The sequence below is a fragment of the Paraburkholderia sp. Tr-20389 genome (genome assembly GCF_017104565.1).
Classification (GTDB): Bacteria; Pseudomonadota; Gammaproteobacteria; order Burkholderiales; family Burkholderiaceae; genus Paraburkholderia.
In genome coordinates, this window is sequence record NZ_JAAGPD010000011.1 from 57,672 (window position 1) to 173,014 (window position 115,343).

A 115,343-nucleotide genomic window follows, 5' to 3' on the forward strand; every position below is an offset into this window, starting at 1 on the left:
CTGCTGTACGCGTTCAAGTCGCTGTCGTTCACCATGTCGCCGTCCGACGACGGCAAGGTTCAGATCGACGTGCTGCCTGCCCTCGCGCAACTGCAGATCGACAACGAACTGCACGCGACGCGCGGCCCGTGCCGCGGCGAACTCGTCACGCCCGCCGTCACGCCCGCCGCGAACGGCGTGGTCAATGCATCGTTCATCGGCGACTATCCGCTGCGCTGCGGCGAGCGCACCGTCAACGTAGCCGTGCTCGATCACACGGCGTTCTTCGCGGGCGGCTTCCTTGCGCTGTGGCAGCAGACAGGCGGCACCTTCAACGGCACGACGCGCGAAGGACCCGTGCCCATCGACGCAAAACTCGTCGCCACGCATCAGGGGCCGATGCTGTCGGACATCGTTCACGACATCAACAAGTTCAGCAACAACACGATGGCGCGCAACCTGTTCCTGACGATCGGCGCCGTGATGAACCGGCCGCCCGCGACGCCTGCGAAGTCGGCGGAGGCGATCGAATCGTTCCTGCATCGCAGCGCGATGCCGATGGAATACCTGAGCCTCGACAACGGCTCGGGCCTGTCGCGCGACGAGCACATCACCGCGCTCGCGCTCGCCGATCTGTTGCAAAGCGCGAACGCGAGCCCCGTTGCGCAGGTGTTCGTCGATTCGCTGCCCGTCGTCGGCGTGGACGGCACGATGCGCAACCGGCTGACCGCGAAGCCCGTCAACGGCAACGCGCACATCAAGACGGGCACGCTGCGCGACGTGCGCGCAATCGCAGGCTATGTCGCATCCGCCGATGGGCAGAGCTATGTCGTCGTGAGTCTGATCAACGATCCGCATGCGGAGGCCGCGCGCGCCGCACACGACGAACTGCTCGAATGGGTCTATCAAGGTCCTTCCACATTGCTCGCGAGCACGGCCAACGCGGAAGCCTCCGATGCCGCGCAAGAGCCCCACCGCAAAATCCGGAAAAACCCTCAGCGCCGCGGCGCCCACTGAGGATTCCTTCTATTGAAGCGGTGCGCCGTGCGCCGCTTCGCGTTGTACGCTGTCGGGCAGTATCGAACCAGGCGCAGACAAACATGCATGGTGGCGCGAGCAACAGGCGCCATCGGTAGAACAGCGCCGCATTCAAACAATAAAGACAATGCCGGCTTCCCTCGAGGAAGCCGCAGGGACCCTCGGAGGGAGACGTCAATGCAATTCGATGCCGAATTGCTTCTGCTCGGCATGGCGCCCATCTTTCTTGCGTGCATTGGCTGGGAAGCGTGGCACGCGCGGCGCACACATCCCGAAGCGCATAGGTACAGCTGGCGCGACACCGCGTGCAACACCGCGCTCGCGCTGATGCACCAGTGCGCCGACAAGCTCGCATGGCTGTTCGTGATTCCCGTCTATGCGTATTGCTACACGCACTACCGCCTGTTCGACTGGCGTGCGGGATGGCTATCGTTCGTCGTGCTGTTCGTCGCGCAGGATCTGCTCTATTACGCGTTTCACCGCTGCAGCCATCGCGTGCGCTGGCTGTGGGCCGCGCATGTCGTGCATCACTCGTCGGAGCGCATGAACTTCTCGACGGCGTTTCGCCAGAGCCTCATGTATCCCGTCGCGGGCATGTGGCTGTTCTGGATTCCGCTGGCGTTTCTCGGCTTTCCACCGAAGCAGATCGTCGGCATCGTGCTGATCAATCTGGCGTTTCAATTCTTCGTGCATACGCAGTCGGTCGGCAAACTCGGCTGGCTCGAATACGTGCTGAACACGCCGTCGATCCATCGCGTGCATCACGCGCGCAACGACCGTTATATCGACCGCAACTATGCGGGCGTGCTGGTGATCTGGGACAGGCTGTTCGGCAGCTATGTCGCCGAGGATCCTGTCGAGCCGCCTGTGTACGGGATCGTCGAGCCGCTGCACACCTATAACCCGCTGAAGGCGACGTTTCATGAGTGGGTGTCGATGGCACAGGACGTCGTGCGCGTGCGCGGCTGGCGCAACCGGTTCAGCGCCCTGTTCGCGCCGCCTGCATGGGCCGTGCAGTATCACGCGAGCCTGAGCGGCGCTCGCGATACGCATGAGGCTGTGGAGCGCGGCGAACACAACAACAACGCAGCCATTTGAACGGCGCGACGCAGTCAAAAAACAAAAACAGGCAGCAAAAAAGAAGCAAGCAGGGAAGGTGTTGCAGGCTGCCGCCCGATCCACTCGACGGGCGCGACCTGCAAGGAATGGCGCACGAGACACATCGCTCGAAGCCAGTACATACGAGGAGATAAGGACTTTATGATGCAAGCATCAAACAATACTGGCGTCGTGCATTTCGTGCGCGCGGCGCGGATCGCCGTCGCATGCGCGGCATTCGCGACGCTCGTCGCTTGCGGGGGCGGCGGAAGCAGCAACAACAATAGCAGCGCGAGCAGCACGCCGGCGGGCGGGGTCAAGCTGCAGGTGGTGTCGTTCGGGGACAGCCTGTCGGACGTCGGCACGTACTCGCCTGTGATCACGGCGAGCTTCGGCGGCGGTCGCTTCACGACGAACCCCGGCGAAGTGTGGACGCAGAAGATCGCCGAATACTACGGCGACACGCTGACGCCGGCGTACGTGGGAGGCTTCGGCAAAGCGCTCGTCGCAAACGGCGGCATGGGCTACGCGCAGGGCGGCTCCGACGTATCGCGCACCGACGGCAACGGCTACGCGCCGAACAGCATGGCGGCAACGACGTGGCCGGTCACCAAGCAGGTCCAGCAGTATCTGACCGATCACGGCAGCTTCAATTCGAATCAGCTCGTGCTGATCAACGGCGGCGCCAACGACATCCTGCAGAACCTGTCCGCGATGCTGACGTCGATCCAGACGCAGGTCGCGCAACTGACCGACCCGACCCAGGCGCCCCTCGTCGTCCAGTCCGTTGCTGCGAGCACGGTCGGGCCGATGGCGCAGACGCTCGCGACGCAGATCGGCACGGTCCTCGCAAGCGGCGCGACCCATGTGGTCGTGATGGATGTGCCCGATATCGGCAAGACACCGCTCGCCACGAGCCTCGCAACGCAGCTCGGCTCGACGCAGATTCCGACGCTGATCTCGGGCATCGTCGCGACGTATAACGGCGTGCTGCAGAAGGCGCTGGCGGCCGGCGGCCTGACGAGCAAGGTGGTCTACGTGTCGACCAGCGACTGGCTCACGCCGCTGCTCGCCAATCCGGCGGCGCAAGGCTTCAGCAACACGACGGGCACGGCCTGCAACATCACGCAGATGGCCACGAATGCAACGGCTTACGCGACCGCGAACCCTTCCGTGCTGACGGGCGGCATGACGGCGGCGCAGTATGGCCAGCAATTCGCATCGTCGCTGTTCTGCTCGCCGAATACGCTGACGGTCGCAGGCGCGGACCAGTCGTATGTGTTCGCCGACACGATCCACCCGACAACGCATGCGCACGCTGCATTCGCGACACTCGTCGAAGGCAAGATCGCGGCGTCGGGTCTGGGCAAGTAAGCGCTCTGCCCGGCTTGTTCCGGTGTATTCCGATGTTAAAAAGCCCGGCTCTCGCGAGTCGGGCTTTTTGTTTTTCAGGTGTCGGCTTCTACGATCGTGTCAGGCTTCGTTCGCCTCGAACGCCGCCGCTGCACGCCCCAGCCTGTCATTGACGGCGATCCATTCGATGGTATCGGGGAGCTTCTCGATCAGAATGCGCGACACGTTCGCCCGATCCAGCGCGCGCAGCAAACCATAGAGATCGCGCGCATACAGATGCGGATCTTCCGGCGCGGCGACGAAATGCACGCCCTCTGCTTCCGCCCACCGCCCGGCACGCGACGCACGCGCGACCAGCGCCACGCGCTCACCGGGAGCGCGCGCGGTCAGCAGTGGCTCTAGCACGTCGAACGGCAACAAAGCGAGCGGCGTGCGCGGCGCATAGTGCGCTTTCAGCGTGCCAGATGCACGCGGCGCGCTCGCATCCGAACCATCGGGCAAACGCGGCATTTCGCCGAGCACGTCGGCGATGTCTTGCGGCGTGACATGGCCCGGCCGCAGCAACGCAGGAAAACCACGCGACAGATCGACGATGGTCGACTCGATGCCCACGTCGGAGGATCCGCCGTCGAGCACGTGAATCGCATCGCCGAACTCGTCGCGCACATGTTGTGCCGTGGTCGGGCTGACGTGACCGAAGCGATTCGCCGACGGCGCCGCCACGCCGCCATGGCCATTGCGCAACGCGCTGAATGCCGCGAGCAGTGACTGCGCGACAGGATGCGACGGGCAACGCAATCCGACGGAATCCTGACCACCGCTCACTGCTGCCGGAATATGCGCGGCACGTTTAAGAATCAACGTAAGCGGACCCGGCCAGAACGCGTCAATCAGGCGCTGCGCATCGGACGGCAACTGCGCGACCCAGTAGTTCGGGTCGCCGCCCGGCGCCAGATGGACGATCACCGGATGATTCGCCGGCCTGCCCTTCGCGGCATAAATGCGCGCGACTGCATCAGGACTTTCGGCGTCGCCGCCTAGTCCATACACGGTCTCTGTAGGAAACGCGACGAGTTGTCCTGCATCGAGCAGCGCTGCTGCGTGCGCGATTTCGTCGGCGCCGACGCTCGACGCCACGACAGCAGGTTTCGTTTGATCCGGCATCGGGGCTCGTGCTCAGTTCGTCGGGATATGCAGCAGACGCGCACAATCGCGCGCCGCAGAACGCGCATGCTCGAGCGTCGCGGCCGTGAAGTTCACGTGACCCATCTTGCGACCGGGCCGCGCTTCTTCCTTGCCATACAGATGCAGACGCGCTTCCGGCATCGCGGCGACTTCGTGCCACGGTGGCGTGACGGCGGCCGTTGGTCTGTCGCCCTTCGCGTTGGCCGGGAACCACACGTCGCCGAGGATGTTCAGCATCACGGCAGGCGAATGCTGGCGCGTGTCGCCGAGCGGCATGCCCGTCATCGCGCGCACCTGCTGTTCGAACTGGCTCGTCGCACAGGCGTCGACCGTGTAGTGGCCGGAGTTGTGCGGACGCGGCGCCATTTCGTTCGCGACCAGCGTGCCGTCTTCGAGAATGAAGAACTCCACGCACAGCACGCCGACATAACCGAGCTTGTCCGCGATCTGCAGCGCGGCCTGCTGCGCCTGCTCGACGAGCGTCGCGTTCGCGTCAGGCGCGGGCACGATGGTGTGCGACAGCACGCCATTGCGATGTGTGTTCTGCGCAAGCGGATAGACAGCCGAGCAACCCATCGCACCGCGCGCGATCAGCGCCGACACTTCGAACTTCAGCGGCAGACGCTTTTCGAGCACGCACGCGACGCCACCTAGCGACGCATACGCTGCGCGCGCTTCGGCGGCGTTGCCCACGCGCACCTGGCCCTTGCCGTCGTAGCCCATGCGCGCCGTCTTCAGAATGCCGGGCAGCACGGCTTCGAGCGCGGCGTCATTCAGCTCAGCCAGCGAATCCGGCGATTCGATCACGACATGCGGCGCAACCGGCACGCCCGACGAAGCGATGAAGCGCTTCTCCGCAATGCGGTCTTGCGCGACGGCGACGCAGCGCCCCGCGGGACTGACGAACGTCGTGCGCGCGAGGAAATCGAGGCTCGCGGACGGGACGTTTTCGAACTCGGTCGACACCGCCGCGCACAGGCGCGCAAGTTCGGTGAGGGCCGCTTCATCGTCGTAGGCGGCACGCAGATGGCGATCGGCGACAGCGCCCGCCGGACTGGTTTCGTCCGGATCGAGCACGGCAACGCGATAGCCCATCGCCTGCGCGGCAAAGCAGAACATGCGGCCGAGCTGGCCGCCACCAACCATGCCGAGCCATGCGCCGGGCATAATCGGTGAAACCGGAGTGTTGTCTGGATTCATCTTGGTGGTCGGTCGCGGCCGACGTGAGAGTCGGCCGGGTGAGACATCGAACGGCGAAGCGGCACCGCTGCGCGTTACAGCGGCGGCAGCGTCATCGCGTGAGCCGCCTGGTTCTGGCGCACGCGGAACGCAGCGAGCTTCTCCGCATATTCCGGCGATGTGCCGGACAGCAACGACACGGCGAACAGCGCCGCATTCGCCGCGCCTGCTTCGCCGATCGCGAACGTCGCGACGGGCACGCCCTTCGGCATCTGCACGATCGAATGCAACGAATCGACGCCCTTCAGATACTTGCTCGCGACGGGCACGCCCAGCACGGGCACCGTCGTCTTCGCGGCGAGCATGCCCGGCAGATGCGCCGCGCCGCCCGCGCCCGCGATGATCGCGCGGATGCCGCGCTCGCGCGCGCTTTCAGCATAGGCGAACATCTCGTCCGGCATGCGGTGCGCGGACACGACCTTCGCTTCGTACGGCACGCCGAATTCCTGCAGGATCGCGACCGCGTTCTTCATCACTTCCCAGTCGGAGCTGGAACCCATCAGCACGCCGACGACGGGCGCGCTGTGCGTGTGTGCTTCACTCATGTTGTCTTTCCGTATGCGTGGCGCTCAGTCGAGCTTCTGTCCCGTGAGGCGTTCGAGCGCTTCCTGATACTTTTCGGCCGTCTTCGTGACGACTTCGTCGGGCAGCTTCGGCGCGGGCGGCTCTTTCTTCCACGGCTGGGTTTCGAGCCAGTCGCGCACGAACTGCTTGTCGAACGACGGCGGGTTGGTGCCGACCTGGTACTGATCCGCCGGCCAGAAGCGCGACGAGTCTGCCGTCAGCGCTTCGTCCATCAGATACAGCTTGCCGTGCTCGTCCAGACCGAATTCGAACTTCGTGTCGGCGATGATGATGCCGCGGGTCGCCGCATAGTCTGCCGCTTCCTTGTACAGACGGATGGAGATGTCGCGGATCGTCGCCGACAGTTCGGTGCCGATGCGGCGCTCCATCTCTTCATACGTGATGTTTTCGTCGTGGTGGCCCATCTCGGCCTTGGCTGCCGGCGTGAAGATCGGCTCGGGCAGCTTCTGCGCATTCTGCAGGCCTTCGGGCAGTTGCACACCGCACACGGCGCCCGTTGCCTGATAGTCCTTCCAGCCGCTGCCGGCCAGATAACCGCGCACCACGGCTTCGACGAGAATCGGCTCGAGGCGCTTCACGACCACCCCGCGTCCCTTCACCTGCTCGACTTCGTCCGGCGCGACGACCGTTTCGGGCGCGACGCCCGTCAAATGATTCGGCACGACGTGCTTGAGCTTGTCGAACCAGAAGTTCGCCATCTGGTTCAGCACGCGACCCTTGTCCGGAATCGGCTCGCCCATGATGACGTCGAAGGCGGACAGACGGTCCGTCGTGACGATCAGCAACTGGTCGTTGCCCACCGCGTAGTTGTCGCGGACCTTGCCGCGGCCGAGCAGCGGCAGCGAGCGGAGCGTGGATTCGTAGAGGGTAGACATCGTCGTGATTCGCAAAAATGGGGCTGAAAAACGGCCCGGAACAAAAGGGAAACGCCGTTCCCCGGATCATGCGGGAACGGCGATCTGACGACAACCTGACCGGATGGCCAGGCGCGTGCGCATCGACTGCTTAGCGAACGACCTGCGCGAGTTCGCCCGCCTTGTACTTCTCAGCGATCTTGTCCAGCGAGATCGGCTTGATCGTCGACGCCTGGCCTTCGCAACCGAACGCCAGGTAACGGTCCACGCAGACCTTCTTCGCGGCTTCGCGAGCCGGCTTCAGGTAGTCGCGCGGATCGAACTTCGACGGATTCTCCGCCAGATAGCGGCGGATCGCGCCCGTGATGGCCAGACGCAGATCGGTGTCGATGTTGATCTTGCGCACGCCATGCTTGATGCCGATCTGGATTTCCTCGACGGGCACGCCGTAGGTTTCCTTCATGTCGCCGCCGAATTCGCGGATCTCCGCCAGCAGTTCCTGCGGCACCGACGACGAACCGTGCATCACCAGGTGCGTATTCGGAATGCGCTCGTGAATCTCGCGAATGCGCTGGATCGACAGGATATCGCCCGTCGGCTTCTTCGAGAACTTGTACGCGCCGTGCGACGTGCCGATTGCAATGGCGAGTGCGTCGCACTGCGTGAGCTTCACGAAGTCCGCTGCCTGCTCGACGTCGGTCAGCAGCTGCTCGCGCGTCATCGTGCCTTCCGCGCCGTGGCCGTCTTCCTTGTCGCCCTTCATCGTTTCCAGCGAACCGAGCACGCCCAGTTCCGCTTCAACCGTCACGCCGATCGAATGCGCCGCTTCAACCACCTTGCGCGACACATCGACGTTGTACTCGTACGACGCCACCGTCTTGCCGTCGGCTTCGAGCGAACCGTCCATCATCACGCTCGTGAAGCCGCTGCGGATCGCGGCCATGCAGACTGCCGGCGACTGGCCGTGGTCCTGGTGCATCACGACGGGAATGTGCGGATACGACTCGATGGCCGCTTCGATCAGATGGCGCAGGAACGGCTCGCCCGCGTACTTACGCGCGCCTGCCGAAGCCTGCATGATCACAGGCGCATTGACCTGATCCGCTGCCGCCATGATGGCCTGCACCTGCTCCAGGTTGTTCACGTTGAATGCCGGAAGGCCATAACCGTTTTCGGCGGCATGGTCCAGCAGTTGACGCATTGATACGAGAGGCATTGATTTACTCCATAGATTGAAACGAAATCTGTGCCGACGGCATCTATTTATGCAATTTCGTGCAATTTTATCGTGAAGCAGACCGTGTCCCGCGCGCACGCTCCCAAACTGTGTGCGCCGCCTCTCTTTCAGGGACACGGCTTACTGCTTCACGCGTGCCGTTCGGCTGGCCGTTCTTCCTCAACGTAACGGCTTGCTATCACCCGCTCTCGCGGCGGTGATGGCTGGCTCAACCTGCTCGCGTCAGACCGGCTCGCCGACGCGAACGATCTTCAGCGTGTTCGTGCCGCCTGCCTGGCCCATCGGCTCGCCGACAGTCAGCACGACCATGTCGCCGCGCGCCGCATAGCCCTTGCCCACCACCACTTCGAGCGCCTGCGCGAGCGCGATGTCGCGATCGCTGCTGGTATCCAGATGCAGCGACGTCACGTTGCGGTAGATCGCCATCGCGCGCTCGCTGCCCGTGCGGGGCGTCAGCGCGAAGATGGGCACGTGGGTCCAGTGACGCGACATCCACAGCGCCGTCGAGCCCGACTCAGTCAACGCGACGATCGCCTTTGCGCCCAGGTGATACGCGGTGAACAGCGCGCCCATCGCGATCGACTGGTCGATGCGGGTGAACGTGCGGTCGAGGAAATCCTTGTCCAGTTCGACATGCTCGGACTTCTCGGCTTCGACGCAGATGGCAGCCATCGTTTCGATGGTCTGCACCGGGTACTTGCCCGCCGCCGATTCCGCCGACAGCATCACCGCGTCCGTGCCGTCCAGCACCGCGTTCGCGACGTCCGACACTTCCGCGCGGGTCGGCACCGGCGCGTGGATCATCGATTCCATCATCTGCGTGGCCGTGATCACGAACTTGTTCATGTCGCGCGCCATCTTGATCATGCGCTTTTGCAGCGCGGGCACAGCCGCGTTGCCGACTTCCACGGCGAGGTCGCCGCGCGCGACCATGATGCCGTCCGATGCTTCGAGAATGCCTTGCAGCGCCGGAATCGCTTCGGCGCGCTCGATCTTCGCGATCATCTTCGGCTTGATGCCGTAAGGCGCGCCCGCGATGTTCGCGAGCTGGCGCGCCATTTCCATGTCGGTTGCGTTCTTCGGGAACGACACGGCGACGTAGTCCGCGCCCAGCGACATCGCCGTGCGGATATCTTCCATGTCCTTCGCGGTCAGCGCCGGCGCCGTCAGGCCGCCGCCCTGGCGGTTGATGCCCTTGTTGTTCGACAGGTCGCCGCCGATCTTCACCACGGTATGGATCTCGCTGCCGATCACGCGGGCAACCGTCAGCACGATCAGGCCGTCGTTCAGGAGCAGCGTGTCGCCCGCTCGCAGGTCGCGCGGCAGATCCTTGTAGTCGAGACCGACGCGGTCGTCGTTGCCGAGCTCGCAGTCGGCGTCGAGGATGAAGGTGTTGCCGGCGATCAGCGTGGTCTTGCCGTTTTCGAACTTGCCGACACGGATTTTCGGGCCTTGCAGATCGGCCATGATGCCGACCTCGCGGCCTGCCTGCCGGGCCGCTTCACGTACGAACTCCGCGCGTTGACGATGGTCGTCGGCGGTGCCGTGCGAGAAGTTGAGACGCACCACGTCGGCGCCCGCCTGAATCATCTGCAGCAGGATGTCCTGTGTGCTGGAAGCGGGTCCGATGGTTGCGACAATCTTGGTGGCGCGATGCATGAGTCTCCTCGTCTGGATGGGATCGCTGGGATGAACGTTGGGAGTCGGATGCGGAGGCTGCGCAACGACAGGTGCTGCATGGGGTGGTGCGCCGTTCGTTCCCTTCGAACCTTGAAGGCCCGGCGTCGAATCGTGGGGAGCTGCTGCGATCGTCGATGTCTGCGGCCGGGTGGACCCGGCTGCAGGCAAGGATGGGTCGGCTTCGGTGTGCGAGGCGAGAGACACCGTTGCGGTTGAATCGGCCGGTTCTGCCGCGCCCTCTGCGTGAGGCGCGCTATCCATGACGGCCAGTTCGGAATTCTGCTGCTCTTCGGCAAGGGCTGCGGTCTGTGCCACGGGCGCGTTGCCGGAAATTTGCGAGGCCGCCTGAGCTGCGGCCCCGGATTGCAGCGCCTGTGCGGAGCGCGCTGCGCGCTCCCCTGTCGCTGCCGTGCGCGACGCGTTGCGCGTCTTCTGAGGCTTGTTGGGGGAGCGCGTCGCCATTATCAGGCCCGCGATTCCAGCACTGCGACTGCGGGCAGCTTCTTGCCCTCGAGGAACTCGAGGAAGGCGCCGCCGCCCGTCGAGATATAGCTGACCTTGTCGTGGATGCCGTACTTTGCGATGGCCGCGAGCGTGTCGCCGCCGCCTGCGATCGAGTAAGCCGACGACTTCGCGATGGCTTCAGCAAGCGTCTTCGTGCCGTTGCCGAACTGGTCGAACTCGAACACGCCGACCGGGCCGTTCCACACGACCGTGCCTGCCTTTTCGAGCTGCCCGGCCAGCGCCTTCGCCGTTTCCGGTCCGATGTCGAGGATCATGTCGTCGTCTTCGATGTCGGCGACCTGCTTGACAGTGGCTTGCGCCGTCGCCGCGAATTCCTTCGCGGTGACCACGTCCGACGGGATCGGCACCGATGCGCCACGCGCCTTCGCTGCTTCGATGATCGCCTTCGCTTCGTCAACGAGATCGGCTTCGACCAGCGACTTGCCGATCTTCAGGCCCGCAGCGAGCATGAACGTGTTGGCGATGCCGCCGCCGACGATCAGCTGATCGACCTTGTCGGCGAGCGACTTCAGGATGGTCAGCTTGGTCGACACCTTCGAGCCCGCGACGATCGCCACGAGCGGACGCTTCGGCGCGCCGAGCGCCTTGCCGAGCGCTTCCAGTTCAGCCGCGAGCAGCGGACCCGCGCAGGCGACGCTCGCGTACTTCGCGATGCCGTGCGTGGTCGCTTCCGCGCGGTGCGCCGTGCCGAACGCATCGTTCACGTACACGTCGCAGAGCTTCGCCATTTTTTGCGCGAGCTCGTCGGAATCCTTCTTTTCGCCCTTGTTCACGCGGCAGTTTTCGAGCAGCACGACCTGGCCCGGCGCGACGTTCACGCCGTTCTCGACCCAGTTCTGCACGAGCGGTACGTCACGGCCGAGCAGTTCGGCGAGTCGCTTCGCGACGGGCGCGAGGGAATCTTCAGGCTTGAAGTCGCCTTCCGTCGGGCGGCCCAGGTGCGACGTGACCATGACGGCCGCACCCGCGTCCAGCGCGGACTTGATGGCGGGCACGGAAGCGCGGATGCGGGTGTCTTCGGTGATGTTGCCCGCGTCGTCCTGAGGCACGTTCAGGTCGGCGCGGATGAAGACGCGTTTGCCGGATAGCTTGCCTTCGGCGATCAGATCGGAGAGACGCAATACCTTGTTCATGATTCGTATGCGAGTTGATTGGAAGGCGGTGCGGACGCTGCGCGAACGGCCCCTCGCGATCGGTGCCGGCGGCTTCGCGCATGTTCCGGGAGACGGCTATTTTAACCGATCGACAGACCGATCTAAGCCGATCCGAGCGAATCCCGGTATTTGCCGGCGGTAGCGGGCGTTGCGCGATATTGCAGCGCAACATCCGCAGGCCCGCCGGCAAGCGGCGTCAGAAGATCAGCCGCAGCGCCGTGAACACCAGCATCCCGACGACAATCGTACCGAGCATCGTGCGCCGCCACAGGAACCACGCGAGGCCCGCGAGCGTGCCGTACAACTCGTGGTTCGACAGCGCCAGCGACACGCCGCTGTCCGTCACCATCACATCCGGCACGACCACGGCCGCAAGCGCCGCCGCGGGTGCGTAACGCAGCATCCGTTGCGCGCGCTCCGGCAGCACCGTGCGTTCACCCCCGATCAGAAACAGCGCGCGTGTCACCGCTGTGACAAACGTCATGCCGATGATCGCGAGCCAGATTTGCAGGGTGCTCATTGCGCGTCTCCCGGGCTTCTCGTTCTGTTGCGGATGCGGCGCAGGTCGGCGCGCTCGACGAGCGCGTCGGCGGCCGTGCCCGCGACGATGGCCGTCACGACGGCGAGCGGCAGCGCGAGACGATACGGCAGATCGAACGCGATCAGCGCGACGATGCCCGCGACGCTCACGGCCGCCAGCGTCGAGCGCGAGGAAATCGCCGACACCATCACGGGGATCAGCGCGAGCGTGCCCGCGAGCGAAAGGCCCCAGTTATCCGGAAACAGGCTCGCGAGCAGGATACCGATGATCGACGACACCTGCCACGACAGCCAGCTCGCGATGGCCATGCCCCAGAAATATGCTTCCTTCCCGGGCACGTAACCGTGCTGGAAGCCCTTCTTCTGGAACAGCAGATAGATGACGTCGCCGTTGAAATAACCGACCAGCAGGCGCCGGTACAGCGGCAGATAGGAAAAGTGAGGCGCGAGCCCGACGCTGAAGATCACGAAGCGCGTGTTCACCATCGCGGCCGTCAACAGGATCGTCCAGATGGGCAGCTTGGCGAGCATCAGCGGCAGCACGGCCAGTTGCGACGAGCCCGCGTAGACCAGCAGCGACATCGCGAGCGACTGCGGCACGGTCATCACCGACTTGCTCATCGCGATGCCCGTCACAAGACCCCAGGAGAAGATCGCCATCAGCGTCGGCGAATAGGCGCGCGCGCCATCACGGAAGGCACGGCGGTCGAGTTCGGACAAGCGAGCGAGCATGAGACAGATGCGGCGCGGCGCGATGAACGCCACGATGGCAGGAGGTCAGCGCCAGATCGTGAAGCAGCCGCTGGCGCACGCGGTTTTGTATTCAGCAACCGCCGGATTATAGCGTCCGGGGTGCCCGCGAATGCCCGTTGCTTGTGCAAAAGACGCTAAAATATCGCTTTTCGCCGCATGGCGCGCCTGTATCTGTCGTCGTCGCGCCACGCCCCGATTACCCGAATCCGACGCCACGGTCGAACGTCGCGAAGCGACGTCACGATCACACGTCACGATTCGAACAATCCGAACAACCCGCGAACCCGCGACCCGAACTGCCTGGAGAACCGTATGTCAATGGCCGACCGCGACGGCAAGATCTGGATGGATGGCAAGCTCATCGATTGGCGCGACGCCAAGATCCACGTCCTCACCCATACGCTGCACTACGGCATGGGCGTCTTCGAAGGCGTGCGAGCCTACAAGACGGCCGACGGCGGCACGTCGATCTTCCGCCTGAACGAGCACACCAAGCGTCTCCTGAACTCGGCCAAGATCTTCCAGATGGATGTCCCGTTCGACCACGAAACGCTCGCCGCCGCGCAGCGCGAAGTCGTCCGCGAGAACAAGCTGGAGTCGTGCTACCTGCGCCCGATCATCTGGGTCGGTTCGGAAAAGCTGGGCGTGTCGGCGAAGGGCAACACCATCCACGTCGCGATCGCCGCATGGCCGTGGGGCGCGTATCTCGGCGAAGACGGCATCAGGAAGGGCATCCGCGTGAAGACGTCGTCGTTCACGCGCCACCACGTGAACGTGTCGATGGTCCGCGCGAAGGCGTCGGGCTGGTACGTCAACTCGATCCTCGCGAACCAGGAAGCCACGGCCGACGGCTACGACGAAGCGCTGCTGCTCGACGTGGACGGCTACGTGTCGGAAGGCTCGGGCGAGAACTTCTTCCTCGTGAACAACGGCAAGCTGTATACGCCCGACCTGTCGTCGTGCCTCGACGGCATCACGCGCGACACCGTGATCACGCTGGCGAAGGACGCAGGCATCGAAGTGATCGAAAAGCGCATCACTCGCGACGAAGTCTATACGGCCGACGAAGCCTTCTTCACGGGCACGGCCGCGGAAGTCACGCCCATCCGCGAACTCGACAACCGTACGATCGGCTCCGGCACGCGCGGCCCGATCACGGAGAAGCTGCAATCGGGCTTCTTCGATATCGTGAACGGCAAGAGCGCGAAGTACGCGCACTGGCTGACGAAGATCTGAATTCCGCGGGCGCGGCATCGGCAAAATGAAGCCGGCCGCGCCCGTTCTCTGCATACAACGAGAAAGTCCCTATGAGCGAAATCAAGGAAATGCCGCTGGTCGAACTGTCGGCAAAAGATCTTCCTGCGTATTGTCCGAACCCGTCGATGCCGCGCTGGAGCAACCATCCGCGCGTCTTCATCGACGTGACGCACGGCGAGGCGCGCTGCCCCTACTGCAGCACGCGCTACAAGCTGCGCGACGGCGAAGTGATCAAGGGGCACTGAGCCGCTGCTTGCTTCGCTCCGTCTGATGCACGGGCTGCGGCGTTGCGCGTCGTCTGGTCAGGCAGCGGGAAGCTGAACTTTCCGCCGCGCGCGCCGATATAGCCTGGGCCGTAGCTCACTACCCCGACAACCCCGGCACCGTGCGCCTCGAGCGCGCGGCGCCTTATTTTCGACATCGGAAACTCACCCTGATGCGTCGCGCGTTGGTTATCGCACCGAACTGGATCGGTGACGCATTGATGGCGCAGCCTTTGTTTGCGCGCCTCGTGAAATTGCATCCGCGCATCGCGATCGATGCCGTCGCGCCCACCTGGGTCGCGCCCGTGCTCGAACGGATGCCTGAAATCCGCGATGTCTACGCCACCGATCTCGCACACGGCAAGCTGCAGATGCTGCGTCGCTGGCAGCTCGCGAGCGACTTGCGCGACGTCGGCTACGACGCGGCGTACGTGCTGCCCAATTCGCTGAAGTCCGCGCTGATTCCGTGGATGGCTGGGATTCCGCTGCGCATCGGCTATACGGGCGAAAGCCGCTACGGTCTGTTGAACGTGCGGCACGCGAATCCGCGCAAGGACGAGCGTCCGCCGATGGTCGGCCAGTACGCGGTGCTAGCGTATGCGCCCGGCGCGAAAGTGCCCGAAGACCTCGCGCCGCCCCGCCTCGACGCCGATCTGAACGAAGCGGCGCGCGTGTCCACGCGCTTCAATCTGGATACGCGCGTGCCGCTGCTGGTCTTCTGCCCGGGCGCCGAGTACGGCCCTGCCAAACGCTGGCCGCCCGAACACTTCGCGGCGCTCGCGCAGATGGTCGGCCAGTCGTTCCCGTACACGAAGATCATCGCGCTCGGCTCGCCGAAGGACGCGCCCATTGCCCAGGCCATCGCCGACCGCGCGCCGAACGTGCGCAACCTGTGCGGGCAGACGGCACTGGGCGAGGCCTGCGCGCTGATCTCGCGGGCGAGCGCCGTGGTCACCAACGACTCCGGGCTGATGCACGTCGCGGCCGCGCTGCGCCGGCCGCTCGTCGCCGTGTACGGATCGACCGATCCGCGCCACACACCGCCCTTGTCGGACCTCGCAAAGGTACAATGGCTGCATCTCGAGTGCAGTCCGTGCTTCCAGCGCGAATGTCCGCTGGGTCATCTGAACTGCCTGCGGCAACTGAGCGCCGAACAGGTATTCGACGACCTGCGCGGCATGTTGCTCGCGCAACGCTGACTGTCCGGCACATCGAACGGTCCGCTGCGCCATCGGTCGAGCTTCGCGCGGGCGCTGTCCCGCGTGCATCCGCGGCGTCATGCTCGCGTCTTGCGGCGCGAGCATGCTGGCGGATGGCCTGCTGTACACCACTGACCCGCAACCGCGCGCGCAGCGCGCAAGAGACTGACGAGCCATGCCACGTTTTGCCCACATCTTCGAAGCCGCTGCGGACACCCTGAACGCTTATTACCAGGCGGTCGCGGAGGTCAATATCGACAGCTTGATGGGCCTGTGGATCGACGAGGAGTTCGTCAGTTGCATCTGCGCCGACGGTTCGCATCTGCATGGCCTGGACGCGATCCGCTCGGGCCTGACCATCCAGCTCGAAGCGCAGCCCGTGTCGATCGAGCCGCTCGACATCCGCGTATACGATAGCCTCGGCACCGTCGTCTATGCGATTGCCGAAGCACACCGGCCGGCCGACCCGGCCGCCGTGCCGTCGATGGTCTTCACCACCTACGTGATGGTTCACGAGCGCGGCGAATGGAAGATCGCGCATATCCACGCGAGTGCGATGCCGAACGAAACGGCCTCGCAGTTTGCTGCCAAAATGAGACATGGTCAGGGCGCGCTGCACTGAAGCGTCCCGCGAGACCCGCTTGAAAGAAGCCCGGATAGCTTCGGCACGGGGCTTCGCCTGAATACCGGTGTTGGCATGAGCACGACCCACGACAATAAAGCTGCTTCCAGACCGGCCCTCGATGCAACAGCGGCTGCGGTGGAGGCTGCTGTGGGCAGCACACCCGTCGAAGCGGCCATTGACATGATTTACCGCGCGCCGCTCTGGCTGCCCAACAGCCACATCCAGACCATCGTTCCCGCGCTGTTCGGACGACGCCCCGTCGTCACCTACCGGCGCGAGCGCTGGAATACGCCCGACGGCGATTTCATCGACCTCGACTGGCTCGCGCCCGATCCGCTCACGGGCTATCGCGCGGCGCCTGGTGCGCCGCTCTTCGTGCTGTTTCACGGGCTGGAAGGCAGTTCGGACTCGCATTACGCGCGTACCTTGATGGCCGCCGCTTATGCGCGCGGCTGGCACGGCGTCGTGCCGCACTTTCGCAGTTGCAGCGGGCCGATGAATCTGCTGCCGCGCTTCTATCATCTCGCGGACAGCAACGAAGTCGACTGGGTGCTGCGGCGTCTGCGCGAACTGCACAGCGGGCCGATCGTGGCGGCGGGCGTGTCGCTGGGCGGCAACGTGTTGCTGCGCTGGCTCGGCGAGCGTCGCGAGGACGCGTCGATCATCGCCGCGGCAGCCGCGATCTCCGCGCCGCTCGACGTCCATGCGGGCGGCCGCGCGCTGTCGCAAGGCCTCGGCATGATCTACACGCGCAGCTTCCTGAAGACGCTCAAGCTGAAGGCGCAGCAAAAGCTCGCGCAGTATCCCGGCCTGTTCGATCTGGACGATGTGCTCGCCAGCCGCACGATGCATGAATTCGACGACCTCGTGACGGCCCCGCTGCACGGCTTTCGCAACGCGGATGACTATTGGACCCGCGCGACGACCCGCCCACTGTTGCCGGGCATCACCGTGCCGACGCTCGTGCTCAACGCGCGCAACGACCCGTTCCTGCCGGGAGCGGTGCTGCCGTCGCGCAGCGAGGTATCATCGATGGTGGAACTCGATCAACCGGCGCATGGCGGACACGTCGGCTTCATGACGGGCCCCTTCCCCGGCCGGATCGACTGGCTTTCGCGCCGGGTCTTCGGCTATCTCGACCCGTTCACGCAATATGGATGACATCGTCAAGCAGGCACTGGCCAAATGGCCGAACGTGCCGCATTGCACCGGCTGGCTGCTGCTCGACCGGCGCGGCAACTGGCGGATGCGCGACGAAGCCGCGCAAGCGGCGGGCGCCCTCGGCGAGCCGATCCGGCATACCGCCCTGCTCGGCTTCATCAACCGCAACTACGAGGCCGACGACGCCGGCCAATGGTTCTTTCAGAACGGACCGCAGCGGGTGTACGTCGAACTCGGCTACACGCCGTTCGTCGTGCGGCTTGCCACGGATGACACGAGCGGCCAGCTCAAGCTCACCGATCAGGCGAGCGTGGCTTTCGAACCGGCTGCGGTCTACCTCGACGACGAAGGCGGCATTCTCTTCACGGACCAGTCGACACCCGCGCGCGTCGCCGTCCTGCACGACCACGATCTCGATCTGTTCTCCGAACACGCGGACCTCGCCTCCGACGGGCAAAGCGGTGAGTTTCGCTGGCGAGACGGCGTTGCGTTGACACTCGAGTCCGTACGCAAGTCCGAGGTCGAGAAGCGCTTTGGATTCGTCGCAAGTCCCGCTGCACATGCGGCCGATGCATCCGGCGAACATTAACTGCTGCTCTTTTCGTCCTCGCGCTCTTCCTTATAGCGCGCCTCGAACTCGTGCAGGCGCGCGTCGATCGTCGCGAGGTCGTAGTAGCCGACCGACTTGATGTCGCGCGCTTCCTTCAGTTGCCGGATAGCCGACGGCCACGCCCCTTCCAGCGCGAACTTTTCCGCCAGCGCACGATGCTGCGTCAGCGCGTCGCCCGTACCGACGCTCGCCTGCGCGAGGTAGCGCCACCAGACGGGCTGCTGCGGATCGGCGCGCGTCTCGCGCAGCGCCTGCGCCTGCGCTTCGCTGAAACGGCGCGCGGTGAGGAGCGTCTGCAGACGCATATCGATGACGGCGTGAGATTGCGGCCAGCGCCTTTGCGCGAGTTCCGCAAGACGCACGGCTTCGTCGTTGTGCCCGGAGCGCCGCGCGAGATCGACGGCGAGCACGTCGAGGCTCGGCGAACTGCGCCCGGAATCGCCTTCGGCGCGCTCGTTTGCGTCGAACGCGGTGCGCGCATTGGCCAGCGACACGGCCGCCTCGTCGTAGCGGTCGATCAGCATTTGCGCGTACGCGATGCCGTACCAGTTGCCCGCCACATTCAGTGCCGTGCGGTCTTCGATCTCCGAACGCATGCGCGAAATATCGTCGGCGTATTCGCTGCGCGAGCGGTCCTGAAGCACGCGCGCCCGCGCCCGCACGAAAGCGTATTCCGACGACTGGTGCGGCTGCCGGTAAGGCGAACGGCGCGCGCGATCGGCCATGTCGGCGATCCGCTCGCCCGTCAGCGGATGCGTGCGCGCGTAGGCGGGCGCGCCCGCGTCGCTCATCGACGCGCGATCGAGACGCTCGAAAAACGCCACCATCCCGTACGGGTCATAGCCCGCCGCAGCGAGCATCTGGAAGCCGACGCGGTCCGCTTCGTGCTCGGCCGCGCGCGAAAAGCGCAACTGGTTGTCGACGGCATACGCCTGCCCGCCGATGGCGATCGCGCTGCCCAGATCGCCGCTGTGCGCGAGCACCCCCGCCAGCACGCCGAGCAGCATGCCCGCGAGCGCCGCGTAGCCGCTGTGTTCGCCCGCCGTGATCATCCGCGCGATGTGCCGTTGCAGCACGTGTCCCATTTCGTGCCCGACGACGGATGCGAGCTCGGACTCCGTTTGCGTCGAGACGATCAGCCCCGTGTTCACGCCGATGAAGCCGCCCGGCAGCGAGAACGCGTTGATCTGCGCGTCGCGCATCGCGAACAGATCGAAGTCGGGACGATAGCCGCCGATGTATTGCGCGGTCGCGGCGGCGGCGAGCCTGCCGGCAATCGAGTTCAGATAGTCGCGTACGAGCCAGTCGTCGATATAGTCGGGATCGCTGCGGACTTCGCGCATCACACGCTCGCCCAGCTTGCGTTCGGCTTGCGGCGTCAGCGTGCCGCCCGAACCGTCGCCGAGATCGGGCAACTGTTGCGTCGACATGGGCGCGTGCAGGCTTGCGTTGCCGCCGGGGTTGCCCGAAAACCGCGTCTGAGCGCCGCCGTAAAGGCCGAACACGCCCTGCGCGATATCGGGCGGCACGGACGCACCGCCGTACGTATCGAGCGGCCCGGTGACGAGCGGCAGTTCCGACAGGTTCGACGGCTGCGCGATGATCGCGGGCGGAACGGCGAGCGTGACGGACAACAATGCAGCGAAAATCCGTTTCAGACGCATTGCGGGCGGTGGCGAAATCGAAAGCGGCGTAAGGTGCCGGAAGGAACAGGCCTGTTGCGATTGTACCCAGTGCCGGCGATGCGTCGATGTGCGAAATACCCGTGGGCGTTGCCGGCCGGCGCTGGTGCGTTATCGTGAGCGCCCGGGCCGCCCGCGCCCGACTTGCGCTGCTATGATAGGCGCCCTCTGAAGGAGCGAACCATGCCTGAACTCACTCATTTCGACGCGGCCGGCCAGGCGCATATGGTGGACGTCGGCGGTAAAGCCGAAACGAAGCGCATCGCGGTCGCGCGCGGCACGATCCGCATGCTGCCCGCCACGTTCGAACTGATCCGCAAAGGCGAAGCGAAGAAAGGCGACGTGATCGGCATCGCGCGCATTGCGGCAATCCAGGGTGCGAAGCGCACGGCCGACCTGATTCCGCTGTGCCATCCGCTAGCGCTCACGCGCGTTGCGGTGGACTTCGAACTCGAGGAAGCTGTGCCTGCCGTGCATTGCCGCGTGCAGGTGGAAACGCTCGGGCGGACGGGCGTCGAGATGGAAGCGCTGACGGCTGTGCAGGTCGGGCTGCTGACCGTCTACGACATGTGCAAGGCGGTGGACCGCGGGATGACCATCACCGATGTGAAGGTGATGGAGAAGCATGGCGGGAAGTCGGGGGATTGGGTGGCGGAGTGAGCGTCCTCCGCGTGTCTCATGAGTTTTGACTGAGCGGCGCGCCTCCCGCGCCACCCTACTTCCGGCGACGAGACGGGAAATCACTCCTCGTCGTCATCGTCCTCATCGCTCTTGTTGATGTCCTTCGGTGGCGTGCCGTACTTCTTCATCAGTTCCGCCTTGAACGCACCCAGCGTTTTCTGCTGATCACACAAGTCGTAGAGATACCCGAGCTGCGATGGCCAGTCGTGAAGCTCTTCGGCGAAGATCTTCAGACGGTCCACGGTATCGAACGCGCCATTGGTATCGCCGCTCAACGCCTGCAGCACGGCATAGCGGCGCAGCACCGTTTCGCCCGGCAGCAATGCCATCGCCTGACGATGCATGGCCAGCTTGTGCGGCAGATCCTGCGAGTTCATCGGCAAGAGCGTCGCCATCCCATACTCGCCCCACGCGCCGAACAGGAACGACGGATCCTCGCGATACTGGTCGAATGGACGCGAGCCGTAGTACAGCACTTCGGAGCGCGCGTAATCGCGATAAACGGGATACAGCGCCGCCAGCCCGCCGAAGACGATCACGAGAAATGCGCCGAACGACAAACCGCCGGGAATCAGTCGCAGCGGCCGGGTGTCGAGCAGGCCGATCACGAACATCGCCGGCAGCAGGAAGAACATGTACTGCTGCGGATACTCGACGAGCGCATGCATCACGAGCACGCCGATCAGCGCAAGACCGAACACGCGCGCGGCCGTGTGCGGCGCGCGCACGACCCGCACGAACCACGCGCCGAGTCCGAGCAGCACGATGCCCAGCCCGATCAGCCCCGTCTTCGCGAGCAGATCGATGAAGATATCGTGCGAGTTGTTGGCGATCTCCACGCCGCCCAGCGACTTCACCAGATCGAACTGATAGCGCGGAAATTCGCCCCAGCCGACGCCCAGCAGCGGGTGCGTGCGGAACATCGTCCAGCCGTACTTCCACAGCGCGAGGCGCGGCGCAATCTGGCTCGCGTCCTTCATGCGTTCCGCGGCGGACTGCGCAAGATCGAGGTGATAGTGCACGTTGGCCCAGCGGACGGCCGCATTGACCCCGAAGAACAGCACGGCAAGCACGACAGGAATCAGCCACTCGCGATTGCTGCCACGGCGCGAAGCATGGCGGCGCAACTCGGCAAATGCCATCCAGAACCCCGCGACGACGATCACGCCCATTTGCAGCCAGGGGCCGCGCGACACCGTCAATGCCAGACCGCCCGAGAAAATCGCCGATACGAGCAGCCAGATGAACACGTTGATGCGCCGGGTCTGCACGAGGTACATCGCGCCCGCCGTCGCAAACGCGATGTAGGTGGCCAGGTGATTGGCCTGCGCCATGTTGCCGAACGGCCTGCGCTCGGTCAGCACGCTGTACGCGACCACCAGCGGCGTCACCTTCACTTCGAGGTGGAACAGCTGGATCGTCTGGCAGAAGACGGCAAAAAGCCCGCCGACGACCAGCGCGAAGGCCGCCGCCGTGAACACGTTTTCCGTCATATTCGCCCGGCTGAAGCCGAAGCCCGCGTGCGTCGCCATGAACGCGGCGAGCAGGAAACCGGCGCCGAGCCAGTTCATCGACGGCTGCGCGACGGGCAGGACGATCGACTGTGCGATCAACACGAGCCCGAAGCCCAGCGGCACCAGCGCGACGATGGGCGACGCGAATGCCACGCGCGGCCGGGCCGTCGACACCAGCAACGCTACGCCCGCGCCCAGCAGCAGATAGAGCGCGAGCGCCGTGAATTCGGCGTAGAAGGTCGGAATCGGATACGTGTGATTGACGACTGCATAAGGCAGGATCAACGCACAAGCCAATATGAACAGTGAAAGATAGCGTGCAAAAGGGTTGGGCATGAGTAACCGGGGACGTCAGCAACCGGCGCACTATACAAAAAAATCCTTACGCTGTGCGCCGGGTCGACGGAAATAACCCGGAATCTGGCCGCGGCACGGAAACTTTTGCCGCGGCCTTTGATGTCCGTTCGCTTTATACCGGACTCACGTCATCCACCGTTCGAGCCCGATCAGCTGCGGCACTCGGGCGGTGCGAGATTCGCCGCCAGCGTGGGTGCATCGATGGGCAGCGGACCCGATCCCGGCGCCGGCAGCGACGACGCCGCCTTGCCGCCCGCGAAGCATTCCCACGTGATAGTCCCTTTCTGCGCGGAGCCTTTCGCCAGCGCAACGCGGGCAGTCGGCGTATCGGCGTTATCGGGCGCTGACGGGACGAACACGATCGTATTCGAGCCTTCGTCGGCAACGCGCGCGGTGAACGCCACGGTAATCTGGCCCGTGTCGTCGTCGATATGGATCGACTGGACGTTGCGCGTGGCGGGCGGCGATGCGTAGCCGCTGCCGAAGGCATTGCCGCTGCCGGCGTTCTCGCCGACGGTCAGTTGCGCGGCGGCGGCAAGCGACATCCCCTCGCCGACGCGACTGCGCGCCAGATAGTCCTGATACGCCGGGATCGCATACGCGGCGATCACGCCGACGATGGCCAGCACGATCATCAATTCGATCAGCGTAAAACCCCACAGACGCCTGATACGCGCGAGGGCGGTGGGCCAGGCGCTTGGCGCACGGATGCCCGGACGATGAGCATAAAGCGTGGACAACGAAGCAACGGCAACGGTAGCGATCATCAGCAGACTCCTCAAAACGAAAGCGCCTGCCCCGGGAATCAGGACAGGCGCTTCGATCGTAGCGAGCCGCCATTTGCGCCGGCAGTCGGCCGGATGGCTAGCCGAATGGCTAATGGTGCGCGGGCTCGAGTGCCCGTAGAGTGAATGTGCTCAATGCGAGTCACCTGCGACGCGCGCCGCGTTGCGCCGCTTCAGCGCGTAGCCGACGATCACGACGAACAGCGCGCAGACGATGCTCATGCCGTATTCGGCCACGGGCGTGTCGAGGATCGGCCAACGGTCGCCGGCCGGATCGTTGATGATCAGCCCGCCCGCGATCCATCCGAGCAACGCGCCGCCGAACGTGACGACCGCGGGGAAGCGATCCAGCAGCTTGAGCACCAGCTGGCTGCCCCAGACGATCAACGGGATGCTCACGATCAGCCCGAACACGACGAGCGCGATGCGGTGATGCGGCTCGGCGGCTTCGGCGGCGCCGGCGATCGCGATCACGTTGTCGAGGCTCATCACGGCGTCGGCCACGATGATCGTCTTGATCGCGGTGATCAGCTTGTCGGCGGGTTTGACGTTCGCGTGCGCGTCGGGCGCGGGCGCCAGCAGGCGCACGCCGATCCAGATAAGCAGGAGACCGCCCGCGAACTTGAGCAACGGCACGTCGAGCAGCGCGACGGCAAAGGCGATCAACGCCACGCGCAGCACGATCGCCCCGAGCGTGCCCCACAACACGCCCTTCGTGCGCTGAGCGGGCGGCAGGTTGCGGCAGGCGAGCGCGATCACGACGGCGTTATCGCCACCCAGCAGGATGTCGATGACGATGATCTGAAAGACGGCGCCCCAATGGAGCGTGGTGAGGAATTCGAGCATGGAAAGCAGAATAGAAGGTAGCGAAAGCGAACGGCAACAAAAAAGCGAGGGAGCAATTGCTCGCTCCCTCGCTTGTCGCTGCGTCTTACGAAAGGCCTTCGTAAGAGTATCAAAAAACGCCGGTATCGACCGGCGTTTCTTGAGCTTATCGCAACCCTTCTTACAGCACCGACTTCAGCAGACGGGCCATTTCGGACGGGTTCTTCGTGACCTTGATGCCGCACGCGTCCATGATTTCCAGCTTCGCGTCAGCCGTATCCGCACCGCCCGAGATCAGCGCGCCGGCGTGGCCCATGCGCTTGCCCGGAGGCGCCGTGACACCAGCGATGAAGCCGACCACCGGCTTCTTCATGTTGTCCTTGATCCAGTACGCAGCGTTCGCTTCGTCCGGGCCGCCGATTTCGCCGATCATGATGACGGCGTCCGTATCCGGATCGTCGTTGAACATCTTCATCACGTCGATATGCTTCAGACCGTTGATCGGGTCGCCGCCGATACCGACTGCCGACGACTGGCCGAGGCCCAGTGCCGTCAACTGGCCGACTGCTTCATACGTCAGCGTGCCCGAACGCGACACGACGCCGATGCGGCCCTTGCGGTGGATGTGACCCGGCATGATGCCGATCTTCAGTTCGTCCGGCGTGATCGTGCCCGGGCAGTTCGGTCCGAGCAGCAGCGTCTTGCGGCCTTCGCGGCGCATACGGTCCTTCACTTCGATCATGTCGCGGACGGGGATGCCTTCCGTGATGCAGATCGCCAGATCGAGATCGGCTTCGACGGCTTCCCAGATTGCAGCAGCAGCGCCTGCGGGCGGCACGTAGATGACCGAGACGGTTGCGCCCGTTTCTGCCTTCGCTTCCTTGACGCTAGCGTAGATAGGAATGCCTTCGAAGTCTTCGCCGGCTTTCTTCGGGTTCACGCCTGCGACGAATGCTTCGCGGCCGTTTGCGTATTCACGGCATGCGCGCGTGTGGAACTGACCGGTCTTGCCGGTGATGCCCTGCGTGATGACCTTGGTGTCTTTGTTGATCAGAATCGACATGTATTGACCTCTGTTCGTTTGGTGGCGTGCCGATGGCGTCAGGCGCGGCGAGATGCTCGCCGCACGCGCCCTTCGCACGCCGCCATTCGTAATCCGGTGATAAGCGCCCGGGCGATCAGGCCTTGCCTGCGGCCGCCGCGACGACCTTCTGCGCAGCTTCTTCCATGCTGTCCGCCGAGATGATCGGCAGGCCGGAGTCAGCCAGCATCTTCTTGCCGAGGTCTTCGTTCGTGCCCTTCATGCGCACGACGAGCGGCACTTGCAGATCGACCGCCTTCGAAGCAGCGATCACGCCTTCCGCGATCACGTCGCAACGCATGATGCCGCCGAAGATGTTGACGAGAATCGCCGTCAGGTTCGGGTTCTTCAGCATCAGCTTGAACGCTTCCGTGACCTTCTCGGTCGTCGCGCCACCGCCGACGTCCAGGAAGTTCGCCGGCTCGCCGCCGAACAGCTTGATCGTGTCCATCGTCGCCATCGCCAGACCAGCGCCGTTCACCAGACAGCCGATGTTGCCGTCGAGCGAGATGTACGCGAGGTCGAACTTCGATGCTTCGACTTCAGCCGGATCTTCTTCGTCCAGGTCGCGGTAAGCGACGATTTCCGGGTGACGGAACAGTGCGTTCGAGTCGAAGTTGAACTTGGCGTCCAGCGCGATGACCTTGCCGTCGCCCGTCAGGATCAGCGGGTTGATTTCGGCCAGCGACGCGTCCGTTTCCCACGTTGCCTTGTACAGGCCTTGCAGGATCGTGCGGGCTTGCGGGATCGAAGCGTCGGGCACGCCGATCTTCTTCGCCAGATCGTCGGCTTCCGCGTCCAGCAGGCCCTTCGACGGATCGACGGCAACCTTGTGGATCGCTTCCGGCGTCTTTGCGGCGACTTCTTCGATGTCCATACCGCCTTCGCTCGAAGCCATCACGACGACCTTTTGCGACACGCGATCGATCACGAGACCGACATACAGTTCCTTCTTGATGTCAGCGCCTTCTTCGATCAGCAGGCGATTCACCTTCTGGCCTTCCGGACCCGTCTGGTGCGTGACGAGTTGCATGCCGAGGATCTGGTTCGCGTATTCGCGGACTTGCTCCAGCGACTTCGCGACCTTCACGCCGCCACCCTTGCCACGGCCACCCGCGTGGATCTGAGCCTTGACGACCCACACCGGGCCACCAAGCTCTTCAGCGGCCTTGACCGCATCATCCACCGAGAAGACCGGCTTGCCGCGCGGTACCGCGACTCCGAATTTCCGCAGGATTTCCTTACCCTGGTACTCGTGAATCTTCATGCGTGATTCCCTTCAGTCTGAGAGTTGGATTGAACTTCGCTTCCGGCTGGACCGCTCACTCGGGACGCGCCGTTTTCACGGCCTGTCCGTCGGCTGCGGCATCCGCGCGATCCGCTGAACGCGGCGCGTGCCCGTACCAGCGCGGATAAAACTGTCGCACCGCCTCGCCATCGAACCGCAGCGCATGGCAGCGGCCCAACTGGAATGGCGGCTTGTCGTTTGATTGCTCGCTTGCCTGTTCGCCTGCTTGCGCGCTCGAAGCGTTGTCTTTGGCGTCTTGTCCGTTGCTGCCCTGCGTGCCCTGAGTCGTACCGTTTGCCGAACCGTTGGACTCTCCGCTTCCCGGCCTGCCTTTGTCCGTATTCCACACGTCGCCAGCAAACGCCTGGATGGCGGCAGTGGGCAAGATTGCGCACAACTCGGTGAGATGCGTGCAACCGGCCGTGCCGGCCAGCAAACGGGCAGCATCGCGACGGAAGTTCTGGAAAAGATTGAGCCCGATGAGGGCGCGATAGGCGGGATTGGAGGCTTCGCACAGACCGGGATACGGAACCCAGTCGGACGACGCTTCAGCGTCGACGACATTGAGCTTGCGATCGATCGTGATGCGGAGCCAGAGTTCATGGATCGGCAGGCCGTTCGGCCGGACACCCGACGCAAGCTTCACGTCACGTGGCTTTTCGTCGGTGAGGCATGCCTCGATATCCCACAGGCCATCTTCACGCTCGTATGCGTCCGCTTGGATTGCGCGGCGATGGCGCAACTGTCTGGACACTGGCGGAGAAAGCGGCATGCGAGAACAAAGGCCGGATTTAAGAACCGTTGAATTTTAGCATACTGGGTATTTGAGACCGCCCGAAGCCCGCAGGGGCTTGATGGAGCAGGCTTCAGGGGCATCCGGAGCGCGACATTTAGGCGCAGCGCTTCTTGCGGCGCACCAATGGTCCGGCTCAAGTGTCCGACAGGCTATTCCGGCGCAAAGTCTTCGTCGATGCCCTTGAGAATCTTCCCGATGATCCCCTGCGAGAAGCCGCGCGTGGCAAGGAAGCGGGCCTGTTTTGCGCGTTCGTTGGGCGTCTCGGGCAGAGCGCCGAACTTCTTGCGCCATACGGCCTGAGCGCGCGCCAACTCGGTTTCGCGCAATTGCGCGCTGACTTCTTCAACGAGTTCCTGGCCGACTGCATGCCGCTTGAGTTCGTTGACGATACGCCCAGCGCCCATGCGTGACGCGCGTCGGTGAAGCAGGCTTTCGGCGAAACGCGAGTTCGACAGCCAGCCTTCGCTTTCGAGCGAATCCAGCAACGCGTCGATTGAGTCACCATCTTCCGCATAGGGCGAGAGCTTGCGCGACAACTCTGCGCGACTGTACTCGCGCCGCGAAAGATAGCCGAGCGCGCGGCCTTTGAGCGAGCGCGCGGGACGTTGTGGAGTGCGTTTTTTATCCGCCGTGTCGTCGGATTTGGACTCGCCGGGGGCGCGACGTGAGCGCGTGTAGGTTGCTTCGCCGTGATCGGTGCGAGCGGTATCTGAAGAACGGCCTTGAGCCGACGGGCCGACGCCTGCGGCTCGATCATGAGCATCGAAGGACTCGAACGGATCGAAGTCTTCGAATGACGAACCGGAGGATGGTAATACTGGAGAAGCAGACATGCTCGAAGAAGAACGTGACGACGATTCGAATGCATCGTCGTCACGCGGGCCGCCCGTGTTGCGTCCTGCACCCGCATCCGGTGAGGCAGAGCGGCCCTTTCGTATCACGCGACGATTACTCCTCTTCGCCCACTTCCTCGTTCGCATCGACGACGGCATTCGCCGGCATCGCATTCACGCCGAGCGATTCGCGGATGCGGTTTTCGATCTCGCGTGCGATGTCCGCGTTTTCACGCAGGAATTCGCGCGCATTGTCCTTGCCCTGACCAATACGCTCGCCGTTGTAGCTGTACCAGGCGCCCGCCTTGTCGACGATCTTCGCCTGCACGCCGAGATCGATGATTTCGCCCTGACGCGAGATACCCTCGCCGTACAGGATGTCGAAAATCGCTTCGCGGAACGGCGGCGACACCTTGTTCTTCACGACCTTCACGCGCGTTTCGTTGCCGATCACTTCGTCGTTCTTCTTGATCGAACCGATACGGCGAATGTCCAGACGCACCGACGCGTAGAACTTCAGCGCGTTACCGCCCGTGGTGGTTTCCGGGTTGCCGAACATCACGCCGATCTTCATACGGATCTGGTTGATGAAGATCACGAGGCAGTTCGTGCGCTTGATCGTACCCGTCAGCTTGCGCAGCGCCTGCGACATCAGACGAGCTTGCAGACCCGGCAGCGAGTCGCCCATTTCGCCTTCGATTTCGGCCTTCGGCACGAGCGCCGCGACCGAGTCGATCACGATCATGTCGATCGAACCCGAACGCACGAGTGCGTCCGCGATTTCGAGCGCCTGTTCGCCCGTGTCCGGCTGCGAGACCAGCAGCTCGCTGACGTTCACGCCGAGCTTTTGCGCGTATTGAATGTCGAGCGCGTGTTCCGCGTCGATGAACGCTGCCGTGCCGCCGAGCTTCTGCATTTCGGCGACGACCTGCAGCGTCAACGTGGTCTTACCCGACGATTCCGGGCCGTAAATTTCCACCACACGGCCACGCGGCAAACCGCCGACGCCCAGCGCGATGTCGAGGCCCAGCGATCCCGTGGAGACCACCTGGATATCTTCTACTGCCTCACCTTGGCCGAGCCGCATGACCGACCCTTTGCCGAACTGCTTTTCGATCTGCGCAAGCGCGGCAGCAAGTGCCTTGCTCTTTTCCGCAGTCAGTCCAGCCGAGCCTTTCTTGCTTTCTTCCATGAATCGTCCTTTGCTATGATGAACGGCGTCTGAGGCAGGTGTGATGGCCATTGCAAGCGCGTTTTGAACGCGATTCGAACAACCAGCACGCTAAACGCAGACACTGTATAAAAAAACAGTAGTTTTGGCAAGTACGTTTCGCATGCGGACGCCCACATGTGCAAACGGACAACACCCAACTACCCACAAATTTTTCGGAGACGCTGTGCGCCGGAGCGCCCCGGTGCCGGCCGGGCAGGACGCATCATGCGAATTCTCATTGCCGAAGACGACAGCATACTCGCGGACGGTCTCGTACGATCACTCCGCCAATCGGCATACGCCGTCGACCATGTGAAGACGGGCGCGGAAGCCGACACCGCGCTGTCGATGCAGACTTTCGACCTCCTCATCCTCGATCTCGGCCTGCCGAAAATGTCCGGCCTCGAAGTGCTGCGGCGGCTGCGCGCGCGCAATTCGAATCTGCCCGTGTTGATCCTGACCGCCGCCGACAGCGTCGACGAGCGCGTCAAGGGTCTCGACCTCGGCGCGGACGACTACATGGCCAAGCCCTTCGCGCTCAACGAACTCGAAGCGCGCGTGCGCGCGCTCACCCGGCGCGGGGCCGGCGGCGGGCCGACCGTGGTCAAGCACGGCTCGCTGTCGTTCGATCAGGTCGGCCGAATTGCCTATGCCAACGAGCAGGTTATCGATCTGTCGGCGCGTGAGCTAGGATTGCTCGAAGTCCTGTTGCAGCGGATCGGGCGGCTGGTGTCGAAGGAACAGCTCGTCGACCATCTGTGCGAATGGGGCGAAGAGGTCAGCAACAACGCGATCGAAGTCTACGTGCACCGGCTGCGCAAGAAGATCGAACCGAGCGGCGTGCGCATCATCACCGTGCGTGGCCTGGGTTACTGTCTCGAGAAAGCGGCGCCGGCGCAAAACGCCGCACCGGCCACGCCGCAGTCAACCGGGTCCGAAACTTCCGACGCGTCCGCTGCCATGCCCGCAAGTCACTATTTCAAGTAAGGCGCTCCATGTCCGTCCGCGCACCACGCGCCACGGCGCACGCGGCGGATCTCGACGAAATCCGCGACGCGCGCTACGCGAATCCGTTTGCGCCGCCCGATGAAACCGAGGCGCAGGCGGAAACGCGTCCGCGTTCGCTGTTCGGTGAAATCCTCGACTGGATGCTCGCGCCGCTGCTGCTGCTGTGGCCGATGAGCCTTGCCGTCACCTATCTGGTCGCGAAGTCGATCGCGAACGGACCGTTCGACCGCGCGCTGGAGACGGACGCTTACGTGCTCGCACGGCAGATTCATCCTGTGAACGGCGTCGCCGAACTGACGCTGCCCGAGTCGACCCGCGATTTTCTGCGCGCCGACAATGTCGACAGCGTGTTCTATCAGGTGCTGGGCACACGCGGCGAGCTGGTCGCGGGCGATCGCGACATGCCGCTGCCGCGCGAGGAAGACCGGCCGCAGGCGGGTATCGTCGAGTTCCGCGACGACATGCTGCGCGGCAATGACATACGCGTCGCCTACACCACCGTCGAATTCCCGCAGACACCGGGCGCGCAGCCCGTGCTCGTGCAGGTAGCCGAGACGCTCGACAAGCGCAGTGCACTCGCCAACGACATCATCAAAGGCGTGATCCTCCCGCAGTTCGTGATCCTGCCGCTCGCGATCCTGCTCGTGTGGTTCGGGCTGTCGCGCGGTCTCGCGCCGCTGCACGCGCTGCAGGCGCATATCCGCGCGCGTCGTCCCGATGATCTTTCCCCGCTCGAAGCCCGCCGCGCGCCGCCCGAAATCGAGCCGCTCGTCACGTCCTTCAACGACCTGCTGACGCGCCTCGAACAGAACATGGAACTGCAAAAGCGCTTCATCGCCGATGCCGCGCATCAGATGAAGACGCCGCTCGCGGGCCTGCGCACGCAGGCCGAACTGGCGCTGAGACAGGATGCATCGGCGGAAGTGCATCGTTCGCTCGAGCAGATCGCGACGAGTTCCGAGCACGCCGCGCGCCTCGTCACGCAGTTGCTCGCGCTCGCACGCGCGGAAAACCGCATGTCCGGTCAGGTCTTCACGCCCGTAGAGATGGGCGACGTGGCGCGCAGCGCGGTGCGCGACTGGATCCAGGCTGCGCTCGCCAAGCAGATGGACCTCGGCTACGAGGGACCGGAATCGCCGGAAGAAGCCGTCGAAGTCGAAGGCAATGCCGTGATGCTGCGCGAGATGCTGTCGAACCTGATCGACAACGCGATCCGCTACACGCCGGCAGGCGGGCGAATCACGGTGCGGGTGCGGCACGACGCAACCGCCCGCATCGCGCACGTGGAGGTCGAAGACACGGGCATGGGCATCCCGGCCGCCGAACGCGAGCGCGTCGTCGAGCGCTTTTACCGGATTCTCGGGCGCGAAGGCGACGGTAGCGGGCTGGGCCTCGCGATCGTCCGCGAGATCGCTGCGATGCACGGCGGCACGCTCACCATCGAGGACAACGTCTATCAAACGTCGCCGCGCCTCGCTGGAACACTCGTCCGTGTCAGCTTGCGGACGATCGATCGTGCACGGGAATTACCCTAATCCGTCAGTTTCGACCATTTCAGTCAGCAATCGTATATCGCGACTTTGCCGCAGTTAAAGCGGTAGATATCCGATGTTCAGCGGTAATTAGCCAAAATTAGTCAATGCGAGACATTCTCAAAATAGAACCCCGCGAGTCAGAACGCCGTAAGTTTCCGCTCCAATAATCGCTACACGGCGTCGCCTGACCAGGCGAACCGCGACCGATATCAATATTGGAGACGACATATGGCTACCGTAAGCGGGCAAATCTCGCACGCGCCGATGACGAAAGAAGAGAAACGGGTAATCTTCGCGTCATCGTTGGGCACGGTGTTCGAGTGGTACGACTTTTACCTGGCCGGCTCGCTGGCGGCCTTCATCAGCAAGAGCTTCTTCTCCGGCGTCAATCCGACCGCCGCCTTCATCTTCACCCTGCTCGGCTTCGCGGCCGGCTTCGCGGTGCGTCCGTTCGGCGCGCTGGTGTTCGGACGGCTTGGCGACATGGTCGGCCGCAAGTACACGTTCCTGATCACGATCGTCATCATGGGTCTGTCGACCTGTGTGGTCGGCTTCCTGCCTGGCTACGCGGCCATCGGTATGGCGTCGCCCGTGATCTTCATCGCGATGCGCCTGCTGCAGGGCCTCGCGCTCGGCGGCGAGTACGGCGGTGCGGCGACCTATGTGGCCGAACACGCCCCTGCCAACCGTCGCGGCTTCTACACGGCGTGGATCCAGACGACGGCCACACTCGGCCTGTTCCTGTCGCTGCTCGTGATTCTCGGCGTGCGCACGTCGATGGGCGAGGAAGCGTTCGGTGCGTGGGGCTGGCGCATTCCGTTCGTCGCGTCGCTGGTGCTGCTCGGCATCTCGGTGTGGATCCGGATGCAACTGCATGAGTCGCCGGCCTTCGAACGGATCAAGGCTGAAGGCAAGACGTCGAAGGCTCCGTTGTCGGAAGCGTTCGGCCAGTGGAAGAATCTGAAGATCGTCATTCTGGCTCTGATCGGCGTGACGGCTGGCCAGGCAGTTGTCTGGTACACGGGCCAGTTCTATGCGCTGTTCTTCCTGACGCAAACGCTGAAGGTCGATGGTGCAAGCGCGAACATCCTCATTGCGATCGCTCTGCTGATCGGCACGCCGTTCTTCCTGTTCTTCGGCTCGCTGTCCGACCGCATCGGCCGCAAGCCGATCATCATGGCAGGCTGCCTGATCGCCGCGCTGACGTACTTCCCGCTCTTCAAGGCGCTGACGCACTACGCGAACCCGGCGCTCGAGGCCGCGACGGCCAAGGCGCCCATCGTCGTGATCGCCAATCCGGACGAATGCTCGTTCCAGTTCAACCCGGTCGGCACGTCGAAGTTCACGAGCTCGTGCGACATCGCGAAGAGCGCGCTGTCGAAAGCCGGTCTGAATTACGACAACGTGGCGGCTCCGGCGGGCACGCTGGCGCAGATCAAGGTGGGCGACACGACCATCGACACCTTCGACGGCAAGGCTGCCGACGCCAAGGAAGCTGGCAAGACGTTCGACAAGAACCTCGGCACGGCGCTGAAGTCCGCTGGCTACCCGCCGAAGGCCGATCCATCGCAGATCAACTGGCCGATGACTGTCGTGATCCTGACGATTCTCGTGATCTACGTGACGATGGTGTACGGACCGATCGCGGCGATGCTGGTCGAGATGTTCCCGACGCGCATCCGCTACACGTCGATGTCGCTGCCGTATCACATCGGCAACGGCTGGTTCGGCGGCTTCCTGCCGGCGACGGCGTTCGCGATCGTCGCGGCGAAGGGCAACATCTATTCAGGGCTGTGGTATCCGATCATCATCGCGCTCGCCACGTTCGTGATCGGCCTGCTTTTCGTGCGGGAGACCAAGGACTCCAATATCTACGCTCAGGACTGAGCGAATCGGGTAATCTGGAGTTCTCGTAAAAAGTTGCCGCGCGGGGGTTGACAGCCCCCGCCAGCATCTTCATAATCTTCCTTCTTCGGCGAATTAGCTCAGTCGGTTAGAGCGACGGAATCATAATCCGCAGGTCCGGGGTTCGAATCCCTGATTCGCCACCAAATGCGAAAGCCGCTGTTTCTCACGAAACAGCGGCTTTTTCATTTCCAGCACGGCCCAAGCGGATCAGCAAGAAGATCGAAGACCGCGCAACCAACGCGGCCACGCTCAAGCGAAGCACCTCACCGGTCCACGATCCGCGTCAGATTCCCCCGCACCTTCTGCAGCAATGAAATGAGCTGCTTGGCTTCGTCCTCGGTCAGTCCGCTCAAACCCTCGGCAGCAACCTGATCGCCGACCCGCTTCGCTTCGTCCAGCGTCTTCTCGGCCTTCTCGGTGATGCGAATCTGCTTTTCGCGCCGGTCGCGCGGATTGCCGATCCGTTCGATCCACCCACCCTCCTCCATCCGGTCCAGCAGCCGCCCAGCCGAAATCGGCGCGACTTCGAGCAAGTCCGCGAGCCGCGCCTGGTTGATGTCGCCGTAGAAGGACAGATACGCGAGCGCACGGCACTGCGCGCGCGTGAGGTCGATCGACAGCCGCGCGAGATCGTCGAAACGCTTGCCGACCAACCTGCCGACATCGGAAATAAGAAAGCCGAAGCGCTCGTCAAAGTGGGTTTTCATCGCGCGATTATACGAAGGGCTTCGCGCCCACGTCCGAAAACGCGCAGCGTACAACGACTACGGGAAACTCAGCGTACGCATAAAAACCTGCCGCCTATACAATAAGCATGCTTACTATTTCATAGACTCTCAAAGACTCCGCTTCATGGCCTCCGATTCGCCGGCTGCAAAGCCCGCCGTCGAGCTGAACCGTCCGATGATCACGATCGCGATCATGCTCGCGACGCTGATGCAGACGCTCGACAGCACCATCGCCAACGTCGCGCTGCCGCATATGCAGGGCAGCCTGTCGGCGTCACAGGATGAGATCACGTGGGTGCTCACGTCGTACATCGTGGCCGCCGCGATTGCGACGCCGCTCACGGGCTGGCTGTCCGACCGGCTGAGCGTCAAGCGTCTGCTGATGTTCGCGATCGGTGGCTTCACCGTCGCGTCCGCCCTGTGCGGGCTGTCGGAAACGCTGACGCAGATCGTTGCGTCGCGGCTGTTGCAGGGCATCTTCGGTGCGTCACTCGTGCCGCTCTCGCAATCGATCCTGCTCGACATCAACCCACGCGACAAGCAGGGCCAGGCGATGGCCGTGTGGGGCATGGGCGTGATGGTCGGTCCGATTCTCGGCCCGACGCTCGGCGGCTGGCTCACCGACAGCTACAACTGGCGCTGGGTGTTCTTCATCAACGTTCCGATCGGCGCGTTCGCGCTATTTGGCGTTCTGACGTTCCTGCCGTCCCACGAGCCGAAGCATGACGCGAAGTTCGACGCGTTCGGCTTCGCGACGCTCGGCCTCGCGATCGGCGCATTGCAAGCCATGCTCGATCGCGGCGAACAGCTGGACTGGTTCGGCTCGCACGAGATCGTGATCGAAGCGCTGATCGCGTCGATCAGTTTCGCGTTCTTCATCGCGCATACGGCGACCGTCGGCAAAACATCGTTCTTCAAGTACGAACTGCTGAAGGACCGCAACTTCGCGACGGGTACGTTCTTCATCTTCATCATCGGCGCGGTGATGTACGCGACGCGCGCGCTGCTGCCGCCGATGCTGCAAAACCTGATGAATTATCCCGTCGCCACGACGGGTCTCGTGACGGCGCCGAGCGGCGCGGGAACGATGATCGCGATGCTGGTCGCGGGGCGCCTGCTCAAACATATCGACGCGCGGCTGATGCTGCTCGCGGGCTTCATCGTGTCGGCGTTCGCGCTCTGGCAGATGATGCAGTACACGATCGTGCTGTCGGCATCGGACATCGTGTGGCCAGGCGTGATCCAGGGCTTCGGTCTGGGTCTCGTGTTCGTGCCGCTGAGCGCGCTGACGTTCTCGACGCTCACACCCGCATTGCGCGCCGACGGCACGGCCACTTACAGCCTGATGCGCAATATCGGCAGCAGTATCGGCATTTCGATCGTGCAGACGCTGCTCACGCGTAACACGCAGGTCGCGCATTCCGATCTCGCCGCAAACGTGACGGCCTTCAACCCCATCGTTCGACCGATGCTCGAAACGGGATCGCGCGTGGACATGGCCGTGCTCGATGTGTCGATCACGCAGCAGGCCGCGATGATCGCTTACCTGAACGACTTCAAGCTGATGTTCGTCGCGACACTGCTCGTGATTCCGCTTGTGCTGCTGATTCGCCCGTCTCGCAAGGCGCCCGATGAATCGGTCGCGCATGCTGCGATGGATTGATCCAGCCGTTAATCAGCCTTCGATTCGCCCACGCGTCACGCCGAGCAGCGACGCCATCGCGTGACGCGCACGGGGCGCATCGCGATCGCGGATCGCCTCGAACACGGCCGTATGCTCCGCCAGCGATGCGTTGAACACATCGGCGCGCTTCGCATTCAGCCGCAACTGCGCCTCGAGCGTGCGCTCGATCAGCGTGCCGAGCGGCACCAGCAGTTCGTTGCTGCACGCGGCGAGCACGCTCAAATGAAATTGCAGATCGGCCCGCACCCATTCGTCGACGTTGCGCGCCGCGACCATCGCCGAATGCGCGACATCGAGCGCGCCGAACGTCGCGTCGCTGTGCGACGCCGCGGCCAGCGCGGCCGCGTACGGCTCGATCATCTCGCGCATTTCCTGCAGCTTCAGCGCGAAATCCAGTGCGGGCGCGACACGCGAATACCAGTCGAGCATGTCAGCATCCAGCAGATTCCACGCTGCCTTTGGACGCACGCGCGTGCCCACGCGCGGCCGCGATTCGACCAGCCCCTTCGACGTCAGCGTGCGCAACGCTTCGCGCAACACGGTGCGGCTGACGCCGAATGTTTCCATCAACTCGGCTTCGCGCGGCAAGACGGATTCGGGCGCGTAGTCGCCGCGCAGGATCGCTGTGCCGAGCAGCCATGCAACGCGGCCGTGCAGATCTCGCTGAATGTCGGTTCTCCCAATGCTGTTTTGATATTCGCCCGACGTCGCTCGACGGCGATGCGGATCGCCCGCGATTATCGGCGATAGCAGACGCGAAACCCACCGTCGCCGGGCAAAACCCTGAACGAAATAATACTATTAATAGTATTTTACGGCGATTTTGATGTAGGATGTGGCTCCTCGACGGTCGCACAACCGGTGTCCACATGGCGGGACGAGCGGTCATGGTGCGGCCAACAATCGCAATCGGCATTTGCAAGCCAAGGAGACGCCCCAATGAAGATCACCAAAATCGAAACCTTCATCGTTCCGCCGCGCTGGTGTTTCGTGAAGATCGAGACCGACGAAGGCATCGTCGGCTGGGGCGAGCCGGTTGTCGAAGGCCGCGCGCATACCGTCGCTGCCGCCGTCGACGAACTCTCCGACTATCTGCTCGGCAAAGATCCGCGCAACATCGAAGACCACTGGCAGGTCATGTACCGCGCCGGCTTCTACCGCGGCGGCCCGATCTCGATGAGCGCGATCGCGGGTGTCGATCAGGCGCTGTGGGACATCAAGGGCAAATTCCACGGCGTCCCCGTGCACACGCTGCTCGGCGGCCAGGTGCGCGACCGCATCAAGGTGTATTCGTGGATCGGCGGCGACCGTCCCAGCGACGTCGCGAACAACGCGCGCGCCGTCGTCGAGCGCGGCTTCCAGGCCGTGAAGATGAACGGCTCCGAAGAACTGCAGATCATCGACACTTTCGACAAGGTGCAAGGCGTGATCAACAACGTGGCGGCCGTGCGCGAAGCGGTCGGCCCGAACGTCGGCATCGGCGTGGACTTCCACGGCCGCGTGCACAAGCCGATGGCGAAGGTACTCGCGAAAGAACTCGATCCGTACAAGCTGATGTTCATCGAAGAACCCGTGCTGTCGGAAAACGTCGAGGCATTGCGCGACATCGTCAACCAGACGAGCACGCCGATCGCGCTCGGAGAGCGCCTCTACTCGCGCTGGGACTTCAAGCACATTCTCGCGGGCGGTTACGTCGACATCATCCAGCCGGACGCGTCGCACGCGGGCGGCATCACGGAATGCCGCAAGATCGCGTCGATGGCCGAAGCCTACGACGTCGCGCTCGCGCTGCACTGCCCGCTCGGCCCGATCGCGCTGGCCACGTGTCTGCAGATCGATGCCGTCAGCTACAACGCGTTCATCCAGGAACAGAGCCTCGGCATCCACTACAACCAGGGCAACGATCTCCTCGACTACATCAAGAACCCGGAAGTCTTCAAGTACGAAGACGGTTTCGTGTCGATCCCGCAAGGGCCGGGTCTGGGTATCGAAGTGAACGAGGACAAGGTGCGCGAAATGGCGAAGGTCGGCCATCGCTGGCGCAACCCGGTGTGGCGTCACGCGGACGGCAGCGTCGCCGAGTGGTAAGCAACGGCACGCGGTATCGCGAATGAAACACAAACGCCGCCTGCGGGCGGCGTTTGCTCATCTTGTCAATTGACAACCCGTCGTAGCTGCAACGGCGCGACGGCGACGCGTCGCGCGAGCGGCGTATCAGTTACGCTACACAGTTGACGCGCAACGCCTTCCGGTCCCTTCGCGCGGCTTCGCAGCGAAACGCCCGAATCCTTGCTGGACAACCGCTCCAGCCCTGCGCATGCGCACTGCGAAGCGCTTGGCTCACTCCTTGCTGAATGGCATGCAAACAACCATTCGAACCGAGGACGTCATGGGCGAATTTCTTCCCGACTATCTGATCCGCGAACAGGCGGCCGTTGGCGCGCTGGTCGTATTCGGCGTACTGCGCGTGATCGGCGCGGTGCTCGCGTATCAACGCGGCTGGCGCATCTCGACGATGGAGCGATGTTTCATCGGTGCAGCACTTCTCTACTGCCTGCCGCAACTGTTCGATCTGCTCACGCATATGAGTAGTACGCATGCAGCCGCGGCCGAACTCGAAGGCAAGGTTGGGGGCTGCGCGCTTGCGCTGGTCGTTGCGCCCGTCGTCGGCCACAAGCTGGGTTACGAATGACTCATTGCTTCATGCCGACAACGGACATCATCGCGCTCAGCCGAGCGCCGCAAAACCCGGCACGCTGTGCGACAGCACAGCCGCCGCAGCGAAGATACCGAGCATCGCGAGCGCTTCGAGATAGAGCAGATTGGCGAACGTATGCGCATCCATCGTCGATGCCGTGCGGCGCAATCTCGGCAGCGCCGAAAAACGGTTCAACCCGCCGAGCACCAACGCCAGCGCAACGAGTGCAAGCTTGAGCATCAACACATGACCCCACGTGCTCGTTTCGATCGCAAGCAATGAATTGCCCGAACCGCGTGCCGCGTTGAACACGCCCGACAGCAGCACGAACACGACGGCGACGAGCGACACATTCGACAGCTGCGTCGCCGTGCGGATCAACACGCCGCGTGCGATCGACGTGCCGAGCGCAGGCAGCACCGACAAGCCTGCGGCGAGCACGAGCCCGCCCCACACGGATGTCGTGAGCACGTGCAACGTGTGCATGCCGATCGCCGCCGATGCCACGCCTGCATCGGCCGCGTGACCCAGCGTCGCCTTGCCGCCCGCGATCGCGATCACGGCGAGCCACAGCAGCGCATTACGCAACACATTGGTCGGTCGTGCGAACGACACGAGCACCAGCACGAGCGCACCGGCAAACGCGACGCTCCAGCCGAAGCCGACGTGCGTTTGCGACAGCATCGTCGGCACGACGCCGAAGGCTTCCGGCAAACGCACGCCCGCCATCTCGGCTGCCTGATAGAGCAGCCAGCCAAGGTCGGCCAGCACCAGCACGATCGCGGAAGCCTGCATCGACCGCTGCGCCCGCAACCATGCGGGGCGCGCGGGCGCGATCTTGGCCTGCGCATCGTTGGCGAGCCACGCGCCGAGTAATGCCGAACCGACGGCAAACGCGAACGCGACATTCATGAGCGCGGCCATGGCGACCTGCCCGATCCACAATCCGTCGACTCTCATTTGACGCTGAACCCGTAGCTGCCCTTCGTGCGATGCCCGTCTTCAGCGACCGCCGTCCATTGCACGATGTAACGCCCCGGCGCGAGCGACTGCAACGCGAGCGACATGGTCTTCTTGTCCTGAGCATCGACTTGCGAAGCGGCCGACGCAGCAGGCTTTCCGCTTGCATCGACGAGCACGATCTTGCTGAACGCCGGTTCGAGCGGCTCGCTGAAGTGGATGGTCACGGCCGAAGGCGCGGCGACTTCGGCGTTCGGCGCCGGATCGCGCGAGGTGGGCGTGGCATGAGCAAAAGCATTCGACGCGACGGCGAGCGACACGCCGCACGCCGCGAGCCAGCGAAGTGGCATACGCGAGGACAGGGAAAGAGTCATAGGCTGGCTGTAGATGGAAAACGCAGGGACGGACGGGATAGTACGCTTCGATGCCTCGCAGTTCAGTCAGTTCAATGGCCTTCAATGACACGCATCGGCCATGAAGCGGCAGCGTCGAAGCGTAGCGTCCTACACGAATTCGCTCAAAACTGGAACAGAAGGAGGCAACAAAGAGACAGTCGCCGTCAATGCAAAATGCGCAATCTTAAAATAGCTGGAAGCGTTACCGCCAGGCCAGCGTTCATTCGCAGGCTGGTCGGAAGACGGAAGATGGCAGCGAATTGCGTCAACTTGTCGCAACGGTGGTGTCGTTGAGGCGCGTCAAGCAGGAAAGTCGTCGCATGTGGCAAATAGTCACCATAACCCATCGATGTTAGAATGCTGCGTCGCCGCGCACCTTCCGCAGGCATTCATCGCGCAGCACACACCGATCCGTTCGAAGTTCGGCCAGGCCCACGATAATGATGGAGTTACGCGTGTCTTCAAGACGCATTTTTCGCCCGTTGCTCGCCCTGCTGTTGATCGGGTGCGCAGGCGTATCAAGCGCTGTGCAAGCGCAGACCCAGCCTAAGGCTCCGGACACGATGGAAGCGCGCGTGCAAGGCTGCACGGCGTGTCACGGCTCGAAAGGTCAGGGCACGGACAACGATTACTTTCCGCGTCTCGCCGGCAAGCCGGCTGAGTATCTGTACAACCAGTTGAAGAACTTCCGTGAAGGTCGGCGCAAGTACCCGCCGATGAACTACCTCGTCACGTATCTCTCCGACGATTACTTTCACGACATCGCGACGTACTTCTCGCAGCAGCGTCCGCCGTATCCGACGCCGGCCAAGCCGACCGTGTCCGACTCGACGCTTGCGAAAGGCAAGGAAATCGTGCTTAACGGCGACGCGTCGCGGCAGATTCCCGCATGCGCGGCCTGCCACGGCAAGGGTCTGACGGGTATGGAACCGGCCATTCCGGGTCTGGTCGGCCTGCACATGGACTACATCAGCGCGCAGCTGGGCGCATGGCGCTCGGGTTCGCGCCACGCGATCGAGCCTGACTGCATGCACACGATCGCCACGCGTCTGACGGACGCCGACGTGAACGCAGTCGCCGCGTGGCTGTCCACGCAGCAAGCGCCGCAGAACCCCGTGCCGGCGCCCGCCAAATCGTTGAAGACTCCGCTTGCCTGCGGCAGCGAACCGCAATAAGGCACCGGGAGAGACAAACAATGAAACGCAAGTCTTTGTTCGCGCTTTCGGCTGTCGTCGTCGTAGCGGCTGCCGCGCTGGTTCCCGTCCTGTGGTCGGGCAGCGACTATTTGCATAACGGCACCGCCGTCGCAGCCACGCCGGCAGACCAGGCAGCATTGATCAAGAAGGGCGAGTACCTCGCGCGCGCCGGCGACTGTATCGCGTGCCACACGGTGCGCGGCGGCAAGGAATTCTCCGGCGGCCTGCCGATGGCCACGCCGTTCGGCACGCTGTTCACGCCGAACATCACGCCCGACGATCAGTACGGCATCGGCAAGTGGTCGCAGGACGACTTCTATCGCGCAATGCACACGGGCCGCTCGAAGGACGGCAGCCTGCTCTATCCGGCTTTCCCGTTCACGAGCTACACGAAGGTCTCGCGCGCCGACTCGGATGCGATCTATGCGTATCTGCGCTCGGTTCCGCCCGTCGCCGTGCCGAGCCGTCCGCACGAACTCAAGTTCCCGTTCAACAACCGCAATCTGCTGATCGGCTGGCGCACGCTGTTCTTCCGCGAAGGCGAGTACAAGCCTGATCCGACCAAGTCGGTGGAATGGAATCGCGGCGCGTATCTGATCGAAGGCCTCGGCCACTGCGGCATGTGCCATACGTCGATCAACGCGATGGGCGGTCCGGTGAATTCGGCGGCCTTCGCGGGCGGCCTGATCCCGCTGCAGAACTGGTATGCGCCTTCGTTGACGTCGAACAAGGAAGCCGGTCTCGGCGACTGGGACATCAAGGACATTTCCGATCTGCTGAAGAACGGCGTATCGCAACGCGGCGCGGTGTTCGGTCCGATGGCTGAAGTGGTTCACAACAGCCTGCAGTACATGACGGACGAAGACGTTCACGCGATGTCGACGTACCTCAAGACGATCCCGCAGAAGAGCGAGGCGCCTGAGCATCTGCAACTGGAGACGTCGGAACAGTTCGGCGGCGAACTGCTGAAGCAAGGTCAGAAGATTTACGCCGACAACTGCGCGAAGTGTCACGCGGAGAACGGCCTAGGCATGCCGCCGTCGTTCCCGCCGCTCGCGAACAACCAGTCGATCCAGATGCCGTCGGCCGTGAACCCGATCCGCATGGTCCTGAACGGCGGTTATCCGCCGAGCACGGGCGGCAATCCGAAGCCGTATGGCATGCCGCCGTTCGCGCAGGCGCTGTCGAATCAGGAAGTGGCTGCCGTAGTGACGTACATCCGCCAGTCGTGGGGCAACCACGGTACGGCTGTGTCGCCGCAACAAGTGTCCGATCTGCGTTCGGCACCGCTCGACTGAGCGTCGTCTGAAGGTTTGGGGCGCGGCCTGCGATAATCGAGGCCGCGCCCTTCGCTTTTTGAGGTGATCGCAAAGAAGTGGGGCAACTCGAAGCACATCCGGCAGATCGGGCGTATAACGGTTGTCCCGTGTCGCAGGCCGGATGAGATGGGCATCATGCAGGAGGAAGTACCATGCATGTCGGGGAGCGTCTGAACAGCATCACTCACCTCGTCGGCGCCGTGCTGTCGGTCGCGGGGCTGGCGGCGCTCGTGACGATGGGCGCGCTCGACGGCGATGCGTACAAGGTGGTGAGCTTCAGCGTCTATGGCGCGATGCTGTGCGCGCTGTACGGGATCTCGACGCTGTATCACAGCGTGCGTCGGCCGGGTCTGAAGGCGATCTTGCAGAAGTGCGATCACTCAGCAATTTATCTGCTGATCGCGGGCAGCTATACGCCGTTTACACTGGTCACGCTGCGTGGCCCCTGGGGATGGTCGCTGTTCGGCGTGAGCTGGGGTCTGGCCGCGCTCGGGATCGTGCAGGAACTCACGCTCGGGCGACGTACCCGCAGCGTATCGATGGTGCTGTATGTGCTGATGGGATGGCTCGCGCTCGTTGCCATCCGCCCGCTGGTCACTGCGTTGCCGGCCGCGGGCACCGCCTGGCTGCTGGCAGGCGGGATCATCTATAGCGCCGGCATCTACTTCTTCATCAACGACGAGCGCATCCGGCACGGACATGGCATCTGGCACCTGTTCGTACTCGCCGGCAGTCTGTGTCAGTTCGTCAGCGTCGCGCGATATGTCGCATGAGGCGCAGGACGGCGGATGCAACTTAATGCCAGTCGACGTGTCTGCATAGCGCGTCGAGCAATTCGGTACGCATTGCGCGTGCCGCCGATTTCTCCGTGAACGGTGAGTGTCGGGCGAGCGATCATTCGGGTCGCCCGCGAACGCGCCTTCGGGCCGCGTTGGCATCGTTTGCACAATTGCATTGCAAAGAGTTTTTATGTCTTTTGATTCCCTCGGCTTGTCCGAACCGCTGGTCCGCGCAGTCAACGAACTCGGCTACACGTCGCCGACACCGATCCAGCAGCAAGCCATTCCCGCCGTGCTCAACGGCGGCGACCTGCTGGCCGGCGCGCAGACGGGCACCGGCAAGACGGCCGGCTTCACGCTGCCCATCCTGCAACGTCTTCTCACGATGCCGCCCGCGCCGGGTGGCAAGCGCTTGGTGCGCGCGCTGATCCTCACGCCGACGCGCGAACTCGCCGCGCAGGTCGAGGAAAGCGTGCGCGCATACGGCAAATATCTGAAGCTGAAGTCGACCGTGATGTTCGGCGGCGTCGGCATCAATCCGCAGATCGATGCGTTGCGGCGCGGCGTCGACATTGTCGTCGCGACGCCGGGGCGTTTGCTCGATCACATGCAGCAGAAGACCATCGACCTGTCGCATCTCGAGATCCTCGTGCTCGACGAAGCCGACCGCATGCTCGACATGGGCTTCATCCACGACATCAAGCGCGTGCTCGCGAAGCTGCCGCCGAAGCGCCAGAACCTGCTGTTCTCGGCCACCTTCTCGGACGAGATCAAGGCGCTCGCCGACAGCCTGCTCGATGCGCCCGCGCTGATCGAAGTCGCGCGCCGCAACACGACGGCCGAAACCGTCGCGCAGAAGATTCACCCCGTCGACCGCGATCGCAAGCGCGAGCTGCTCACGCATCTGATCAAGCAGCACAACTGGTTTCAGGTGCTCGTGTTCACGCGCACGAAACACGGCGCGAACCGTCTCGCCGAGCAATTGACGAAGGACGGCATCAGCGCGCTGGCCATTCACGGCAACAAGAGCCAGTCGGCGCGCACGCGCGCGCTGGCGGAGTTCAAGAACAACACGTTGCAGGTGCTGGTCGCCACCGATATCGCGGCGCGCGGCATCGACATCGATCAACTGCCGCATGTCGTCAACTTCGATCTGCCGAACGTGCCGGAAGACTACGTGCACCGCATCGGCCGTACGGGCCGTGCAGGCGCGACGGGCGAAGCGGTGTCGCTGGTGTGCGTCGACGAGCTTCAACTGCTGAAGGACATCGAGAAGCTGATCAAACGCGCGGTGCCGCAAGAAGTGATCGCGGGCTACGAGCCGGATCCGAACGCACGGCCCGAGCCGATCCAGCGCCGCGGACAAGGCGGCGGCGGCCGTCAAGACCAGGGCCAACGCCAGCCGCAAGGCCAGCGCCAGGCTCAAGGGCAGCAGAAACGCGAAGGTTCGGCGGGTTCGAACAACGGTACGTCGCGTGGCGGTCACCGCGCGTCGGGCGACAAGCCCGGCGACAAGCCGAAGCAGCACGCAAAGCCGCAAGGTCAGAAGCCTGCTCACGCGCGCAACGATGCGCCGCGTCATCAGGACAAGCCGCGCGCGAGCGCACATGAAGGCAGCGCGCACACGCCGCATGCTGCACACGCACCGCGCAACAAGCCGCGCAGCGCGAATCCGGGCGCCCTGCTCGGCGGCAAGCCGCGCAGCGATGCGCCGCGCGGTCAGCGCAGCTGATACAGGACGACGACGCCCGTTGTTTTCAACGCGGGCGTCCGGCTCCTATCTCCCATTCGTCGCACTGCCGGCGGCTTTCTTCAGGTGCTCGATCTGCTGCGTCCAGCGTTCGAGTACCGCATCGCTTCCCTCTGCCAGATCGAACGTGATGCCCGCCGTCAGGCGCGCGTAACGCACGCGCTGCGCTTCACCCGAATCGATCGTTCCAGCGAAGCTCGCAAGGCCGCCGGCGTCCGCGCTCAACGGCACGAGCGCGAGTTGAACCTGATAGAACGCGTCATCGAACACGAAGGTCAGCGCGGCGCGTCCGCTTCGCGCAATCGCTCGCGCCGCGCGCGACTGCGGCCATAGCGCGACGCAAAGCGTGCGCGAGTCAGGCGCATACAGTTCACCGATGCCGAGCAGTGACGTGCGCACATGCGCACTGCTCTCGTCGACGGTCAGCAGCGATGCCGTGAAGCCGACCTTCGACTCGAGCGCCGAACCATCGAACAGCGCACGCAACTCGACGGGCCATTCGTCGAATATCTGTTGATCCAGTGCGCGGGTTTGATCTGCGGACGCGGCCATGTGTATTTCCTCCGAAGCCTGACCGCAACCCGCGACGTTCAGCGGAAAAACACGTGCTGCGTGATCTTCGCGAGCGGGTAATGGACGCCGGGCTGAATCTTCGCCGGCAGTTCGAGCGGCTTGAGCAGCATCTTCACACACATATCGGCCGACAGGTTGTGCCGCACGAGCCGGTTCACGCGCGCGGCCTTGTCGCGGTTATAGGCCGGGTCGTTGACGCGCTCGGGATAGCGGATCGCGAACACGTGGCGCAGCGCGATCTCCGAGTCCTCGTTCTTGATTTCCATCACGCGCCGCATCAACGCGCCGAGCACCGCGAGCCGTCCGTTGCCCTCGATCTTGTTGTACTTCTTGAAGTATTTGAAAAAGTGCTTGTAGTGACGGACTTCGTCGGTGCGGATGTTGTCGGTGATTTCCTTCAGCACCGGTTCGTCCGAACATACGCCGATCGCGCGATACAACGTGGCCGTTCCCGTCTCGACGACGCAGCGTGCGACCATCTCCAACGCGCGCGTCTTCTCGAAGTCTTCCATGTTGCAGGTCTTCGAATACTCCTCGAAGAAATTCCGAAACGCCGTGTCCCAGTCGAACTCCGGCCACACGTGCGCGATGTAGGCCTTAAGCGCGCGCCCATGCTGCATCTCTTCGGGCTCCCATTCATTGTTGAGCCACGCGGATACCTCGGGATCGCCGTTGAAGAACTTGCTGAGGTTACTCGTGTAAAGATCCGTACCGCTTTCGATGAACGAAGAAGCACACAGGAGCAACAGAAGGTCTTCATTGGCGACCGCGCGTTGTCGGTCAATACGATTGAGATCGATATCTTCGATGCGCCAGGGCATCACGTGAACAGCCTTGTTGTGCATAAAAGTCCGCTCCGAATACCGTAGCGCCCTGTGCGCGGGCTGAACCGCATGTATCCGGTTCGATCGCCGCCCGTGACAACTACAGTGCCTTGCAACATTGAATTTTTATCTTCATCTTAGCCGTTGCTCTGCAAATTCGCAGATAACACAGCACAGACCATGCCGTATCCGCGCAGTTCCGCGCAAACGTTGATTGATCGTGCGAATGCACAAAGACGCATTACATCTGATTTCGATTCGATATTTCGAACACCTTCGCGAACCTGAAGCCTCACTGACATTGCCTTTCGATCGACATTCAAACACGCGAAAAAATCCGGCGCCCACGACGGGCGGCGGCGAAGGCAACGAAGGTCTTACAATACGGCCAAGCCAACCTTCGCCCGCTTCCGGCGCGGCGCTCACAAAAACACCATGACACGAGACCCCCGCCTCACGCTGAACGCACGTCAACAGGAATTGCTGGAGTGGGTGCAACGCGACGGCTTCGTTACGGTCGACGATCTCGCCGCGCACTTCGACGTGACGCCGCAGACCATCCGCCGCGACGTCAACTGGCTCGCCGACATGAACCTGCTGCGTCGCTACCACGGCGGCGCGAGCCTGCCGACCAGCTCCGAGAACGTCTCGTACAGCGCGCGCCAACGCATGTTCCATGACGAGAAGCGGCGCATCGCGGCGCTCGTCGCGACACACATTCCCGATCAGGCTTCCCTTTTCATCAACCTCGGCACGACGACGGAAGAAGTCGCGCGTGCGCTCAACCGCCATCGCGGGTTACGCGTGATCACGAACAATCTGAACGTCGCCAGCATGATGAGCGGCTACCCGGATTGCGAGGTGCTGGTGACGGGCGGCATCGTGCGTCCGTGGGACAAGGGCATCGTCGGCGAACTGGCGATCGACTTCATTCGTCAGTTCAAGGTCGACTTCGCGATCATCGGCACGTCGAGCATCGAAACGGACGGCACGCTGCGTGACTTCGACACACGCGAAGTGCGCGTCGCCGAAGCGATCATCGAACATTCGCGCACCGTCTTCCTTGCCGCCGACCACTCCAAATTCGGCCGCCCGGCGCTCGTGCGCCAGGGCCACCTGAACCAGATCGATTCCCTTTTTACCGATGCGCCGCCGCCGCCCGACATGGCGGAAACGCTGGCGACTTCGGGCACCCAGGTCTATATCGCCGAGTAACGGCTCGACCAGCGCCCACGCGGCATTCGCCCCGGTTGGCCATCCGGGGCCGCAAGCCCGTTTCCGCCATGTTGCACCGCACGCCAATCCTCCAGTGAAATCAAGGATTTGCCGCGTGCGCCGGACCGCCTCTCGTGCGCATCGCTGTCAACGGGAAAATTTACGGGGGACGATTTGGACTTCCGGCTGCGATTGACTACACTCCAGTTCCCCAACGTCCTTAAACGTCTTTGGACTGAGCGATGTGCGCTGGACGCGGGGCGAAGAGAGCAAAACTTCAGGCCTGATCCACGGCTATCACCGGCCTCTGGATCCTCCGTCTGCCGGCAGGGCCGTCGGCTGACGCAATGGCAACCCGAGTACGCTTGACATGGAGAGAAACGATGCTGAGTCCGCATGAATTCGCCACGTTGTTGCTCGTCAAGGACGCCCCTAATCAGGTCGACATGGAACGCGAAGAGCTTGACGCACTGCTCGAACGGCAGCTCGTAGAGCTCGAAAAACTCGCGTCGGGCTTGCAGCAATGGCGCATCACGGAATCCGGCGATACGGCTCTCCGGGCTATCAAGCGCTTTTCCTGACGGCAATCGATATCGCGCCTTACACGTTTGCCTGTCATCACCGCAGCCGTGAGCGTGCCTGCAACGGACACGCGAGCATACGGACGCCTGGACGGTCACGCGGAACTGCCCGCCTGACCGTCCTTATGTTTTCACACCTACTCCGCCGCGACTGAACGGCGCGCCTGTGAGCGCGCCCGTGCGTTGGATCTGGGCGCTCAGCCCGAGCGCAGCGTCGGATCGACTGCCGCGCGCCAGCTCATCGCCTTCACGCGCTGCGTGTTGAAGAACTCCACCCACTGACGGCGTGCCTCCGGATCCGTACTCGCGCCTTGCGCCGCGTAGCGCTGCGCGAGCGCCGTCTGGAAAGCGCAGTAATCCGCTTTCGATAAGCCGCCACGCTTGTTCGCGACATACGCGTCAAATAGGGTCACATAGACGGACTGGGCGTCGTTGCCGTAGTCGACGGGCTGGCTTCCGCACATCGCCTGCAAATCCGCGAACGACGGCGCGCCCATCGTTCCGTTCAGGCTCGGCGTGCTGACGCATCCCGTCAGCGCCGCCGCGAGCGCCAGCGCCGGCGCGCCCGTCATCCAGAGTCCACGCATGAAATTCACCTCGTATCGCCGCAAGCCGGCTGGTTTCAGGAAGTATCGGCCGAGCGCCGCATTCGTGCCAACAGAGTACCAACCGGGTGCAAAATCGCGCACGGATGTGCGGCAAGTCGAACTTTACTTTTTCGAATATGTTCATTAAAGTTTCGAAAACGAACATTACGTTTTCACATCAACCCCATTTTTTCCTCCCTCAGGGGCATTCCGGGTGACGCAAGATTCCATTTATGACCTGCTCGTCGTTGGTGGCGGCATCAACGGCGCGGGCATCGCGCGCGACGCGGCGGGCCGCGGTCTCTCCGTGCTCCTGTGCGAACAGGACGATCTGGCGGCGCATACGTCGTCGGCCAGCACCAAACTGATACATGGCGGCCTTCGCTACCTGGAATATCGCGAGTTCGGTCTGGTACGCAAGGCACTGCAGGAGCGCGAGACGCTGCTGCGCGCGGCGCCGCACATCATGTGGCCGCTGCGCTTCGTGATGCCGCACATGCCCGATCTGCGGCCGGCCTGGCTGATTCGCGCCGGCCTCTTTCTCTACGACCATCTCGCGCGTCGCGAGCTGCTGCCGGGCTCGCGCGGCATCGACATGCGCAGGCATCCGGCTGGCCAGCCCCTCGTCGATTCGATCAAACGCGGCTTCGTCTATTCGGACGGCTGGGTCGATGACGCACGCCTCGTCGTGCTGAACGCACTCGATGCCCAGGAACACGGCGCGACCATCCTTACGCGCACGAAGCTGGTCGGCGCGACGCGCGTGAATGGCGAATGGCATGCGCAGCTGCAGCGCGCCGACGGCTCCACGAAGACCGTGCGCGCGCGTTCGATCGCGAATGCTGCCGGGCCGTGGGTCGGCGAACTGCTGCGCGGCCCGCTTTCGCGCGGACGCGAGACGAACTACAGCGTGCGGCTCGTGAAGGGCAGCCATATCGTCGTGCGTCGACTGTTCGAGCACGATCATGCATACATCTTCCAGAACCCGGACAAGCGCATCATCTTCGCGATTCCGTATGAACGCGACTTCACGCTGATCGGCACGACGGACCTCGAATACAAGGGCGATCCGTCGAAGGTCGCAATCGATGCATCCGAAACGCAGTATCTGTGCGATTCGATCAACCGCTATTTCAAGCAGCACATCGCACCGCGCGATGTGTACTGGACGTATTCGGGCGTGCGCCCGCTGCTCGAAGACGAGAACGCGGACAACCCTTCCGCCGTGACGCGCGACTACCGTCTCGAACTCGACGCACCGGCGGGCGAAGCCCCGCTGTTGTCGGTATTCGGCGGCAAGATCACGACGTTTCGCAAGCTCGCGGAAGAAGCCGTCGACGATCTCGCGCGCGCCCTGCAGCACGACAAACCGGCATGGACAGCGGGTGTGCCGCTGCCGGGCGGCGACATCGCGCGTGCCGACTTCGAGCGCTTCGCTGCCCAGTTCGCGCAGCAGCACGCATGGCTTCCAGCTGTGCTCGCGCGCCGCTACGCGCGCGCTTACGGCACGCGAGCCGAACGCGTGATCGGCGATGCACGTTCGCTCGCCGATCTCGGTCAGCAGTTCGCGCCCGGCCTGTATGAAGCGGAGTTGCGCTATCTGCGCGAATCGGAATGGGCGACGACGGCGCGCGACGTGCTGTGGCGCCGCTCGAAGCTCGGCCTGCACGTCGAGCCCGGCACGCTCGACAACGTCACGCGTGACATCGACGCGTGGCTCGCCCGCGCAACGTCTAAGCAGCACGCCTGAGCCTTTCGGCTCAAAGCGAGGACACGACCGGCATGCAGCAGCGCGCGGCGATTCCACCGCGCTGCCGCGCATGCAACAATCCGCGCAGGCACTGAATTTTTCGCGAGACCCGAGCGCCCCGCCGCGCCGGTCCGACAAAAACGCATGGAGAAGAGACGATGCAGGATCAGTACATCCTGGCGCTAGACCAGGGCACCACGAGTTCGCGCGCGATGCTGTTCGATCGCAAGGGCAATGTCGTCTCGGTTGCGCAAAAAGAGTTCAGGCAGATCTATCCGCATCCGGGCTGGGTCGAACACGACCCGCTGGAAATCTGGGCGACGCAGGCGGGCGTCGCGGCCGAAGCCGTCACGCATGCCGGACTGAACGGCACGTCGATCGCCGCGATCGGCATCACGAACCAGCGTGAGACGACGATCGTCTGGGACCGCGAAACGGGTCATCCCATCTATAACGCGATCGTCTGGCAGGACCGCCGCACGGCGGACTTCTGCGACAAGCTGAAGGCGCAGGGGCTCGAAGACAAGGTGCGTGCGAAGACCGGCTTGCCGATCGATTCGTACTTCTCCGCAACGAAGATCCGCTGGATCCTGGACAACGTCGACGGCGCGCGCGAAAAGGCGAAGCAAGGCAAGCTCGCGTTCGGCACGGTCGACAGCTGGCTCGTGTGGAATTTCACCAAGCACGAACTGCATATCACCGACGTGACCAACGCGTCACGCACGATGCTCTTCAACATTCACACGCTGCAATGGGACGACGAGTTGCTCGACGCGCTCGACATCCCGCGCAGCATGCTGCCCGAAGTGCGCCCGTCGTCGGAAGTGTATGGACCGACGAAGACGACCGTGTTCGCATCGAAGATTCCGCTCGCGGGCATCGCGGGCGATCAGCACGCGGCACTGTTTGGCCAGATGTGCACGCGTTCGGGCATGGTGAAGAACACTTACGGCACCGGCTGCTTCCTCGTGATGAACACAGGCACGAAGCCGATCGAATCGAAGAACAATCTCGTCACGACGATCGCGTGGCAGATCGGCGACCAGGTCAATTACGCGCTCGAAGGCAGCATCTTCATCGCGGGCGCCGTGGTGCAGTGGCTGCGCGACGGGTTGGGCATCATCCGCAGCGCGTCGGAGGTCGAGACGCTTGCACGCGGCGTCGAGCATTGCGACGGCGTGTATCTCGTGCCGGCATTCGCGGGCCTCGGCGCACCGCACTGGAACGCGCGCGCACGCGGCACGCTGTTCGGCGTCACGCGCGGCACGACGTCGGCGCACATCGCCCGCGCGGCGCTGGATTCGATCGCCTATCAATCGGTGGATGTTCTGAAGGCAATGGAAGCCGACTCGGGCATCCACATCAACGAACTGCGCGTGGATGGCGGCGCGTGCGCGAACAATCTGCTGATGCAGTTCCAGGCCGACATACTCGGTGTCGACGCCGTGCGCCCTCAGGTCAGCGAAACGACGGCGCTCGGCGCTGCGTATCTCGCGGGGCTGGCGACGGGCTACTGGAAAGACATCGACGAATTGCAGAACCAGTGGAAGCTCGAACACCGTTTCTCGCCGTCGATGCCCGCCGACCAGGCGAAGGCGTGTCTCGACGGCTGGCAGCGCGCGATCCGCGCGGCGAAAGCGTGGGCCGACGCACCCTGATTCGACGCAAGCCTGATCCGGCGCGGCGGGTCGCAAAGCACGTATCATGGCGCTTTCGGCTTGCCGTATTGCCTGCATTCATGCCCGCGCGCTGGTTCGTTCGGGCGGCGCTTTCCTTCTGTTTTCCGCATGATCGACCATCTCATTTGCGACTGTGACGGTGTGCTCGTCGACAGCGAAGTCATCGCCGACCGCGTGATGCACGACACGCTCGCCTCCACGTTTCCCGCGCTCGATTTCCACGAGATCTGCAAGACCGCGTTTGGTCAGCAGACTTCGCGCTTTCTGGAGAGCGTCGAAAAGGCATTCGGCATCGAACTGCCCGCTGACTTCTTGCAGACCGTCGAGGCGAATGTCGAAGCGGAGCTGGCGTCCTCGCTATCCGCGATCAGCGGCGTGCGCGATGCGTTGCAGCGGGTGCCGCTGCCGGCGGCTGTCGTATCGAACAGCCGGATGACACGGGTGAGCGCGTCGGTACGACGCGCGGGGCTCGCCGAGATTTTTGGGCCGCGTGTTTTTAGCGCGGAACAGGTCGCGCGGCCTAAGCCTTATCCTGATGTTTATCTGTTTGCTGCGCAGCAGTTGGGTGTCGAGCCCTCGCGGTGTGTGGTTGTCGAGGACAGCGTTTCGGGTTTGAATGCCGCTCGCGCGGCGGGCATGATGACGATTGCTTTTGTTGGCGCCAGCCATATTCCTGATGGCTATGCCGATGTGCTTCGCAGTATGGGCATTACTCGGATCATGCAGCACATGGATGAGTTGCATGCGTTTGTTGAGGCGGGACTTCGAGGGGAGTTTGGAGGCGTGCAGTCATAGTTTTTTCTTGTCTGCGACGCAGCCGCCGTTCTTGCCTTCTCGGCGCGTTTTTCGCCTTTTAGTTTTTTGCTCTGTGCTTTCGCTGGCATCCGCGTTTTGCTTCTGGTTTGCTGGCGTTGCCCCTGTGCGGGGCGGCACTTACTTTCTTTGCCGCCGCAAAGAAAGTAAGCAAAGAAAGCGGGCTCACACCGCCAGCACTAGTGATTGCCTGCGGGCCCCCGACGGGTCCCGCACTTCACACGGCGACACTGTGTTTTGCGCCCGTTGCCAGCGCCTCGAACCGGCGCATCACCCACTCCAATCACCCGCAGGCAGCCAGCGGCAGCGACTCGTCTGCGCCGCCCAGGTGGCAAACTGTGTGTAGCTTGTCGCACCATATGCGTTCGCGCTTCTACGACACCGATCCCGCTTTTCAGTCCGGAGTGGTGCACTTCCATCGCGACGGCCTACACACAGTTTGCCACCTGGGCGGCCGCGAACGCCTGGTAACGCGGCCCGTGACGCGGGAGTGTGAAGCGTGTGATGCGTGAGGTAGCACGCTGGCAACGCGCGTGAGACAGTGTGTTGCCGCGTGGAGTGCGGGACCCGTCGGGGGCCCGCGGGCAAGCACAAGAGCTAGCGGTGTGAGCGGCTTTCTTTTGCCTACTTTTCTTTGCCGCTGCAAAGAAAAGTAGGTGCCGCCCCGCACAGGGGCAACGCTAGCGAACCAGAGACACAACGCGGATGCCAGCGAAAAACCAAAGAATGACGACTGCGTCGCAGACAAACAAACTCAAACCTCGACACATGCCTCCCGCGCAAGCGCAAGCGAGCGCCGAAACTCGACAAGCTCGGCAATGGTCAGCATCGGCATATCATGCCTGGCGGCGAACGCCTCAACATCGGCGCCCCGCATCATCGTTCCATCGACATTCATCAACTCACACAACACACCGGCGGGCTTCAGCCCCGCCAACGTCACGAGATCGACGGTCCCTTCCGTATGCCCGCGCCGCGCCAGCACGCCGCCAGGCATCGCCCGCAACGGATACACATGACCAGGCCGCACGATATCGGCAGGCTTCGCACGATCCGCGATCGCGGCGCGAATCGTCGTCAGCCGGTCCGCAGCGGACACGCCTGTCGACACGCCCTCGCGTGCTTCAATCGATACCGTGAACGCCGTCGTGTTGCGGCTTTCGTTGTGAGCCGTCATCGGCGGCAATTCGAGCGCGCGTACCCTCTCGTCGGTCAGGCACAGACACACGATGCCGCTGCACTCGCGAATGAACAGCGCCATCATCTCGACGCTCATCCGTTCGGCGGACATGATCAGGTCGGCTTCGTTCTCGCGATCGTGATCGTCCTGAAGCACGACGGCACGGCCTTCGCGCAAAGCGTCGAGCGCGGCAGCAATGCGCGGCGGAACAGGTTCGGTGGCAAGCAACGGGAGATCGGCAACGGCATCCTCCGCGACGACGGACGGTGCAGGCCAGGCAAATGCAGCAGAGTTGGATACAACGGACATGTGAAACGCTCCTCGCAAGAGTGTGGGCGAAAAACGTTTCAGGGCATTGCAAACAGACAAACGCGTTCCTCCAGCCGCAACGGCTGCCATGCGACAAACGGACAGACCACGCGCGCCGCTCGCAATGAGCAGCACGACGGCCACCTTCTCGCATGAAACGAGGACAACGCGCCAATAACGCGCCCGTCCCCGTCGACAGGAACAGTCAGATGACTATCTGCACATCTTCTTCCATCCGGACTCTAACCGTCGGCTCCGGCATCTCACCAGATCTGCTGACCCTGCATCCCGAACTGCGACGCAGGCGCTCGCGGGCTCGCAGACTCGCGCGCCATGATGCGCGCCGCCTGCATACCGCCGGTGGGGAATTTCACCCCGCCCTGAAGACGTACTGATTACCGGAACGATCCGGTTCGCAGAGCATACAACAACCTCGCGCGACGTGCAGCCCGCGCGTGAGACGTGTTTCATCCTTCCGTATGCGCGTGCGCAAGCTGCGCATCATGGGGCGTTTCATGCGGCGTCTCGTGCGGCACGTCCCAGCGCGGCGGCGTTTCCGCGTTCACCGTCACGCGAAACGCGCGCGCTTCCGTGTCGCCGGGATTGCGCAGGCTGTGCGGCTGGTCGGCGTCGAACACGATCGAATCGCCCGTCGCGAGCAACTGCCGACGATCGTGCACGCTGACTTCGATCGTCCCCACGCTGACGACGAGATTCACGGTCGTACCCGGCGCGCGTTGCGTGCCCGGCTCGGTGTGCAGCGGCGCGATGCGCAGCTCGTGAAACTCCGCGGTCGACGGCTCGCCGTCGGGATGCAGCGCGCGCGTCCAGTAACGGCCGTTCGACGTGACTACACGCGCCGAGCGATCGGCCGGCAAATGCTCGAAGCCGTTGACGGCATGCCGGCGCAGGAACGCGGCGACCGACACCTTCAACGCCGCCGCGACCTTGCACAGCACCTTGATCGACGGCACGCTGCGCGCCGATTCGATCTGCGCGAGCATCGCGCGCGACACGCCCGACGCGCGAGCCAACGCATCGAGCGACAACTGACGCTCGGCGCGCAGCCGCGCCAGATTCACGCCGACGCGGTGTTCGAGCGCATCGAATTCGGATGTACGCGGTTCGTCGTGAGCGTGGGCCGCGTCGTGACCTTCGGGCGCGCGGTCGCGTACGAGCGCAAGCGGTGACTGCATGATTGCCTCCAGAAGCTCCGCATCAGTGCGGAGCAAGCACTAGTGCAGGCAAGACTAGCACCCGGTTTTCCTGTGCCCAACGAAGTTATCTTCACACTGTTATCACGATCGCAGAGGACTCTTATGCACCGACGTGCGATGCGTTCAGCACGCGGCGCGCGCCCATCCGCATCGGATCAAAAGGCCGATGCCCACGCTTCGCAAAGCATGAGCATCGGGAACACTTCGCGGCTACGCGCGACTCAGGCCCGCTCGCGCACGTCCCGCGTCGCGACGGCAGCGGGCGCATCCATCCGCGCGGCGATCCACGTCAGAGCCAGTGCAGCCAGCGCGACCACGGCCGCCACGTACGGCAGCGCGTCGAGCCCGTAACCGTGGCTGATCGCGAGACCGCCGAGCCAGGCGCCGCCCGCGTTGCCGACATTGAACGCGCCGATGTTGAGCGTCGACGCGAGATTCGGCGCAGCCTTCGCCTTCTCGACCACACGCATCTGCAGCGGCGGCACCGTCGCAAACGCAGCGATGCCCCAGATGAACACCGTGACGGCCGCCGCGATCTGCGAGTGGCTGGTGTGCGCAAACACGGCCATCACGACGGCGAGCGCGATCAGGATGCCCATCAGCGACGGCATCAGCGAACGGTCCGCGAGCTTGCCGCCCACCGTATTGCCAACCGTCAAACCCACGCCGAACAGCACGAGGATCAACGTGACACCGTGCGGCGTGAAGCCGCTCACCTGTTCGAGAATCGGCGCGATGTAGGTGAACACGACGAACACGCCGCCGAAGCCGAGCACCGTCATCGCCAGCGCGAGCCAGACTTTCGGTTCCTTCAGCACGCGCACTTCGTGACCGAGACCGGCCGGTCCCGTGTCGTGCCGGTTCGGCACGAGCGCGGTGACGCCCGCGAGCGACAGCACGCCGAACCCAGCGACGATCCAGAACGCGACGCGCCAGCCGAACTGCTGGCCGATGAACGTGCCGAACGGCACGCCGAGCACGTTCGCCAGCGTGAGGCCGGTGAACATCAGCGCAATCGCGCTTGCACGCTTTTCCTGCGGTACGAGCGACGCGGCGACCACCGCACCGATGCCGAAGAACGAGCCGTGCGCGAACGAGGTCACGACGCGCGCGACCATCAGCACCGAATAGTCCGATGCGATCGCGCACAGCACGTTGCCGACGATGAACACGCCCATCAGCAGTTGCAGCGCGAGCTTGCGCGGCATCTTGCTGGTGACGACGGCGAGCAGCGGCGCGCCGACGGCCACGCCGAGCGCATAGCCGCTGACGAGCAAACCTGCCGACGGCAGCGAAACGGCGAGATCCTTCGCCACTTCGGGCAGCAGGCCCATGATGACGAACTCGGTCGTGCCGATGGCGAATGCGCTGATCGCGAGCGCAAGCAAGGGGATGGGCATGAGAAGCTCCAGAAGACGATTCAGAAGGACGCGCGACCGGCGTTGCGCGCGGCCGTCACGAACTCGACGACAACGGACGACGCCAGTGCGACGAACAGTTGCACTTCACCCGAAAGCGGCACATCGGCGGTCTGATACGCGACGCCCGCCGCCTCCAGCCGCGCGAGCAGCGCCTGCCACGCTTGCGCATCGTCGAGACGGAACGCGATGTGGTCGATGCGCGGGCTCGTGCGGTCCGTTTGATACGGCAGCGTCGAGTCGACGAGGTGGATGACGGGGCGGCCGTCTGCACACAGCCAGTAACCGCCGACCGCAAACGGCGGCCGCGCGCCTTCGGTCAGCCCGGCGACGTCGACGAAAAACCGTCGGGTGGCGTCGAGATCAGGGGTGACGATGGTCGCGTGGTCGAGATGCATGATGTGGCTCCGGGTAAACGCGGATAACGCGTTGTCAGGATCGGATTGTCCGCGCACGTCGACAATTTGATAATTGGCGTACCATTTGAAGGATTTTCAAATAGCGCTGGATAATGACCGACAATCTGGGTGACATCCGCCTCTTCGTCGAAGCGGCGCAACTGGGCAGCCTGTCGGCGGCGGGCCGCAAGCTCGGTCTCACGCCCGCAGCCGCCAGCGCGCGTCTTGCGAAGCTCGAAGGCGGGCTGAAAGCGCGGCTGTTCGAGCGCACGACGCGTCAACTGCGTCTCACCGACGAAGGCCGGCTTTACCTGAGCTGCTGCCAGCAGGCGCTGCGCGCGCTCGACGACGCGGAAGCCGCGTTGCAGGAAGGCCAGAACGCCGTGCGCGGCAAGGTGCGCATCTCCGCGACGTCGGACTTCGGCCGCAATCTGCTGATGCACTGGCTCGACGAGTTCAACGCGCTTTACCCGGATGTCACCTTCGCGCTGACGCTGTCCGACTCGCTACAGAATCTGGTGCAGGAAGACATCGACCTCGCCATTCGCTTCGGCGTGCCGCAGGACAGCTCGCTGGTCGCGCGCCGGCTCGCGCCGAATCCGCGCGTGCTGTGCGCGTCGCCCGAATACATCGCGCGGCACGGCGAGCCGAAAGATCCGCTCGATCTGGCGCGCTTCGACTGCATCGTGCTCGGCACCGCGTCAGGCCCCGTCAACGAATGGCGCTTCACGCGCGGCGACGAAATCGTTACGTACACGATTCCGCTCGAATCGGCGCGCGAAACCAACGACGGCGCCGTCGCCCGCGAATGGGCGCTGCGCGGCTACGGCATCGTGATCAAATCGATGTGGGATGTCGAAGCCGACCTGAAAAGCGACGGCCTGCGCGTGCTGCTGCCGGACTGGCGCTATCCCGATGCGCCGCTGCACGCGTTGTATCACCGCAACCGCTTCATGGCGCCGCGCGTGCGCGTGCTGCTGGATTTCCTCGCCGAACGCTTCGCCCGTGTGACGGGCGAACTGGAAGCGCAGCTTGGCCTGCCGCAGCTGCCCGGCGGCACGCGAACGTCGCGTCAAGGCTCGCAAAAGCCGTCCGCACGCAAAAGAAAGCCGTCCTCAAACGGCGGATCGGACGCATGAAGGACGCCCGGCACGCCGCCAAAGCCCCACGCCGCAAAGGGCTATAATGTTGGACTACGCTGTAAAAATGCGTTTCGGGCGCTCCGGCCCCGCCTCGTTCGGGCGCCTCGCTCCGGACTTCCGCGCTGCGGCGCCACGCATTTTTTGTCTCTTCACCTTTTACTGACGCCCCCAGGTTAATTACTGCGACCGGCGAACACTCGATGACCAAGAAAGTTTATGTAAAGACCTTTGGCTGCCAGATGAACGAGTACGACTCCGACAAGATGGTCGACGTGCTCGGTGCGGCTGAAGGCCTCGTCAAGACCGACACCCCCGAAGACGCCGACGTCATTCTGTTCAACACGTGCTCGGTGCGCGAAAAAGCGCAGGAGAAGGTCTTCTCCGATCTCGGCCGCGTGCGCGAACTGAAAGAGGCGAATCCGAATCTGCTGATCGGCGTCGGCGGCTGCGTCGCGAGCCAGGAAGGCGCGTCGATCGTCGCGCGCGCACCGTACGTCGACCTCGTGTTCGGTCCGCAGACGTTGCACCGTCTGCCCCAGATGATCGACCAGCGCCGCGCGAGCGGCCGTCCGCAGGTCGACATCACTTTCCCGGAAATCGAGAAGTTCGATCACCTGCCACCCGCGCGTATCGACGGCCCGAGCGCGTTCGTGTCGATCATGGAAGGCTGCAGCAAGTACTGCAGCTATTGCGTCGTGCCGTACACGCGCGGCGAGGAAGTATCGCGTCCGCTCGACGACGTGCTCACCGAAATCGCCGGTCTCGCCGATCAGGGCGTGCGCGAAGTGACGCTGCTCGGACAGAACGTGAACGCCTATCGCGGTGCGATGACCTTGGGCGCGACCGAAATCGCCGACTTCGCGACGCTGATCGAATACGTCGCGGACATCCCCGGCATCGAGCGGATTCGCTATACCACGTCGCATCCGAAGGAATTCACGCAGCGCCTGATCGATACCTACGCCAAGGTGCCGAAGCTCGTGAGCCATCTGCACCTGCCCGTGCAGCACGGCTCGGATCGCATCCTGATGGCAATGAAGCGCGGCTACACCGTGCTCGAATACAAATCGGTGATCCGCAAACTGCGCGCGATCCGCCCGGACCTGTCGCTGTCGACGGACATGATCGTCGGCTTCCCCGGCGAGACGGAAGAGGACTTCGACAAGATGATGCAGCTCGTGCACGACATGAGCTACGACACGAGCTTCTCGTTCATCTATAGCCCGCGTCCCGGCACGCCCGCGGCGAACCTGCACGACGATACGCCGCGCGAAGTGAAGCTGCGCCGTCTGCAACATCTGCAGGCCACGATCGAAGAAAACGTTCAGCGCATCAGCCAGGCGATGGTCGGCAAAGTCGAGCGCATTCTGGTCGAACGGCCGGCGCGTAAGGATCCGAACGAACTCGCGGGCCGCACCGAAAACAACCGCGTCGTGAATTTCCCGGCGCCCGTGGAAACGCATGCGCGGCTGATCGGGCAGATGATCGACGTGAAGATCGTGCACGCGTATCCGCACTCGCTGCGCGGCGAACTCGTGATGGTTCACGACACCGCGCCCGCCACACACTAAGCTGCAGCGCACCGACAGGACCGAATCCAAGCCTTGAAGACCACTCAGCAACATCTGGAATTCACCGCGCCGCACGAAGACAACGCGCGGCTTGCCAACCTCTGCGGGCCGCTCGACGAAAACCTGCGGCAGATCGAGCAGGCGCTCGATGTCACGCTGCAACGACGTGGCCATCGCATCAGCATTCGCGGGCGCGGCGCGAAGGTTGCGCTCAATGCGCTCGAAAACTTCTACAACAACGCACGCGATCCGTTGTCCGTCGACGATATCCAGCTGGCGCTCGTCGAAGCGCGCCACCCTGCCAATCACGGCCGTCCGAATGGCGGCAACGGCGACACGGAAGAACTCGATCCGCGCTTTCGCGGCGACCCCGATCATCCGTTCGACGAGCCGGCGCACGAAGGCGTCGACGAAGCCGAGGAGCTTGGCCCGAAGCTATACACGCGCCGCGCCGATCTGCGCGGCCGCACGCCTGCGCAACGCGAGTATCTGAAGCAGATCGTCTCGCACGACGTGACGTTCGGCATCGGCCCGGCGGGCACGGGCAAGACGTATCTGGCCGTCGCCTGCGCCGTCGACGCGCTCGAACGCGATCAGGTCAAGCGCATCGTGCTGACGCGCCCCGCCGTCGAAGCGGGCGAGCGTCTCGGCTTCCTGCCCGGCGATCTCGCGCAGAAGGTCGATCCGTATCTGCGTCCGCTGTATGACGCGCTCTACGATCTCCTCGGTTTCGACAAGACGGCGAAGATGTTCGAGCGCCAGATGATCGAGATCGCGCCGCTCGCGTACATGCGCGGCCGTACGCTGAATCACGCGTTCATCATTCTCGACGAGGCGCAGAACACCACGCCCGAACAGATGAAGATGTTCCTGACGCGTATCGGCTTCGGCTCGAAGGCGGTCGTCACGGGCGACACGACGCAGATCGACTTGCCGCGCGGCCACAAGAGCGGGCTGATCGAAGCGCAGCACGTGCTCGCGAACGTGCGCGGCATCGCGCTTACGCGCTTCACGAGCGCGGACGTGGTGCGGCATCCGCTCGTCGCGCGCATCGTCGAGGCTTACGACGCGCACTCGAAGAAGGAAGCGGAACCGTCCGAATCGTCCGCCGCCGCGAAGTGACGCGAACATGACCGTAACGAAGAACGACGCATGAGCCGCGCTCCGAAACTGTCGCTGAACCTGCAATTTCCTGCGGGAAAAGCGTGGCCGGAACACAAGGCGCTGTTGCCGAAGGCGACTGTCGCCGCGTGGATCAAGGCCGCGCTGTTCGCGGATGCCGAACTGACCGTGCGTTTCGTCGACGCCGACGAGGGCCGCACGCTGAACCGCACGTATCGCGGCAAGGACTACGCGACCAACGTGTTGACGTTCGCTTATGCGGAATCGGAAGACGATCCTGTCACGGGCGACCTGATCTTGTGCTGCCCTGTCGTCGAGAAAGAGGCGAACGAACAGGGCAAGCCGCTCGAAGCGCATTACGCGCATCTGCTCGTTCACGGCACGCTGCACGCGCAGGGCTACGACCACGAGGACGAGGACGAAGCCGAAGAGATGGAAGCGATCGAAACCGAAGTGCTCGGCAAGCTCGGCTTCCCCGACCCGTACGAATGAGGCTCGACAGCAGGAACACAGAGCCCGACTCGCTACTGTCGATTGAAGGCTCTGAATCTGTGCCAGGCCAACCGATCGAATCAACGTGAGCCAACCTGTTTCAACGTCGCCGCTACCGCCCTGCCCCGGCTATCCGCCGTCGCTGGGCGAATCGCGTCTTTTGACGGACGACGAACTGCGCGCATCGCTGGACGGTTCGCTGCGCGACTGGGATCGCAAGCGCGATCTATGGCTGTTCGGCTATGGCTCGCTGATCTGGAATCCCGGCCTGCCGACGGTCGAAGCGTTGCGCTCGCGGGTGCATGGCTATCATCGCGGGCTGTATCTGTGGTCGCGGGTCAATCGCGGTACGCCGGAGCAGCCGGGGCTGGTGCTCGCGCTCGATCGCGGCGGTTCGTGCAGCGGTATTGCATTCCGGCTCGCCGCCGAGGGCGCGATGCCGCATCTCGAAGCCCTGTGGCGGCGCGAAATGGCGATGGGGTCGTATCGGCCCGCGTGGCTGCCGTGCGTTCTCGCCGATGGGCGGCGCGTTGATGCGCTCGCTTTTGTCATGCGGCGCGATGTGGCTTCTTATACCGGGAAGCTTTCTGATGATGTCGTTAGAGCCGTGCTCGGGTGTGCTTCTGGGCGCTACGGCACCACTCTCGATTATGTGAGCCGCACGGTTGCGGCTTTGCGGGAAAGTGGGATGCCCGATCGGGCGCTTGAGGCTTTGCTGTCCAGGTGTCGTGGTTGAGTGCGCCTTTGCGGCGCGGGCTGATCGCTGGCTTTTCGCTGGCATCCGCGTTGTGTTGCTGGTTTGCTGGCGTTGCCCCTGTGCGGGGCGGCACTTACTTTCTTTGCCGCCGCAAAGAAAGTAAGCAAAGAAAGCGGGCTCACACCGCCAGCCCTTGTGTTTGCCTGCGGGCCCCCGACGGTTCTTACGCTCCGTGCGGCAACACGCTATTTCATGCGCGTTGCCAGCGTGCTACCTCACGCATCACCCGCTTCACACTCCCGCGTCACGAATTGCGTTACCAAACTTCCACCGCCGCCCAGGTGGCAAACTGTGTGTAGGCCGTCGCGATGGAAGTGCACCACTCCGGACGGAAAAGCGGGATCGGTGTCGTAGAAGCGCGAACGCATATGGTGCGACAAGCTACACACCGTTTGCCACCTGGGCGGCGCAGACGAGTCGCTGCCGCGGGCTGCCTGCGGGTGATTGGAGTGGGTGATGCGTCTGTTCAAGGCGCTGGCAACGGGCGCAAATCAGCGTGATGCCGTGTGGAGTGCGGGACCCGTTGGGGGCCCGCAGGCAAGAACAAGGGCTGGCGGTGTGAGCCCGCTTTCTTTGCTTACTTTCTTTGCGGCGGCAAAGAAAGTAAGTGCCGCCCCGCACAGGGGCAACACCAGCAAACCAGCAACACAACGCGGACGCCAGCGAAAAGCGAAAAGCGAAAACCAAAAACCAAAACCGGCACCGCCGCGCCGCAGGCAAAATCAGTTAGGATAAAAGCGAAAACCCACCGGGACAGGGACACAGTCCCGCCACGCCCGTGGTGTATCCTTAACGCTCTGCAACAGCGCGCCCAGCTTTCCGGGCGCACCATCATGAACGATTCGTATCCCAGTCGACGCCATACCAGCGACAAACCCCAGGAAAAGCGCTCGCTCCTCGAGCGATTGACCGACTTCATCTCGCCCGAGCCCGATTCTCGCGGCGAACTCCTCGAAATCCTGCAGGACGCGCACGAACGCAATCTGATCGACGCCGATTCGCTGTCGATGATCGAAGGCGTGTTCCAGGTTTCCGAACTCTGCGCGCGCGACATCATGATCCCGCGCGCCCAGATGGACGCGATCAACATCGCGGACTCCCCTGACGAATTCATCCCGTACATGCTGGAGAAGGCGCACTCGCGCTACCCGGTGTACGAGGGCAACCGCGACAACGTGATCGGCGTGCTGCTCGCGAAAGACCTGCTTCGCTATTACGCCGAAGACGAAGCTGACGTGCGCGGCATGCTGCGCCCCGCCGTGTTCATCCCCGAATCCAAGCGGCTGAACGTGCTGCTGCACGACTTTCGCGTGAACCGTAATCACCTTGCCATCGTCGTCGACGAATATGGCGGCGTCGCGGGCCTGATCACCATCGAAGACGTGCTGGAGCAGATCGTCGGCGACATCGAGGACGAATACGATTTCGACGAGGAAAGCGGCAATATCATCGCGTCGCCCGACGGTCGTTACCGCGTGCGCGCGCTCACCGAGATCGAGCAGTTCAATGAAGAGTTCGGCACGCACTACTCCGACGAGGAAGTCGACACGATCGGCGGGCTGGTCACGCACCATTTTGGACGCGTGCCGCATCGCGGCGAGAAAGTACGCCTCGACGACCTGATTTTCGAAGTGCTGCGCGCCGACGCGCGCCAGATCCACATGCTGCTCGTGCGCCGCGATCCCCTCGCGGGTCAGCGCGAACGCGACGCCCAGCACGTACAAACCTGATCCATCCCGAGTTTTTCTGAAGCCGACCGCGCAACAATGGCCGACCCGATCACTACCCGTCTGCGCCGCGGCGTGACGCCCGACGCAGCCGATGCAAACATCGGACGCGCCAGGACGTTGCCGTGGTGGCACTACCTCGCCGCCGCCGCCGTCGGCGCGCTCAACACGCTCTCGTTCGCGCCGACGCCGCACGGCGGCTGGCTCGAACTCGCGATCTTCGTTTTCTTCTTCGCGTGGCTCACGCGCACGACGGGCTGGAAAAGCGCTGCGCTCACCGGCTTCGCGTTCGGCTTCGGCAACTACGTGACGGGGGTCTGGTGGCTGTATGTGAGCATGCACTTCTACGGCGGCATGCCGGCGCCCCTCGCGGGCGCGGCGCTCGTGCTGTTCTCGCTGTATCTCGGCGTCTACCCCGCCCTTGCGGCGGGCGTGTGGTCGTTCTGTGCGGGACACGCGCGTAACGGCAAGCTCGTCGACGATGCACCGTTCTCGCCCACATGGCACGGCGCGTTCGCCTTCGCGAGCGCGTGGGCTGTCGGCGAATGGCTGCGCGGCACCGTGTTCACAGGCTTTCCGTGGCTCGCGAGCGGCTATGCGCAGGTCGACGGGCCGTTCGCCGGCTTTGCGCCCGTGGCCGGCGTGTACGGCGTCGGCTGGGTGATGGCGTTGGCCGCCGCGCTGATCGCGCAGGCTGTGCTGCGGACTCGCTCACCGAAAAACGGCGATGCGAACGCTGCCACCCGCTCCACCCGCGTCGCGACGCCCGCGATGATCGCCGTCGCGCTGATCGCAGCGGGTCTGCTGCTGCCGCTCGTGTCATGGACGACGCCCGCCAACGCGTCGCTGACCGTGCGGCTGCTGCAAGGCAATGTGAAGCAGGACATGAAGTTTGAAGCGTCGGGCGTGAAGGCGGCCATCGACGAATACCAGCGGATGATCACCGAAAAACCCGCCGATCTGATCGTCACGCCGGAAACCGCCATTCCCGTGCTCGCGCAGGCCATTCCCGAGCCCTTCGCGCTCGCCGTGCGCAATTTCGCCGATACGACGCATTCGTCGATCCTGTTCGGCGCGATCGGCGGCAAGATCACGCCGGAGGGACGCGTCGTCGACTACACGAACAGCCTGTTCGGCGTCACGCCTGGGCAAATGGGCGTGTACCGCTACGACAAGCATCATCTCGTGCCGTTCGGCGAGTTCGTGCCGTGGGGCTTCCGCTGGTTCGTGAATCTGATGAACATTCCGCTCGGCGACTTCGCGCGTGGCGCGCCCGTTCAAAAGCCGTTCTTCGTGCACAACCAGCCCATTGCCGTCGATATCTGCTACGAGGACATCTTCGGTGAAGAAATCGCGCGCACGGTGCGCGAGAGCGACACGCCGGCGGGCGTGCTCGTCAACTCGACGAATCTCGCGTGGTTCGGCAACACGATCGCGCTCGACCAGCATCTGCAGATCGCCCGCATGCGCTCGCTCGAAACGGGACGCCCGATGCTGCGCGCCACCAACACGGGCGCAACGGCTGCCATCGACGCGCACGGCAACGTGATCGCGCGCATGCCCGCCTACACGGCGGGCTCGATCGAAGCGACCATTCAAGGCACCACGGGCAATACGCCGTACGTGACAAGCGGCAACAACACGGTGCTTGCCGTGTCGCTGCTGTTGCTCGCGTTTGGTTTTGCGTTCGGTCCGGGCCGCGTGAGAAAGAACAAAAACAACGGCAACGCCTGAGATCTAAATAAAACGGGCGGCGCCGCGTGAACTGCGCAACGGCGTCCCCGTTCAACCACCAGGCCCCAGAAAGTCTCAAGCCACCGGCAATCCGGTAAAATTCAGGGTTTTACAGCACTGGGCCGCGCAACCGGCCGGCTACGGGGTGAACGGCCAGCACGGCCGGCGCGCCTCGCGAGCCGCACGGCATCCGCGTCCTGCCTGAAAGGCACCCTTCAAGGCACTTCATGCTCACGTTTCAGCAAATCATCCTGACGCTGCAATCCTATTGGGACAAGCAGGGTTGCGCTCTGCTCCAGCCGATCGACATGGAAGTCGGCGCGGGCACGTCCCACGTTCATACGTTCCTGCGCGCAGTCGGCCCCGAGCCGTGGCGCGCTGCGTACGTCCAGCCGTCGCGCCGCCCGAAGGACGGCCGTTATGGCGAGAACCCGAACCGTCTGCAGCACTACTACCAGTATCAGGTCGTGCTGAAGCCGGCGCCGGAAAACATCCTCGACCTGTACCTCGGCTCGCTCGAAGCGCTCGGCTTCGATCTGCAGCAGAACGATGTGCGCTTCGTCGAAGACGACTGGGAAAACCCGACGCTCGGCGCGTGGGGCCTCGGCTGGGAAGTGTGGCTCAACGGCATGGAAGTGACGCAGTTCACGTATTTCCAGCAGGTGGGCGGCCTCGACTGCAAGCCGGTACTCGGCGAAATCACGTACGGTCTCGAGCGTCTCGCGATGTATCTGCAGAAGGTCGAGAACGTCTATGACCTGATCTGGACCGAGTGGGAAGAACAAGGCCCGAACGGTCCGGAAATGCGCCGCCTCACGTATGGCGACGTGTATCACCAGAACGAAGTCGAACAGTCCACATACAACTTCGAGCACGCGAACACCGACCTGCTGTTCACGTTCTTCAACAGCTACGAGAGCGAAGCGAAGCGCATGATCGAAGTGCCGCTCGCGCTGCCCGCTTACGAACTCGTGCTGAAAGCCGCACACACCTTCAACCTGCTCGACGCACGCGGCGCTATTTCCGTGACGGAGCGCGCGGCGTATATCGGCCGCATTCGCGCGCTGTCGCGCCTCGTCGCGCAGGCCTACTACGACTCGCGCGAAAAGCTCGGCTTCCCGATGCTCGGCAACCCCGTGCACGGCGTGCCCGGCCTCACCACCGACGAACAGGACGCCGCGATGCCCGCGTGGGCGCCGCCGCTCAAAGTCGAACGCAAGATCGACCAGGACTGACGAGACCAAGAAGACATGACGCAATCCCATCAAGCCACCCTGCTCGTCGAACTGCTGACCGAAGAACTGCCGCCGAAAGCGCTCGCGCGTCTCGGCGATGCATTCGCGGAAGGCATCGCGCAACGCCTCGCGGCGCGCGACCTGATCGAAGGCGAATTGCAGTTCGAACGTTACGCGACGCCGCGACGTCTCGCCGTGACCGTGAAGAACGTGCGCAACGTCGCGCCCGAAAAACACGTGCGCGAAAAAGTGTTGCCCGTGTCCGTCGCACTCGATGCGAACGGCCAGCCCACGCCGCCGCTCGCGAAGAAGCTCGCCGCGCTCGGCTTCCCCGACTTCTCGGTGAACGACCTCGAACGCGCGAACGACGGCAAGGCGGAAGCATTCTTCCTGCGCTACGCGGCGCCCGGCGCGACGCTCGCCGAAGGCCTGCAGGCCGCGCTCGACGAAACGCTCGCGAAGCTGCCCATTCCCAAGGTGATGACGTACCAGCGCCCGGACGGCTCGAACGTGCAGTTCGTGCGCCCGGTGCATCGTCTGACCGTGTTGCACGACAAAGAGATCGTGCCCGTCACGGCCTTCGGCATCGATGCCGACGACACCACGCTCGGCCATCGCTTCCTGTCCGAAGGCTTCGTGCAGATCCAGCATGCGGATCACTACGCCGACACGCTGGTGCACAAGGGCAAGGTCGTGCCGAATTTCGCCGATCGCAAGGAAACGATCCGCACGCATCTGCTCGCGCAGGCGAACGGCGATCAGGTCGTGATGCCCGAAGCGCTGCTCGACGAAGTGACGTCGCTGGTCGAATGGCCCGTCGTCTACGCGTGCAAGTTCGAGGACGAGTTCCTGCAAGTGCCGCAGGAATGCCTGATCCTCACGATGCAGACGAACCAGAAGTACTTCGCGCTCACCGACGCGAACGGCAAGCTGCGCTCGCGCTTCCTGATCGTGTCGAACATCGAGACGAAGACGCCGGGCGAAATCGTCGAAGGCAACGAGCGCGTGGTGCGTCCGCGTCTCGCCGACGCGAAATTCTTCTTCGAGCAGGACAAGAAGCGCCCGCTCGCCGACCGCGTGCCGCAACTCGCGAACGTTGTCTATCACAACAAGCTCGGCTCGGCGCTGCAACGCGTCGAGCGTGTCGAAGCGCTGGCAGGCGCGATTGCGCAGATGATCGGCGCCGACGTCGCACTCGCAAGGCGCGGCGCGCATCTCGCGAAGGCCGACCTCCTGACCGACATGGTCGGCGAATTCCCCGAGCTGCAAGGCACGATGGGCACGTACTACTCGCGCCACGACGGCGAGCCGGAGGAAGTCGCGCTCGCATGCTCGGAGCATTACCAGCCGCGCTTCTCGGGCGATGCGTTGCCTTCCACGGCAACGGGCACCGTCGTCGCACTCGCCGACAAACTCGAAACGCTGGTCGGCATCTGGGGCATCGGCCTGCAACCGACGGGCGAAAAAGATCCGTTCGCGCTGCGCCGTCACGCGCTCGGCGTGCTGCGCATTCTGGTCGAGAAGCAGTTGCCGATCGATCTCGTCGAACTGCTGCGCGTCGCCTACGCGCAATTCGCAGCCGTGCCGAACGTCGCCGATTCGACGCAGGCCATCTATGAGTTCTGCGTCGACCGTCTGCGCGGGCAGCTGCGCGAACGCGGCTATTCGGCGGGCGAAGTGGATGCCGTGCTCGCGTTGAACCCGACGCGTTTCGACGACATCGTTGCGCGTCTCGATGCCGTGCGCGAATTCGCGGCACTCGCGGAAGCGGCATCGCTCGCGGCGGCGAACAAGCGCATTTCGAACATCTTGAAGAAGTCGGAAGGCGCGAACGCGAACGGCGTGCAGATCGCGCTGCTCATCGAAGCGGCCGAAAAGGCGCTGCATGCGCAGCTCGAACAGGTGGCGCCGCGCGTGCAGTCGCAGCTTGCCGAGCGCCAGTACACGGGTGCGCTGTCGGCGCTCGCGGCACTGCGCGAACCCGTCGACACGTTCTTCAACGACGTGATGGTCAACGCGGAAGACCCGGCGCTGCGCGCGAATCGTCTCGCGCTGCTCGGCGCGCTGCATCAACAGATGAACTGCGTCGCGGACATTTCGCGACTCGCAGCGTGAGCGACGCATCATGCCGACTGCAAAGAAACTGGTGGTGCTCGACCGCGACGGCGTGATCAACGTCGACTCGGATGCGTTCATCAAAACGCCCGACGAGTGGGTCGCGCTGCCCGGCAGCCTCGAAGCGATCGCACGGCTCAACCAGGCGGGTTATCGCGTGGCGATCGCGACGAATCAGTCGGGCATTGGCCGTGGTCTGTTCGACATGGATGCGCTCAACGCGATGCATCTGAAGATGCATCGCGCGGCGGCCGCTGTCGGCGGGCGCATCGACGCCGTGTTCTTTTGCCCGCATACGGCCGACGACCACTGCGAATGCCGCAAGCCGAAGCCCGGCATGCTGAAGATGATTGCCGAGCGCTTCGAGATCGAGCCGGAAGAGACGCCATGTGTCGGCGATTCGCTGCGCGATCTGCAAGCGGGCGCCGCGCTCGGTTTCATCCCGCATCTGGTGCTGACGGGCAAAGGCAAGAAGACACTCGAAGCAGGCGGTCTGCCAGAGGGCACACGTGTGCATGACGATCTGCGCGCGTTCGCTCTCGACTTTCTCGCCGAAGTACAAGAATGACGCGCGTAGAGCGCGCCCTCACTCACTGACCACGCCGATGCGCTTCATCCGTTCGCTGTTGCTGCTGATCTTTCTTGCGGTCTTCACGATTCCGTACGCGACCGCATGCTTTATCGCGTTTCCGTTCATGCGCGCCGATAACCGCTACTGGATGGCTGTCGGCTGGTGCCGCGCGACGCTCGCCGTCGTGCGCATGCTGAACGGCATCCGCTACGAATTGCGCGGCATGGAGAATCTGCCGAACGGTCCCGCCGTGCTGCTGTCGAAGCATCAGTCCGCGTGGGAGACGCTCGCGTTTCCCGCGCTGATGCCGCGTCCGTTGTGCTACGTGTTCAAGCGCGAGCTGCTGTATGTGCCGTTCTTCGGCTGGGCGCTCGGTATGCTGAAGATGATTCATATCGACCGCAAGGAAGGCAAGCACGCGTTTGCGTCGGTCACGCGGCAAGGCGCGCGGCGCATGTCCGAAGGTGCGTGGGTGATCATGTTTCCGGAAGGCACGCGCACGCCGACGGGCAAGCAAGGGAAGTACAAGACAGGCGGTGCGCGCTTTGCCGTCGCGACGGGCGCACTCGTCGTTCCCATCGCGCACAACGCGGGGCGTGTGTGGCCGCGCAACTCGTTTACGAAATATCCGGGTATAGTCACAGTGTCGATCGGCAAACCGATCGACACCACCGGGCTCACGCCCGACGAAGTGAACACGCGCGTCGAAACGTGGATCGAAGCCGAGATGCGTCGCATCGATCCAGCCGCTTATGGCGACGAGCAGAGCACGCCCGCCGCCGCCCGAATCTGACGCGCCACGCTGCATGCGCACCTGTGCGCTTCGCAGCGTATCAGCGCGAAGTGAGTCCGATGCAGAAGTCTTCCAAGCCGCAGCCTGCTGCGGCGCTCGATAGCCGGCAACTCGATCTGCCGCTCTTCGACGAGCCGGGCAAAACTGCGGCGCCGCCGCAGCAACCGAAGCCCGTTGCTCCCCTCGCACCCGATGGTTCGAAACTGCGCAGCGTCACGCTCGGCGCGCGCACGCTGCACTATGCGTTGAAGCGCTCGTCGCGACGCTCGATTGGATTTGCGATCGACAGCACGGGGCTCACCATCACTGCACCGCGCTGGGTCACGCTTGCCGATATCGAAACCGCGATCGCAGAAAAGCAGCGCTGGATTTTCACGAAGCTCACCGAATGGCAAACGCGTACCGAGCAGCGCGTGATGCCGCGCGTCGACTGGAAGGACGGTGCTGAAGTGCCTTATCTTGGGCACACGGTGCGTGTGACGCTTGCGGCGGCGAATGGACTGCTTGCGTACGATGGCGAGCAGAACGTGCTTGCCTTGCCGCTGCCGGCGCACGCCGATCCGCAGCAGATCAAGGACCGCGTGCAGGGCTGGCTGCAAAGCGAGGCTAAGCGCATCTTTGGCGAGCGGCTCGCTGTGTATGCGGAGAAACTGGGGGTGACGTATCGCGCGTATGCGTTGTCGTCAGCGGCGACGCGCTGGGGTAGTTGTTCGAGCGACGGGAAGATCCGGCTCAACTGGCGGCTGATTCATTTTCCGCTATCGGTGATCGACTATGTCGTCGCGCATGAACTCGCGCATTTGCGCGAGATGAACCATAGTCCGCGGTTCTGGCAGACCGTTGAATCCATCTTTCCTGAATTCCGCGAGGCGCGGCAGACGCTTAAGCATCATCCTCCGGAGCTTTTGCCTACGCTCTGAAGTTCTTTTCTGTCTGCGACGCAGTCGCCATTCTGGCTTTTTTTGTCGGCGACGCAGTCGCGATTCTGGTTTTTTTCGCTGTTTTTCGCTGGCATCCGCGTTGTGTTGCTGGTTTGCTGGTGTTGCCCCTGTGCGGGGCGGCACTTACTTTCTTTGCCGCCGCAAAGAAAGTAAGCAAAGAAAGCGGGCTCACACCGCGAATGCTAGTTCTTGCCTGCGGGCTCCCAACAGTTCTTACGCTCCACGCGGCAACGCGCTGATTTGCGCTCGTTGCCAGCGTGCTAACTCAAGCATCACCCGCTTCACACTCTCGCGTCACGGGCCGCGTTACCAGACGTTCGCGGCCGCCCAGGTGGCAAACTGTGTGTAGGCCGTCGCGATCGAAGTGCACCACTCCGGACTGAAAAGCGGGATCGGTGTCGTAGAAGCGCGAACGCATATGGTGCGACAACCTACACACAGTTTGCCACCTGGGCGGCGCAGACGAGTCGCTGCCGCTGGCTGCTTGCGGGTGATTGGAGTGGGTGATGCGCCAGTTCAAGGCGCTGGCAACGGGCGCAAATCAGCGTGATGCCGTGTGGAGTGCGGGACCCGTTGGGGGCCCGCAGGCAAGAACAAGGGCTGGCGGTGTGAGCCCGCTTTCTTTGCTTACTTTCTTTGCGGCGGCAAAGAAAGTAAGTGCCGCCCCGCACAGGGGCAACGCCAGCAAACCAGCAACACAACGCGGATGCCAGCAGAAAAGCAAAGAAACCATCAACGTCGCAGACAGCAAAAGCCCATTAAGACTTCTTCTGAATAAACTCGATCTTATACCCGTCAGGGTCAGTAACAAACGCGATAACCGTCGTACCGTGCTTCATAGGCCCAGCTTCCCGCACAACATTACCGCCCTGCTGCTTGATCTTTTCACAAGCGGCATACGCATCATCCACCTCCACCGCGAGGTGGCCAAACGCGTTGCCCATGTCGTATGACTCGGTGTCCCAGTTGTGCGTCAGCTCGATCACCGTGCCATCCTTTTCGTCCTCATAGCCGACGAACGCGAGCGTGAACTTGCCTTCCGGATAGTCATGGCGGCGCAGCACTTTCATGCCGAGCAGCTCGGTGTAAAACTTGATCGAACGATCGAGATTGCCCACACGGAGCATGGTATGGAGAAGGCGCATCGTGTACTCCCTTGTTGCTTGATGATATCGAGGACGCCAATGTACAGAAAAAGCCGCGCGTCCGCAGAGCGACACCTTCAGAATAGATGACGCAGCCCCGCCATCAAGCCAATCTGCGTTCCCTTCTGCGCCAGCCCGACACCGTTGACTCCCTGCAACTGCGCACCGATCAGGCCGTCGCGATACAACGCGTAATCGCCTTCCAGATAGACATCCGTGCGCTTCGAGAGGTTGTAGTCGGCCACGAGTTGATACTGCCATGCGGAACCGTCCTGCGCGGGCGTCTTGCCATCCTGCAAAGTCCGCCATACATTCGCTGCGAAATGCCACGCGGCACCCACCTGCTGCGTGATGCCGCCCAGTATCATGCGTCGCCGTGAAAAATCGGTGTACTTGAGCGCGGCAAGCACGGGCGCCGTGAACGGCCCGTTCGCGAAGTTGGAAAAGCCCGCATCGTTCTGATTGACGATGTAGCCGAGCGCAAAACGCGTCTGGTTCCACGTGTACGATGCACCGAACGTCCATGCCTTCGCTGTGCTGCCGTTGACGGAATCGCGTGTCTCTTCATAGGCGCCGCCCAGGTTCACCGGTCCGCCGTTCGGCGCATACGCCGCCGCAGCGCCGAACTGCGAGCCATACGACGTGTGTCCCGCCACGCCGCCGAACGCATACGCGACAGACAACATCACGTCATGCGTGCGCGCCTGATACTGCACCTGATTGCTCGTCCAGATGCCGCCCGACATCGTCACTTCCGGCTGGAAGCTGAAGCTGTACGGAATCCAAGGGTTGCTGCCGTAACCGCCGATCGTAATGCCCTCGATCAGCACGTTCGGCATCCGACCGAAGATCAGCTTGCCGTACGACGACGATTGCACGCCGATCTGCGCCTCGTTGAAAAAGGGCAGCGTCGGATCGCTTTGTCCGCTGTTGATGTAGAAACGGTTTTCGAGCTTGAAGAAAGTAGACCAGCCGCCGCCCAGTTCCTCGACACCGCGCAAGCCCCAGCGGCTCTCCGACATGCCGCCGTTGCCGAGGCCCACACTCGAATCGCCGTTCTTGTTCACATGCGTCATGTAGCGGATGCTTTCGTCGACGATGCCGTACAAGGTGACGCTCGATTGCGCATACGCCGTTCCACACGTCAATGCGGGCGACATCGCGGCCCACGCGCAGAACCTTAGCCTCTTGCTCACCTTCGTCATACCGTCTCCTGATTCATCCTGCATGCATATGAACTGCGTGGGAATGTCTTAAAGCGGTGCGGCGTCGCTGGCGCGCAAATGGGCAAACGCAAGCAAGCGTAAGAGTAATCTGTATGAAGAGTCAGGAAGATAAAAGAAAGCCCGCGTGTTGCGGGCTGTCTACAGTGATCTGTGCGGAGACAACGATTTCACGTTGCCTGCCGATTGATGCACTAGCGATGCACTAACTGCCCGATGCCGCCGATACGGCCTGCGCAACGGCCACATACTCTGCTACGGGCACGTCTTCGGCGCGGCGTTGCAGATCGAAGCCGAGCGCTTCGAAATCAATGGAGTCGCGATACGCGGACAACGTATTGCGCAACATCTTGCGACGCTGCGAGAACGCCGCCGTCACGACTTCGCCGAGCTTGATTGTATCGACGGCAGGCAGTTCGTGCGGTGCGTACGGAATCATGCGAACGATGGCCGAGTCGACCTTCGGCGGCGGCTGGAACGACTCGGGCGGCACGTCGAGCAGCTTGTCGATCACATAGCGATACTGCAGCATCACCGATAGCCGGCTGAACGCCTTGCTGCCCGGTTCCGCGACCATGCGCTCCACCACTTCGTTCTGCAGCATGAAGTGCTGATCGATCACGCGTTCCGCGAAGGTGGCGAGATGGAACAGCAGCGGGCTCGAAATGTTGTAGGGCAGATTGCCGACGATACGCAGCGTCGGCTTGTCGCCCTCGCCCGCGAGCGAAGCGAAGTCGAACGCAAGTGCATCGCCTTCATGCAATTCGAGCAGGTCACCGAATTTCTTCTTCAGACGCCCGATCAGGTCGCGGTCCAGCTCGACGGCGTGCAGCGGCGCTTCGGGCGTCGCGAGACGCTCGATCAGCGGTTCCGTGAGCGCGCCCAGCCCCGGACCGATTTCGACCATGCGCTCGCCGCGTTGCGGACGGATCACGTCGACAATCGAATCGATGATGCCCAGGTCGACCAGAAAATTCTGTCCGAAGCGCTTGCGCGCGAAGTGGCCCTGGTGCTGTCTGCTTGAACTGTTGGACATCGAAAGAAGCTACAAAAAAATCATGCGGCGCGCCGGTTGCGCGCCATGAAAACAGCGGTGTCGATCGCGGCGATCAGGCTGCCCGCATCCGCGCGGCCCGTGCCGGCGAGATCGAGTGCCGTGCCGTGATCGACAGACGTACGGATGATCGGCAGACCCAGCGTCACGTTGATGCCTTCGCCGAACGTCGCATATTTGAGCACGGGCAGGCCCTGATCGTGAAACATCGCGAGCACGCAATCGGCTTCGTTCAGATAACGCGGCTGGAACAGCGTATCCGCCGGATACGGACCACGCGCGTCGATGCCGTGCCCATTCGCCAGCTTCAGCGCGGGCGAGATCACATCGATTTCCTCGCGCCCGAGATAGCCGTTTTCTCCCGCATGCGGGTTCAGGCCCGTGACGAGAATGCGCGGCGCGGGCAAGCCGAAATGGTGACGCAGATCGTGGTCGATGATGCGCAGCGTGTCGACGATGCCGTCGACCGTCAATGCCGCCGATACGTCCTTCAGCGGCAGATGCGTGGTCGCCAGCGCGACGCGCAGCGGCCTTGCGCCCGTGCCCGCCAGCATCATCACGACGTGCGGCGTGCGGGTGCGCTCTGCCAGATATTCGGTGTGGCCGGTGAACGGCACGCCGGCATCGTTGATCGTGCTCTTCTGCAGCGGCGCGGTGACGATGGCGTCGAACGTGCCTGCAAGCGCGCCGTCGATCGCCGCATCGAGCAGTCCGAGCACATACGGGCCGTTCTGTGCATCCAGCTTGCCGGCCTGCGCGGGCACGGCAAGCGCATGATGCTGCGTCGTGATGCGATGGCCCTGCTGCGCCGCCCAGTCGATCCCGACGGCATTCGCGCGCTCCACTAGCAGACCGCTGTCGCCGAGCACAGTGAAATGCGCATCGGGCCAATGCGCGCCCGCCGCGGCGAGCGCCTGTGCCGTCAGTTCAGGACCGACGCCAGCCGGCTCGCCCGTGGTGATCGCGATGTTCAGCGGGTCGTTCGAGGGCTGGGCAGCGGTCATGACGATTCCAGAGTTATTGCGCGGAGCTGTCCGCGGACGTGCCCGTCATTGGGCTCGTCTTGTAATCGACATATGCGGTGTCGCGCAGTTCACGCAGCCAGTCGGCATAGGCCTGTTCCGCCTTGCGCTGACCGATCGCCTGACGCGCCAGATCCATCTGCTGCGAGACCGAACCTTCCGCTTCGCGGCGGCCGAGCACCTGGATCAGGTGGTAGCCGTACTCGCTTCGCACGGGCTGGCTGACCTGGTTGTCCTGCAGCGAATTCATCGCACGCTCGAACTCGGGCACCGTTTCGCCCGGGCTGATCCAGCCGAGATCGCCGCCTTGCGACGCCGAGCCGTCCTGCGAATACGTGCGCGCGAACTTGTCGAAGTCACCCTGGCCCGCTTCGATTTCCTGGCGGATTTCCAGCAGCTTCTGGCGTGCCTGCGGTTCCGACATGCCGTCGCCGACACGCAGCAGGATGTGGCGAACGTGCGTCTGCACGAGCTTCGTCGAGTCTGCGGATGCCGAGCCCTGGCCCGAGCGGCGCTCGACCAGACGCACGATCTCGAAGCCGTCGTTGGTGCGGATCACGGACGGATTGACCTGGCCCGGACGCAGCGTCGAAGCCGCCGTCACGAATTCAGCCGGCAGTTTGGACGGCGCCTGAAAGCCCAGATCGCCGCCCTTCGACGCATCGGGAGCCTGCGAATTCGACTTCGCGAGCTTGCCGAAGTTATCGCCCTTCAAGGCTTCCTGAAGCAGCGAGTTCGCCTTGGCCTGGGCTGCTTCGATATCCGTTTGCGATGCATTGAGCGGCGCCTTCAGGAAAATGTGCTCCAGGTGCAGATCGTTCGAGAGACCTGCCGTCGGCCCACGCTGGCTGGCGATGTAGTTCGCCACTTCCGCGTCCGACACGGTGACCTTGCTGTCCACTTCCTTTTCACGCAGACGCGACAGGATCAGCTCCGTCTTCGCGTCGCCCATGAAGGTCGACCAGGGCACGCCTTGTGCCTCGATGCGTGCGCGGTACATCTCGAGCTGCATGTTGTTGGCCTGGGCGAGACGTTCGAGCGTGCGTTGCACCGTCGCGTCGTCGACCGTGATGCCGTCTTCGCGTGCCTTCTGCAGCTGGATGCGCTCCAGCACCATCTGGTTGAGCACCTGCTGGCGCAGCTGGTCGGCGGGCGGAATGGGCGCGTGCTGCTGGTTCAGCCGCTTCGTGATCAGGCCGACGCGCATGTCCAGCTCGCGCTGCGTGATCACCCCGTTATTGACGACAGCCGCGATCGTATCGACCGTTTGGGCGCTGCCGCTGCCGTTCAGTGCCTGCGCATGCGCGGGTCCGGCCAGCAGAATGGAAGCGGCCGCAGCGAAGCCGGTCGCGAACGTTGCCAGGCGAAGCTTTTTCATGATTGCCACAGATACTCCAAAGATGTCGGGCACGCTCGGCCCGTCTTTTCGATCCAGATGCGCTTTGGCGCGCACCCGGATCCCATGCAACAAGTTGCGTTTCCGTTCTGCGAACGACGCGGTGTCAATCTGCTCCCCCGCGACCCCGATCATTCGTAGTTGTTGAACTGCGATTCCGGCGGCGGCGGCGGCGGCAGCGGCTGATAGCCCGCCACGCTTGCGCGGAACGCCGACATCAGACCGTTGTCGACGCTCGACAGCCCCTTGAACGTCAGCTGCGCGAGCACCCGCGTGCCGGCCGTCTGACTGCCCGTCGAGTTGACCCCGTTTGCGTAACGCTGGAAGCCGACGCCGAGCGTCCAGCAATCCGCGTCGTATTGCACGCCGAGAAGCGCGTCGACGGCGCGATGTCCTTTCAGGTCGTAATTGATCCGCCCGACGCCGAAAACACGGTGCATCAGCGGCCATTGTCCCGAGATCAGCAGCTGGTTGATCGGCTGATTGTCGAGCGTCGTGTTGGCGCGCGTGTACCGATAGCCGACGTTGATGACCTTGCCGGACGCGGGGCTGTATCCGAAGCCGACACTGGTCTTGACCAGCTGATTGTTGTCCGCATTATATTGGAACGCAGTTTCCGACGCGAAACCGGCCCCGAGCTTCAGCGACGCGCCGAGAATCAGGTCCGAATGCGTCGCCTGTTCCGTGGTCTGCGTCTGATTCAGCGTGACGCGCTGATCGCGGAAATAGTACTGCTGCGCAATCACGAAACGCGCGCGTTCGTCACCCGTCGCCGGGTTCAGGAAACGCGTGGTCAGTGCTGCCGTCAGGCGGTTCGCGTCGGCGATCCGGTCGTTACCGACGAACGTGTTCGGCGTGAAGATTTCCGCGAGACCGAAGTCAGATTCCGCCGTGTCGAACAGCGGCGCGAAGCTCTGATTGCGATACGGCGTGTAGACGTAGTACAGACGCGGTTCCAGCGTCTGGATATAGTCCTCGCCGAACACCCGTACCGAACGGTCGAAGATCAGGCCGGTGTCGAACGTGAACGTCGGCACCGATTCCGTGAAGTTCTTCGGCTGGTTCGCCGGCGCGCCCGTGCCGATGTTGCTCAGATCGTACGACGCGAAGTGCCATTGCACCTTCGGCGTGACGAAGTAACCCGGACCGACGACGGAGTACGACAGGTACGGATTGAAGACGACGCGATCGCCTTCCGTCGCGTCAGCCGTCGTGATGCGAAAACGCGTGTAGTCCGCTTCTGCGCCGAAGTCGAAGCCGCTGACGTTGTACTTCGTGTACTTCACGTTCAACTGCGGCTCGCGGCCGTACGGCGCAGTGGACGGCGACAGCGTCTGCCAGTGCTGCTCGCGCGCGAGCACGGACCACGGCCCGTTGTTGTACGTGAGACCTGCTTCCTGCTGATACAGCAGCTGCGTGCCGTTCAGGAACTGGTTGGTCGTCGACGCCAGGTCTTCCGGATAGGTGTTGTCCGAGACCTTGTTGTAGTAGATGTACCCGCCGAAGCCCGAACCGAAATTCTGGTTGTGCTGGATGTACAGCGCGTAGCGGTTCGTGTGCGTGATCTTGTCGTCGGGCAGGAACTCGCCTGTGATCGAACCGCTATACGTCGGCGACAGATACCGGAAGGTCGACTGCAACTGCACGCCGCGCTTCGACAGGATACGCGGCGTGAACGTCAGATCGCGATTCGGCGCGATGTTGAAGTAGTACGGCAGCGACAGCTCGAAACCATTGGTCGAACTGAGCGATGCCGTCGGCGGCAACAGGCCGCTGCGCCGCACGCCCGACAGCGGGAACGACAGCCATGGGCTTGCGAACACGGGCACACCCTGAAAGAACAGCACGCCGTTGTGCGCGACGCCGTCGTCGGCGCCCGTATCGAAGTCGAACTCGCTGCCCTTGATGTACCACGCGGGATCTTCCGCGCACTCGCACGCCGTGTAGGTGCCGCGCGTGAACACCGAGCGCTCGTTGTCGAGCAGATCGACGCGCTCCGCGCTGCCCGAGCCGCCCGTCACATTGAAGTGGTACTTCGGCGTGGTCATGAAGCCTTCGCTCGACTCCAGCTTCATGTGCGCTTCGGGGCCCGTGAAGCGGGCGCCGTTACCGGACAGATGGACATTGCCGTATGCATCGGCCATGTCCGTATCCTGATCGTAATGAAGCGCGTCGGCCTTAAGCGCGGAGGTGCCGCGGCGGACTTCTGCCGAACCCTTCGCGGCGAGGTCCTGATCGGCCGTGCCCGTGGTCGAGTCGCCCAGCACGAACGTGGCGGGACTCTGGCCGTTGGGCGTCGAATGTTCTTCGAGTTGTGGGGCCAGCCGCAGGCCCCACGGCGCGTCTATCGGCTGCGCCTGCGCCGCCTCCCCCGCCAGCTGCGCGTGCGAGAGCGCGGGCAGCAGACCCGGCACGGCGATCAGCGCCGCTGCGAGCCGCCTTCTGCGCGGCAGGCCGTCAGAGGAGGGAGTGATTGGGAAAAGCTGTCTGGGCGGCATGTATCGTTTGGCGTATCGGCCCTGCTGTCAGTTCATGTGCCCGGTTCATCAGTCACGAGTTGCCGCCTGTGCAATCGGGCATCGAATGCACAACTATTGACGATTCATGCAGCGGTAAGGCGGGCGATCCAGCGAGATGCGCGAGAACTGACGCGAGTCGCGTCAAAAAAGTCGTGGGGTATTATATGGCAAGACGTTGCCCACCCCGATTTTGTCGCCTGCTTTTCATGACGCATTCCTCTGCCTCTTCCCTTACATCCGCTTCTTCGACGACGGATACCCGTCTCGAGCTTCTCAACCACTGGCTGCGCACGCACGCTGAGCGCTACGGTCTCGACCTCGCCACCCTCAGGCCCGCTTCCGCCGACGCGAGCTTTCGCCGCTATTTCCGCCTCGCGGGCAGCGGCGCCGGGCTTGTCGCCGCGCCTGATGCCGGCAGCGCGACGGTGATCGCGGTCGATGCGCCGCCGCCCGAAAAGTGCCGCGAGTTCGTCCAGGTAGCCGGTTTGCTGGCCGACGCGGGCGTGCATGTGCCGCGTGTGCTCGAAGTCGATCTGGACGCCGGCTTCATGCTCGTCACCGATCTCGGCACGCAGTCGTACCTGTCGACGCTTCGCGACAGCGGCCCCGCGGAAGCGAAACAGCTGATGCGCGCCGCGCTCGATGCGCTGATCTGCTGGCAACTCGCGTCGCGCGACGACGTGCTGCCGCCTTTCGACGAAGCCTTCCTGCGCCGCGAGATGGAGCTGATGCCGGAATGGTTCATCGGCCGGCATCTGGGCCGCGAGGTCGACGAGAACACGCGCGGCGTGCTCGATCGCACGTTTGCGCTGCTGGTTGCGAGCGCGATGGCGCAGCCGCAGGTCTTCATGCTGCGCGATTTCATGCCGCGCAATCTGATGATTGCCAGCCCGAATCCCGGCGTGCTCGACTTTCAGGACGCGGTGTACGGCCCCATCACGTACGACGTCGCGTCGCTGTTGCGCGATGCGTTCATCGGCTGGGACGAAGAGTTCGAACTCGATTGCTTCGCGTACTACTGGGAGCACGCGAAAAAAGCGGGACTGCCCGTCGATGCCGACTTCGGCGAGTTTTATCGACAGCTCGAATGGATGGGCCTGCAGCGGCACATCAAGGTACTGGGTCTGTTCTGCCGGATCAACTATCGCGACAGCAAGCCGCATTACATGGCGGACCTGCCGCGTTTCATCGGCTATGCGCGCAAGGTGTGCGAACGCTACCGGCCGCTCGCGCCGTTTGCCAGACTGCTCGATGACCTCGAAGGCCGCGCGGCCGAAGTCGGCTACACGTTCTGACGGGTGAAAACTTGAACAAAGCGATGATCTTCGCCGCAGGGCGCGGCGACCGGATGCGCCCGTTGACGGACACGTGTCCGAAGCCGTTGTTGAAAGTGGGCGGCAAGGCATTGATCGAATGGCAGATCGAGCGGCTGGCGCGTGCGGGTTTCACGACGATCGTGATCAATCATGCGTGGCTCGGCGAGCAGTTCGAAGCCACGCTCGGCGATGGCTCGCGGTATGGCGTGTCGTTGCGGTACTCCGCGGAGAACGATGCGCTCGAAACGGCGGGCGGCATTGCGCAGGCGTTGCCGTTGCTGGAAGACGCCGGCAAGCCGGAGGTGTTCGTGGCCGTCGCCGGCGATGTGTATGCGGATTTCGACTATTCCGCGTTGCGGGGGAAGATCGCGGGTCTTGCCGCGATGGATGAGCCAGGCATGCATCTGGTGATGGTGCCGAATCCTTCGTTTCATCCTGATGGGGATTTCGTGCTGACCGCCGATGGTGGATTGGCGCTCGAAGGCGCGCCGCGGTATACGTTCGGGAGTATCGGTGTTTATGACACGCGGATGTTTCGGGATGTGGCGCCTGGTATGCGGCGGGCTCTCACTCCTTATTATCGCGAGGCGATTGCTATGGGGCGCGCTACCGGTGAGCTCTATGATGGGCTGTGGGAGAACGTTGGGACGCCCGCGCAGCTTCATGCGCTCGATGAGGTTTTGAAGTAGTTTGGTTTTTTTGCGCCTGCGCGGCGGGGGCGGTTTTTGGTTTTTGCGGTTTGTGCTTCGCGCTGGCATCCGCGTTTTGCTTCTGGTTTGCTGGCGTTGCCCCTGTGCAGGGCGGCACTCACTTGCGCTTCGCGCTGGCATCCGCGTTTTGCCTTCGTACTTCACGCGTTGCCCTTGTTCGGGGCGGCACTCACTTGTGCTTCGCGCTGGCATCCGCGTTTTGCCTTCGTACTTCACGCGTTGCCCCTGTTCGGGGCGGCACTCACTTGTGCTTCGCGCTGGCATCCGCGTTTTGCCTTCGTACTTCACGCGTTGCCCCTGTGCGGTGCGGCACTCACTTGCGCTTCGCGCTGGCATCCGCGTTTTGCCTTCGTACTTCACGCGTTGCCCCTGTGCGGGGCGGCACCTACTTTTCTTTGCAGCGGCAAAGAAAAGTAGGCAAAAGAAAGCCGCTCACACCGCCAATCCTTGTTCCTGCCTGCGGGCCCCCTACGGGTCCCGCACTCCACACGGCAACACATTGTTTTGCGCCCGTTGCCAGCGCCTTGAGCAGGCTCATCACCCACTCCAATCACCCGCAGGCAGCCAGCGGCAGCGACTCGTCTGCGCCGCCCAGGTGGCAAACTGTGTGTAGCTTGTCGCGCCATATGCGTTGACGATCCTACGACACCGATCCGCTTTTCAGTCCGGAGTGGTGCATCTACGTCGAGACGGCCTACACACAGTTTGCCACCTGGGCGGCCGTCGACTCCTGGTAACGCGGTCCGTGACGCGGGAATGTGAAGCGGGTGATGCGTGAGTTAGCACGCTGGCAACGCGCGCAAGCAGGCGCGTTGCCGCGCGGAGCGTAAGAACTGTTGGGGGCCCGCAGGCAACAACTAGCACTGGCGGTGTGAGCCCGCTTTCTTTGCTTACTTTCTTTGCGGCGGCAAAGAAAGTAAGTGCCGCCCCGCACAGGGGCAACGCATGAAGCAAGACAACATAACGCGGATGCCAGCAGAACCCGCTAGCGAGCAGCCCTAGCCAACACCCTCGCCCCGAGCCTCAACACCAACATCCTCCACATGCGCAGCAGCAGCCCGCTCCTGCTGAAGAGCCCACATCTGGGCAAACAGCCCCCCCGCCTGCACAAGAGCAGCAAAATCACCGCGCTCGACGATGCGCCCCCTATCCATGACGATGATCTGCTCCGCATGCACAACGGTAGAAAGCCGATGCGCAATAATCAACGTCGTACGATCCCGCGCGATCTGATCGAGTTCATGCTGGATAGCCCGCTCAGAGCGAGAGTCGAGCGCTGACGTCGCTTCGTCGAACAGCAGCACAGGTGGATTCTTCAACAACGTCCGCGCAATCGCGACGCGCTGCTTCTCGCCACCCGACAACTTCAATCCGCGCTCGCCGACAGGCGTCTCAAACCCCTTCGGCAAGCTCTCGATGAACTCGTAAATGTGCGCCGCACGCGCCGCCGCGATCACCTCGTCGCGCGTCGCCGAAGGGCGTCCATACGCAATGTTGTAGTAGATCGTGTCGTTGAATAGCACGGTGTCCTGCGGCACGATGCCAATCGACGCACGCAGCGAATCCTGCGTGACATCGCGAATGTCCTGCCCGTCGATGCGTATCGCGCCACCCGTCGCACGGTCCAGATCGTAAAAGCGAAACAGCAGCCGCGCGAGCGTCGATTTACCCGAGCCGCTATGTCCGACGACGGCCGTCGTCGTGCCCGCGGCAATCGTGAAGCTCACGTCGTGCAGGATCGGACGCGATGGCTCGTAAGCGAAGTTCACATGATCGAAACTGACCTGTGCACCCTGCACGGCAAGCGGCGCTGCATCCGGCGCGTCGGGCACTTCGCGCGCGGCGCCGAGCAGCGTGAACATGCGGTCCATGTCGGTGAGACTCTGCTTCAACTCGCGATACACGACGCCGAGAAAATTCAGCGGGATATACAGCTGCAGCATGAACGTGTTGATCAACACCAGATCGCCGAGCGTGAGCCGCCCCGCCATCACGCCTTGCGTCGCGCGCCACAGGATGAACACGAGCCCCGTGCCGATGATCGCCTGCTGCCCGAAATTCAGCGCCGACAGCGAGTTCTGCGACTTGATCGCGGCAGCCCGATAACGCTTCAGGTTTTCGTCGTAGCGCTGCGCTTCCCACTCTTCGTTGTTGAAGTATTTGACCGTCTCGTAGTTCAACAGCGAATCGATCGCGCGCGAATTCGCCTTCGAATCCAGCTCGTTCATCGTGCGACGAAAATGCGTGCGCCACTCGGTCACCTTCACCGTGTACGTGATGTATGCCACCAGCGCGATCGCCGTGACGATCGCGTAGTACGCCTCGTATTTGACGATGAAGAAGCCGAGCACGAGTCCAAATTCGACGAGCGTCGGGAGGATGCTGTACAGCGAATACGAGATCAGTTGCGTAATGCCGCGCGTGCCGCGCTCGATATCGCGCGACATGCCGCCCGTCTGCCGCTCGAGATGAAAGCGCAGCGACAACGAATGCAGATGCCGGAACACCTTCAGCGCAAGCTGCCGCACCGCGCTTTCCGTGACCTTCGAGAAGAGAATTTCGCGCAGCTCGGTAAAGAGCGACGTCGACAGACGCACGACGGCATACGCGATCACCAGCAGCCCCACGCCGCCGAGCAGCACGATGCCGGGCGCGTTCGTCGCGCGCCCGAGCGCCGTCAGACGCTGCACGGACGCAAGATTGTCGACGATGTGCTTCATCACGATCGGCACACCGAGATTGGCGACCTTCGCGCCGATCAGGCAGCTGAGCGCGAACACGACGCGCCACTTGTACGTCGCGAGATAAGGCAGCAGCGAAACGATGGTTTGCCAGTCGTTGCGCGGCAGATTCGAGATCGGCGACGGTTCTGACGAAGCGGAATAACGACGCATGATTTGTATTGTGGGATTGCCTGCACGCTTGACGCGTGACTCGTAGGGAATGTGACGGGCGCTTTCGCCAAAAACGTCGGGGCGATCGATCAGACATGATCGGAACACTCCGAACGCGACGCGCTCGCAGAAACTCGCAATAAGTTCGAGCGTACGCTTTCCCGTACAATTCCTGATCAAGCAATATTGTCGCAGAAGCCGGCTGGCGCCGCTTTCGCCGCGCTGACCCTTCGAAGTCACGGTCATGCCGTCGTCGTGCAACCGCTCGCTGCTGGCTCAATTGATTCTATGGATGCCCCGATGACCCAGACTCTCCAACTCCCGCAGAAACCGTGCGCGCTGCGCGTCGTCCCGCAACCGTCGGATGCGAACGTTCATGGCGATGTGTTCGGCGGCTGGATCATGGCGCAAGTCGACATTGCCGGCTCGATTCCCGCGAGCCGCCGCGCGAACGGCCGCGTCGCGACCATCGCCGTCAATTCGTTCGTGTTCAAGCAGCCGGTGTTCGTCGGCGATCTGCTGAGCTTTTACGCCGATATCGTGAAGACGGGCAACACGTCGGTGACGATCTCCGTCGAGGTCTACGCGCAGCGCATGAGCCTCGCGGAAGAAACGGTGAAGGTCACGGAAGCGACCCTCACGTATGTCGCGACGGATACCGACCGCCGACCGCGCGCATTGCCGCCGCTGGAATGATGTCGCGTGCCGCGCCCGTTGCAGGCGCGGCCTTCAAACTTGACGGGTAAGTCCGGCGCTCAGGCGTCCGCCGTCTCCATTGCCGCACTTTCCGCGCCACGCTGCAGCATGCCGGGAATCGCATGGTGCGGCAGCGGCTTCGCGAAGAAATAGCCCTGCATCTCGTCGCACGCGCGCTCCTTCAGGAAGTCGAGTTGCGTCGACGTCTCCACGCCTTCCGCGATCACCTGGAGATTCAGCGAGTGGGCGAGCGCGATGATCGCGGACGTGATCGTCTCGTCATCTGACGATTCGCCGATATCCGACACAAACGATCTGTCGATCTTCAAGCGGTCCACCGGAAAGCGCTTCAGGTAGCTCAGGCTCGAATAGCCCGTGCCGAAGTCGTCGATCGCGAGGCCGATGCCGAGCGCGTGCAACTCGTTGAGCATCGACACGGCTTCTTCCGCGTTGCGCATGATGGTGCTCTCAGTCAGTTCGAGTTCCAGGTATTGCGGATCGAGGCCGGTTTCCTCCAGCACCTGCATCACGAGCTTCGCGATATCGCGCTGCTGGAACTGTCTCGCTGACAGGTTCACCGACACACGCGCAGGCGGCAGACCTTCGTCCTGCCACGCCTTGTTCTGTCGGCACGCTTCGCGCAGCACCCATTCCGACAGCGGCCCGATCAGCCCGCTTTCCTCGGCCACGGGGATGAACTGCGACGGCGGAATCAGGCCCACTTCGGGATCGTGCCAACGCACGAGCGCTTCCATGCCGACCACCTGGCCGGTTTCGATATCCACCTGAGGCTGGTAGTGCAACAGGAATTCGTTGTCACGCAGCGCGCGGCGCAAGCGCCGCTCCAGGTTCAGCCGCGCGCCCGCCGACACGTTCATCTCCGGCTGATAGAACTGGAACGTGTTGCGGCCCATGTCCTTGGCGCGGTACATCGCGAGATCGGCCTTCTTCATCAGCGTTTCGGCGTCGTCGCCGTCCTGCGGGAAGAGGCTCGCGCCCATGCTGCAGCCGACGTACAGCTCCGTGCCGTCGAGCCACACCGGTTCCGAAATCGACGCGCGCACGCGCTCCATCCACGCGATCAGCGACTGCTCGTCGACGGTATCCGTCATCACGATCACGAACTCGTCGCCGCCATGACGCGCAACGGTGTCGCTGGCCCGCGCGCAACGCGCGAGACGATCCGCGACCACCGACAGCAGCCGGTCGCCCACGCTATGACCCAAGCTGTCGTTGACGTTCTTGAAGCCGTCGAGATCGATGAACACGACGGCGACGCCCTTGTGATGCCGCTGCGAAACGATCAGCGCATGCTGCAAGCGGTCGCGCAGCAGGTTGCGGTTCGGCAGACGCGTGAGGCTGTCGTAGTTCGCCTGATATTCGAGCTGTTCCTGATAGCGGATCAGCGCAGTCACGTCGTTGATGACAGCGATGTGGTGCGTGGTCTGTCCGTCGGCATCAGGCACGGGCGCGATATACAGCTGATTCCAGAACAGCGCACCGTCCTTGCGGTAATTGCGCAGCACCGCGCTCACTTCGCGGTTCGCCGCGAGCGCCTGACGGATCGCCGCAATGCCTTCCTGATCGCGGTCGTCGCGCTGCAGCAGACGGCAGTCCTGGCCGATCACTTCCTGCGGATCGTAACCCGTGATGCGCTTGAACGCCGGGTTCACGTATTCGATCAGATTGCCGTCCTTCGAAGGCCCCGTGATCAGGATCGCGTTGACGCTCGCATCGAGCGCGCGGCTTTGCAGGCGCAGCGCGAGATCGGCGCGCTTGCGCTCGGTGATGTCGGTGTACGAACCGAGCACGCCGATCACGCGACCGTCGCTGTCGGTGAACGGCAGCTTGCTCGTGACCGTCGTGCGATGCACGCCGTCGATCACCAGGTCGGTTTCGTAGTTCATCTTCGGCACGCCGGACACCATGACCTCGGTATCCTGGCGGCCCAGCGGATCGGCGAATGCGCGCCACGGCATGTCCTCGTCGCGCTTGCCGATCACCTGCTCCGGATAGGCAAGGCCCGCGTCGCGCGCGAACGCCATGTTGCAGCCGAGATAGCGCAGTTCCTTGTCCTTCCAGAAAATGCGCTGCGGAATATTGTCGATCACCGTTTCCAGCATCTGGTTGGAACGCTGCGCTTCGGCTTCCGCGTTGATCTGCTCGGTGACGTCGTCGGCGAGCACGAACAGGGAGGGCCGGCCCATGAAGGTCATCGCGTGATACGAGATGTCGGCGCTGATCTGGGAGCCGTCCTTGCGCCGGTGATGCCAGACGCCCGCCATCGTGCGCGGCCCGCCGGGCGTCACGTCGCTGCGCTGCAAGTGCGTTTCGAGCCGCGCGACTTCGGAGTGCGGGCGGATCGCGCGCACCGTCATCGCCAGAAACTCGTTCTCCGAGTAGCCGTATTGCTGGACGGCCGCGGTGTTCACGGCGAGAAAACGCAACGTGTCGCGATCGAAGATATACATCGGCACAGGATGCTGCTCGAACAACCCGCGAAAGCGCTCGTCGTTCCGGTGCAGCGCCTTGGCGATGCGCAGCTTCTCCCGCGCGACGTTTTCCCGCGCGCCAAACGTGTAGATGAGGAGCCCGCTGCCAGCGAGCATCGTGACGACGAGAAACAGCATCGCGTAGCGCGAGTCGCGCATCGACGCGTCGAGCGCCGCCTTCAGCGCGCGGTCTTCCTGCGCGCGCAGCTGATCCATGTGCGCTTCGAGGCGGTCGATGTCCATGCCGAGCCGCGTATAGGTCTGCGCGGCCCAGGCACGCGAGGCGTCCTGCTCGGGGGCCGTGGTTTTCGCGAGGGCGACCGCGATGTCCTGCTGCAGGCGGTTGCCATTGACCGTGAGCTCGTCGAGCGCGCCGCCGACGCCCGGCTGGCCCGCAAGCTGCTGATGCAGCGCCCGGTCGATCTGCGCGAGCGACGCGGACATATTCGTCACCGCATTCCCCGGGGCTGGCTCAGCCGACGCCTCGTAGCGCCCGAGCACGTCGAGACCGTCCTCGAGCGTCGAGCGATAGGCTTCCAGGTTCTGACGGATGGCCGTCGAACGGGCCGTGCGCGCATCGGCGTCGCGCTGTCCGCAAATCTGCGTGTACGCGACGAACGCGTTCGCGCCGACGGCAGCCGCGACGACGGCCAGATTGATCAGCAGCCGCTTCGATAGAAAAGAGATCATAGGTTCCGAACGTCGTTCGATCCTGCAGGCGGGGCGCGCGACAAAGCCGTTTACGGGGCGGCGCACGCGCGACGCGATCGAAACAGGCGCTGCCGGGCGCAGCGCTTTACGCGCCAACCTTTGGATAACGGCAGCGTTCGGAAGAGATTGAGGGTAAAACCGAAAAAATCTTGCGCCCGATTCAGCCTGCGAGCCCGAATTCCTTCATCGCCGGCACGAAATCGTGGTTGCTCGCCGCCTTGCGCGACAGTTTCGCGAGCACGTAACGCTGAAACGGCGCCAGTTGCGCCCATTGCGCCGCGCTCGGGGCAGCGAGATCCGCAAGCTCCGCCTGGTTCAGCACGGTCTCCGGCACGACTGCCGTGTCCCGCCATGCCGGGTTATCCTCGGGCGTAAACCATTCGGGCTCGACGTTCGCGTGCGTGCGCATCATCTCGAACAGGGCATGATCGAAGTTCGGCTCGATCGCCGTGTCGTCCTCGACGGGAAAGCGCGCCAGCAGCGCGCGGTCTTCGTGCGGCAGCATCTGCCATTGTTCGAGCGAAATCCGCAGCCCGAAACGGTCGAGATTGAATCGAACGACCATCGGGATATATTTCAAATTCTCTGAAGATTCAATCTCGAAGTTGAACAGCAGGGGCGCATCATTGAGTCCCATGACAGATTCCTCTTATTCGGCGGCCAACGCGCTATGCCGGTCTGAGGTATTTTAGAACCTTATTCGCGGCATGGCGGCCTTGGGGCCGGGTCGCTCCATTAGTGCAGGAGTCAGCAGGTGAACGAACTGGATACGGGCGAACAGCCGGGCATCGTCGAGCAGGCGGTGCGCCGTCACCGCGGCGGCGCGGTCGAAAGCGTCGCCGATCATGTCGGCCAGGAATGGCCTGTCGCGCTCGTCTTCAACGGCATTTCGCATGCGGTGATGATGTGTACGCCGCGCGATCTGGAAGAGTTCGCGGTCGGCTTTGCGATTTCGGAAGGGATCGTCGAGCGCGGCGCGCACATTCAGGACATCGAGGTCGAGTTCCGCGACGGCAAGTTGCCGCATGCTGAAGTGCAGTTGACCGTCGTGCAGCAGGCGTTCGCCGCCTTGAAGGAAAAGCGCCGCGCGCTGTCGGGACGCACGGGCTGTGGCGTGTGCGGGATCGAGAGCATCGACCTGCTCGATCTGGCGCCGGAACGCGTGCCCGACACCGGCTTCCTGGCGCGCCTCGCGCCCGATGCTATCGCCCGAGCCGCGAGGGAACTGCCCGCGCACCAGGCGCTCACGAAGATGACGGGTGGCCTGCACGCGGCCGCGTGGTGCGACGCGACGGGCGCGATCCGTTATGCGTTCGAGGACGTCGGCCGTCACAACGCACTCGACAAGCTGATCGGGCGTCTGTCGCTGGACCGCGTCGACACGCGGGACGGATTCGTTTTCCTGTCGAGCCGCGCGAGCTACGAGCTGGTGCGCAAGGCGGCGCGAGTCGACATTCCGATGGTCGCGACGATTTCGGCACCGTCGTCGCTGGCCATCACGATTGCGCGCGAAGCAGGTGTGAGGCTGGTGAGCTTCTGCCGCGAGTCGAGTTACGTCGATTACGACACCGTCTGACGCCTGCTTCTTTCACGTTCAGCTGAACTGGCGGAAGTCGGGCTTGCGCTTCTCGAAGAACGCCTTGAACGCTTCCTTCGCCTCGGGCGCGAGCAGCATCTTTGCGAAGTGCACGGCTTCGTCGGTCATTTGGGTCTGGATTTCGTGCTGCGCGGCGCGCTTCATCATTTGCTTGGTGAGGCGCAGCGACGAAGCAGGCAGTGCTGCGAGCTTCTGCGCCTGCTGGAGCGCGAACGCATCGACTTCGGCGGCGGGCAGCAGACGGTTCACGAAGCCCATGCGATGCGCTTCTTTCGCGTCGAACGGTTCGCCGAGCATCAGCTTTTCGGCCGCCGCCTGATAGCCGGCCACGCGCTGCAACAGCAGTGACGACGCGGCTTCCGGGCACAGGCCGAGTTGCGAGAAAGGCAGCGAGAACGTCGCGGTGTCGGCAGCGTAGACGAGATCGCAATGCAGGAGCAGCGTCGTGCCGATGCCGACGGCGGCACCCGCCACCGATGCCACCAGAGGCTTCTCCGCCGAACTGATTGCGCGCAGGAACTGGAACACGGGTGCGTCTTCGCCGACGGGCGGCTGCTTCATGAAATCTTCGAGATCGTTGCCAGCGCTGAAAATGCCCGCGCTTCCGCGGATGAGCACCGCACGGATGGCGGTGTCCGTTTGCGCTTCGACCAGCGCGTCGGCCATCGTCTGGTACATCGCCGCCGTGATCGCGTTTTTCTTTTCCGCGCGGTTGAAGGCGATCGTTAGCACGTCGTGCGTGCGGGTTAGTTCGATTTCCACTGTTTGTCTCCTTCCAGGTTGCTGCTTTCCGCGAAGCGGGTGATTTGCCTGCGGCGCGGCTTTGCCGGGTTTTTCTGCGCTGGCATCCGCGCTTTCGTAGTGGTTGTTCATGCGTTGCCCCTGTGCGGGGCGGCACCTACTTTTCTTTGCAGCGGCAAAGAAAAGTAGGCAAAAGAAAGCCGCTCACACCGCTAGCTTTTGTACTTGCCTGCGGGCCCCCTACGGGTCCCGCACTCCACACGGCAACACATCGTTTTGCGCCCGTTGCCAGCGCCTTGAGCAGGCTCATCACCCACTCCAATCACCCGCAGGCAGCCAGCGGCAGCGACTCGTCTGCGCCGCCCAGGTGGCAAACTGTGTGTAGCTTGTCGCGCCATATGCGTTGACGATCCTACGACACCGATCCGCTTTTCAGTCCGGAGTGGTGCATCTACGTCGAGACGGCCTACACACAGTTTGCCACCTGGGCGGCCGTCGACTCCTGGTAACGCGGTCCGTGACGCGGGAATGTGAAGCGGGTGATGCGTGAGTTAGCACGCTGGCAACGCGCGCAAGCAGGCGCGTTGCCGCGCGGAGCGTAAGAACTGTTGGGGGCCCGCAGGCAACAACTAGCACTGGCGGTGTGAGCCCGCTTTCTTTGCTTACTTTCTTTGCGGCGGCAAAGAAAGTAAGTGCCGCCCCGCACAGGGGCAACGCATGAAGCAAGACAACATAACGCGGATGCCCGCGAAGAAAAAAACGGCAAAGCCGCGCCGCAGGCAAAAACCTTAAACCCGCTCAATAATCCCAGCGGCACCCATGCCGGTCCCCACACACATAGTGACCATCCCGTACTTCAAATTCCTGCGCCGCAGGCCATGAACAACGGTTGCAGCACGAATCGCACCCGTCGCCCCGAGCGGGTGACCCAACGCGATAGCGCCGCCAAGCGGATTGACCTTGGACACATCGAGCCCAAGATCGTTAATAACCGCCAGCGACTGTGCGGCAAACGCCTCATTGAGTTCGATCCAGTCGATATCGTCCTGCTTCAGACCCGCTGCCTTCAGCGCAGCCGGAATCGCTTCCTTGGGCCCGATGCCCATGATCTCCGGCGGCACCCCACGCACGGCGAAACTCACGAATCGAGCCAGCGGCGTCAGATTGAACTGCTTGAGAATCTTCTCCGACACGACGATCAACGCGCCCGCGCCATCCGACGTCTGCGAGCTGTTACCCGCCGTCACCGTGCCCTTGTTCGCAAACACGGTGCGCAACTTCGCCAGCCCTTCCATCGACGTGTCCGCGCGCGGACCTTCATCGAGCGCCACCTCACGCGTCTTCACGCGCACTTCGCCCGTCGCGAGATCGGGGAAACGCTCGGTGATCGTGTACGGTGCGATCTCGTCGGCAAACTCGCCCGCCTGTTGCGCGGCAAACGCCTTGCGGTGCGATTCGACCGAAAACTGATCCTGCTGTTCGCGGCTCACCTTCCAGCGCTCGGCGACCTTCTCGGCCGTCAGACCCATCCCGTACGCGATGCCGACGTCCTCATTGCGATCGAAGATATGCGGCGACAGCGACGGCTTGTTGCCCATCATCGGCACCATGCTCATCGATTCGCAGCCGCCCGCGATCATCACATCCGATTCGCCGACGCGAATGCGATCCGCCGCCATCGCGAGCGCCGTCACGCCCGACGCGCAGAAGCGGTTCACCGTCACGCCGCCGACGGTGCTCGGCAGACCGGCGAGCAGCGCGCCCATCCGCGCGACGTTCAGGCCCTGCTCGGCTTCGGGAATCGCACAGCCGATGATCGCGTCTTCGATCAACGATGTATCGAGACCGGGCACCTGCGCCACAGCCGACTTGATCGCGTGCACCAGCAGTTCGTCCGGGCGCGTGTTCCGGAACATGCCGCGCGGCGCCTTGCCGATCGGCGTGCGGCTCGCGGCAACGATATATGCGTCCTGCAATTGCTTTGTCATTTGAGGCTCCCTCAGTTGCGCACCGGCTTACCCGTTTGCAGCATGCCCATGATCCGTTCCTGCGTCTTCTGCGTGCCGAGCAACTCGACGAACGCACGACGCTCCAGCGCCAGCAGCCATTCCTCATCGACGAGACTGCCCGCTTCGACGTCGCCGCCACACACCGCTTCCGCGATGCGGCTCGCGATCAGGTAGTCGTGGTCGCTGATGAAGCGGCCGTCGCGCATGTTGACGAGCGATGCCTTGATCGTCGAAATCGCCGAGCGTCCCGCGACGGGCACCTGCGTCACGCGCAGCGGCGCGCGATACCCCGCGGCGGCCAGCGCGCGGGCTTCCTTCTTCGCGGTGTCGAGCAGTTCGAAGACGTTGAAGACGATCGTGTCCGACGGCTTCAGATAGCCCATCGCACGGGCATCGAGCGCGGATGCCGAGACCTTCGCCATCGCCGCGTTCTCGAACGACTTCTGCACGAACTTGAGCAGATCGTTCGTTGCGCCGACTTGCGTCGCGGCTTCGGCGGCACGCAATGCGGCTTCCTTCAGACCGCCGCCCGCCGGCACGAGACCGACGCCCACTTCGACGAGACCGATATAGCTCTCGATGTGCGCGACGCGCTTCGCGCTATGCAGCAGCAGTTCGCACCCGCCGCCGAGCGCAATGCCCGACACGGCCGCAACCACGGGCACGTTCGAATACTTCACGCGCAGCATGCCCTGCTGAAACTTCTTCACGAACGGCTCGATGCCCTTCGCGCCGCCCATCATGAACGCGGGCATCGCCTCTTCGAGATTCGCACCCGCCGAGAACGGGCCGCCCGGCGCGCCGAGCTTGAGCGACGTCGGCTGCCAGATCACGACGGCCTTGTAGTCCTTCTCGGCCGTATCGATTGCCTTCTCGATGCCGTCGATCACCGACGGTCCGATCGTGTTCATCTTGCTCTTGAACGACACGATCAGCACGTCGTTCTCGCCCGCGCGATCGTCGACCCATGCGCGCACGGCGTCCGTTTCGAACACGGTCTTGCCGTAGGTCTTCGGATCGGCGCCCGTCTCGCCTGCGAGCGGGGCGCGGAACACCTGCCTGTCATACACGGACAGCGACGAGCGCGGCACGAAGCGCTTCTCAGCCGGCGACCACGAGCCTTCGTTCGTATGCACGCCGCCCTTCTCCGCAACGGCGCCTTCGAGCACCCACGCAGGCAGCGGCGCGTTCGACAGCGCCTTGCCTGCCGCGATGTCTTCCTGCACCCACTCGGCGATCTGCTTCCAGCCCGCCGTCTGCCAGCCCTCGAACGGACCTTCGTTCCAGCCGAAGCCCCAGCGGATCGCGAGATCGACATCGCGCGCGTTGTCGGCGATCGACTCCAGATGCACGCCGATGTAATGGAACACGTCGCGGAAGATCGCCCACAGGAACTGCGCTTGAGGATGCTGCGATTCGCGCAACAGCTTCAGACGCTCGGCGGGCGGACGCTTCAGAATGCGGCCGACCAGTTCGTCCGCCTTCGCGCCGCCGTCGACGTAGCTGCCCGACTTCGCGTCGAGCACCTTGATCGCCTTGCCTTCCTTCTTGTAGAAGCCCGCGCCCGTCTTCTGTCCGAGCGCGCCTTGCTGCACGAGTCCGGCAAGCACGGCGGGCGTTTCGTAGACGGCGAAGAACGGATCGCCGGCGAGGTTGTCCTGCATCGTCTTGATCACATGCGCCATCGTGTCGAGACCGACCACGTCCGCCGTGCGGAACGTCGCCGACTTCGCGCGGCCCAGACGGCTGCCCGTCAGATCGTCGACTTCATCGAAGCGCAGGCCGAATTTCTCTGCTTCCTTGATGACGGCGAGGATCGAGAAAATGCCGACGCGGTTCGCGATGAAGTTCGGCGTGTCCTTCGCGCGGACGACGCCCTTGCCGACCACGCTCGTCAGGAACGTTTCGAGTTGATCGAGGATTTCCGGGCGCGTCGTCGCGGTCGGGATCAGTTCGACCAGATGCATGTAGCGCGGCGGATTGAAGAAGTGCACGCCGCAGAAGCGTGCCTTCAGTTCGTCGGAGAAACCCTTCGAGAGTTCGGTGATCGACAGGCCCGACGTGTTCGTCGCGAAGATCGCGTTCGCGCCGATGTGCGGCGAAACCTTCTTGTACAGATCGTGCTTCCAGTCCATGCGCTCGGCGATCGCTTCGATCACCACATCACATTCGGCGAGCTTTTCGATGTCGTCGTCGTAGTTGGCGGGCTGGATGTATTGCGCGTCGTCCTTCACGCCGAATGGCGCGGGCGACAGCTTCTTGAGGTTCTCGATCGCCTTCAGCGCGATGCCGTTCTTCGGGCCTTCCTTTGCGGGCAGGTCGAACAGCAGCACGGGCACCTTGGCGTTGATCAGGTGCGCAGCGATCTGCGCGCCCATCACGCCGGCGCCGAGCACGGCGACCTTGCGAATGATCAGATTGCTCACGTCGTTCCTCCGGGGCGTTATGCGGTGTCGCGAGTCGCCGCGCGCGGGCTAAGACGAGCGGCGCGCGGCATGGGTGTGTGAGAGCGTGGGCGGCGCATGGCACGCATGCGCCGCTTTCGATGGCTTAGAACAGCGCTTCGTCGATTTCCATCAACGTCTTCGAGCCGGCGCGCGCGGCGCGGATCGTCGAGGCCGTTTCGGGCAGCAGCTTCGCGAAGTAGAAGCGTGCCGTGGCGAGCTTCGACTTGTAGAACGGATCGCCGGAAGCTTCGTTGTCGAGCGCGATGCGCGCCATGCGGGCCCAGAAGTACGAGAACACCAGATGGCCGACGGTGCGCAGATACGGCACGGCTGCCGCGCCGACTTCGTCCGGGTTCTGCATGGCCTTCATGCCGATTTCCATCGTCAGCTTCTGCACCTTGTCGCCGATATCCGCAAGCGGATTGACGAACTCCTGCATCTCCGGCTTGATCCCTTCTTCCTCGACGAAATCCGTCACCAGCTTGCCGAACTTCTTCAGCTTCGCGCCCATGTCGCCGAGCACCTTGCGGCCCAGCAGATCGAGCGACTGAATCGAGTTCGTGCCTTCGTAGATCATGTTGATGCGTGCGTCGCGCACGTACTGCTCCATGCCCCATTCAGCGATGAAGCCATGGCCGCCGTAGATCTGCATCGCCATGTTCGTGCCTTCGAACGCGTTGTCCGTCAGGAACGCCTTGATGATCGGCGTGAGCAGCGCGACGAGGTCGGCGGCATCCTTGCGCACGGCTTCGTCGGCGTGCGACAGCTCCTTGTCGATATGCAGCGCCGACCAGTATGTGAAGGCGCGTGCGCCTTCCGCATAAGCCTTCTGCGTGAGCAGCATGCGGCGCACGTCGGGATGCACGATGATCGGGTCGGCCGCCTTTTCAGGCGCCTTCGGGCCCGTCAGCGAGCGCATCTGCAGACGCTCCTTCGCATAGACGAGCGAGTTCTGATACGCGACTTCCGTCAGGCCGAGGCCCTGCATGCCGACGCCCAGACGCGCCGCGTTCATCATCACGAACATCGCGTTGAGGCCCTTGTTCGGCTCGCCGACGAGCCAGCCCTTCGCGTTGTCGAGATTGATCACGCACGTCGCGTTGCCGTGAATGCCCATCTTGTGTTCGATCGAACCGCACTTCACGCCGTTGCGCTCGCCGGGGTTGCCGCTTGCATCGGGGATGAACTTGGGCACGACGAACAGCGAAATGCCCTTCGTGCCTTGCGGCGCATCCGGCAGACGCGCGAGCACGAGGTGAACGATGTTGTCGGCGAGATCGTGCTCGCCGCTGGAGATGAAAATCTTCGTGCCGCTGATCGCGTACGAGCCGTCGCTGTTCGGCTCGGCCTTCGTGCGCAGGATGCCGAGGTCGGTGCCGCAATGCGGCTCGGTCAGGCACATCGTGCCCGTCCATTCGCCCGACACGAGCTTCGGCAGATACGCCTGCTGCAGCTCCGGCGTGCCGTGCGCGTGCAGACACTCGTAAGCGCCGTGCGACAGGCCGGGGTACATCGTCCAGGCCTGGTTCGCCGAGTTCAGCATCTCGTACAGCGCGTTGTTGACGAACGCGGGCAGGCCCTGGCCGCCGTAGTCGGGATCGCAGCCGAGCGCGGGCCAGCCCGCCTCGACGTATTGTTTATAGGCTTCCTTGAAGCCCTTCGGCGTGGTGACGACGCCATCGCCTTCGTATGTGCAGCCCTCCTGGTCGCCGCTCTGGTTCAGCGGGAACAGCACTTCCGAGCAGAACTTGCCGGCTTCCTCGAGCACCTGGTTGATCGTGTCGGCATCGAGATCGGCGTGCTTAGGCATCTGTTTGATCTCGGCTTCGACGTTCAGCAGCTCGTGCAATACGAATTGCATGTCGCGCAACGGCGCGGCGTACTGTCCCATGAGTCTCTCCAATCAATCCAAAGGTGTCGGCTCGAGCCCCGCTGCCAGCCTCCCCGCCGTCTGGATCCATCCGATGAGGACCCCGTCAGCCTCGCTAGCGGCTTGTGCTCTCGCTCTGATACGAAACAATCAGTTTTTCCAGTGCGGCCCACGTAAGGCGCACGGCATCGGGCAGATGCAGGAAGCGTGCGTCATGATGCAGGCCGAGCGTGAAGCTATACAGTTCGAAAAGCATCAGTTGCGGATCGGTGTCCGCGCGCAGATGCCCTTCTGCCATCGCCTGCGAAATGGCTCGCGTGAGCGCCGCGCGCCACATCGTGACGCTCGCGACGAGCTGCTCGCGCACCGCGCTCTCCGCGCGATCGTCATACTCGACCGCGCCGCTGATGTAGATGCACCCGGTCGTCACCTCCTGGATGCGCTTCTCGATCCAGCGCGAGATCATCGCGCGCAAGCGCGGCAAGCCACGGGGCTCGCGCAGACTCGGGAAGAACACCTCGTCCTCGAAGCGACGGTGATATTCGCGCACCACTTCGACCTGCAGGTCTTCGCGCGACCCGAAATGCGCGAACACTCCGCTCTTGCTCATCTGCATGCGCTCGGCGAGCAGACCGATCGTCAGACCTTCCAGTCCGTCGCGGCTTGCCAGATCGAGTGCTGCATCGAGAATCGCGGCTCGCGTTTGTTCGCCTTTTCGCATAGCTGTGTACCGTCTGATTTGATCGAAAGAAAAATCGAACGGTCGTACCATTATTGAGGGCGACCGTCCGCGAAACAAGAAATTTATTAGAAACGGGTTTCTAACCAGGATTTGATTTTCCGTCATTCGCCAATCAGACGATGCGGAATTTTTAGAATCATTTGCCAGAAATGCGCAAGGTTGTCTCCGAATTTTGATTGTTATGACTGGATTTCGTCTGCGTTATTCGGTCAGCTTCTTAATCGTAGCCGCCGACGGTCAGCAATTTCATCGCGAGCCGATAGGTGTTGTACGCGATCCAGTTCAGAGCGCGCTCGCCTGCGGGACGCGACTCGTAGTGTTTTTCGTCGATACGGCGCGACTCGTCGAAGGCGGCCAGAATCGAATTGCGCAACTGATCGATCTCCGGATGCAGCACGAGCACGACATTGGCCTCGTTGTTCAGCATCAGGCTCAAGGCGTCGAGATTCGACGAGCCGACCGTGCCCCAGTTCGAATCGACGACGGCGACCTTGCCGTGCAGCATGGTCTTCTCGTACTCGGCGATCTTCACGCCCGCTTTGAGCAGCTGGCGATACAGGAACGGCACCGCGTAGTCCAGCACGGCGAATTCCTTTCTGCCGATCACGAGCCGCACGTCGACGCCGCGCTGCGCCGCCAGCATCAGCGCCCGCCGGAGCTTGCGCCCTGGCATGAAGTACGGATTGGCGAGCAGCACTTCGGAGCGCGCCTGACCGATCGCGGTCAGATACGCTTTTTCGATCGCGCGACGGTTGACGAAGTTGTCGCGCGCGACGAACGCGATGCAGGGCTCGGCCATCGCGCGCATGTCCGCGCTTCGTCCGCTGGTCGTCGTGCCCGCGCTACGCCGCGCGCGCACGAAACGCGCGGTCGCGGCCTGCGGCGTCGACCCGCCGACGGCAGGCGGCGCGAGCGCCGGGCGGTGTCCGATGCGGATGCGCTCCCACTGCACGTCGATCGCTTCGAGCACGTCGGCCACGACTGGCCCATCCAGCTCGACGGCGAAATCCCAGCGCGCGTACGGCAGGCGCGTGCCGTTCTGATCGTAGTCGTCGACGACATTGATCCCGCCGCAATACGCGAACTCGCCATCGACGACGGCGAGCTTGCGGTGCGTGCGCGAGAAACCGAAACGGCCAAAGATATGAGGGTTGTAAATGCGATGCTCGATGCCCGCCGCCTGCCAGTCGTTGAACATCGGCAGACGCTCGGTGCCGATGCCGTCCGTGATCACGCGCACGTGCACGCCGCGCGAGGCGGCGCGGATCAGCGCGTCGGAGACGGGACGGCCCGCGGCGTCGTCGCAAAAGATGTAGGTTTCGAGCGCGACGTCATTCTGCGCGGCGTCGATGCGTTCGATCAGCGCGGCAAAGTACGTCTCGCCGGCCGTGAAGAGCCGCACCGTGTTGCCGGAACAAAAGCGATACCTGGACCAGTAGCGCCGGCCGGGCAGATGCTGAGTCAGCCGGTCGAAGCGGCGGCGGCCGCCGCCGCTCATCGGCGACGCTCCTTCACACACTGCGGCAGTTGCAGGATCGCGTCGCGGTTGGACCAGGAGAAGCAGCGCTCGGCGGCCTCCTGCCAGGGCAGCCACAGATGCGCGGTGTGTTCGAGCGGCGCGAGCGTCACTTCGAGGCGCTGCGGCACCTGCAGGCTGAACCAGTGCTCGGTGTTGTGTGTGACGCCGTCGTCATAGCGATGGCGCCACGTCGGGAAAATTTCGAACTCGATCTGATGATGCCAGTCGACGAGCGCCTCGCGCGGCACGAGTTCGCCGCCGACGATGATGCCCGTCTCTTCCGCCACTTCGCGGATCGCCGTTTCAACGAGCGGTTCGTCGATATGTTCCTTCGAACCCGTGACGGATTGCCAGAACGCTTCCCGGTCGGCTCGTTCGATGAGCAGCACGTCGAGTTCGGGCGTGTGGATGACGACGAGAACGGATTCCGGAATCTTCGGCGGTTTCGGCATGGTGATAAAGCGTGTACGACGTCGAGTCACGAACGACGCGATTGCATGTCGGACTGCGGAGCTTACAGCGACTTTATCGCAAAAAGCGAAAAAGGCGCATAACGCGCCTTTTTCGTTGGTTCTTTGCACACTCGCCACCACTTTGGCGGCGAGTGAAGCAGCGGGTCACATTTACGCCTTCTGCTCGGGCTGACGCAGGCGGATGTGCAGTTCGCGCAGTTGACGCTCGTCGACTTCGCTCGGCGCCTGCGTGAGCAGATCCTGTGCGCGTTGCGTCTTCGGGAACGCGATCACGTCGCGGATCGAGTCTGCGCCCGCCATCATCGTGACGATGCGGTCGAGACCGAAAGCGATACCGCCGTGCGGAGGCGCGCCGTACTGCAGCGCGTCCAGCAGGAAGCCGAACTTCAGGCGCGCTTCTTCCGCACCGATCTTCAGCGCGCGGAACACCTTGCTCTGCACGTCTTCCTGGAAGATACGCACCGAGCCGCCGCCGATTTCCCAGCCGTTCAGCACGATGTCATAAGCCTTCGCGAGACAGCGGCCCGGATCCGTTTCCAGATACTCGAGGTGCTCGTCCTTCGGGCTCGTGAACGGGTGGTGAGCGGCGACGTAGCGGTTTTCCTCTTCGTCGTATTCGAACATCGGGAAGTCGACGACCCACAGCGGCTTCCAGCCCGCTTCGACCAGACCGTTCGCCTTGCCGAATTCCGAATGGCCGATCTTCAGACGCAGCGCACCGAGGCTGTCGTTCACGACCTTCGCGCGGTCCGCCGCGAAGAAGATGATGTCGCCGTCTTGCGCGCCCGTGCGCTCGACGATCGCCGCGATGGCCGCGTCGTGCAGATTCTTGACGATCGGGCTTTGCAGACCGTCACGGCCCTTCGCCACTTCGTTGACCTTGATCCACGCGAGACCCTTCGCGCCGTAGATGCGCACGAATTCCGTGTAGCTGTCGATGTCGCCGCGCGAAAGCTCGCTGCCCTTCGGCACGCGCAGTGCCGCGACGCGGCCGTCCTTCGTGTTGGCGGGCGTGCTGAACACCTTGAAGTCGACGTCCTTCATCGCGTCCGTCAGTTCCGTGAATTCGAGCTTCACGCGCAGGTCGGGCTTGTCCGAACCGAAGCGGCGCATTGCTTCCGAATACGGCATCACGGCGAACTTCGGGTCGAGTTCGACGCCGATCGTTTCCTTGAACACATGACGCGTCATGTCTTCGAACAGATCGCGGATTTCCTGCTCGCCGAGGAACGACGTTTCGCAGTCGATCTGCGTGAATTCCGGCTGACGGTCGGCGCGCAGGTCTTCGTCGCGGAAGCACTTGGTGATCTGGTAGTAGCGGTCGAAGTTCGCGACCATCAGCAGCTGCTTGAAGAGCTGCGGCGACTGCGGCAACGCGAAGAACTGGCCGGCGTTCACACGCGACGGCACGAGGTAGTCGCGCGCGCCTTCCGGCGTGCTCTTGGTCAGCATCGGCGTTTCGATGTCGATGAAGCCGCGCGAGTCGAGATACTTGCGCACTTCCATCGCCACGCGATAGCGCAGACGCAGGTTGTGCTGCATCTGCGGACGGCGCAGATCCAGCACGCGATGCGTGAGGCGCGTGGTTTCCGACAGGTTGTCGTCGTCGAGCTGGAACGGCGGCGTCACCGACGCGTTCAGCACGGTCAGCTCGTGACACAGCACTTCGATCTTGCCGCTCTTCAGGCCGGCGTTGGTCGTGCCTTCCGGACGGTTGCGCACGACGCCCTTCACCTGCACGCAGAACTCGTTGCGCACGCCTTCAGCCGTCTTGAACATCTCTGCGCGATCCGGGTCGCAGACGACCTGAACGAGGCCTTCGCGGTCGCGCAGGTCGATGAAGATAACGCCGCCGTGGTCGCGGCGCCGGCTCACCCAGCCGCACAGCGACACGGTTTGACCCAGCAGGTGTTCGGTCACCAGACCGCAGTATTCAGATCTCATCGACATGATGTTTGTCTTTCGTTTTGCATTAGTTGAACGGCGCACGCCACACCATGTTGCGGGCGGCGCGAGCCGGCATTACAGCGGTGGCTCGACCGGCGTGCGGCGCTCCGGCAGCGGCTGATTGGCCGGCGGAGCGACAACGCCCATCGAGACGATGTACTTGAGTGCGGCATCGACAGTCATGTCGAGCTCGATCACTTCGGCTTTCGGCACCATCAGGAAGAAGCCGGACGTCGGGTTCGGCGTGGTCGGCACGTACACGCTGACGTGGTCTTCCTGGAGATGATTGACCACGTCGCCGCCGGGGATGCCCGTCAGAAACCCGATGGTGTAGGACCCTTTGCGCGGATATTCGATCAGCAGCGCCTTGCGGAACGCATTGCCGCTCGACGACAGCAGCGTGTCGGACACCTGTTTGACGCTGGTATAGATCGGGCCGACGACGGGAATACGCGCAACGATCAGTTCCCACCAGCCGACCAGCTTCTGCCCAACGAAGTTCTGCGTCAATAGTCCGACGACAAAAATGAAAGCAAGTGTCAACACGGCGCCGAGGCCAGGCAGGCGGAAGCCGAGCAGCCGTTCGGGTTGCCACGAACGGGGCAGCAACAGCAGCGTCTGATCCATCGTGCCGATGATCAGGCCCAGCACCCACAACGTGATGGCGAGAGGCACCAGCACCAGCAGGCCAGTCAGAAACACCGATTTGAGCGTCGTCTTTTTCGTCGTCATGTGTACCGCCAGAAATCCGCGCGACTACGTTGCGCGGCGTCTACGTCACCTCGTCGAGGCGGCGAAACTGCTAGGTGCCCGAGCTGCTGGCGGGAGCAGGCGCCGGTGCGGGAGCGGCGGCCGGCGCGCTCGTGGAGGCGGCGGCGCTGTCGGACGAACCGGCGGCGTCCGGCTTGCTCTCGGCTGGCTTAGAGCCCGCCGCGGCCGGAGCATTGCTGGGCGCACCGCCCGAATTGCCGCCACGGAAATCCGTGACGTACCAGCCCGAGCCCTTCAGCTGAAAGCCGGCGGCGGTAACCTGCTTGCGGAATGCATCGGTTCCGCATTCCGGGCATTGCGTCAACGGGGCGTCGCTCATTTTCTGGAGCACGTCCTTCGCGAAGCCGCATGACTCGCAACGATAAGCGTAGATCGGCATGACCTTGTCCCTACTGAAAACTCTTTGAGCGCTTGCAAAGCCTTGAATTATAGCCGCAAACGATGGCCGGCCCTGGAATTCCCGGGGAAACGGCCGGCACAGCGACCGCTCTATCAGATGCGGACGCCGCAGCCGAAGATCAAGCCTTTGCTGGGCCGCGTCGACGCCACGTCAGCCAGCGCTCCCGCCCGGCGAAGACAGCGATTGAATCGTCGACGGGTTCGTCTTCGACCAGTTCGAAATGGGTCGACATGAGCGCATCGAGTTCGGCCCCCTCGATGCCGAACGGCGGCCCTTTTTGTGTCGCGCCGATGAAAAAGAAACCGGCGAGCAGTCCGCCCGGCGGCATGAGTTCCGCCATCCGCGCCAGCCAGTCCGCGCGCCGAGCGGGCGGCAGTGCGCACAGGAACGCCCGTTCGTAGATCCAGCCGGGCTCGAACGGCGGCTGATAAGTGAAGAAGTCCGCCTCTTCCACCAGACCGGCGTGCGCGCCGAGTTGCGCACGCGCGGCCTCGACGGCATTCGGCGCGAAATCGATCGCGCGGACGGTCCAGCCTTTTTCCGCGAGCCACCATGCTTCGTACGCGCTCCCGCAACCGGGGATCAGTACGGGCACCGGTGCATGTCGCTCGATGAACGCCTTGAACGCGGACGGCACGCCCGCCTGATCCCACGGCGTGAAGCCACGCCCGAATCGCTCGTCCCAGAAACCGGGTGCGTTCGGATCGCGGTTTTCAAAGTCGGCCGCCGAAGGAGGAACGGACGGACTCTTGTCGCTCATGGAAACACCTCGGGAAATGTGCTCAATAGCCGCCGTACGCAATGGCGAGCCACGCGCGAGCCAGCACCGCGCCGATGCCCACCGCCACGCCGAACATCAGCAGCCCTTGCAGCAGCCGGTTGGTGCGCTTCTGTTCGAGCAGGATCTGGCGGATCGTTTCGTCGTTGATGCCGCGCTGCTGCGCATCGTGACGCTGCGCCAGCACGTGATGAATCAGCCGCGGCAGCTGCGGCAGCGTCTTGCTCCACTGCGGCGCCTCGATCTTGAGCCGCTCGTACCAGCCCTTCGCGCCGATCTGCTCGTTCATCCAGCGCTCGAGGTACGGCTTCGCGGTCTTCCACAAATCGAGTTCCGGATCGAGCGAGCGGCCCAGACCTTCGACGTTCAGCATCGTCTTCTGCAGCAGCACGAGCTGCGGCTGGATTTCGACATTGAAACGGCGCGATGTCGAGAAGAGACGCATCAGCACCTGACCGAGCGAAATGTCTTTCAGCGCGCGATCGAAGTACGGCTCGCACACCGCGCGGATCGCGCTTTCGAGTTCTTCGACGCGCGTTGTTGCCGGCACCCAGCCCGACTCGAGGTGCAGCGTCGCGACACGGTGATAGTCGCGCTTGAAAAACGCGAGAAAGTTCTGCGCGAGATAGTTCTTATCGAAGTCCGACAAGGCGCCGATGATGCCGAAATCCAGCGCGATATAACGCCCGAAATGCGCTGGATCGAGACTCACCTGAATGTTGCCGGGGTGCATGTCCGCGTGGAAAAAGCCGTCGCGGAACACCTGCGTGAAGAAAATCTCGACGCCCTCGCGCGCCAGCTTCGGAATATCGACGCCCGCCGCGCGCAGCGTATCGACCTGGCTGATCGGCACGCCGACCATCCGCTCCATGACCAGCACGTTCGCCGTACAGTATTCCCAATACATCTCGGGCACGAGCAGCAGATCGAGACCCGCGAAGTTGCGCCGCAACTGGCTGCCGTTCGCGGCTTCGCGCATCAGGTCCAGTTCGTCGTGCAAATACTTGTCGAATTCCGCGACCACTTCGCGCGGCTTCAGGCGCTTGCCGTCCGCCCACAGACGCTCGGCCCACAAGGCGATGTCACGCAACAAGGCCAGATCGGAATCGATCACGGGCAGCATGTTCGGTCGCAACACCTTCACAGCGACCTGCTTGCCTGCGTGCTGCCCCGTCTTCAGGGTCGCGAAATGGACCTGTGCGATCGATGCGCTCGCCACGGGCACACGTTCGAAGTCGTCGAAAATCGTGTCGACGGGCGCACCCAACGACTTTTCGATGATGGCGATCGCCACCGCGGAATCGAAGGGCGGCACCTGGTCTTGCAGCTTCGCGAGTTCGCTGGCGATGTCCGGGCGCAGCAAATCGCGGCGCGTGGACAGCACCTGGCCGAACTTCACGAAGATCGGCCCGAGGCTTTCGAGCGCGAGACGCAGCCGCACGCCCGGCGGCTGGTCGAACTTACGGCCGATCGTGGTAATGCGCAGCAACAAACGCACGCGGCGGTCGTTGATACGGCTCAGCATCATTTCGTCCAGGCCGAACCGGATGACGGTAAAGAAAATCTTGAGAAAACGCAGGAAACGCATGGTTGAGCCCGGTGACTAGCGCGTGCCGCGCGGCGTGGCGGCGGCGCCCGGCGCACGAGCGCCACGGGCTACGACCTTCTGTTCAAGACGCTCGATGCGCTTCTCGACCCGCGCCAGCGCATCGCGGGCACGCGCCAGTTCGGCGTTGAAATCGTCGAGTGCGGCGCGCCGCACGAGCTGCGGGTTTTCGTCCAACAGATACTCGGCGACCGATTCGAGCAGATTGCGGCCCGTACGCAGTGCATGATCGCCGACCGTGCGCGCCGCCGACGCAATCCGCCATGCGGGCCCATCGCCCACCAGCTTCGCCAGATCTTCTTCGGGCTCCCACCGCAGATGCTCTGCCAGCTTTGCAATGGCCGTAGCGAACTCGGCGTCGCCTTCGATCTTCACGTGCTTCATCACGGCCGCCTGGCCGCCTTGCAGAAACGCGGGAACGGCGTCCGAGGGCACGGCGACCGTGACGTCGAACGTGTGCGCTTCGCTTTCGTCGACAGCGCTCAGATAGCCGTCCGGCTGAACCAGCAGGATCAGCGTGATGGGAGGACAGGACAGCCGTGCGGTCTTGCCGGCATATGGGGTGAGACGTTCGCGCGCCCACGTTTCGCGAGCGAGCAGATGGTTGACGGCAGCAGCGAAGGGCTTGGCGGCAAGGGTCATCGGCAGTGGAAAGAGAAAACCCGCGCCGGCGACTGCCGACGCGGGTTCCTATTGTAACGTCCGTTCGCTTCGAGCCTGGCTCTGCCGAACGGCTAATCCTTTACGGGATCAGTGGAGGTTCACCTGCTGGATACCGGCGAGCAGCCAGCCTTCGCCATTGCGCTTCGACAGGTTCCAGATTTCTTCGAACGGTTCTGCCGACCCGCCCGACGTTTCGCGGATCAGACCGTGGAAGCGCACGCTGGCCAGGTACTCGCTGCCGCGATCCTCGACGCCCAGCAGATTGGCGTCGAGCTTCACGACGTCGGTCTGGTTTTTCTCGGCGCCGCGCGAACTCAGGTCGACTCTCACTTCCGCGAACATTTCAGGCGTCGTGAACTCGCGGATGTCGTCCATGTTGCCTGCGTCCCACGCGGCCTGCAGGCGCACGAAGTAGACCTTCGCGTTGCGCAGGAAGGCTTCCGAGTCGAAACCAGCCGGAACTGCCGGCGTCGCGGCGACGTCGGGCGTCGTCAGCGGATTGCCCTGCGGTCCGAGGTACGAGCCCGTCGGCGGCGCGGTGTAGCGCGGTTCCTGCGAGTAGCCCGTGCCGCCCGCGTTCAGCGTCGGCGAGCCGCCTGCATAGGCCGGCGTCTGCGCGTCGCGCTTGCGGCCGACGAACTTGCGGATCAGCCAGATGGCGACGAACGCGATCAGCGCGATCACGATCATGTTCGCCATCATGCCGGCGAACGCCTCGCCCAGACCAAAGTGCGACAGCAACGCGGCGATGCCGAGGCCAGCCGCGAGACCGGCGATCGGCCCGAGCCAGCGCGAACGATTAGGCTGCGCGGCAGGCGTGGGCGGCGGCGTGGCGGGACGCTGCTGCTGCATGGCCTGCGACGGCGCGCCCGGCGACTGCGAAGGCGACGGTGCCGTCTGCTGACTCGGTTGGGTGACGTTCGACTGACGCCCGATACTGCGGCCGCCGCCCATGCGTTTCGCTTCGGCGTCGAGCGAGGCCAGCGTGCCGACTGAGATCAGGCCGACCATCGCGATCAGTCCGATTCTCCTCGCCCAAGCCCCCTTAACCTTACAACGAGATGACAGATTCGAATCAGACATTTTCTCAATTTCCTTTAAAAACGAGAGGTTAGAGACATTAGTATTTCGTCCCCACATGCAAGGCTACCACGCCAGCTGACAAATTGTAATATTTGACGGCATCGAGGCCAGCTTGTTCCATCATCGTCTTCAAAGTTTCCTGGTCCGGATGCATCCGGATCGATTCCGCGAGGTAGCGATAGCTCTCGGCGTCCTTGGCGAAGCGATCGCCGAGCCACGGAAGCACCTTAAAAGAATAGACGTCGTAGGCCTTTTTGAGCGGATCCCAGACCTTCGAGAATTCCAGCACGAGCAGGCGCCCGGCCGGTTTCAGCACGCGGCGCATTTCGGCGAGCGCGGCGTCCTTGTGCGTCATGTTCCGTAAGCCGAATGCCACCGTGACCACGTCGAAGTAGTTGTCGGGAAACGGGATCTTTTCGGCGTCGCACAGCAGTGTCGGCGTGATGACGCCTTTGTCGATCAGGCGATCGCGGCCCACGCGCAGCATCGATTCGTTGATGTCCGTGTGCCACACTTCGCCCGTCTCCCCCGCCCGCTTCGCGAACGCCTTCGACAGGTCGCCCGTGCCGCCCGCGATGTCGAGCACCTTGAAGCCCGGCCGCACGTTGGCCTGCGCAATCGTGAACGCCTTCCACGCGCGGTGCAGCCCGCCCGACATCAGGTCGTTCATCAGGTCATAGTTGGAGGCGACCGAGTGGAACACACCGGCCACTTTCTTCGCTTTTTCCTGTTCGTCGACTGTCTGATAGCCGAAGTGGGTTTTGGTCATCGCGCTTCGTCCTTTCGCGTATTCTGAAAATTGTTGCGCCGCACCCAGGCGGCGCGCCGCCGAATCGTATCAGTGTCTGTGGCCGTGCGCTGGACTGGATACGGACATCGGCGCATCGCGGTCGACGCCCGCCGCCTGAAGTTTGTCGAAATACTCGGCCCAGAGTTCGTCCTGGCGGGTCGCGAGATCCCACAGCAAATCCCACGAGTAGATGCCCGTGTTGTGGCCGTCGGAGAAAGTGGGCTGCAGCGCATAGTTGCCGACGCCCTCGAGCGCCGTGATCGTCACTTCGCGCTTACCCGTCTGCAACGTTTCCTGGCCGGGACCGTGGCCGCGCACTTCCGCCGACGGCGAATAGACGCGCATCAGCTCGAACGGCACGCGGTAACTGTTGCCGTTCGCATACTGCAGTTCCAGCACGCGCGATACGGCATGAACGACGACGCCGGTGGGCACCGGCGTGTCGGGTGTCAATCCACTCATGATGACCTCAGGCGAGAGCGTGTTCGATTTCGCCGCGCACCGCTTCGCGCAGCAGCGTCGCCTGCGCGCGCCGCTGCGACAGCATCGCCTCGGAGACGGTGCGCTGGCGTGGTGCCCAGATGGGCAGCGGGAAATGCGCGTCGTTGGAGAAGCGCGGGATCACGTGCCAGTGCACGTGCGGTACCTGGTTGCCGAGGCTTGCCAGGTTTACCTTGACGGGGTGCAGGATGCGCCGGATCGCGCGCTCGACCGCGTACACCACGCGCATCACGCGATCGCGCTCGGCATCGCCCAGATCGGAGAACTCGGCGACGTGCCGATTCCAGATCACGCGGCAAAAGCCGGGGTAGTCGTGTTCGTCGGCGAGGACGACACGCAGCGTGTCGTCCTGCCACAGCACATCGCCGCCGTCCTCACGGCAGAAGATACAGTCCATCGTCGTCCTCAAGCGGAACCTTTATCGTGCCATTAGACCAGCACGCGCTCGATTCCGCCATTGTTCGCATGCTGAACGTAATCGGCCATCCAGTTCTCGCCGAGCACGTGTCGCGCGATTTCGACGACGATGTAGTCCGCTTCGACGTTCGCGTCTTCGTTGTAGCGCGACAGGCCTTGCAGGCAGGACGGGCAGCTCGTCAGGATCTTGACGTCCGTCGTTGCGCCGTTCCCGCCATTCGCACCGTTCGGCTGCGGACCGTCGCCTGCCTTGAGCACCGAACCCGCCGGCGCACCGGCTGCGCCTGCCGCCGCGTTCGCCATGTTGGTCGCGTTCGCGCCTGCGTCGGCGACGACGGGAATACCGCGCAGCTTTGCCGCACCCTTGCGGATTTCCTCTTCCTTACGGAAGCGCACCTGCGTCGATATGTCGGGGCGCGTGACGGCCAGCGTGCCCGACTCGCCGCAGCAGCGGTCGTTCTTCTCGATCTTGTAGCCGTCGTTCTTCTCGGTGCCCATCAGTTCGTTGACGAGCTTGACTGGGTCGATCGTCTTGATCGGCGTGTGGCATGGGTCGTGGTACATGTAGCGCGTGCCCGTCACGCCATCGAGCTTGATGCCCTTCTCCAGCAGGAATTCGTGGATGTCGATGATCCGGCAGCCCGGGAAGATCTTCTCGAATTCGTAGCCGGCCAGCTGGTCGTAACACGTGCCGCACGACACCACCACCGTCTTGATGTCGAGATAGTTCAGCGTGTTCGCGACGCGGTGGAACAGCACGCGGTTATCCGTGACGATCTGCTCGGCCTTGTCGAACTGGCCCGAGCCGCGCTGCGGATAGCCGCAGCACAGATAGCCCGGCGGCAACACCGTTTGCACACCCGCTTCCCACAGCATCGCCTGCGTCGCGAGACCGACCTGCGAGAACAGGCGCTCGGAACCACAGCCGGGGAAGTAGAACACCGCTTCCGAATCGACGGTCGTCGTTTTCGGATTGCGGATGATCGGGACGATCTTGTTGTCCTCGATGTCGAGCAGCGCGCGCGCCGTTTTCTTCGGCAGGTTGCCCGGCATCTTCTTGTTGACGAAGTGAATCACCTGCTCGACGACGGGCGGCTTGCCCGTCGTTGCGGGCGGATGCGCCGTCTGCTTCTTGACGAGTTTCTTCAGCACCTCATTGCCGAGGCGTTGCGCCTTGTAGCCGACGCCCATCATCGCGGTGCGCGCGAGATTGATGGTCTGCGGATTCGTCGCGTTGAGGAAGAACATGCCCGCCGCGTTGCCCGCGTTGAACTTCTTCTTGCCCATCTTGCGCAGCAGGTTGCGCATGTTCATCGTGACGTCGCCGAAGTCGATCTTCACCGGGCACGGCGTCACGCACTTGTGGCAGACAGTGCAGTGATCGGCGACATCGTTGAATTCGTCCCAATGCTTGATCGACACGCCACGGCGCGTTTGCTCTTCATACAGGAACGCCTCGACCAGCAGGGAGGTGGCGAGAATCTTGTTGCGCGGGCTGTAGAGCAGGTTCGCACGCGGCACGTGCGTCGCGCAGACGGGCTTGCACTTGCCGCAGCGCAGGCAGTCCTTCACCGAATCGGCGATCGCGCCGATATCGGACTGCTGCATGATCAGCGATTCATAGCCCATCAGCCCGAACGACGGCGTGTACGCGTTGCGCAGGTCCGCGCCTTCGAGCAGCTTGCCCTTGTTGAAGCGGCCATGCGGGTCGACGCGCTGCTTGTACGCGCGGAATTCGCCGATCTCGTCTTCCGTCAGGAACTCGAGCTTCGTAATGCCGATGCCGTGCTCGCCGGAAATCACGCCGTCAAGCGAACGCGCGAGCTTCATGATGCGCGCCACTGCGACGTGCGCGTCCTGCAGCATTTCGTAGTTGTCGGAGTTGACGGGGATGTTCGTGTGAACATTGCCGTCGCCCGCGTGCATGTGCAGCGCGACGAACACACGGCCACGCAGCACCTGTTTGTGGATGGCCTGCGCTTCATCGAGGATCGGCTTGAACTCGCCGCCATTGAAGATCTGACGCAGTTCCGCGCGGATCTCCTGCTTCCACGACACACGCACCGTGCGGTCCTGCACGATATGGAAGACGTTCGCGTCCGGCTGGTCGTCGACGCGGTCCGCGAACTTCTCCGCGAGGGCCGCGTAGCCGAGTTGCACCAGATAGTGCTGCGCTTCGCGCAACGACAGGTCGAGCTTGTCGCGCAGGAATTCCCAGCGCTTCTTCACATGGCCGAGCAGTTCGAGCGCTTGATGCACGCGGTCTTCGAGCAGTTCGGCGCTCGGGATTTCGTTCGCGTCGTCGCTCTTGCCGAGCGGCAGCTTGCCGCTCTTGAAGAACGCTTCGAGGGCGTCGACCAGTTGCAGCTTGTTCTTGATCGACAGCTCGATGTTGATGCGCTCGATGCCGTCCGTGTATTCGCCCATACGGTTCAGGGGAATCACGACGTCTTCGTTGATCTTGAACGCGTTGGTGTGCTTCGCGATCGCGGCCGTGCGGCTGCGATCGAGCCAGAAGCGCTTGCGCGCCTCGGCGCTCACGGCCACGAAGCCTTCGCCGCTCTTGCCGTTGGCCATGCGGATCACTTCGGAGGTCGCCGTGGCGACCGCGTCCGCGTCGTTGCCGACGATGTCGCCGATCAGCACCATCTTCGGAAACGCATTGCGCTTGCTCTTCGTCGCGTAGCCGACGGCACGCAGATAACGTTCGTCGAGGTGCTCGAGACCCGCGAGAATCGCGCCGCCTTGCTTCGACGTCTCGAACAGATAGTCCTTGATTTCGACGATGCTCGGAATCGCCTCGCGCGCCTGGCCGAAGAACTCCAGGCAAACCGTGCGCGTGTGCGCGGGCATCTTATGCAGCACCCAGCGCGCCGACGTGATGAGGCCGTCGCAGCCTTCCTTCTGGATGCCCGGCAGACCCGCGAGGAATTTGTCCGTCACGTCCTTGCCGAGACCTTCCTTGCGGAAGCGCCGGCCTTCGATGTCGAGCAGTTCCGTGCGCAGCAGCTTTTCGCCCGGCGCGTACTCGCCGTCGAACCACTTCAGTTCGAAGCGCGCGACGGGGATGTCGTGAATCTTGCCGAGGTTGTGATCGAGACGCGTGACTTCGAGCCAGTTGCCTTCCGGGTCGACCATCCGCCACCAGGCGAGATTGTCGAGCGCCGTGCCCCACAGCACGGCCTTCTTGCCGCCCGCGTTCATCGCGACGTTGCCGCCGATGCACGAAGCGTCCAGCGAGGTGGGATCGACGGCGAACACATAGCCCGCCTGCTCGGCCGCTTCCGTCACACGGCGCGTGACGACGCCCGCGCCGGAGAAGATGGTCGGCACCTTGTGCGCGACGCCGGGCAGCTCCGTCAGTTCGACGGCGCCGAGTTGTTCGAGCTTTTCCGTGTTGATGACGGCGGAGAACGGCGTGAGCGGCACCGCGCCGCCCGTGTAACCCGTGCCGCCGCCACGCGGAATCACGGTCAGACCGAGTTCGAAACACGCCTTGATGAGACCGGCGATCTCGGCTTCCGTGTCCGGCGTCAGCACGACGAACGGGTATTCGACACGCCAGTCGGTCGCGTCCGTCACATGCGAGACACGCGCGATACCGTCGAAGCGGATGTTGTCCTTCTGCGTCTGGCGGCCCAGCACTTTGGTCGCGCGGCGGCGCAGTTCTGCCATCTTGTCGAACTCGCTGGCGAACGCATCGACGGCGCGGCGGGCAGCGGCGACCAGCGTTTCGACGCGCGCGGCACGGCCGACGCCCGCTTCGTCGGTATGTTCGACGAGGTCGGCGCGGCGGCGCTTTTCGATTTCCGTGAGACGGTGGTTCAACGCTTCGATCAGCAGCGCGCGACGTTTCGGGTTGTCGAGCAGGTCGTCCTGCAGGTAGGGATTACGACGCACGACCCAGATATCGCCGAGGACTTCGTACAACATACGCGCCGAGCGGCCGGTACGGCGCTCGCTGCGCAGTTCGTCGAGCGCGGCCCATGCTTCGTCGCCGAGCAGGCGGATGACGATTTCGCGGTCGGAGAACGACGTGTAGTTGTACGGGATTTCGCGCAGACGCGGTTCGGCGTCGGCGGCAACGGTGGCGGCGGCGCCGTGCGGATCGAAAACTTGAGGTGCGTTCATGTTTGGACGACTCGGTAGGTCAGCGGCGCGCGCTCATTACTGAGGCCCGCTGACAGTGCGCGTGGGGCGCAATGCTGGAAATCTTTCTAGTGTGCGAAGCCGCAACCGGCAGGCCAGCGCCCGGGATCGCCGGGGAAATGGCTGGAACGTGGGTGGCCGGTCGCCTCGCCGCGCTCAGATATAGCTACGCGATCGTGCGTGCCGCACATGCCGCTGCGCCGCGGGGCGAGCCTCACGCGGGACGGGCATCAAATGGGCGATCCGAGGCTGCCAATGCATCTTCCGATCTTCCGATCCTTGTTCCAAAATAGGATTCTACCGCAGGATGCCGGCGTGCGTTCGCCGGCCGATGTCGGCGCGGTAAGCCTTTGCGAGTTGGCTTTTGCGAATTCGTCGTTGAGATGTCTTTCTGCGACGCAGTTTTTTTGTCTGCGACGCAGTCGCCATTCTGGGTTTTCTTTTTTTCTTCGCGGGCATCCGCGCTATGTCTCTGGTTGGCTGGCGTTGCCCCTGTGCGGGGCGGCACTTACTTTCTTTGCCGCCGCAAAGAAAGTAAGCAAAGAAAGCGGGCTAACCCCGCCAGTGCTAGTGATTGCCTGCGGGCCCCCATCAGTTCTTACGCTCCACGCGGCAACGCGCCATTTCATGCGCGTTGCCAGCGTGCTAACTGGATGCATCACCGGCTTCACACACCCGCGTCACGGACCGCGTTACCAGGAGTCGACGGCCGCCCAGGTGGCAAACTGTGTGTAGGCCGTCTCGACGTAGATGCACCACTCCGGACTGAAAAGCGGATCGGTGTCGTAGGATCGCCAACGCATATGGTGCGACAAGCTACACACAGTTTGCCGCCTGGGCGGCGCTGACGATTCGCTGCCGCTGGCTGCCTGCGGGTGATTGGAGTGGGTGATGCGCCGGTTCAAGGCGCTGGCAACGGGCGCAAATCAGCGTGATGCCGAGTGGAGTGCGGGACCCGTTGGGGGCCCGCAGGCAGGAAGAAGAATTGGCGGTGTGAGCGGCTTTCTTTTGCCTACTTTTCTTTGCCGCGGCAAAGAAAAGTAGGTGCCGCCCCGCACAGGGGCAACGCCAGCAAACCAGAAGCAAACCGCGTATGCCAGCGAAGGCCCGACAGCAAAACCACCTGCAACCACGTCCGCCAGGACACATAAGCGCTATCATTACCCCTTCCCGTCAGTAAACAACCAGTAATCAACCGCGCCTTGCGCGCGCCCCTCCGTATGGCTTCCCACGACTATCTGAAGAAAATCCTCACCGCCCGCGTCTACGACGTCGCGCGTGAGACCGAACTCGAATATGCGCGGAATCTGTCCGCACGGCTGCGCAACCCGATTTACCTGAAGCGCGAAGACAATCAGCCCGTCTTCTCCTTCAAGCTGCGCGGCGCGTACAACAAGATGGCGCATATTCCCGCCGACGCGCTCGCGCGCGGTGTGATTACGGCTTCAGCGGGCAACCATGCGCAGGGCGTTGCGCTGTCGGCGGCACGCATGGGCGTGAAGGCAATCATCGTCGTCCCCGTGACGACTCCGCAGGTGAAAGTCGACGCGGTGCGCGCGCACGGCGGC

The 115,343-nt window shown here is 63.4% G+C and carries 98 protein-coding genes, 1 tRNA gene and 1 riboswitch (2 of these 100 cut by a window edge); of the genes, 43 read left to right on the forward strand and 56 right to left on the reverse strand.

All coding sequences use genetic code 11. The features are described 5' to 3' along the window. From dacB to G3N95_RS14115, 3 genes are all read left to right on the forward strand, one after another. Nucleotides 1-996, forward strand: the 3' portion of a protein-coding gene (dacB, locus tag G3N95_RS14105; protein WP_205970657.1) for a D-alanyl-D-alanine carboxypeptidase/D-alanyl-D-alanine-endopeptidase. Its footprint begins 645 nt before the window's first position; only the last 996 of its 1,641 coding nucleotides appear in the window; its start codon lies off the left edge, out of view; it ends in the stop codon at nucleotides 994-996. Between the two features lie 198 nt (nucleotides 997-1,194). Continuing rightward, nucleotides 1,195-2,115, forward strand: coding sequence for a sterol desaturase family protein (locus G3N95_RS14110; protein WP_205970659.1), 921 nt, complete (start codon nucleotides 1,195-1,197; stop codon nucleotides 2,113-2,115). A 162-nt stretch (nucleotides 2,116-2,277) separates the two neighbouring features. Then, on the forward strand, nucleotides 2,278-3,489 hold the full coding sequence (locus G3N95_RS14115) for an SGNH/GDSL hydrolase family protein (protein ID WP_205970661.1): 1,212 nt from the start codon (nucleotides 2,278-2,280) through the stop codon (nucleotides 3,487-3,489). Between the two features lie 99 nt (nucleotides 3,490-3,588). On the opposite strand, the gene G3N95_RS14120 is transcribed toward G3N95_RS14115, so the two are convergent. From G3N95_RS14120 to G3N95_RS14160, 9 genes are all read right to left on the reverse strand, one after another. After that, complete coding sequence (locus tag G3N95_RS14120; RefSeq protein WP_205970662.1) at nucleotides 3,589-4,632, reverse strand: L-threonylcarbamoyladenylate synthase; 1,044 nt, start codon at nucleotides 4,630-4,632, stop codon at nucleotides 3,589-3,591. 12 nt (nucleotides 4,633-4,644) lie between these two features. Continuing rightward, on the reverse strand, nucleotides 4,645-5,853 hold the full coding sequence (locus G3N95_RS14125) for a 5-(carboxyamino)imidazole ribonucleotide synthase (RefSeq protein ID WP_205970664.1): 1,209 nt from the start codon (nucleotides 5,851-5,853) through the stop codon (nucleotides 4,645-4,647). Nucleotides 5,854-5,927: 74 nt separating this feature from the next. Further along, entirely contained in the window at nucleotides 5,928-6,437 is a 510-nt protein-coding gene (purE, locus tag G3N95_RS14130) for a 5-(carboxyamino)imidazole ribonucleotide mutase (protein WP_205970665.1), read from the reverse strand. A 24-nt stretch (nucleotides 6,438-6,461) separates the two neighbouring features. Beyond that, nucleotides 6,462-7,352, reverse strand: a complete 891-nt coding sequence (locus G3N95_RS14135; protein ID WP_205970667.1) for a phosphoribosylaminoimidazolesuccinocarboxamide synthase — start codon at nucleotides 7,350-7,352, stop codon at nucleotides 6,462-6,464. 130 nt (nucleotides 7,353-7,482) lie between these two features. Continuing rightward, nucleotides 7,483-8,547 (reverse strand): class II fructose-bisphosphate aldolase, encoded by a 1,065-nt coding sequence (gene fba, locus G3N95_RS14140; protein ID WP_205970668.1) that lies wholly within the window; start codon nucleotides 8,545-8,547, stop codon nucleotides 7,483-7,485. A gap of 243 nt (nucleotides 8,548-8,790) precedes the next feature. Further along, entirely contained in the window at nucleotides 8,791-10,227 is a 1,437-nt protein-coding gene (gene pyk / locus G3N95_RS14145; protein ID WP_205970670.1) for a pyruvate kinase, read from the reverse strand. 485 nt (nucleotides 10,228-10,712) lie between these two features. Next, the gene (locus G3N95_RS14150; protein ID WP_205970672.1) at nucleotides 10,713-11,906 is read right to left on the reverse strand and encodes a phosphoglycerate kinase; all 1,194 of its coding nucleotides are present in this window, start codon (nucleotides 11,904-11,906) and stop codon (nucleotides 10,713-10,715) included. A 217-nt stretch (nucleotides 11,907-12,123) separates the two neighbouring features. Continuing rightward, nucleotides 12,124-12,447, reverse strand: coding sequence for an AzlD domain-containing protein (locus tag G3N95_RS14155; RefSeq protein ID WP_205970673.1), 324 nt, complete (start codon nucleotides 12,445-12,447; stop codon nucleotides 12,124-12,126). After that, nucleotides 12,444-13,199, reverse strand: a complete 756-nt coding sequence (locus G3N95_RS14160) for an AzlC family ABC transporter permease (RefSeq protein ID WP_205970674.1) — start codon at nucleotides 13,197-13,199, stop codon at nucleotides 12,444-12,446. The genes G3N95_RS14155 and G3N95_RS14160 overlap by 4 nt, the downstream gene beginning before the upstream one ends. A 333-nt stretch (nucleotides 13,200-13,532) precedes the next feature. Between G3N95_RS14160 and G3N95_RS14165 the strand changes: the two genes are divergently transcribed. The 6 genes from G3N95_RS14165 to G3N95_RS14190 all read left to right on the forward strand — a co-directional run bounded on the left by G3N95_RS14165 (nucleotide 13,533) and on the right by G3N95_RS14190 (nucleotide 18,314). Continuing rightward, the gene (locus G3N95_RS14165; RefSeq protein WP_205970676.1) at nucleotides 13,533-14,456 is read left to right on the forward strand and encodes a branched-chain amino acid transaminase; all 924 of its coding nucleotides are present in this window, start codon (nucleotides 13,533-13,535) and stop codon (nucleotides 14,454-14,456) included. A 71-nt stretch (nucleotides 14,457-14,527) separates the two neighbouring features. Next, complete coding sequence (locus tag G3N95_RS14170; RefSeq protein ID WP_007590092.1) at nucleotides 14,528-14,722, forward strand: zinc-finger domain-containing protein; 195 nt, start codon at nucleotides 14,528-14,530, stop codon at nucleotides 14,720-14,722. Nucleotides 14,723-14,913: 191 nt separating this feature from the next. Beyond that, entirely contained in the window at nucleotides 14,914-15,939 is a 1,026-nt protein-coding gene (waaF, locus tag G3N95_RS14175) for a lipopolysaccharide heptosyltransferase II (RefSeq protein ID WP_205970677.1), read from the forward strand. A gap of 175 nt (nucleotides 15,940-16,114) precedes the next feature. Next, entirely contained in the window at nucleotides 16,115-16,561 is a 447-nt protein-coding gene (locus tag G3N95_RS14180) for a nuclear transport factor 2 family protein (RefSeq protein ID WP_012399871.1), read from the forward strand. A 75-nt stretch (nucleotides 16,562-16,636) separates the two neighbouring features. Then, on the forward strand, nucleotides 16,637-17,725 hold the full coding sequence (locus G3N95_RS14185; protein WP_205970680.1) for a hydrolase: 1,089 nt from the start codon (nucleotides 16,637-16,639) through the stop codon (nucleotides 17,723-17,725). Continuing rightward, on the forward strand, nucleotides 17,718-18,314 hold the full coding sequence (locus tag G3N95_RS14190; RefSeq protein ID WP_205970681.1) for a DUF2946 family protein: 597 nt from the start codon (nucleotides 17,718-17,720) through the stop codon (nucleotides 18,312-18,314). The genes G3N95_RS14185 and G3N95_RS14190 overlap by 8 nt, the downstream gene beginning before the upstream one ends. On the opposite strand, the gene G3N95_RS14195 is transcribed toward G3N95_RS14190, so the two are convergent. Further along, entirely contained in the window at nucleotides 18,311-19,999 is a 1,689-nt protein-coding gene (locus G3N95_RS14195) for a M48 family metalloprotease (protein ID WP_205970682.1), read from the reverse strand. The two genes, G3N95_RS14190 and G3N95_RS14195, sit on opposite strands and share 4 nt — an antisense overlap. Nucleotides 20,000-20,200: 201 nt before the next feature. On the opposite strand from G3N95_RS14195, the gene moaC reads away from it, so the two are divergent. Next, nucleotides 20,201-20,677, forward strand: coding sequence for a cyclic pyranopterin monophosphate synthase MoaC (gene moaC / locus G3N95_RS14200; protein WP_205970684.1), 477 nt, complete (start codon nucleotides 20,201-20,203; stop codon nucleotides 20,675-20,677). 80 nt (nucleotides 20,678-20,757) lie between these two features. Here the strand turns inward: moaC and G3N95_RS14205 are convergent, their stop codons facing one another. From G3N95_RS14205 to recA, 8 genes are all read right to left on the reverse strand, one after another. Beyond that, nucleotides 20,758-22,548 (reverse strand): Wzy polymerase domain-containing protein, encoded by a 1,791-nt coding sequence (locus tag G3N95_RS14205; protein ID WP_205970685.1) that lies wholly within the window; start codon nucleotides 22,546-22,548, stop codon nucleotides 20,758-20,760. Between the two features lie 170 nt (nucleotides 22,549-22,718). Beyond that, nucleotides 22,719-23,336, reverse strand: a complete 618-nt coding sequence (locus tag G3N95_RS14210; RefSeq protein ID WP_205970686.1) for a pilin — start codon at nucleotides 23,334-23,336, stop codon at nucleotides 22,719-22,721. 150 nt (nucleotides 23,337-23,486) lie between these two features. After that, nucleotides 23,487-24,200: a TerC family protein gene (locus tag G3N95_RS14215; protein ID WP_205970687.1), complete on the reverse strand. Its 714-nt coding sequence runs from the start codon at nucleotides 24,198-24,200 to the stop codon at nucleotides 23,487-23,489. Between the two features lie 160 nt (nucleotides 24,201-24,360). Then, complete coding sequence (sucD, locus tag G3N95_RS14220; protein WP_012399862.1) at nucleotides 24,361-25,242, reverse strand: succinate--CoA ligase subunit alpha; 882 nt, start codon at nucleotides 25,240-25,242, stop codon at nucleotides 24,361-24,363. 115 nt (nucleotides 25,243-25,357) lie between these two features. Then, the gene (gene sucC / locus G3N95_RS14225) at nucleotides 25,358-26,527 is read right to left on the reverse strand and encodes an ADP-forming succinate--CoA ligase subunit beta (protein ID WP_012399861.1); all 1,170 of its coding nucleotides are present in this window, start codon (nucleotides 26,525-26,527) and stop codon (nucleotides 25,358-25,360) included. Nucleotides 26,528-26,582: 55 nt separating this feature from the next. After that, nucleotides 26,583-27,320 (reverse strand): DUF2889 domain-containing protein, encoded by a 738-nt coding sequence (locus tag G3N95_RS14230; protein ID WP_205970688.1) that lies wholly within the window; start codon nucleotides 27,318-27,320, stop codon nucleotides 26,583-26,585. A gap of 173 nt (nucleotides 27,321-27,493) precedes the next feature. Next, a complete protein-coding gene (recX, locus tag G3N95_RS14235; RefSeq protein WP_205970689.1) occupies nucleotides 27,494-28,285 on the reverse strand; it encodes a recombination regulator RecX in 792 nt (263 codons plus the stop codon). A 7-nt stretch (nucleotides 28,286-28,292) separates the two neighbouring features. Next, a complete protein-coding gene (gene recA, locus G3N95_RS14240) occupies nucleotides 28,293-29,369 on the reverse strand; it encodes a recombinase RecA (protein ID WP_205970690.1) in 1,077 nt (358 codons plus the stop codon). 246 nt (nucleotides 29,370-29,615) lie between these two features. Here recA and G3N95_RS14245 point away from each other — a divergent pair, with 246 nt between their 5' ends. The 4 genes from G3N95_RS14245 to G3N95_RS14260 all read left to right on the forward strand — a co-directional run bounded on the left by G3N95_RS14245 (nucleotide 29,616) and on the right by G3N95_RS14260 (nucleotide 33,984). Beyond that, on the forward strand, nucleotides 29,616-30,377 hold the full coding sequence (locus tag G3N95_RS14245) for a response regulator transcription factor (RefSeq protein ID WP_205970692.1): 762 nt from the start codon (nucleotides 29,616-29,618) through the stop codon (nucleotides 30,375-30,377). Nucleotides 30,378-30,385: 8 nt separating this feature from the next. Beyond that, nucleotides 30,386-31,933, forward strand: a complete 1,548-nt coding sequence (locus G3N95_RS14250; RefSeq protein ID WP_205970694.1) for a sensor histidine kinase — start codon at nucleotides 30,386-30,388, stop codon at nucleotides 31,931-31,933. A 228-nt stretch (nucleotides 31,934-32,161) separates the two neighbouring features. After that, nucleotides 32,162-33,820, forward strand: a complete 1,659-nt coding sequence (locus G3N95_RS14255) for an MFS transporter (RefSeq protein WP_205970696.1) — start codon at nucleotides 32,162-32,164, stop codon at nucleotides 33,818-33,820. Nucleotides 33,821-33,907: 87 nt separating this feature from the next. Continuing rightward, a tRNA-Met gene (locus G3N95_RS14260) sits at nucleotides 33,908-33,984 on the forward strand. A gap of 120 nt (nucleotides 33,985-34,104) precedes the next feature. Here the strand turns inward: G3N95_RS14260 and G3N95_RS14265 are convergent. Beyond that, nucleotides 34,105-34,548, reverse strand: a complete 444-nt coding sequence (locus G3N95_RS14265; protein ID WP_205970698.1) for a MarR family transcriptional regulator — start codon at nucleotides 34,546-34,548, stop codon at nucleotides 34,105-34,107. 145 nt (nucleotides 34,549-34,693) lie between these two features. Here G3N95_RS14265 and G3N95_RS14270 point away from each other — a divergent pair, with 145 nt between their 5' ends. Further along, nucleotides 34,694-36,232 (forward strand): DHA2 family efflux MFS transporter permease subunit, encoded by a 1,539-nt coding sequence (locus G3N95_RS14270; protein ID WP_205970700.1) that lies wholly within the window; start codon nucleotides 34,694-34,696, stop codon nucleotides 36,230-36,232. A 12-nt stretch (nucleotides 36,233-36,244) separates the two neighbouring features. On the opposite strand, the gene G3N95_RS14275 is transcribed toward G3N95_RS14270, so the two are convergent. Beyond that, complete coding sequence (locus tag G3N95_RS14275) at nucleotides 36,245-36,937, reverse strand: FadR/GntR family transcriptional regulator (RefSeq protein WP_205970810.1); 693 nt, start codon at nucleotides 36,935-36,937, stop codon at nucleotides 36,245-36,247. Nucleotides 36,938-37,192: 255 nt separating this feature from the next. Between G3N95_RS14275 and dgoD the strand changes: the two genes are divergently transcribed. Beyond that, on the forward strand, nucleotides 37,193-38,341 hold the full coding sequence (gene dgoD / locus G3N95_RS14280; RefSeq protein ID WP_205970702.1) for a galactonate dehydratase: 1,149 nt from the start codon (nucleotides 37,193-37,195) through the stop codon (nucleotides 38,339-38,341). A gap of 301 nt (nucleotides 38,342-38,642) precedes the next feature. Then, nucleotides 38,643-38,945, forward strand: coding sequence for a hypothetical protein (locus tag G3N95_RS14285; RefSeq protein ID WP_205970704.1), 303 nt, complete (start codon nucleotides 38,643-38,645; stop codon nucleotides 38,943-38,945). A 36-nt stretch (nucleotides 38,946-38,981) separates the two neighbouring features. On the opposite strand, the gene G3N95_RS14290 is transcribed toward G3N95_RS14285, so the two are convergent. Next, entirely contained in the window at nucleotides 38,982-39,911 is a 930-nt protein-coding gene (locus tag G3N95_RS14290) for a CopD family protein (protein ID WP_205970705.1), read from the reverse strand. Beyond that, nucleotides 39,908-40,285, reverse strand: a complete 378-nt coding sequence (gene copC, locus G3N95_RS14295) for a copper homeostasis periplasmic binding protein CopC (protein ID WP_205970707.1) — start codon at nucleotides 40,283-40,285, stop codon at nucleotides 39,908-39,910. The genes G3N95_RS14290 and copC overlap by 4 nt, the downstream gene beginning before the upstream one ends. A 464-nt stretch (nucleotides 40,286-40,749) precedes the next feature. Here copC and G3N95_RS14300 point away from each other — a divergent pair, with 464 nt between their 5' ends. The 4 genes from G3N95_RS14300 (at nucleotide 40,750) to G3N95_RS14315 (ending at nucleotide 45,332) form a co-directional block, all read left to right on the forward strand. Continuing rightward, entirely contained in the window at nucleotides 40,750-41,481 is a 732-nt protein-coding gene (locus G3N95_RS14300) for a c-type cytochrome (RefSeq protein WP_205970811.1), read from the forward strand. A 20-nt stretch (nucleotides 41,482-41,501) separates the two neighbouring features. Continuing rightward, the gene (locus tag G3N95_RS14305; RefSeq protein WP_205970708.1) at nucleotides 41,502-42,800 is read left to right on the forward strand and encodes a cytochrome c; all 1,299 of its coding nucleotides are present in this window, start codon (nucleotides 41,502-41,504) and stop codon (nucleotides 42,798-42,800) included. A 173-nt stretch (nucleotides 42,801-42,973) separates the two neighbouring features. Then, on the forward strand, nucleotides 42,974-43,594 hold the full coding sequence (locus G3N95_RS14310) for a hemolysin III family protein (RefSeq protein ID WP_205970709.1): 621 nt from the start codon (nucleotides 42,974-42,976) through the stop codon (nucleotides 43,592-43,594). Between the two features lie 196 nt (nucleotides 43,595-43,790). Next, complete coding sequence (locus G3N95_RS14315) at nucleotides 43,791-45,332, forward strand: DEAD/DEAH box helicase (RefSeq protein WP_205970710.1); 1,542 nt, start codon at nucleotides 43,791-43,793, stop codon at nucleotides 45,330-45,332. A 45-nt stretch (nucleotides 45,333-45,377) separates the two neighbouring features. Here G3N95_RS14315 and G3N95_RS14320 read toward each other — a convergent pair whose 3' ends face one another. Both G3N95_RS14320 and G3N95_RS14325 read right to left on the reverse strand, forming a co-directional pair. After that, complete coding sequence (locus tag G3N95_RS14320) at nucleotides 45,378-45,902, reverse strand: hypothetical protein (RefSeq protein WP_205970711.1); 525 nt, start codon at nucleotides 45,900-45,902, stop codon at nucleotides 45,378-45,380. Between the two features lie 38 nt (nucleotides 45,903-45,940). Then, on the reverse strand, nucleotides 45,941-46,768 hold the full coding sequence (locus G3N95_RS14325; RefSeq protein ID WP_205970712.1) for a ferritin-like domain-containing protein: 828 nt from the start codon (nucleotides 46,766-46,768) through the stop codon (nucleotides 45,941-45,943). Between the two features lie 414 nt (nucleotides 46,769-47,182). Here G3N95_RS14325 and G3N95_RS14330 point away from each other — a divergent pair, with 414 nt between their 5' ends. Then, nucleotides 47,183-47,962: a DeoR/GlpR family DNA-binding transcription regulator gene (locus tag G3N95_RS14330; protein WP_205970713.1), complete on the forward strand. Its 780-nt coding sequence runs from the start codon at nucleotides 47,183-47,185 to the stop codon at nucleotides 47,960-47,962. Nucleotides 47,963-48,345: 383 nt separating this feature from the next. Further along, entirely contained in the window at nucleotides 48,346-48,543 is a 198-nt protein-coding gene (locus tag G3N95_RS14335; protein WP_012399841.1) for a hypothetical protein, read from the forward strand. A gap of 197 nt (nucleotides 48,544-48,740) precedes the next feature. Here the strand turns inward: G3N95_RS14335 and G3N95_RS14340 are convergent, their stop codons facing one another. Beyond that, complete coding sequence (locus G3N95_RS14340; protein WP_205970715.1) at nucleotides 48,741-49,130, reverse strand: hypothetical protein; 390 nt, start codon at nucleotides 49,128-49,130, stop codon at nucleotides 48,741-48,743. Between the two features lie 214 nt (nucleotides 49,131-49,344). Between G3N95_RS14340 and glpD the strand changes: the two genes are divergently transcribed. The 3 genes from glpD (at nucleotide 49,345) to G3N95_RS14355 (ending at nucleotide 53,354) form a co-directional block, all read left to right on the forward strand. Then, complete coding sequence (glpD, locus tag G3N95_RS14345; RefSeq protein WP_205970717.1) at nucleotides 49,345-50,880, forward strand: glycerol-3-phosphate dehydrogenase; 1,536 nt, start codon at nucleotides 49,345-49,347, stop codon at nucleotides 50,878-50,880. Nucleotides 50,881-51,038: 158 nt separating this feature from the next. Next, nucleotides 51,039-52,538, forward strand: coding sequence for a glycerol kinase GlpK (gene glpK / locus G3N95_RS14350; RefSeq protein WP_205970718.1), 1,500 nt, complete (start codon nucleotides 51,039-51,041; stop codon nucleotides 52,536-52,538). Nucleotides 52,539-52,667: 129 nt separating this feature from the next. Then, nucleotides 52,668-53,354: an HAD family hydrolase gene (locus G3N95_RS14355; RefSeq protein ID WP_205970719.1), complete on the forward strand. Its 687-nt coding sequence runs from the start codon at nucleotides 52,668-52,670 to the stop codon at nucleotides 53,352-53,354. Between the two features lie 772 nt (nucleotides 53,355-54,126). On the opposite strand, the gene ribB is transcribed toward G3N95_RS14355, so the two are convergent. The 4 genes from ribB to G3N95_RS14375 form a co-directional block, all read right to left on the reverse strand. Then, nucleotides 54,127-54,861, reverse strand: a complete 735-nt coding sequence (gene ribB / locus G3N95_RS14360; RefSeq protein ID WP_205970720.1) for a 3,4-dihydroxy-2-butanone-4-phosphate synthase — start codon at nucleotides 54,859-54,861, stop codon at nucleotides 54,127-54,129. A 219-nt stretch (nucleotides 54,862-55,080) separates the two neighbouring features. Continuing rightward, nucleotides 55,081-55,253, reverse strand: a riboswitch (FMN riboswitch). A 75-nt stretch (nucleotides 55,254-55,328) separates the two neighbouring features. Beyond that, nucleotides 55,329-56,057, reverse strand: a complete 729-nt coding sequence (locus tag G3N95_RS14365; protein WP_205970721.1) for an XRE family transcriptional regulator — start codon at nucleotides 56,055-56,057, stop codon at nucleotides 55,329-55,331. A gap of 242 nt (nucleotides 56,058-56,299) precedes the next feature. Next, nucleotides 56,300-57,478 carry an MFS transporter gene (locus tag G3N95_RS14370; protein ID WP_205970722.1) on the reverse strand — a complete coding sequence of 393 codons (1,179 nt, stop codon included), beginning with the start codon at nucleotides 57,476-57,478 and terminating at the stop codon, nucleotides 56,300-56,302. A 20-nt stretch (nucleotides 57,479-57,498) separates the two neighbouring features. Beyond that, nucleotides 57,499-57,894 (reverse strand): VOC family protein, encoded by a 396-nt coding sequence (locus G3N95_RS14375; protein WP_205970723.1) that lies wholly within the window; start codon nucleotides 57,892-57,894, stop codon nucleotides 57,499-57,501. 113 nt (nucleotides 57,895-58,007) lie between these two features. Between G3N95_RS14375 and G3N95_RS14380 the strand changes: the two genes are divergently transcribed. The 12 genes from G3N95_RS14380 (at nucleotide 58,008) to G3N95_RS14435 (ending at nucleotide 72,073) form a co-directional block, all read left to right on the forward strand. Then, on the forward strand, nucleotides 58,008-59,033 hold the full coding sequence (locus tag G3N95_RS14380) for a LysR family transcriptional regulator (RefSeq protein WP_205970725.1): 1,026 nt from the start codon (nucleotides 58,008-58,010) through the stop codon (nucleotides 59,031-59,033). A gap of 203 nt (nucleotides 59,034-59,236) precedes the next feature. Further along, a complete protein-coding gene (miaB, locus tag G3N95_RS14385) occupies nucleotides 59,237-60,607 on the forward strand; it encodes a tRNA (N6-isopentenyl adenosine(37)-C2)-methylthiotransferase MiaB (protein WP_205970726.1) in 1,371 nt (456 codons plus the stop codon). Between the two features lie 33 nt (nucleotides 60,608-60,640). Then, nucleotides 60,641-61,729 carry a PhoH family protein gene (locus tag G3N95_RS14390; RefSeq protein WP_205970728.1) on the forward strand — a complete coding sequence of 363 codons (1,089 nt, stop codon included), beginning with the start codon at nucleotides 60,641-60,643 and terminating at the stop codon, nucleotides 61,727-61,729. Nucleotides 61,730-61,759: 30 nt separating this feature from the next. Then, the gene (ybeY, locus tag G3N95_RS14395; RefSeq protein WP_205970730.1) at nucleotides 61,760-62,221 is read left to right on the forward strand and encodes an rRNA maturation RNase YbeY; all 462 of its coding nucleotides are present in this window, start codon (nucleotides 61,760-61,762) and stop codon (nucleotides 62,219-62,221) included. 85 nt (nucleotides 62,222-62,306) lie between these two features. Next, nucleotides 62,307-62,957: a gamma-glutamylcyclotransferase gene (locus tag G3N95_RS14400; RefSeq protein ID WP_205970732.1), complete on the forward strand. Its 651-nt coding sequence runs from the start codon at nucleotides 62,307-62,309 to the stop codon at nucleotides 62,955-62,957. A gap of 854 nt (nucleotides 62,958-63,811) precedes the next feature. Continuing rightward, a complete protein-coding gene (locus tag G3N95_RS14405) occupies nucleotides 63,812-64,708 on the forward strand; it encodes an HlyC/CorC family transporter (protein ID WP_012399827.1) in 897 nt (298 codons plus the stop codon). Between the two features lie 36 nt (nucleotides 64,709-64,744). Further along, nucleotides 64,745-66,439, forward strand: a complete 1,695-nt coding sequence (lnt, locus tag G3N95_RS14410) for an apolipoprotein N-acyltransferase (RefSeq protein WP_205970734.1) — start codon at nucleotides 64,745-64,747, stop codon at nucleotides 66,437-66,439. A gap of 227 nt (nucleotides 66,440-66,666) precedes the next feature. After that, on the forward strand, nucleotides 66,667-67,674 hold the full coding sequence (glyQ, locus tag G3N95_RS14415) for a glycine--tRNA ligase subunit alpha (RefSeq protein WP_205970736.1): 1,008 nt from the start codon (nucleotides 66,667-66,669) through the stop codon (nucleotides 67,672-67,674). Nucleotides 67,675-67,689: 15 nt separating this feature from the next. Further along, nucleotides 67,690-69,789 (forward strand): glycine--tRNA ligase subunit beta, encoded by a 2,100-nt coding sequence (glyS, locus tag G3N95_RS14420; RefSeq protein ID WP_205970738.1) that lies wholly within the window; start codon nucleotides 67,690-67,692, stop codon nucleotides 69,787-69,789. A 10-nt stretch (nucleotides 69,790-69,799) separates the two neighbouring features. Continuing rightward, nucleotides 69,800-70,357 (forward strand): D-glycero-beta-D-manno-heptose 1,7-bisphosphate 7-phosphatase, encoded by a 558-nt coding sequence (gene gmhB / locus G3N95_RS14425; protein ID WP_205970739.1) that lies wholly within the window; start codon nucleotides 69,800-69,802, stop codon nucleotides 70,355-70,357. A 37-nt stretch (nucleotides 70,358-70,394) separates the two neighbouring features. Further along, nucleotides 70,395-71,153 carry a lysophospholipid acyltransferase family protein gene (locus tag G3N95_RS14430; protein WP_205970740.1) on the forward strand — a complete coding sequence of 253 codons (759 nt, stop codon included), beginning with the start codon at nucleotides 70,395-70,397 and terminating at the stop codon, nucleotides 71,151-71,153. A gap of 59 nt (nucleotides 71,154-71,212) precedes the next feature. After that, entirely contained in the window at nucleotides 71,213-72,073 is an 861-nt protein-coding gene (locus tag G3N95_RS14435; RefSeq protein WP_205970743.1) for a SprT family zinc-dependent metalloprotease, read from the forward strand. Between the two features lie 779 nt (nucleotides 72,074-72,852). On the opposite strand, the gene gloA is transcribed toward G3N95_RS14435, so the two are convergent. The 6 genes from gloA to G3N95_RS14465 form a co-directional block, all read right to left on the reverse strand. Further along, nucleotides 72,853-73,239, reverse strand: coding sequence for a lactoylglutathione lyase (gene gloA, locus G3N95_RS14440; RefSeq protein ID WP_205970745.1), 387 nt, complete (start codon nucleotides 73,237-73,239; stop codon nucleotides 72,853-72,855). Between the two features lie 77 nt (nucleotides 73,240-73,316). Then, the gene (locus G3N95_RS14445; RefSeq protein ID WP_205970747.1) at nucleotides 73,317-74,444 is read right to left on the reverse strand and encodes a porin; all 1,128 of its coding nucleotides are present in this window, start codon (nucleotides 74,442-74,444) and stop codon (nucleotides 73,317-73,319) included. A 223-nt stretch (nucleotides 74,445-74,667) separates the two neighbouring features. Continuing rightward, nucleotides 74,668-75,498: a 16S rRNA (adenine(1518)-N(6)/adenine(1519)-N(6))-dimethyltransferase RsmA gene (gene rsmA, locus G3N95_RS14450; RefSeq protein WP_205970749.1), complete on the reverse strand. Its 831-nt coding sequence runs from the start codon at nucleotides 75,496-75,498 to the stop codon at nucleotides 74,668-74,670. A 20-nt stretch (nucleotides 75,499-75,518) separates the two neighbouring features. Next, complete coding sequence (pdxA, locus tag G3N95_RS14455; protein WP_205970751.1) at nucleotides 75,519-76,520, reverse strand: 4-hydroxythreonine-4-phosphate dehydrogenase PdxA; 1,002 nt, start codon at nucleotides 76,518-76,520, stop codon at nucleotides 75,519-75,521. 13 nt (nucleotides 76,521-76,533) lie between these two features. Beyond that, on the reverse strand, nucleotides 76,534-77,925 hold the full coding sequence (locus G3N95_RS14460) for a peptidylprolyl isomerase (RefSeq protein WP_205970753.1): 1,392 nt from the start codon (nucleotides 77,923-77,925) through the stop codon (nucleotides 76,534-76,536). Nucleotides 77,926-78,065: 140 nt separating this feature from the next. Next, nucleotides 78,066-80,432 carry an LPS-assembly protein LptD gene (locus G3N95_RS14465; RefSeq protein WP_205970754.1) on the reverse strand — a complete coding sequence of 789 codons (2,367 nt, stop codon included), beginning with the start codon at nucleotides 80,430-80,432 and terminating at the stop codon, nucleotides 78,066-78,068. A 227-nt stretch (nucleotides 80,433-80,659) separates the two neighbouring features. Here G3N95_RS14465 and G3N95_RS14470 point away from each other — a divergent pair, with 227 nt between their 5' ends. Beyond that, nucleotides 80,660-81,748 (forward strand): phosphotransferase, encoded by a 1,089-nt coding sequence (locus tag G3N95_RS14470; protein WP_205970755.1) that lies wholly within the window; start codon nucleotides 80,660-80,662, stop codon nucleotides 81,746-81,748. Nucleotides 81,749-81,771: 23 nt separating this feature from the next. Then, nucleotides 81,772-82,458, forward strand: coding sequence for an N-acetylmuramate alpha-1-phosphate uridylyltransferase MurU (gene murU / locus G3N95_RS14475; protein ID WP_205970812.1), 687 nt, complete (start codon nucleotides 81,772-81,774; stop codon nucleotides 82,456-82,458). A gap of 1,019 nt (nucleotides 82,459-83,477) precedes the next feature. On the opposite strand, the gene G3N95_RS14480 is transcribed toward murU, so the two are convergent. Next, nucleotides 83,478-85,373 (reverse strand): ABC transporter ATP-binding protein/permease, encoded by a 1,896-nt coding sequence (locus G3N95_RS14480; RefSeq protein ID WP_205970756.1) that lies wholly within the window; start codon nucleotides 85,371-85,373, stop codon nucleotides 83,478-83,480. A gap of 300 nt (nucleotides 85,374-85,673) precedes the next feature. On the opposite strand from G3N95_RS14480, the gene G3N95_RS14485 reads away from it, so the two are divergent. Beyond that, nucleotides 85,674-86,069, forward strand: a complete 396-nt coding sequence (locus tag G3N95_RS14485) for an acyl-CoA thioesterase (protein WP_205970757.1) — start codon at nucleotides 85,674-85,676, stop codon at nucleotides 86,067-86,069. A gap of 59 nt (nucleotides 86,070-86,128) precedes the next feature. On the opposite strand, the gene G3N95_RS14490 is transcribed toward G3N95_RS14485, so the two are convergent. Together G3N95_RS14490 and G3N95_RS14495 are read right to left on the reverse strand one after the other, a co-directional pair. Continuing rightward, nucleotides 86,129-89,251, reverse strand: a complete 3,123-nt coding sequence (locus G3N95_RS14490; protein ID WP_205970758.1) for an EAL domain-containing protein — start codon at nucleotides 89,249-89,251, stop codon at nucleotides 86,129-86,131. A gap of 181 nt (nucleotides 89,252-89,432) precedes the next feature. After that, nucleotides 89,433-89,909 carry a nitrate reductase associated protein gene (locus G3N95_RS14495; RefSeq protein ID WP_205970759.1) on the reverse strand — a complete coding sequence of 159 codons (477 nt, stop codon included), beginning with the start codon at nucleotides 89,907-89,909 and terminating at the stop codon, nucleotides 89,433-89,435. A 117-nt stretch (nucleotides 89,910-90,026) separates the two neighbouring features. On the opposite strand from G3N95_RS14495, the gene fdhD reads away from it, so the two are divergent. Further along, nucleotides 90,027-90,848: a formate dehydrogenase accessory sulfurtransferase FdhD gene (fdhD, locus tag G3N95_RS14500; RefSeq protein WP_205970760.1), complete on the forward strand. Its 822-nt coding sequence runs from the start codon at nucleotides 90,027-90,029 to the stop codon at nucleotides 90,846-90,848. Nucleotides 90,849-90,866: 18 nt separating this feature from the next. On the opposite strand, the gene G3N95_RS14505 is transcribed toward fdhD, so the two are convergent. The 18 genes from G3N95_RS14505 to G3N95_RS14590 form a co-directional block, all read right to left on the reverse strand. Further along, nucleotides 90,867-91,631, reverse strand: coding sequence for an enoyl-CoA hydratase (locus G3N95_RS14505; protein ID WP_205970761.1), 765 nt, complete (start codon nucleotides 91,629-91,631; stop codon nucleotides 90,867-90,869). 767 nt (nucleotides 91,632-92,398) lie between these two features. After that, nucleotides 92,399-93,598, reverse strand: a complete 1,200-nt coding sequence (locus G3N95_RS14510) for an acetyl-CoA C-acyltransferase (RefSeq protein WP_205970762.1) — start codon at nucleotides 93,596-93,598, stop codon at nucleotides 92,399-92,401. Nucleotides 93,599-93,609: 11 nt separating this feature from the next. After that, nucleotides 93,610-96,045: a 3-hydroxyacyl-CoA dehydrogenase/enoyl-CoA hydratase family protein gene (locus G3N95_RS14515; protein ID WP_205970763.1), complete on the reverse strand. Its 2,436-nt coding sequence runs from the start codon at nucleotides 96,043-96,045 to the stop codon at nucleotides 93,610-93,612. 124 nt (nucleotides 96,046-96,169) lie between these two features. Further along, nucleotides 96,170-97,957 (reverse strand): acyl-CoA dehydrogenase C-terminal domain-containing protein, encoded by a 1,788-nt coding sequence (locus G3N95_RS14520; RefSeq protein ID WP_205970764.1) that lies wholly within the window; start codon nucleotides 97,955-97,957, stop codon nucleotides 96,170-96,172. A gap of 94 nt (nucleotides 97,958-98,051) precedes the next feature. Then, on the reverse strand, nucleotides 98,052-98,657 hold the full coding sequence (locus G3N95_RS14525; protein WP_205970765.1) for a TetR/AcrR family transcriptional regulator: 606 nt from the start codon (nucleotides 98,655-98,657) through the stop codon (nucleotides 98,052-98,054). Between the two features lie 238 nt (nucleotides 98,658-98,895). Continuing rightward, complete coding sequence (clsB, locus tag G3N95_RS14530; RefSeq protein WP_205970766.1) at nucleotides 98,896-100,176, reverse strand: cardiolipin synthase ClsB; 1,281 nt, start codon at nucleotides 100,174-100,176, stop codon at nucleotides 98,896-98,898. Further along, on the reverse strand, nucleotides 100,173-100,649 hold the full coding sequence (gene nudB, locus G3N95_RS14535) for a dihydroneopterin triphosphate diphosphatase (protein WP_205970767.1): 477 nt from the start codon (nucleotides 100,647-100,649) through the stop codon (nucleotides 100,173-100,175). The genes clsB and nudB overlap by 4 nt, the downstream gene beginning before the upstream one ends. A gap of 171 nt (nucleotides 100,650-100,820) precedes the next feature. Then, a complete protein-coding gene (gene aspS / locus G3N95_RS14540; protein ID WP_205970768.1) occupies nucleotides 100,821-102,620 on the reverse strand; it encodes an aspartate--tRNA ligase in 1,800 nt (599 codons plus the stop codon). 72 nt (nucleotides 102,621-102,692) lie between these two features. Then, on the reverse strand, nucleotides 102,693-103,349 hold the full coding sequence (locus G3N95_RS14545; RefSeq protein WP_205970769.1) for a DUF502 domain-containing protein: 657 nt from the start codon (nucleotides 103,347-103,349) through the stop codon (nucleotides 102,693-102,695). Nucleotides 103,350-103,419: 70 nt separating this feature from the next. Continuing rightward, on the reverse strand, nucleotides 103,420-103,767 hold the full coding sequence (locus G3N95_RS14550) for an FmdB family zinc ribbon protein (RefSeq protein ID WP_205970770.1): 348 nt from the start codon (nucleotides 103,765-103,767) through the stop codon (nucleotides 103,420-103,422). 139 nt (nucleotides 103,768-103,906) lie between these two features. After that, nucleotides 103,907-104,548: a thiopurine S-methyltransferase gene (locus tag G3N95_RS14555; protein ID WP_205970771.1), complete on the reverse strand. Its 642-nt coding sequence runs from the start codon at nucleotides 104,546-104,548 to the stop codon at nucleotides 103,907-103,909. Between the two features lie 22 nt (nucleotides 104,549-104,570). After that, nucleotides 104,571-106,154, reverse strand: coding sequence for a ubiquinone biosynthesis regulatory protein kinase UbiB (gene ubiB / locus G3N95_RS14560; protein WP_205970772.1), 1,584 nt, complete (start codon nucleotides 106,152-106,154; stop codon nucleotides 104,571-104,573). A gap of 15 nt (nucleotides 106,155-106,169) precedes the next feature. Continuing rightward, complete coding sequence (locus tag G3N95_RS14565) at nucleotides 106,170-106,814, reverse strand: SCP2 sterol-binding domain-containing protein (RefSeq protein WP_205970773.1); 645 nt, start codon at nucleotides 106,812-106,814, stop codon at nucleotides 106,170-106,172. A 108-nt stretch (nucleotides 106,815-106,922) separates the two neighbouring features. Beyond that, the gene (locus G3N95_RS14570; protein ID WP_205970774.1) at nucleotides 106,923-107,918 is read right to left on the reverse strand and encodes a TIM44-like domain-containing protein; all 996 of its coding nucleotides are present in this window, start codon (nucleotides 107,916-107,918) and stop codon (nucleotides 106,923-106,925) included. Nucleotides 107,919-107,955: 37 nt separating this feature from the next. Then, entirely contained in the window at nucleotides 107,956-108,687 is a 732-nt protein-coding gene (ubiE, locus tag G3N95_RS14575; protein ID WP_205970775.1) for a bifunctional demethylmenaquinone methyltransferase/2-methoxy-6-polyprenyl-1,4-benzoquinol methylase UbiE, read from the reverse strand. Between the two features lie 69 nt (nucleotides 108,688-108,756). After that, entirely contained in the window at nucleotides 108,757-109,170 is a 414-nt protein-coding gene (locus G3N95_RS14580) for a DUF971 domain-containing protein (RefSeq protein ID WP_205970776.1), read from the reverse strand. 7 nt (nucleotides 109,171-109,177) lie between these two features. Further along, nucleotides 109,178-109,606: an HIT family protein gene (locus G3N95_RS14585; RefSeq protein ID WP_205970777.1), complete on the reverse strand. Its 429-nt coding sequence runs from the start codon at nucleotides 109,604-109,606 to the stop codon at nucleotides 109,178-109,180. A 32-nt stretch (nucleotides 109,607-109,638) separates the two neighbouring features. After that, nucleotides 109,639-113,757: an FAD/FMN-binding oxidoreductase gene (locus G3N95_RS14590; RefSeq protein WP_205970778.1), complete on the reverse strand. Its 4,119-nt coding sequence runs from the start codon at nucleotides 113,755-113,757 to the stop codon at nucleotides 109,639-109,641. 1,238 nt (nucleotides 113,758-114,995) lie between these two features. Here G3N95_RS14590 and ilvA point away from each other — a divergent pair. After that, a protein-coding gene (ilvA, locus tag G3N95_RS14595) for a threonine ammonia-lyase, biosynthetic (RefSeq protein WP_205970779.1) crosses the window boundary here: on the forward strand, nucleotides 114,996-115,343 show its 5' end (the start). The gene runs 1,176 nt beyond the window's last position; the window shows 348 of its 1,524 coding nt (coding positions 1-348); it begins with the start codon at nucleotides 114,996-114,998; its stop codon lies off the right edge, out of view.

What these genes read in the sequence shown, in the direction of transcription:
- G3N95_RS14110 (WP_205970659.1), top strand. Translation starts at nt 1,195, where the DNA reads ATGCAATTCGATGCCGAATTGCTTCTGCTCGGCATGGCGCCCATCTTT.
- G3N95_RS14555 (WP_205970771.1), bottom strand. Translation starts at nt 104,548, where the DNA reads ATGAGCGACAAGAGTCCGTCCGTTCCTCCTTCGGCGGCCGACTTTGAA.
- ybeY (WP_205970730.1), top strand. Translation starts at nt 61,760, where the DNA reads ATGAGCCGCGCTCCGAAACTGTCGCTGAACCTGCAATTTCCTGCGGGA.
- G3N95_RS14340 (WP_205970715.1), bottom strand. Translation starts at nt 49,130, where the DNA reads ATGCGTGGACTCTGGATGACGGGCGCGCCGGCGCTGGCGCTCGCGGCG.
- G3N95_RS14160 (WP_205970674.1), bottom strand. Translation starts at nt 13,199, where the DNA reads ATGCTCGCTCGCTTGTCCGAACTCGACCGCCGTGCCTTCCGTGATGGC.
- miaB (WP_205970726.1), top strand. Translation starts at nt 59,237, where the DNA reads ATGACCAAGAAAGTTTATGTAAAGACCTTTGGCTGCCAGATGAACGAG.
- fba (WP_205970668.1), bottom strand. Translation starts at nt 8,547, where the DNA reads ATGCCTCTCGTATCAATGCGTCAACTGCTGGACCATGCCGCCGAAAAC.
- G3N95_RS14150 (WP_205970672.1), bottom strand. Translation starts at nt 11,906, where the DNA reads ATGAACAAGGTATTGCGTCTCTCCGATCTGATCGCCGAAGGCAAGCTA.
- G3N95_RS14405 (WP_012399827.1), top strand. Translation starts at nt 63,812, where the DNA reads ATGAACGATTCGTATCCCAGTCGACGCCATACCAGCGACAAACCCCAG.
- nudB (WP_205970767.1), bottom strand. Translation starts at nt 100,649, where the DNA reads ATGCCGAAACCGCCGAAGATTCCGGAATCCGTTCTCGTCGTCATCCAC.
- sucD (WP_012399862.1), bottom strand. Translation starts at nt 25,242, where the DNA reads ATGTCGATTCTGATCAACAAAGACACCAAGGTCATCACGCAGGGCATC.
- waaF (WP_205970677.1), top strand. Translation starts at nt 14,914, where the DNA reads ATGCGTCGCGCGTTGGTTATCGCACCGAACTGGATCGGTGACGCATTG.
- sucC (WP_012399861.1), bottom strand. Translation starts at nt 26,527, where the DNA reads ATGAAGATTCACGAGTACCAGGGTAAGGAAATCCTGCGGAAATTCGGA.
- G3N95_RS14305 (WP_205970708.1), top strand. Translation starts at nt 41,502, where the DNA reads ATGAAACGCAAGTCTTTGTTCGCGCTTTCGGCTGTCGTCGTCGTAGCG.
- gloA (WP_205970745.1), bottom strand. Translation starts at nt 73,239, where the DNA reads ATGCGCCTTCTCCATACCATGCTCCGTGTGGGCAATCTCGATCGTTCG.
- G3N95_RS14285 (WP_205970704.1), top strand. Translation starts at nt 38,643, where the DNA reads ATGGGCGAATTTCTTCCCGACTATCTGATCCGCGAACAGGCGGCCGTT.
- G3N95_RS14495 (WP_205970759.1), bottom strand. Translation starts at nt 89,909, where the DNA reads ATGGGACTCAATGATGCGCCCCTGCTGTTCAACTTCGAGATTGAATCT.
- glpK (WP_205970718.1), top strand. Translation starts at nt 51,039, where the DNA reads ATGCAGGATCAGTACATCCTGGCGCTAGACCAGGGCACCACGAGTTCG.
- G3N95_RS14195 (WP_205970682.1), bottom strand. Translation starts at nt 19,999, where the DNA reads ATGCGTCTGAAACGGATTTTCGCTGCATTGTTGTCCGTCACGCTCGCC.
- G3N95_RS14580 (WP_205970776.1), bottom strand. Translation starts at nt 109,170, where the DNA reads ATGAGTGGATTGACACCCGACACGCCGGTGCCCACCGGCGTCGTCGTT.
- G3N95_RS14335 (WP_012399841.1), top strand. Translation starts at nt 48,346, where the DNA reads ATGCTGAGTCCGCATGAATTCGCCACGTTGTTGCTCGTCAAGGACGCC.
- G3N95_RS14445 (WP_205970747.1), bottom strand. Translation starts at nt 74,444, where the DNA reads ATGACGAAGGTGAGCAAGAGGCTAAGGTTCTGCGCGTGGGCCGCGATG.
- G3N95_RS14330 (WP_205970713.1), top strand. Translation starts at nt 47,183, where the DNA reads ATGACACGAGACCCCCGCCTCACGCTGAACGCACGTCAACAGGAATTG.
- G3N95_RS14545 (WP_205970769.1), bottom strand. Translation starts at nt 103,349, where the DNA reads ATGACGACGAAAAAGACGACGCTCAAATCGGTGTTTCTGACTGGCCTG.
- G3N95_RS14565 (WP_205970773.1), bottom strand. Translation starts at nt 106,814, where the DNA reads ATGACCCTTGCCGCCAAGCCCTTCGCTGCTGCCGTCAACCATCTGCTC.
- purE (WP_205970665.1), bottom strand. Translation starts at nt 6,437, where the DNA reads ATGAGTGAAGCACACACGCACAGCGCGCCCGTCGTCGGCGTGCTGATG.
- aspS (WP_205970768.1), bottom strand. Translation starts at nt 102,620, where the DNA reads ATGTCGATGAGATCTGAATACTGCGGTCTGGTGACCGAACACCTGCTG.
- G3N95_RS14370 (WP_205970722.1), bottom strand. Translation starts at nt 57,478, where the DNA reads ATGCCCATCCCCTTGCTTGCGCTCGCGATCAGCGCATTCGCCATCGGC.
- ubiB (WP_205970772.1), bottom strand. Translation starts at nt 106,154, where the DNA reads ATGCGTTTCCTGCGTTTTCTCAAGATTTTCTTTACCGTCATCCGGTTC.
- G3N95_RS14570 (WP_205970774.1), bottom strand. Translation starts at nt 107,918, where the DNA reads ATGTCTGATTCGAATCTGTCATCTCGTTGTAAGGTTAAGGGGGCTTGG.
- G3N95_RS14310 (WP_205970709.1), top strand. Translation starts at nt 42,974, where the DNA reads ATGCATGTCGGGGAGCGTCTGAACAGCATCACTCACCTCGTCGGCGCC.
- G3N95_RS14585 (WP_205970777.1), bottom strand. Translation starts at nt 109,606, where the DNA reads ATGGACTGTATCTTCTGCCGTGAGGACGGCGGCGATGTGCTGTGGCAG.
- G3N95_RS14490 (WP_205970758.1), bottom strand. Translation starts at nt 89,251, where the DNA reads ATGATCTCTTTTCTATCGAAGCGGCTGCTGATCAATCTGGCCGTCGTC.
- pyk (WP_205970670.1), bottom strand. Translation starts at nt 10,227, where the DNA reads ATGCATCGCGCCACCAAGATTGTCGCAACCATCGGACCCGCTTCCAGC.
- G3N95_RS14115 (WP_205970661.1), top strand. Translation starts at nt 2,278, where the DNA reads ATGATGCAAGCATCAAACAATACTGGCGTCGTGCATTTCGTGCGCGCG.
- copC (WP_205970707.1), bottom strand. Translation starts at nt 40,285, where the DNA reads ATGACTCTTTCCCTGTCCTCGCGTATGCCACTTCGCTGGCTCGCGGCG.
- moaC (WP_205970684.1), top strand. Translation starts at nt 20,201, where the DNA reads ATGCCTGAACTCACTCATTTCGACGCGGCCGGCCAGGCGCATATGGTG.
- lnt (WP_205970734.1), top strand. Translation starts at nt 64,745, where the DNA reads ATGGCCGACCCGATCACTACCCGTCTGCGCCGCGGCGTGACGCCCGAC.
- G3N95_RS14245 (WP_205970692.1), top strand. Translation starts at nt 29,616, where the DNA reads ATGCGAATTCTCATTGCCGAAGACGACAGCATACTCGCGGACGGTCTC.
- G3N95_RS14180 (WP_012399871.1), top strand. Translation starts at nt 16,115, where the DNA reads ATGCCACGTTTTGCCCACATCTTCGAAGCCGCTGCGGACACCCTGAAC.
- G3N95_RS14315 (WP_205970710.1), top strand. Translation starts at nt 43,791, where the DNA reads ATGTCTTTTGATTCCCTCGGCTTGTCCGAACCGCTGGTCCGCGCAGTC.
- G3N95_RS14380 (WP_205970725.1), top strand. Translation starts at nt 58,008, where the DNA reads ATGACCGACAATCTGGGTGACATCCGCCTCTTCGTCGAAGCGGCGCAA.
- G3N95_RS14375 (WP_205970723.1), bottom strand. Translation starts at nt 57,894, where the DNA reads ATGCATCTCGACCACGCGACCATCGTCACCCCTGATCTCGACGCCACC.
- G3N95_RS14210 (WP_205970686.1), bottom strand. Translation starts at nt 23,336, where the DNA reads ATGATCGCTACCGTTGCCGTTGCTTCGTTGTCCACGCTTTATGCTCAT.
- glyQ (WP_205970736.1), top strand. Translation starts at nt 66,667, where the DNA reads ATGCTCACGTTTCAGCAAATCATCCTGACGCTGCAATCCTATTGGGAC.
- pdxA (WP_205970751.1), bottom strand. Translation starts at nt 76,520, where the DNA reads ATGACCGCTGCCCAGCCCTCGAACGACCCGCTGAACATCGCGATCACC.
- G3N95_RS14215 (WP_205970687.1), bottom strand. Translation starts at nt 24,200, where the DNA reads ATGCTCGAATTCCTCACCACGCTCCATTGGGGCGCCGTCTTTCAGATC.
- G3N95_RS14465 (WP_205970754.1), bottom strand. Translation starts at nt 80,432, where the DNA reads ATGCCGCCCAGACAGCTTTTCCCAATCACTCCCTCCTCTGACGGCCTG.
- G3N95_RS14520 (WP_205970764.1), bottom strand. Translation starts at nt 97,957, where the DNA reads ATGGGACAGTACGCCGCGCCGTTGCGCGACATGCAATTCGTATTGCAC.
- clsB (WP_205970766.1), bottom strand. Translation starts at nt 100,176, where the DNA reads ATGAGCGGCGGCGGCCGCCGCCGCTTCGACCGGCTGACTCAGCATCTG.
- G3N95_RS14120 (WP_205970662.1), bottom strand. Translation starts at nt 4,632, where the DNA reads ATGCCGGATCAAACGAAACCTGCTGTCGTGGCGTCGAGCGTCGGCGCC.
- G3N95_RS14365 (WP_205970721.1), bottom strand. Translation starts at nt 56,057, where the DNA reads ATGCAGTCACCGCTTGCGCTCGTACGCGACCGCGCGCCCGAAGGTCAC.
- G3N95_RS14510 (WP_205970762.1), bottom strand. Translation starts at nt 93,598, where the DNA reads ATGACAAAGCAATTGCAGGACGCATATATCGTTGCCGCGAGCCGCACG.
- G3N95_RS14590 (WP_205970778.1), bottom strand. Translation starts at nt 113,757, where the DNA reads ATGAACGCACCTCAAGTTTTCGATCCGCACGGCGCCGCCGCCACCGTT.
- glyS (WP_205970738.1), top strand. Translation starts at nt 67,690, where the DNA reads ATGACGCAATCCCATCAAGCCACCCTGCTCGTCGAACTGCTGACCGAA.
- G3N95_RS14290 (WP_205970705.1), bottom strand. Translation starts at nt 39,911, where the DNA reads ATGAGAGTCGACGGATTGTGGATCGGGCAGGTCGCCATGGCCGCGCTC.
- dgoD (WP_205970702.1), top strand. Translation starts at nt 37,193, where the DNA reads ATGAAGATCACCAAAATCGAAACCTTCATCGTTCCGCCGCGCTGGTGT.
- G3N95_RS14480 (WP_205970756.1), bottom strand. Translation starts at nt 85,373, where the DNA reads ATGCGTCGTTATTCCGCTTCGTCAGAACCGTCGCCGATCTCGAATCTG.
- G3N95_RS14170 (WP_007590092.1), top strand. Translation starts at nt 14,528, where the DNA reads ATGAGCGAAATCAAGGAAATGCCGCTGGTCGAACTGTCGGCAAAAGAT.
- G3N95_RS14135 (WP_205970667.1), bottom strand. Translation starts at nt 7,352, where the DNA reads ATGTCTACCCTCTACGAATCCACGCTCCGCTCGCTGCCGCTGCTCGGC.
- G3N95_RS14485 (WP_205970757.1), top strand. Translation starts at nt 85,674, where the DNA reads ATGACCCAGACTCTCCAACTCCCGCAGAAACCGTGCGCGCTGCGCGTC.
- G3N95_RS14255 (WP_205970696.1), top strand. Translation starts at nt 32,162, where the DNA reads ATGGCTACCGTAAGCGGGCAAATCTCGCACGCGCCGATGACGAAAGAA.
- G3N95_RS14430 (WP_205970740.1), top strand. Translation starts at nt 70,395, where the DNA reads ATGCGCTTCATCCGTTCGCTGTTGCTGCTGATCTTTCTTGCGGTCTTC.
- ubiE (WP_205970775.1), bottom strand. Translation starts at nt 108,687, where the DNA reads ATGACCAAAACCCACTTCGGCTATCAGACAGTCGACGAACAGGAAAAA.
- G3N95_RS14435 (WP_205970743.1), top strand. Translation starts at nt 71,213, where the DNA reads ATGCAGAAGTCTTCCAAGCCGCAGCCTGCTGCGGCGCTCGATAGCCGG.
- murU (WP_205970812.1), top strand. Translation starts at nt 81,772, where the DNA reads ATGATCTTCGCCGCAGGGCGCGGCGACCGGATGCGCCCGTTGACGGAC.
- G3N95_RS14550 (WP_205970770.1), bottom strand. Translation starts at nt 103,767, where the DNA reads ATGCCGATCTACGCTTATCGTTGCGAGTCATGCGGCTTCGCGAAGGAC.
- G3N95_RS14470 (WP_205970755.1), top strand. Translation starts at nt 80,660, where the DNA reads ATGACGCATTCCTCTGCCTCTTCCCTTACATCCGCTTCTTCGACGACG.
- G3N95_RS14230 (WP_205970688.1), bottom strand. Translation starts at nt 27,320, where the DNA reads ATGCCGCTTTCTCCGCCAGTGTCCAGACAGTTGCGCCATCGCCGCGCA.
- G3N95_RS14300 (WP_205970811.1), top strand. Translation starts at nt 40,750, where the DNA reads ATGGAGTTACGCGTGTCTTCAAGACGCATTTTTCGCCCGTTGCTCGCC.
- G3N95_RS14265 (WP_205970698.1), bottom strand. Translation starts at nt 34,548, where the DNA reads ATGAAAACCCACTTTGACGAGCGCTTCGGCTTTCTTATTTCCGATGTC.
- G3N95_RS14270 (WP_205970700.1), top strand. Translation starts at nt 34,694, where the DNA reads ATGGCCTCCGATTCGCCGGCTGCAAAGCCCGCCGTCGAGCTGAACCGT.
- gmhB (WP_205970739.1), top strand. Translation starts at nt 69,800, where the DNA reads ATGCCGACTGCAAAGAAACTGGTGGTGCTCGACCGCGACGGCGTGATC.
- G3N95_RS14190 (WP_205970681.1), top strand. Translation starts at nt 17,718, where the DNA reads ATGGATGACATCGTCAAGCAGGCACTGGCCAAATGGCCGAACGTGCCG.
- G3N95_RS14185 (WP_205970680.1), top strand. Translation starts at nt 16,637, where the DNA reads ATGAGCACGACCCACGACAATAAAGCTGCTTCCAGACCGGCCCTCGAT.
- G3N95_RS14250 (WP_205970694.1), top strand. Translation starts at nt 30,386, where the DNA reads ATGTCCGTCCGCGCACCACGCGCCACGGCGCACGCGGCGGATCTCGAC.
- G3N95_RS14165 (WP_205970676.1), top strand. Translation starts at nt 13,533, where the DNA reads ATGTCAATGGCCGACCGCGACGGCAAGATCTGGATGGATGGCAAGCTC.
- G3N95_RS14320 (WP_205970711.1), bottom strand. Translation starts at nt 45,902, where the DNA reads ATGGCCGCGTCCGCAGATCAAACCCGCGCACTGGATCAACAGATATTC.
- G3N95_RS14205 (WP_205970685.1), bottom strand. Translation starts at nt 22,548, where the DNA reads ATGCCCAACCCTTTTGCACGCTATCTTTCACTGTTCATATTGGCTTGT.
- G3N95_RS14355 (WP_205970719.1), top strand. Translation starts at nt 52,668, where the DNA reads ATGATCGACCATCTCATTTGCGACTGTGACGGTGTGCTCGTCGACAGC.
- G3N95_RS14325 (WP_205970712.1), bottom strand. Translation starts at nt 46,768, where the DNA reads ATGCACAACAAGGCTGTTCACGTGATGCCCTGGCGCATCGAAGATATC.
- G3N95_RS14125 (WP_205970664.1), bottom strand. Translation starts at nt 5,853, where the DNA reads ATGAATCCAGACAACACTCCGGTTTCACCGATTATGCCCGGCGCATGG.
- rsmA (WP_205970749.1), bottom strand. Translation starts at nt 75,498, where the DNA reads ATGTCCAACAGTTCAAGCAGACAGCACCAGGGCCACTTCGCGCGCAAG.
- ribB (WP_205970720.1), bottom strand. Translation starts at nt 54,861, where the DNA reads ATGTCCGTTGTATCCAACTCTGCTGCATTTGCCTGGCCTGCACCGTCC.
- recA (WP_205970690.1), bottom strand. Translation starts at nt 29,369, where the DNA reads ATGGAAGAAAGCAAGAAAGGCTCGGCTGGACTGACTGCGGAAAAGAGC.
- G3N95_RS14525 (WP_205970765.1), bottom strand. Translation starts at nt 98,657, where the DNA reads ATGCGAAAAGGCGAACAAACGCGAGCCGCGATTCTCGATGCAGCACTC.
- G3N95_RS14155 (WP_205970673.1), bottom strand. Translation starts at nt 12,447, where the DNA reads ATGAGCACCCTGCAAATCTGGCTCGCGATCATCGGCATGACGTTTGTC.